The organism is Actinacidiphila polyblastidii, assembly GCF_036353415.1.
GTDB lineage: Bacteria > Actinomycetota > Actinomycetes > Streptomycetales > Streptomycetaceae > Actinacidiphila > Actinacidiphila polyblastidii.
On the sequence record NZ_JAZEWV010000027.1, the window covers coordinates 1 to 89598 of the forward strand.

Annotated in this window: 81 protein-coding genes, 1 tRNA gene and 3 pseudogenes; 46 read left to right on the top strand and 39 right to left on the bottom strand. The window is 73.4% G+C overall.

Annotated elements, in window-relative coordinates; genetic code table 11:
• Positions 1–106: 106 nt before the first annotated feature.
• From V2S66_RS25250 to V2S66_RS25270, 5 genes are all read right to left on the bottom strand, one after another.
• A complete protein-coding gene (locus V2S66_RS25250; protein ID WP_330798723.1) occupies positions 107–355 on the bottom strand; it encodes a hypothetical protein in 249 nt (82 codons plus the stop codon).
• A gap of 55 nt (positions 356–410) precedes the next feature.
• On the bottom strand, positions 411–788 hold the full coding sequence (locus V2S66_RS25255) for a hypothetical protein (RefSeq protein WP_330798724.1): 378 nt from the start codon (positions 786–788) through the stop codon (positions 411–413).
• Positions 785–1348 carry a DUF6197 family protein gene (locus V2S66_RS25260; RefSeq protein WP_330798726.1) on the bottom strand — a complete coding sequence of 188 codons (564 nt, stop codon included), beginning with the start codon at positions 1346–1348 and terminating at the stop codon, positions 785–787. The genes V2S66_RS25255 and V2S66_RS25260 overlap by 4 nt, the downstream gene beginning before the upstream one ends.
• A 113-nt stretch (positions 1349–1461) precedes the next feature.
• Positions 1462–1716 carry a hypothetical protein gene (locus V2S66_RS25265; protein ID WP_330798728.1) on the bottom strand — a complete coding sequence of 85 codons (255 nt, stop codon included), beginning with the start codon at positions 1714–1716 and terminating at the stop codon, positions 1462–1464.
• The gene (locus V2S66_RS25270; protein WP_330798729.1) at positions 1716–2027 is read right to left on the bottom strand and encodes an XRE family transcriptional regulator; all 312 of its coding nucleotides are present in this window, start codon (positions 2025–2027) and stop codon (positions 1716–1718) included. The genes V2S66_RS25265 and V2S66_RS25270 overlap by 1 nt, the downstream gene beginning before the upstream one ends.
• A gap of 257 nt (positions 2028–2284) precedes the next feature.
• Between V2S66_RS25270 and V2S66_RS25275 the strand changes: the two genes are divergently transcribed.
• The 5 genes and pseudogenes from V2S66_RS25275 to lysA all read left to right on the top strand — a co-directional run bounded on the left by V2S66_RS25275 (position 2285) and on the right by lysA (position 7449).
• Complete coding sequence (locus V2S66_RS25275) at positions 2285–2653, top strand: helix-turn-helix domain-containing protein (RefSeq protein WP_330798731.1); 369 nt, start codon at positions 2285–2287, stop codon at positions 2651–2653.
• A 417-nt stretch (positions 2654–3070) separates the two neighbouring features.
• On the top strand, positions 3071–4459 hold the full coding sequence (locus V2S66_RS25280; RefSeq protein ID WP_330798733.1) for a tyrosine-type recombinase/integrase: 1389 nt from the start codon (positions 3071–3073) through the stop codon (positions 4457–4459).
• Between the two features lie 231 nt (positions 4460–4690).
• Positions 4691–5149, top strand: a pseudogene (locus tag V2S66_RS25285) (transcriptional regulator); the annotation flags it as partial.
• A gap of 401 nt (positions 5150–5550) precedes the next feature.
• Positions 5551–6003 carry an SAV_915 family protein gene (locus V2S66_RS25290; protein WP_330798735.1) on the top strand — a complete coding sequence of 151 codons (453 nt, stop codon included), beginning with the start codon at positions 5551–5553 and terminating at the stop codon, positions 6001–6003.
• Between the two features lie 10 nt (positions 6004–6013).
• A pseudogene (lysA, locus tag V2S66_RS25295) lies at positions 6014–7449 on the top strand (diaminopimelate decarboxylase).
• 123 nt (positions 7450–7572) lie between these two features.
• Here lysA and V2S66_RS25300 read toward each other — a convergent pair.
• Positions 7573–8355 (bottom strand): DUF5324 family protein, encoded by a 783-nt coding sequence (locus tag V2S66_RS25300; RefSeq protein WP_330798738.1) that lies wholly within the window; start codon positions 8353–8355, stop codon positions 7573–7575.
• A 213-nt stretch (positions 8356–8568) separates the two neighbouring features.
• Between V2S66_RS25300 and V2S66_RS25305 the strand changes: the two genes are divergently transcribed.
• Complete coding sequence (locus V2S66_RS25305; protein WP_330798873.1) at positions 8569–9102, top strand: peptidylprolyl isomerase; 534 nt, start codon at positions 8569–8571, stop codon at positions 9100–9102.
• Between the two features lie 219 nt (positions 9103–9321).
• Complete coding sequence (locus V2S66_RS25310) at positions 9322–10179, top strand: rhomboid family intramembrane serine protease (protein ID WP_330798740.1); 858 nt, start codon at positions 9322–9324, stop codon at positions 10177–10179.
• A gap of 296 nt (positions 10180–10475) precedes the next feature.
• On the opposite strand, the gene crgA is transcribed toward V2S66_RS25310, so the two are convergent.
• A complete protein-coding gene (crgA, locus tag V2S66_RS25315; RefSeq protein WP_330798742.1) occupies positions 10476–10730 on the bottom strand; it encodes a cell division protein CrgA in 255 nt (84 codons plus the stop codon).
• Positions 10731–10820: 90 nt separating this feature from the next.
• Here crgA and V2S66_RS25320 point away from each other — a divergent pair, with 90 nt between their 5' ends.
• The 5 genes from V2S66_RS25320 to V2S66_RS25340 all read left to right on the top strand — a co-directional run bounded on the left by V2S66_RS25320 (position 10821) and on the right by V2S66_RS25340 (position 14976).
• Positions 10821–11603: a DUF881 domain-containing protein gene (locus V2S66_RS25320; protein ID WP_413966477.1), complete on the top strand. Its 783-nt coding sequence runs from the start codon at positions 10821–10823 to the stop codon at positions 11601–11603.
• Between the two features lie 142 nt (positions 11604–11745).
• Positions 11746–11946, top strand: a complete 201-nt coding sequence (locus V2S66_RS25325; protein ID WP_330798744.1) for a hypothetical protein — start codon at positions 11746–11748, stop codon at positions 11944–11946.
• Positions 11943–12599 (top strand): aminodeoxychorismate/anthranilate synthase component II, encoded by a 657-nt coding sequence (locus V2S66_RS25330; protein WP_330798746.1) that lies wholly within the window; start codon positions 11943–11945, stop codon positions 12597–12599. The genes V2S66_RS25325 and V2S66_RS25330 overlap by 4 nt, the downstream gene beginning before the upstream one ends.
• A 35-nt stretch (positions 12600–12634) precedes the next feature.
• Positions 12635–14197, top strand: a complete 1563-nt coding sequence (locus V2S66_RS25335) for a class E sortase (protein ID WP_330798877.1) — start codon at positions 12635–12637, stop codon at positions 14195–14197.
• 62 nt (positions 14198–14259) lie between these two features.
• Positions 14260–14976, top strand: a complete 717-nt coding sequence (locus tag V2S66_RS25340) for a class E sortase (RefSeq protein ID WP_330798748.1) — start codon at positions 14260–14262, stop codon at positions 14974–14976.
• Positions 14977–15103: 127 nt separating this feature from the next.
• Here the strand turns inward: V2S66_RS25340 and pknB are convergent, their stop codons facing one another.
• The 6 genes from pknB to V2S66_RS25370 all read right to left on the bottom strand — a co-directional run bounded on the left by pknB (position 15104) and on the right by V2S66_RS25370 (position 23319).
• Positions 15104–17107 (bottom strand): Stk1 family PASTA domain-containing Ser/Thr kinase, encoded by a 2004-nt coding sequence (gene pknB / locus V2S66_RS25345; protein WP_330798750.1) that lies wholly within the window; start codon positions 17105–17107, stop codon positions 15104–15106.
• Positions 17108–17333: 226 nt separating this feature from the next.
• Positions 17334–18794: a peptidoglycan D,D-transpeptidase FtsI family protein gene (locus V2S66_RS25350; protein ID WP_330798752.1), complete on the bottom strand. Its 1461-nt coding sequence runs from the start codon at positions 18792–18794 to the stop codon at positions 17334–17336.
• The gene (locus V2S66_RS25355; protein ID WP_330798754.1) at positions 18791–20176 is read right to left on the bottom strand and encodes an FtsW/RodA/SpoVE family cell cycle protein; all 1386 of its coding nucleotides are present in this window, start codon (positions 20174–20176) and stop codon (positions 18791–18793) included. Before V2S66_RS25355 ends, V2S66_RS25350 begins: the two co-directional genes overlap by 4 nt.
• Positions 20177–20207: 31 nt before the next feature.
• On the bottom strand, positions 20208–21815 hold the full coding sequence (locus V2S66_RS25360; protein ID WP_330798878.1) for a Stp1/IreP family PP2C-type Ser/Thr phosphatase: 1608 nt from the start codon (positions 21813–21815) through the stop codon (positions 20208–20210).
• Between the two features lie 57 nt (positions 21816–21872).
• Positions 21873–22391: an FHA domain-containing protein FhaB/FipA gene (locus V2S66_RS25365; RefSeq protein WP_330798756.1), complete on the bottom strand. Its 519-nt coding sequence runs from the start codon at positions 22389–22391 to the stop codon at positions 21873–21875.
• 10 nt (positions 22392–22401) lie between these two features.
• Positions 22402–23319, bottom strand: coding sequence for an FhaA domain-containing protein (locus V2S66_RS25370; RefSeq protein WP_330798759.1), 918 nt, complete (start codon positions 23317–23319; stop codon positions 22402–22404).
• 343 nt (positions 23320–23662) lie between these two features.
• On the opposite strand from V2S66_RS25370, the gene V2S66_RS25375 reads away from it, so the two are divergent.
• Positions 23663–23746 (top strand) — tRNA-Leu (locus tag V2S66_RS25375).
• A 104-nt stretch (positions 23747–23850) separates the two neighbouring features.
• Here V2S66_RS25375 and V2S66_RS25380 read toward each other — a convergent pair.
• Entirely contained in the window at positions 23851–24408 is a 558-nt protein-coding gene (locus tag V2S66_RS25380; protein ID WP_330798760.1) for a hypothetical protein, read from the bottom strand.
• Between the two features lie 123 nt (positions 24409–24531).
• Between V2S66_RS25380 and V2S66_RS25385 the strand changes: the two genes are divergently transcribed.
• The gene (locus tag V2S66_RS25385; protein WP_330798762.1) at positions 24532–25065 is read left to right on the top strand and encodes a PadR family transcriptional regulator; all 534 of its coding nucleotides are present in this window, start codon (positions 24532–24534) and stop codon (positions 25063–25065) included.
• A gap of 260 nt (positions 25066–25325) precedes the next feature.
• Positions 25326–25901 (top strand): TerD family protein, encoded by a 576-nt coding sequence (locus V2S66_RS25390; RefSeq protein WP_330798764.1) that lies wholly within the window; start codon positions 25326–25328, stop codon positions 25899–25901.
• A gap of 67 nt (positions 25902–25968) precedes the next feature.
• Here the strand turns inward: V2S66_RS25390 and V2S66_RS25395 are convergent, their stop codons facing one another.
• Entirely contained in the window at positions 25969–26460 is a 492-nt protein-coding gene (locus V2S66_RS25395) for a MarR family winged helix-turn-helix transcriptional regulator (RefSeq protein WP_330798766.1), read from the bottom strand.
• A gap of 172 nt (positions 26461–26632) precedes the next feature.
• Positions 26633–29722: an ATP-binding SpoIIE family protein phosphatase gene (locus V2S66_RS25400; RefSeq protein WP_330798767.1), complete on the bottom strand. Its 3090-nt coding sequence runs from the start codon at positions 29720–29722 to the stop codon at positions 26633–26635.
• A gap of 158 nt (positions 29723–29880) precedes the next feature.
• Here V2S66_RS25400 and V2S66_RS25405 point away from each other — a divergent pair, with 158 nt between their 5' ends.
• The 3 genes and pseudogenes from V2S66_RS25405 to V2S66_RS25415 all read left to right on the top strand — a co-directional run bounded on the left by V2S66_RS25405 (position 29881) and on the right by V2S66_RS25415 (position 32909).
• On the top strand, positions 29881–31290 hold the full coding sequence (locus V2S66_RS25405; RefSeq protein ID WP_330798879.1) for a DUF2252 domain-containing protein: 1410 nt from the start codon (positions 29881–29883) through the stop codon (positions 31288–31290).
• 143 nt (positions 31291–31433) lie between these two features.
• A pseudogene (locus V2S66_RS25410) lies at positions 31434–32246 on the top strand (hypothetical protein); the annotation flags it as partial.
• A gap of 330 nt (positions 32247–32576) precedes the next feature.
• Complete coding sequence (locus V2S66_RS25415) at positions 32577–32909, top strand: rhodanese-like domain-containing protein (protein WP_330798768.1); 333 nt, start codon at positions 32577–32579, stop codon at positions 32907–32909.
• Between the two features lie 84 nt (positions 32910–32993).
• Here the strand turns inward: V2S66_RS25415 and V2S66_RS25420 are convergent, their stop codons facing one another.
• The 5 genes from V2S66_RS25420 to paaA are packed head-to-tail and all read right to left on the bottom strand — an operon-like array spanning position 32994 to position 36604.
• Entirely contained in the window at positions 32994–34052 is a 1059-nt protein-coding gene (locus V2S66_RS25420) for a 2Fe-2S iron-sulfur cluster-binding protein (RefSeq protein ID WP_330798770.1), read from the bottom strand.
• Positions 34052–34600: a 1,2-phenylacetyl-CoA epoxidase subunit PaaD gene (gene paaD, locus V2S66_RS25425; protein WP_413966478.1), complete on the bottom strand. Its 549-nt coding sequence runs from the start codon at positions 34598–34600 to the stop codon at positions 34052–34054. Before paaD ends, V2S66_RS25420 begins: the two co-directional genes overlap by 1 nt.
• Positions 34594–35322, bottom strand: a complete 729-nt coding sequence (gene paaC, locus V2S66_RS25430) for a 1,2-phenylacetyl-CoA epoxidase subunit PaaC (RefSeq protein WP_330798774.1) — start codon at positions 35320–35322, stop codon at positions 34594–34596. The genes paaD and paaC overlap by 7 nt, the downstream gene beginning before the upstream one ends.
• On the bottom strand, positions 35319–35615 hold the full coding sequence (gene paaB, locus V2S66_RS25435) for a 1,2-phenylacetyl-CoA epoxidase subunit PaaB (RefSeq protein WP_330798776.1): 297 nt from the start codon (positions 35613–35615) through the stop codon (positions 35319–35321). Before paaB ends, paaC begins: the two co-directional genes overlap by 4 nt.
• Positions 35612–36604 (bottom strand): 1,2-phenylacetyl-CoA epoxidase subunit PaaA, encoded by a 993-nt coding sequence (gene paaA, locus V2S66_RS25440; protein WP_330798778.1) that lies wholly within the window; start codon positions 36602–36604, stop codon positions 35612–35614. Before paaA ends, paaB begins: the two co-directional genes overlap by 4 nt.
• Positions 36605–36833: 229 nt before the next feature.
• On the opposite strand from paaA, the gene V2S66_RS25445 reads away from it, so the two are divergent.
• Genes V2S66_RS25445 through V2S66_RS25455 form a run of 3 tightly spaced genes read left to right on the top strand, consistent with a single transcriptional unit; the run spans position 36834 to position 39810 of the window.
• A complete protein-coding gene (locus V2S66_RS25445; RefSeq protein ID WP_330798780.1) occupies positions 36834–37499 on the top strand; it encodes a DUF5819 family protein in 666 nt (221 codons plus the stop codon).
• Complete coding sequence (locus V2S66_RS25450) at positions 37496–38947, top strand: HTTM domain-containing protein (protein WP_413966479.1); 1452 nt, start codon at positions 37496–37498, stop codon at positions 38945–38947. The genes V2S66_RS25445 and V2S66_RS25450 overlap by 4 nt, the downstream gene beginning before the upstream one ends.
• A gap of 47 nt (positions 38948–38994) precedes the next feature.
• On the top strand, positions 38995–39810 hold the full coding sequence (locus tag V2S66_RS25455) for a TrmH family RNA methyltransferase (RefSeq protein ID WP_330798782.1): 816 nt from the start codon (positions 38995–38997) through the stop codon (positions 39808–39810).
• A 33-nt stretch (positions 39811–39843) separates the two neighbouring features.
• Here the strand turns inward: V2S66_RS25455 and paaN are convergent, their stop codons facing one another.
• Positions 39844–41520, bottom strand: coding sequence for a phenylacetic acid degradation protein PaaN (paaN, locus tag V2S66_RS25460; RefSeq protein ID WP_330798783.1), 1677 nt, complete (start codon positions 41518–41520; stop codon positions 39844–39846).
• Between the two features lie 166 nt (positions 41521–41686).
• On the opposite strand from paaN, the gene V2S66_RS25465 reads away from it, so the two are divergent.
• The 3 genes from V2S66_RS25465 to V2S66_RS25475 all read left to right on the top strand — a co-directional run bounded on the left by V2S66_RS25465 (position 41687) and on the right by V2S66_RS25475 (position 44799).
• Positions 41687–43288 (top strand): 3-hydroxyacyl-CoA dehydrogenase NAD-binding domain-containing protein, encoded by a 1602-nt coding sequence (locus V2S66_RS25465; RefSeq protein ID WP_330798786.1) that lies wholly within the window; start codon positions 41687–41689, stop codon positions 43286–43288.
• Positions 43288–43875 carry a TetR/AcrR family transcriptional regulator gene (locus V2S66_RS25470; RefSeq protein ID WP_330798788.1) on the top strand — a complete coding sequence of 196 codons (588 nt, stop codon included), beginning with the start codon at positions 43288–43290 and terminating at the stop codon, positions 43873–43875. Before V2S66_RS25465 ends, V2S66_RS25470 begins: the two co-directional genes overlap by 1 nt.
• 84 nt (positions 43876–43959) lie before the next feature.
• Positions 43960–44799, top strand: coding sequence for an alpha/beta hydrolase family protein (locus tag V2S66_RS25475; protein WP_330798789.1), 840 nt, complete (start codon positions 43960–43962; stop codon positions 44797–44799).
• A gap of 39 nt (positions 44800–44838) precedes the next feature.
• Here V2S66_RS25475 and V2S66_RS25480 read toward each other — a convergent pair whose 3' ends face one another.
• The gene (locus V2S66_RS25480) at positions 44839–45321 is read right to left on the bottom strand and encodes an Lrp/AsnC family transcriptional regulator (RefSeq protein ID WP_330798791.1); all 483 of its coding nucleotides are present in this window, start codon (positions 45319–45321) and stop codon (positions 44839–44841) included.
• Positions 45322–45502: 181 nt separating this feature from the next.
• Here V2S66_RS25480 and pdhA (V2S66_RS25485) point away from each other — a divergent pair, with 181 nt between their 5' ends.
• The 8 genes from pdhA (V2S66_RS25485) (at position 45503) to V2S66_RS25520 (ending at position 53525) form a co-directional block, all read left to right on the top strand.
• Entirely contained in the window at positions 45503–46603 is a 1101-nt protein-coding gene (gene pdhA / locus V2S66_RS25485) for a pyruvate dehydrogenase (acetyl-transferring) E1 component subunit alpha (protein ID WP_330798794.1), read from the top strand.
• Positions 46600–47631, top strand: coding sequence for an alpha-ketoacid dehydrogenase subunit beta (locus tag V2S66_RS25490; RefSeq protein ID WP_330798796.1), 1032 nt, complete (start codon positions 46600–46602; stop codon positions 47629–47631). Before pdhA (V2S66_RS25485) ends, V2S66_RS25490 begins: the two co-directional genes overlap by 4 nt.
• Complete coding sequence (locus V2S66_RS25495) at positions 47631–49094, top strand: dihydrolipoamide acetyltransferase family protein (protein ID WP_330798799.1); 1464 nt, start codon at positions 47631–47633, stop codon at positions 49092–49094. Before V2S66_RS25490 ends, V2S66_RS25495 begins: the two co-directional genes overlap by 1 nt.
• A 41-nt stretch (positions 49095–49135) precedes the next feature.
• On the top strand, positions 49136–49915 hold the full coding sequence (gene mobA / locus V2S66_RS25500; RefSeq protein ID WP_330798801.1) for a molybdenum cofactor guanylyltransferase: 780 nt from the start codon (positions 49136–49138) through the stop codon (positions 49913–49915).
• A gap of 41 nt (positions 49916–49956) precedes the next feature.
• Complete coding sequence (locus V2S66_RS25505) at positions 49957–50220, top strand: DUF6457 domain-containing protein (protein ID WP_330798803.1); 264 nt, start codon at positions 49957–49959, stop codon at positions 50218–50220.
• A complete protein-coding gene (locus V2S66_RS25510) occupies positions 50217–51977 on the top strand; it encodes a molybdopterin molybdotransferase MoeA (RefSeq protein WP_330798805.1) in 1761 nt (586 codons plus the stop codon). Before V2S66_RS25505 ends, V2S66_RS25510 begins: the two co-directional genes overlap by 4 nt.
• Positions 51978–52183: 206 nt before the next feature.
• On the top strand, positions 52184–53182 hold the full coding sequence (locus tag V2S66_RS25515; protein ID WP_413966482.1) for a potassium channel family protein: 999 nt from the start codon (positions 52184–52186) through the stop codon (positions 53180–53182).
• Between the two features lie 136 nt (positions 53183–53318).
• Complete coding sequence (locus V2S66_RS25520; protein WP_330798808.1) at positions 53319–53525, top strand: DUF2191 domain-containing protein; 207 nt, start codon at positions 53319–53321, stop codon at positions 53523–53525.
• 99 nt (positions 53526–53624) lie between these two features.
• On the opposite strand, the gene V2S66_RS25525 is transcribed toward V2S66_RS25520, so the two are convergent.
• A complete protein-coding gene (locus tag V2S66_RS25525; protein WP_330798810.1) occupies positions 53625–55247 on the bottom strand; it encodes an MFS transporter in 1623 nt (540 codons plus the stop codon).
• A gap of 520 nt (positions 55248–55767) precedes the next feature.
• Between V2S66_RS25525 and V2S66_RS25530 the strand changes: the two genes are divergently transcribed.
• Complete coding sequence (locus V2S66_RS25530; protein ID WP_330798812.1) at positions 55768–56724, top strand: NAD(P)H-quinone oxidoreductase; 957 nt, start codon at positions 55768–55770, stop codon at positions 56722–56724.
• Between the two features lie 47 nt (positions 56725–56771).
• On the opposite strand, the gene V2S66_RS25535 is transcribed toward V2S66_RS25530, so the two are convergent.
• Positions 56772–57482 (bottom strand): hypothetical protein, encoded by a 711-nt coding sequence (locus V2S66_RS25535; RefSeq protein ID WP_330798813.1) that lies wholly within the window; start codon positions 57480–57482, stop codon positions 56772–56774.
• 360 nt (positions 57483–57842) lie between these two features.
• Between V2S66_RS25535 and V2S66_RS25540 the strand changes: the two genes are divergently transcribed.
• The 4 genes from V2S66_RS25540 to V2S66_RS25555 all read left to right on the top strand — a co-directional run bounded on the left by V2S66_RS25540 (position 57843) and on the right by V2S66_RS25555 (position 62962).
• Positions 57843–58523: a PadR family transcriptional regulator gene (locus tag V2S66_RS25540; protein ID WP_330798814.1), complete on the top strand. Its 681-nt coding sequence runs from the start codon at positions 57843–57845 to the stop codon at positions 58521–58523.
• A gap of 281 nt (positions 58524–58804) precedes the next feature.
• A complete protein-coding gene (locus V2S66_RS25545) occupies positions 58805–59509 on the top strand; it encodes an ABC transporter ATP-binding protein (RefSeq protein WP_330798817.1) in 705 nt (234 codons plus the stop codon).
• Entirely contained in the window at positions 59506–62382 is a 2877-nt protein-coding gene (locus tag V2S66_RS25550) for an ABC transporter permease (protein WP_330798819.1), read from the top strand. Before V2S66_RS25545 ends, V2S66_RS25550 begins: the two co-directional genes overlap by 4 nt.
• A gap of 25 nt (positions 62383–62407) precedes the next feature.
• Positions 62408–62962, top strand: a complete 555-nt coding sequence (locus tag V2S66_RS25555; RefSeq protein ID WP_330798822.1) for a bacterial proteasome activator family protein — start codon at positions 62408–62410, stop codon at positions 62960–62962.
• Positions 62963–63079: 117 nt separating this feature from the next.
• On the opposite strand, the gene V2S66_RS25560 is transcribed toward V2S66_RS25555, so the two are convergent.
• On the bottom strand, positions 63080–64774 hold the full coding sequence (locus tag V2S66_RS25560) for a protein kinase domain-containing protein (RefSeq protein ID WP_330798824.1): 1695 nt from the start codon (positions 64772–64774) through the stop codon (positions 63080–63082).
• A 273-nt stretch (positions 64775–65047) separates the two neighbouring features.
• On the opposite strand from V2S66_RS25560, the gene V2S66_RS25565 reads away from it, so the two are divergent.
• Positions 65048–66568, top strand: coding sequence for a protein kinase domain-containing protein (locus V2S66_RS25565; RefSeq protein WP_330798827.1), 1521 nt, complete (start codon positions 65048–65050; stop codon positions 66566–66568).
• Positions 66569–66595: 27 nt separating this feature from the next.
• On the opposite strand, the gene V2S66_RS25570 is transcribed toward V2S66_RS25565, so the two are convergent.
• On the bottom strand, positions 66596–67663 hold the full coding sequence (locus V2S66_RS25570; RefSeq protein ID WP_330798830.1) for a phosphotransferase: 1068 nt from the start codon (positions 67661–67663) through the stop codon (positions 66596–66598).
• 535 nt (positions 67664–68198) lie between these two features.
• On the opposite strand from V2S66_RS25570, the gene pdhA (V2S66_RS25575) reads away from it, so the two are divergent.
• From pdhA (V2S66_RS25575) to V2S66_RS25590, 4 genes are all read left to right on the top strand, one after another.
• Positions 68199–69353: a pyruvate dehydrogenase (acetyl-transferring) E1 component subunit alpha gene (pdhA, locus tag V2S66_RS25575; protein ID WP_330798832.1), complete on the top strand. Its 1155-nt coding sequence runs from the start codon at positions 68199–68201 to the stop codon at positions 69351–69353.
• A 1-nt stretch (position 69354) separates the two neighbouring features.
• The gene (locus V2S66_RS25580; RefSeq protein ID WP_413966480.1) at positions 69355–70329 is read left to right on the top strand and encodes an alpha-ketoacid dehydrogenase subunit beta; all 975 of its coding nucleotides are present in this window, start codon (positions 69355–69357) and stop codon (positions 70327–70329) included.
• A 19-nt stretch (positions 70330–70348) separates the two neighbouring features.
• Positions 70349–71800 carry a dihydrolipoamide acetyltransferase family protein gene (locus V2S66_RS25585; protein ID WP_330798835.1) on the top strand — a complete coding sequence of 484 codons (1452 nt, stop codon included), beginning with the start codon at positions 70349–70351 and terminating at the stop codon, positions 71798–71800.
• Between the two features lie 96 nt (positions 71801–71896).
• On the top strand, positions 71897–72091 hold the full coding sequence (locus V2S66_RS25590) for a hypothetical protein (RefSeq protein ID WP_330798836.1): 195 nt from the start codon (positions 71897–71899) through the stop codon (positions 72089–72091).
• A gap of 63 nt (positions 72092–72154) precedes the next feature.
• Here V2S66_RS25590 and V2S66_RS25595 read toward each other — a convergent pair whose 3' ends face one another.
• Complete coding sequence (locus tag V2S66_RS25595) at positions 72155–73735, bottom strand: hypothetical protein (RefSeq protein ID WP_330798838.1); 1581 nt, start codon at positions 73733–73735, stop codon at positions 72155–72157.
• A gap of 92 nt (positions 73736–73827) precedes the next feature.
• A complete protein-coding gene (locus tag V2S66_RS25600) occupies positions 73828–75396 on the bottom strand; it encodes a hypothetical protein (protein ID WP_330798840.1) in 1569 nt (522 codons plus the stop codon).
• A 176-nt stretch (positions 75397–75572) separates the two neighbouring features.
• Here V2S66_RS25600 and V2S66_RS25605 point away from each other — a divergent pair, with 176 nt between their 5' ends.
• Both V2S66_RS25605 and V2S66_RS25610 read left to right on the top strand, forming a co-directional pair.
• Positions 75573–76235, top strand: coding sequence for a GntR family transcriptional regulator (locus V2S66_RS25605; protein ID WP_330798843.1), 663 nt, complete (start codon positions 75573–75575; stop codon positions 76233–76235).
• Positions 76232–77560, top strand: coding sequence for an MFS transporter (locus tag V2S66_RS25610; RefSeq protein WP_330798845.1), 1329 nt, complete (start codon positions 76232–76234; stop codon positions 77558–77560). Before V2S66_RS25605 ends, V2S66_RS25610 begins: the two co-directional genes overlap by 4 nt.
• A 181-nt stretch (positions 77561–77741) precedes the next feature.
• Here V2S66_RS25610 and V2S66_RS25615 read toward each other — a convergent pair whose 3' ends face one another.
• From V2S66_RS25615 to V2S66_RS25640, 6 genes are all read right to left on the bottom strand, one after another.
• The gene (locus tag V2S66_RS25615; protein ID WP_330798847.1) at positions 77742–78986 is read right to left on the bottom strand and encodes a cytochrome P450 family protein; all 1245 of its coding nucleotides are present in this window, start codon (positions 78984–78986) and stop codon (positions 77742–77744) included.
• On the bottom strand, positions 78983–79702 hold the full coding sequence (locus V2S66_RS25620) for a GTP-binding protein (protein WP_413966481.1): 720 nt from the start codon (positions 79700–79702) through the stop codon (positions 78983–78985). Before V2S66_RS25620 ends, V2S66_RS25615 begins: the two co-directional genes overlap by 4 nt.
• Positions 79683–80048, bottom strand: a complete 366-nt coding sequence (locus V2S66_RS25625) for a DUF742 domain-containing protein (RefSeq protein ID WP_330798849.1) — start codon at positions 80046–80048, stop codon at positions 79683–79685. Before V2S66_RS25625 ends, V2S66_RS25620 begins: the two co-directional genes overlap by 20 nt.
• Positions 80045–80482: a roadblock/LC7 domain-containing protein gene (locus tag V2S66_RS25630; protein ID WP_330798851.1), complete on the bottom strand. Its 438-nt coding sequence runs from the start codon at positions 80480–80482 to the stop codon at positions 80045–80047. The genes V2S66_RS25625 and V2S66_RS25630 overlap by 4 nt, the downstream gene beginning before the upstream one ends.
• On the bottom strand, positions 80479–82566 hold the full coding sequence (locus V2S66_RS25635) for a sensor histidine kinase (RefSeq protein WP_330798853.1): 2088 nt from the start codon (positions 82564–82566) through the stop codon (positions 80479–80481). Before V2S66_RS25635 ends, V2S66_RS25630 begins: the two co-directional genes overlap by 4 nt.
• A gap of 181 nt (positions 82567–82747) precedes the next feature.
• Entirely contained in the window at positions 82748–83575 is an 828-nt protein-coding gene (locus V2S66_RS25640; RefSeq protein WP_330798854.1) for a maleylpyruvate isomerase family mycothiol-dependent enzyme, read from the bottom strand.
• A gap of 133 nt (positions 83576–83708) precedes the next feature.
• On the opposite strand from V2S66_RS25640, the gene V2S66_RS25645 reads away from it, so the two are divergent.
• Positions 83709–84518, top strand: coding sequence for a carbon-nitrogen family hydrolase (locus tag V2S66_RS25645; RefSeq protein WP_330798856.1), 810 nt, complete (start codon positions 83709–83711; stop codon positions 84516–84518).
• Between the two features lie 171 nt (positions 84519–84689).
• On the opposite strand, the gene V2S66_RS25650 is transcribed toward V2S66_RS25645, so the two are convergent.
• The gene (locus tag V2S66_RS25650; protein WP_330798859.1) at positions 84690–85184 is read right to left on the bottom strand and encodes an LURP-one-related/scramblase family protein; all 495 of its coding nucleotides are present in this window, start codon (positions 85182–85184) and stop codon (positions 84690–84692) included.
• Between the two features lie 40 nt (positions 85185–85224).
• Between V2S66_RS25650 and V2S66_RS25655 the strand changes: the two genes are divergently transcribed.
• Complete coding sequence (locus V2S66_RS25655; RefSeq protein ID WP_330798861.1) at positions 85225–87069, top strand: NHL domain-containing thioredoxin family protein; 1845 nt, start codon at positions 85225–85227, stop codon at positions 87067–87069.
• Positions 87070–87099: 30 nt separating this feature from the next.
• Here the strand turns inward: V2S66_RS25655 and V2S66_RS25660 are convergent, their stop codons facing one another.
• From V2S66_RS25660 to V2S66_RS25670, 3 genes are all read right to left on the bottom strand, one after another.
• Complete coding sequence (locus V2S66_RS25660; RefSeq protein ID WP_330798864.1) at positions 87100–87336, bottom strand: hypothetical protein; 237 nt, start codon at positions 87334–87336, stop codon at positions 87100–87102.
• 178 nt (positions 87337–87514) lie between these two features.
• Positions 87515–88105: an RDD family protein gene (locus tag V2S66_RS25665; RefSeq protein WP_330798867.1), complete on the bottom strand. Its 591-nt coding sequence runs from the start codon at positions 88103–88105 to the stop codon at positions 87515–87517.
• A gap of 115 nt (positions 88106–88220) precedes the next feature.
• Positions 88221–89519: a M18 family aminopeptidase gene (locus tag V2S66_RS25670; protein ID WP_330798869.1), complete on the bottom strand. Its 1299-nt coding sequence runs from the start codon at positions 89517–89519 to the stop codon at positions 88221–88223.
• Between the last annotated feature and the right edge of the window lie 79 nt (positions 89520–89598).

The window sequence follows — 89598 nt, forward strand, 5'->3', positions numbered from 1 at the left end:
GAGCGCCGGGCGCGCCGGAGTCGGCGGCCGATGACGATGCCCAGCGGCAGCGCGAGCACAGTCCATGCGGCGAGGACGATGAGGCCGACGGCCAGGAGGTGCGCCATCACGCGCTCGCCCTCGTCCGGCGGTGCGCGCCCTCACCCGGCGGCGACACGAACGCGGCCAGCCAGGCCCACAGCGCGGCGATCTCGGCGACCGCGGTCCACACGGCCAGCGCGAGGTGCTCCAGGGCGGTGCCCACGGCTTCGGCGATGTCTGCGTGGTGGAGGAGGGTCTCGCGGGCGATGGCGATCGTGGTGCCCAGGCCGATCGCGGAGAGGTCGCCGGTCAGGACGATGCCGTAGCCGGTCATGAGTCACCGTCCGGGCGGGGCTGCGGCAGGGTGTCCGGGCTGGGCATCCACGGGCTCACCGGGGCTCACCACCCGAGATGCGGTCCAGGTCGGCGGCGGCCTGCCGGAGCATCGACGGGTTCGGCCACTGCCGTGCCTGCGCCCGCCCAGCGACCGACCGGAAGATGTCAGCGGCCGACCGGGCGGCGGACCGCAGCCGGTCGACCTCGGCGAGCAGCGCGGGCACGTCTGTCCGGGCGGCCGCAATGAACGCCGCGTCGGCCGGGTCGAGCTGCTGCAACGGGACGATCCACAGGTCGCTCGCGTTCGCCACGCCGATGCTCGTGCTGCTGTCGTACTCGGCGTAGGTGTCGGTCTCCCACGGCCCGGGGGCGGCAGCATCCATGCGGGCGCGGATCTCGGCGAGCTGCTCCGGGCTCAGCGGGGCGCTCACCACGCACTCCCCACCGACACCGGCCCGAACCGCGCCGACAAATCCGCGTAGCTCGACTGCTGCACACCCGGACCACCACGCACCCCGGCCACCGTGTACAGCGGCTCACCATCCGCCGGCACCGACCACAGAACCCACTCCGTGCCGTCGCTCATCGTCAACGTCCGGCCGACCACCGCGGCACGCGGCACCGGCGCGGCCTCCGCAGCGTCAAGCAACACCGCGACCACCTCGGCGACAGTCCGGCCCGCGACGTCACCCCACGCCGCGACGTGGGACTCCATCGAGTAGTCGTCCGGCCAGAACGGCGGCTCGCCATCGACCAGCAGGCGCCCCGCGAGGAACCGCACAGCGCCGGTGGACGCCGGCCCGTACCGCTGCGGGTGGCCGGTCTCCGCGCAGCGCAGCGCCGCCACGATGTTCATTGGCCGCTCGTGCGGCAGCGCGTTCAGCACGCGGTTGAAGGGGTCGGGGATGTAGTCGCCCTGGTGATGACCGTTGGTCTGGATGATCGTTGCGGCTCGCCGGAACAGGTCCGCCAGCTCGATACGATTCGTCAAGGCAGATCGCCTCTCTCTTGATCGATTTGGTCGAGGCGTGATGCCGGCGGGGTCGTCCGGGGCCGGGAAGCTGACGGGCGGCCCTGCATCACGCAGGGGGTGCGGGGGGGGGATCAGGCCGTCGCGGGCAGATGCTCGGCGTGCCACGCCTGGACCTTCGCCAGGTCGAACTTCCGCAGGACCCGCTCCGGCTTCTCGCCGGGCACGGTGGGCTTGGCGGGACGCATCGGCTCGACGGGCATGCCCGCCTTGATCCACTGAAGGACCGTCCAGTCGGAGACCCCGTAGTAGGTCTCCAGCTCAGGCTGGCTCAGCAGCGGGACGAGGCCGGCCGGGAGGGGGACGCGGCGCGCGGCTTTCGTGGGCATCAGGACCTTGACCTTTCTACTGTCGAAGTCGAATCTGTGGGCATGGGGAAACGGCTGAAAAGGCGCTGGAGGGGGGCGTCTGCGCCCTTCGCGTCGAGGGCGTCGGCGATCAGCCACGCGCTCCGGAGTCGGCACCTGTCCTGCGAGCTGCTGCCGCGGCCGGTGATCGCCCCGACGGCTGCCGGGCTGATGCCCCTGCCGTCGGGGTCGACCTCCTTGGTGGCCTCGGCGAGCTGGGGTCCGGACAGTCCTGCGGCGTCCATCGCGTCGCGAAGGGGCTGGCCGTCGCCCTTGCGGAACAGGTGGGTCATCTGTGCCCCGTGTGGTTTCCGGCCAGTGGCTCCGGCCGTCTTCGACATTTGTACTGTCTAAGTCGAAAGCTTGTCAACGGACTCTCCGAGACTTGCCGAGTCGAGACATAGACACTAGCGTCGAAACCGAACAAGCATTCGTATCCTGACGGGGAGGGCGCGACAGCGCACGTCGGGGTGTAGTGGCGTGGACACAGTTCGCGCCACGCTTCTACTTTTCCTTGCGCAAAGTAGAAGGCGACGGGCACCCTTGCCATGTGACAGAAGAGCGTGACGAGACCTTCGTGCAGTTGATGGCCGCCCTCATGGAGGAGTACGGCGTCAACGAGTCCGAAATCTCCCGCGCCATCGGCGTGCACGCCAGCACCGTGTACAAGTGGACCTCCGGCGAACGAGGCGGCCAGCGAGGCCCCCGTCCCGAGGCCCTCCGCAAGCTCGCCGCGGCATACCCCAAATTCAGCGAGGACCGCATCTTCGCCGCCGTCGGCCGGCAGGCGCCCGGCAACCTCGACGAGGACGCCGAGGCCCGACTCCTGGCCTACTACCGCGAACTGACCGCGGAGCAGCAGGAGATGCTTGAGGTTCAGGCCCGCGCTGTCGCCGAGCGAAACCGAACTGGCCAGTAGTACAACCCTGCACCACCCCCGTGAGTCCTACACCGAATGGGCTCGTGACCGAGTGTTGCCGCAATGTGTGCCCAGGGCGACAACCTTGCTGCGGAAACGCTCCCACAGGGGTACGGTCGTGCACCTGGCAGCGTTCTCCCCCGCAGCCACAAACAGCGTCGTTTGGCCTGCCCACGGGGGTGTCTATGTGCATGCGCGTCCGATCGTCTACTCGCGTCACACGCGTCTACGACCGCGACACACGAACCATCACCATCCCCGCTGGCCTCTGCCCTGCTCTAACTCTCCGTGCTCTCAACCGAGTTGTGGCCGAACTCCACCTGCCGAGCGAGAACGGCACGCCACTCTGCTGGTGCGGGGAGCCGCTCAAGATCAGCGGCCTCATCCCCGCGCAGAGGACCAGCGAGGAGGCCAACCATGGGGCGTAAGGGCCTCAACAACCCCCGCCAGCTCAGGCGGAAGACGTGCGGGTGTAAGGAGTGCCTGGCCAAGTACCCGCCAGCAAAGTACGGCGACCGCCGGCCGCGCCGAGATTGCACCGGCAGCTGGCAGGCCCGCTACCGCGACCCGGCCGGCGACCAGAAGTCCGAGACGTTCCCAACCAAGAGGGAGGCAGAGGCGTTCCTCGACAAGATCCGCAGCTCCGTTCGCGACCGCACCTACCGCGACCCCTCGCGCGGGGAGATCCTCCTCACCGTCTGGTGGGACCTGTGGTGGCCGTCCCAGGGCGGCGCGCCGGCCACCCGCAACCGCAAGCTCAGCTCCTGGACCGCGCACATCCGCCCCCGGTGGGGCACAACCCCGCTCAACGCCGTGGAGTACATGGCCCTGCAGTCCTGGCTCACCGCCGACGTCCGCGGGCACGAGACGCAGCGCAAGGTCCGCGAGCTGCTGCGCATGGTCCTCGCCGACGCCGTGCGCGACGGGCGCATCCCGTACAACCCCGCCGCTGAGCTCCAGATCACCGCGCGCGCCGTACCTAAGCACCCGGAGGACCTCCGGCCGCCGACGCCACAGCAGTACGCCATGGTCCGCCATGAGCTCCACCCCTGGTACCGGCCCCTGGTCGACTTCGCCGAGGACACCGGCATGCGACCGCAGGAGTACGTCGCGCTGCGCCTGTGCAACGTCGACCGCGACGCTGGCATCGCCTACGTGAGGGAAGTGGTCATCGACGACAAGGGGACGCTGCGCCGGCAGCGGATCCCCAAGACGTCGTCGGCTCTGCGCACGGTGCCGCTCACGCCGAAGGCGCTCACCGCTGTCGACATGATGCTCGAGCGCTTGGCGCCGGCCGCCACACGGTCCGCCGTCGAGGACGGAATGCACCCCGAGGAGCTGGTCTTCCGGGGACCTCTCGCGGGTGAGGTGCGCCGGCAGAAGGACGGCACCCAGCAGACCCTGGACAGCGTCCTGAACCGGAACAACCTGCACCGCGTGTGGCTGCCGGCAATCCAGGCCGCGGGGGTTGCCCGCAAGGTGACGAACCCGGAGACGGGCAGGGTGGAGTGGTGGCCGCGGCTGTACGACTACCGGCACGGCGTGGCGTCCCGGCTGCATGCGGCCGGGCTGTCGGAGGCCGTGGTGCAGGCGTTCCTCGGGCAGGAGCGTGGCAGCCGGGTCACGTGGCTCTACACCCACACCACTGACGAGGAGCTGGGGACCGCGCGGGACGCCCTGGCCGGTGGCCGCTCTCTGCGGGCGGTGCCAGATGCCACAGGGTTCCACACCGATTCCACACGCACCGCTCGGCTAGTCTCGGATGCGCTCGGCGCGACCGGTACGGACGGGCCACCACCCTCCTGACCTGCACCTGGATACTCTCGGTTAGTCTCGGCTCATCCGTCCGGTGAGTGCTACACCCTTTGCAAGGCAGATGTCAGGAGTTCGAATCTCCTAGGCTCCACAGGGATTCACGCAGGTCAGCGGCCCCCTCGCCCGGGTAGGGCGAGGGGGCCGCGGGCGTGCGGTACACATTCTGCACACATCAGGCCGCCGCTTACCCCGTGGCCGCTCGACATGAGGACAGCCGATCTCACGGGCACGGCCGACGGGCTCAAAGTGTGGGGCGCACTGACCATGAGCGCCGCCACGTCCGCCGCGCGAAGCGGCGACTACGACCGGGCGGCGGCGATGATGGAGAGGGCCGAGACGGAGGCGGCCCGGGTCTCCAAGCTGCCCGACGGCAGCGACAACCGCACGGTCAGCGTCTTCAGCCCGTCGTCCGTGCGCATCGAACGCGTCCGCCTGGCAGTCCAGTACGGGCACGCCGCCGACGCTCTGACTCTGGCCAGGGGCGTGCGCCTGTCCAAGGACACGCCTCCCTCATGGCGGACGTGGCTGCTCCTCGACGTCGCCCGAGCGCACTCGGACACGGGGGACGCGCCCGGGGCCGTCAAGACGCTGGAGTCCCTGCGCCGCGTCGCGCCGACCTGGATGCAGCACCACACCCTGGCCGTCGCCATCGTGCGCGACCTGTGGGCGCTTCCCAACCACCGAGCGCGGCCAGGCGTCGGCGGACGCGGAGTCCGGGCGCGGCCTCAACCTGGTCGACGCCCTCACCCGCGGGGACTGGGGAGTGAGCGGCCGGAACGGTGTCGGCAAGACGGTGTGGGCCATGTGCCTGAGCACCGGTGGTGCGGGGGCGGACGAATGATGTCTCCACGCAGACGTCCTCGCGGGCTTCACCAGGAGCCCGAAGCGTTCCCAGAGGTGTCGTTCCCGGGCCGGGTCTGACGGACCGCCGCCCGGCGTCAGCGTCGCGTCAGTGGCCGGGCCGTACGCGTCAAGCCCGCGTCAGCGCGCGAGGGGACGGCCGGTGCGCGGACTTAGCGTCGAGGAGGCGACCGCGGCTCCCCCCGGGGTCGCCGCCCACCTGCCGCACCTGGAGGAACGCGATGGCCGCGACCGATCACGCCGAGGACCCCGAACCCTCACGAGCCCGCCCGGCCGGACTCCTCTACGTACCCGTCCGGCAGGGCCCCTCCGGATGCTCCGCCCGCTTCTTCCGGACCTCGCTCGGCGGCCGCACCGCGGTCGGCTTCACCTCGCCGGAGCGGCTCACCGCCACGCTGGGGGCCGGGCAGGCGTGGATCTCCCTCTCCGAACCGGCGCTGCGGGCGCTCGCCGAGCCGCTGGGCGTCGGCGCGCTCACCGTCGACCCCGCCTTCTCCGCCCCTGCCGCTGCCGTCCCTGCCGCTGCCGTCCCGGCGCCCGCCGTGTGCCTGCGGCCGGCCCGGCCGCGCCGCCCGCACGGGCCCGCGGCTCGTGGCGGCCCCCGTCGCGCCGGCGTCCTGCGGGTGGCCGGCGCCACCGTCCTCGTCTCCTGTCTGAACCTCCTGATCGGCTGAGGTGGTACCCATGTCCGTCTCGTCCCTGACCAAGGCGTCCGCCGGGGCGCCGTCCGCCGTGGCGAGCAAGACGCCCGCGGCGGCCCCCTCCGCGGCGGGCGCGGCGCCCACCCCCACGCCCGCGCCACCGCGCCCCGGCGGCGCGGCCCGCGAGGGCCTCGCGGTGTGGCCGGCCTCCGCGCGCCACGCCGCGGAGGGCGACGTGACCGTCGCGGGCGTCTCGCTCGCGGAGGCCGCCGACCGCTTCGGCACCCCCCTGTACGTCCTGGACGAAGGTGAGGTCAGGGCCCGTTGCCGGGCCTACCGCGCCGCGTTCCCCGACGCGGACATCCTCTACGCGGCCAAGGCGTACCTGTGCCGTGCGGTCGCCCGCTGGGTCGCGGACGAGGGCCTCGGGCTCGACGTGTGCTCGGCGGGAGAGCTGGGCATGGCCTTCGCCACCGGCTTCCCGGCCGAGCGGATCGTGATGCACGGCAACGCCAAGAGCCCGGAGGACCTGCGCACCGCGCTGCGGCTCGGGGTGGGCAGGATCGTCCTCGACAGCAGCTCGGAGATCTCCCGGGTCGCCGCGCTGGTCCCGCACGACGACCGCCTCCAGGTGCTGCTGCGGGTCGTGCCGGGCGTCTCGGCGGGCGGCCACGCCGCGGTCCACACCGGCACCGACGACCAGAAGTTCGGCCTGTCGCTCACCGACGGCTCCGCGCGGCACGCGATCGCGAGAATCCTCGGCCAGCCCCATCTGGACCTGGTGGGCCTGCACTTCCACATCGGCTCGCAGATCGACTCGGCCGGCCCGTACGTGACCGCCGTGCGGCGGATGGTCGGCCTGATGGCGCGGGTGCGCGACCAGCACGGGCTGGAGTTTCGCGAACTGGACATCGGCGGCGGTCACTCCATCGCCTACCGGCCCGGGGAGACGCCGCTCGACATCGGCGTGCTCGCCGCCAGGGTCCGCGCCGAACTCGCCGCGGGCTGCGCGCGGGCGGGGCTGGCCGTGCCGCGGCTGGTGCTGGAACCCGGGCGCGCGCTGATCGGCCCGGCCGGCGTGGCGCTCTACCGGGTGCTCTCGGTCAAGCGGACGGCCGCCCGCACCTTCGTCGCGGTCGACGGCGGCATGGGCGACAACCCCAGGCGGCGCTGTACGGGGTGCGGTACGCGCCCCGGCTGATCGGCCGCAGGACATCGGCCGCGCCCGCGCCTGCCACCGTCGTGGGCCGGCACTGCGAGGCCGGCGACATCCTCGCCGAGGGCGTGCCGCTGCCCGGCGACGTGCACCCCGGCGACCTGCTGGCGGTGCCCGCGGCGGGCGCGTACCAGCTGTCCATGGCGTCCGGGTACAACCTCGTCGGCCGCCCGCCGGTGGTGGCGGTCGCGGCGGGCACGGCGCGGATGCTCGTACGGCGCGAGTCGCTGGACGACATGAGCCGCCGCGACGTCGGCGTCTAGCCGCCACCGGAGCCCGCCGCGGAGCCGCCCGCCGCACTCCCGCGCCCCGCGCCCGACAGGGTGAAGGGCGGGCCCCCGCCACCGGGGGTCCGCCCTTCACCTCGTGCTTCCGCGCTCGGTCGGTCAGCGGCCCTCGTCGTCCGGCCGCTCGGCGTCCGCCTGCTTGGCCTCGACCTCGGGGTCGAGCCCGGCGTCCGGCGAGCCGTCCACCCGGTCGACCGTCGGGCCGGAGCCGTTGACGGAGGCCAGGCCCTCGTCGAGCGGGTCGACCACGGTCAGGGTGCTGCCGGGGCCGACACGGTCGTCGACCTCGGTGGCCTCCGACGGCTCGACCAGCCAGTCCGGGCTGGTCTGCCGGCTCCACCACTTGACGGCCGCGTAGACCGCGCCGCCGGCGAGCCCCGCGACGATCATGCCGCGCAGCACGCGGCCCGCCTGCTGCCGGCGCATCCGCCGCCGCACCAGCCGGTTGATCTCCGCTGCCGTCACCTGGCCGCGCAGCGCCTGGATCGCGGCGGCGCCGCGCACCGCGATCTCCTCGCGGGCCGGCACCGCCACCGCCATGGTGGCGCCGACCGCCGCGCCGACCTTCGGCGCGGTGAAGTCGGCGGCCGTCTTCGCGCCGTCCCGGGTGCGCCGGGCGGCGGTCTCCACGGCGGTCGCCGTCTTGGGCGGCACGGCCGCCCAGGCCTGCTCGGCGGCCTGCCCGATCTTCGGGGCGAGCTGCGCGTCGTACTTCTCCTTGGCCGCGGCGCCGGCCTGTTTGCCGTAAGTCCCGGCCTGGCGGCCGTAGTACACGGCACTCTGCTTGGCCGTGCTCGCGTACGGGGCCGCCACCTCCGCGGCGTGCCGCACGCTGTCCTTCGTCACGTCGGCCGCGTGGCGCACGCTGTCGATGCGGGTCACAGGAACCTCCTCCTCGGTGGCGTACGGTTTCCGCCTGTCCACCCGGTTTGAAATCATGCCCGGCCGCGGCCGCCACGGCATGTGCGGCACGGCATACGGGTCAGTGGGTCCCATTTCGCGGCGTCCCCGCCGCACCGGTCGGGGGGAACGGGACCGGCGGCACCGGCGGCGTGCGAGGATTTGTCCCTCACCTCCGACGGCGGAAGGCAGATCGTGGCCGAGCAGCTCTACGCGACCCTGAAGACCAACCACGGCGACATCGTGATACGGCTGCTGCCGAACCACACTCCCAAGACCGTGGCGAACTTCGTCGGGCTCGCCGAGGGCACCCGTGAGTGGACCGACCCGCGCACCGGCAAGCCCTCCCACGAGCGGCTCTACGACGGCACCGTCTTCCACCGGGTGATCTCCGGTTTCATGATCCAGGGCGGCGACCCGCTGGGGAACGGCACCGGCGGCCCCGGTTACGAGTTCGCCGACGAGTTCCACCCCGACCTGGCCTTCGACCGCCCGTACCTGCTGGCGATGGCCAACGCGGGCCCGGCCACCAACGGCTCGCAGTTCTTCATCACCGTCGCCCCCACCACCTGGCTGACCCGCAAGCACACCATCTTCGGCGAGGTCGCCGACCCGGCGAGCCGGAAGGTCGTGGACGCGGTGATCGGCACTCCGACCAATCCGCGCACCGACCGTCCGCTGGAGGACGTGGTGATCGAGACCGTGGTCGTGGAGAAGCGCGCCTCCTGACGCCCCGCCGCGCGGCCACGCGGCGCGATCCCGGGGTCTTCCGGGCGCGCCCTGACGGGTTCGCGCCAAGCGCCGCCGCCCCGCGGATTCCGCCGGGCGATCACGTACCCTTCGGGAACACCGCGCCCTGCCCGTACGTATGACGGGCGGGGCGCGAAAATGTACAGCCGGCCCACAGGTGCGCCGTGGCCGCGCCCGTCGTCAGGGGAGAGGGCTTTGATGGAACAGCAGGCGGTCACCTGCTACCGGCACCCGGACCGGGAGACGGGCATCCGCTGCACCCGGTGCGAGCGGCCGATCTGCCCCGACTGCATGGTCAGCGCCTCGGTGGGCTTCCAGTGCAAGGAGTGCGTCAGCCAGCGCGGCGGCAGCCATGTGCAGCCCCGGACGATCGCCGGCGGCAGCGTGGCGGCCGACCCCTTCCTGGTCACCAAGATCCTCATCGGCCTGAACATCCTGGTGTTCATCCTCGTCAAGGCGGTCGGCGACCGGCTGCTCAACGACCTGGACCTGTACGCGGTCTGCGGTCACGACATCACCGGGCAGCAGCTCTGCTTCGGCGTCTCCGAGGGACCGGGCGAGTGGTACCGGCTGCTGACCTCGGCGTTCCTGCACCAGGAGTACTGGCACATCGGCTTCAACCTGCTGTCGCTATGGTGGATCGGCGCCCCGCTCGAACAGCGTCTGGGCCGCTCCCGCTACACCGCGCTGTACTTCGTCTCCGCGATCGGCGGCAGCGCCGCCGTGCTGCTGCTGGCACCTGACGCGCCGACCCTGGGCGCCTCCGGTGCGATCTTCGGCCTGTTCGGCGCGACCGCCGTCTACATGCGCCGCATGCGCTACGACATGCGGCCGGTGCTGATCCTGCTGGGGCTGAACATCTTCTTCAGCTTCACCTGGGCCAACGTCAGCTGGCAGGGCCACCTCGGCGGCCTCGTCACCGGCACGATCGTGGCCATAGGGATGCTCTACGCGCCGCGCGAGCGCCGCGACCTGGTGCAGTGGGGGACGTGCGCGGCGGTGTTCGTGGCGTCTCTCGCGGTGGCTGCGATCGCTGTGGCGCAGGTCACGTCCTGACGTCTCCCGGGGGCCGTGTCTCTGGCGTTGATCACACGTTATCCACAGCGGACCGGTCGTCCCGCACGGGATGTGCACAACTCGTGGGAACTGCTGTGCGGAGGGTCACCGGTCCGGGTTTCTCCTGCAAGATCACCCCAGAAAGCAGGAAAGACCGGTGGCCCGTGGTGCGGCCACCGGTCGTACCGGCGTCAACCTCGTAGAGGTTATCCACAGATCTTCCGACCTTTTCCCCACTGTGGATAACTGTGTGGACAAGCACACCGGACCCTGGGGACGGGCCCGTCGACCGCTCGCTACTTCCACTGGGTGGAGACGACGAACCCACCCGCGATGAAGCCGAAGCCGATGACGATGTTCCAGTTGCCGAGCGCGTCCACCGGCAGGCTGCCCTGCGTCACGTAGAACAGCACGATCCAGGCGAGCCCCACGATGAAGAACGCCAGCATCAGCGGCGCCACCCAGCTGCGGTTGCCGAACTTTATGGCGGTGGCGGTCTTCGCCGGCGGCGGGGTGAAGTCCGCCTTCTTGCGGATCCGTGACTTCGGCACGAGGGACTCTCCTGTCGATGCGCGCTGCTACCGCTTTCGGGCGTCGGCTAGCGTAGTGCTTACTCGGGTTGTCAAGGAGAAGGGTATTTGGTGGCCAGAGCCAGTGGTACCGCCCCCACCCCTTCCTCCCGTCCTGTCTCCCGCACCGTAGCGCTGCGAGTGCTCAGTGCGGGAGTCTTCGCGCTCGCCGGTCTGATCTTCTGGACCAGTTTCGACACCGCGAAGGGCGTCGACATCCGCAGCGACGACCCCCTGCCGAAGCTTTCCGACAACATTCGCGCCAAGAACAGCCGAAATGCGAAGCTCGACGCCCAGGTCGCCGCCGAGCGGCAGGACGTCGACCGGCTGGCCAGCCGCGGCAGCGGACTCGCGCCCGCCGAGCGGGCCCGGCTGGCGGCCCTCGACAAGGCCGCCGGCACCGCCCCGATCACCGGCCCCGGCCTGGAGGTCACCCTCAACGACGCACCGCCCAACGCGGTGCCGCTCGAACCCGGTGTCCCCGACCCGCAGCCGAACGACCTGGTCATCCACCAGCAGGACCTGCAGGCCGTCGTGAACGCCCTGTGGCAGGGCGGCGCGCAGGGCATCCGCGTGATGGACCAGCGGCTGATCTCCACCAGCGCGGTCCGTTGCGTCGGCAACACCCTGATCCTCCAGGGCCGCGTCTACTCGCCGCCCTACCGGATCACCGCGGTGGGGGACCGGGCGAAGCTCCAGAAGGCGATCGCGGACAGCCCGGCCATCCAGAACTACCTCCAGTACGTCCAGGCGTACGGGCTCGGCTGGAAGGTGGCCGGCGACAGCAAGGTCACTCTGCCGGGTTACTCGGGGTCGGTCGATCTGCACGACGCGAAGCCTGTGAACACGCCATGAGGCGGCGCTGAGTCCTCGGTGAACTCCCGCCGGAACCCGGCCGGGTGAGTCCCCGGCCATGCCAATGCTTTGTCCGGCCCGGGCCCCCGTCCAGGCCCGACTGCCTTTACTCTGTTCCGGGGAACCGGGAGGAAGGCAGCTCATGTACGGCTGGGTCTGGCGGCATCTGCCGGGTAACACGTGGCTGCGGGCGGTCATCTCGCTCGTGCTGGTCCTCGCCGTCGTGTACCTGCTCTTCCAGGTCGTCTTTCCGTGGGCGGAGCCGCTGCTGCCGTTCAATGATGTGACCGTGGACAACAACAACGGCATGAACGTGATCAACGGGGTGGCCGCGGTCCGATGAGCACACGCATCCTCGTGGTCGACAACTACGACAGCTTCGTCTTCAACCTGGTCCAGTACCTCTACCAGCTCGGCGCCGAGTGCGAGGTGCTCCGCAACGACGAGGTGGCCCTCGCGCACGCCCAGGAGGGCTTCGACGGCGTCCTGCTGTCCCCCGGCCCCGGCACCCCCGAGGAAGCCGGCGTCTGCGTCGACATGGTCAGGCACTGCGCGGAAACCGAGGTGCCGGTCTTCGGCGTCTGCCTCGGTGTGCAGTCGATGGCGGTGGCCTACGGCGGCGTCGTCGGCCGGGCGCCCGAGCTGCTGCACGGCAAGACCTCCGCGGTGGCGCACGAGGGGACCGGTGTCTTCGCCGGGCTGCCGTCGCCCTTCACCGCGACGCGCTACCACTCGCTCGCGGTGGAGCGGGACACCCTCCCCGACGAGCTGCGGGTCACCGCCTGGACGGAGAACGGGATCATCATGGGGCTGCGGCACCGTGACGCCGCCGTCGAGGGTGTGCAGTTCCATCCCGAGTCGGTGCTCACCGAATGGGGGCATCTGATGCTCGCCAACTGGCTGGAAGAGTGCGGCGACCCCGGCGCGGTCGAGCGCTCCCGGGGACTCGCCCCGGTGGTCGGTGCGGGCGGCCCGGCCGGGAGGGCCGGGAGGTGACCACGCTCCGACCGGAGCGTCCCGCCGACGGCCCGATGTCCTACGAGGACACCGGGCAGTTCGAAGCTGTCGTGGGGCAGCTGGCAGATCCCCTGAACGACCCGCTGCCCGGCCGCCCGCCGGCCGTCCCCGACTCCGCCGAGCAGCAGCAGCGCCCGCGCCCGTACGAGCCGGCTGCCGAGCCCGCTCCCGAGGCGCCCGCTCCTGAGGCGCCCGAGCCGCCGGTGGCCGAGCCGGTGTCCCGCGGGAAGCACGCGTCCCGCCCCCCGCAGCCCGAGGTGCGTCCCGAGCCCGCCGCCCGGCGTCCGGAGCCGTCCGGGCATCCGCAGGCCGCCCGGCGGCCCGGGTACGAGGACGAGGCTCCCGCGGCCACTCACGCGTCGCCGTGGTTCCGCGCCCCGGAGATGGACCACACGGCCGCTCCCGAGCAGGTGCGGGCTCCCGAGCCGCCCGAGCATCCCGAGCCGGTACGCGCCCCCGAGGCCGCCTCAGCGGGCGGCACGGCGGCGCAGGCGCCGCTCGCGCCGAGCGGGCGGCCTGAGCGGTCCGAGACGTCCGCCGTTGACGCGCTCGACGCCGCGGGCGCGGCAGGCGCGATGGACCCGACGACCGCGACGACCGCGACGACCCCGACGGCCGGGGCGCACGCCGCGGCCGCCCTGGACGTCGACGCGACCGCTCAGCTGCCGGTGGTCGACGAGGCGCAGCTCGCCGGTGCGGCGTTCGCGCCGGCCACGCCCGCGCCCGCGCCCGGTGACGGCGGCCGTGCCGCACGGCGCAAGGCGGCGCAGCGCGGCGGCGGCCACCGGGCCAGGAGCCGCACCGCGGCAGCGCCCACCGCCGCGGCCGGGACGTCGCCGCCGGCCCCGCCGCTGAGCCGGGTCGAGGCCCGCAAGGCGGCGAAGGCGGCCAAGGACAGCCCCGCGGTGGTGATCAGCCGGATCGTCGGCGAGGTGTTCATCACCACCGGCGTGATCATGCTGCTGTTCGTCACCTACCAGCTGTGGTGGACCAACGTGCGCGCCCACCAGCAGGCCAACAGCGCGTCCAACAGCCTTGAGCACCAGTGGGCGAAGACCGCCCAGGGCCCCGACCGCAACCCCGGCACCTTCTCGCCGGGTCAGGGCTTCGCGATCATGTACATCCCCAAGCTGGACGTGAAGGCGCCCATCGCGCAGGGCGTCGACAAGCACAAGGTGCTCGACAAGGGCATGGTCGGCCACTACGACGGTTCGCTGAACACCGCGATGCCCTGGGACAAGACCGGCAACTTCGCGGTCGCCGCCCACCGCAACACCCATGGCGAACCGTTCCGCTACATCAACCACCTCGAAGCCGGCGACAAGGTCGTGGTGGAGACGGCGGACGCGTACTACACCTACCAGGTGACCAGCTCGCTGGCGTCCACCCCGCCGACCGACACCAGCGTGCTGCAGCCGGTCCCGCCGGGCTCGGGCTTCACCAAGCCCGGCCGGTACATCACCCTCACCACCTGCACCCCCGAGTTCACCAGCGAGAACCGGCTGATCGTGTGGGGGAAGCTGATCGAGGAGCGGCCGCGCAGCAAGGGCAAGCCGGACGCGCTGCTGCAGGGGTAGGGCGGGCCGCGGGTGACGAGACCTCCGGGACGGTCCGGCGAAGAGACGAAGAACGGAACAGTGTGACCACCGACAAGCGCGGCGGGCGAGGACGCGTCGCCGCCACCATCAGCGTCCTCGGCGAGATACTCATCACCGCCGGCCTCATCCTCGCCCTCTTCGTCGTCTACTCCCTGTGGTGGACCAACGTCATCGCCGACCGGCACGAGAAGGCGGCGGCCGACCGGGTCAGGCAGCAGTGGGCGCAGAGCACCCCCTCCGGCGGCGGCCACTCCGCGCCCAAGACCCTCGACACCAAGGACGGCATCGGCTTCCTGCACGTCCCCGCGATGGGCCGCGACTTCGAGGTGCTGGTGAAGAAGGGCACCTCGACGGACGTGCTCAACGAGGGCGTCGCCGGCTACTACACGGGCCCGACACCCTCCGTGCTGCCCTGGGCCAAGACCGGCAACTTCACGCTCGCCGCGCACCGCGACGGCCACGGCGCCAAGTTCCACAACATCAACAAGATCAAGACTGGCGACCCGGTCGTCTTCGAGTCCAAGGACACCTGGTACGTCTACAAGGTCTACAAGATCCTCGACCAGACCTCGAAGTACAACGTCGCCGTGACCGACCAGATCCCCAAGGAGTCGGGCAGGACCAGGCCCGGCCGCTACATCACCCTCACGACCTGCACCCCGGTCTACACCTCGCGCTACCGCTACATCGTCTGGGGCGAACTCGTCCGCACCCAGAAGGTCGACCCCCAGCGCACCCCGCCCCCCGAGCTGCGCTGAGCGCGCCGCGGCACGGGGCGACGCGGGGCGGACCGCGGGGGCGTACGGCAGAAGGGGGCGGCCCGCACATGATGTGCGGGCCGCCCCCTTCCGTGCGCGATGCGCGAGGCGCGGTGTTCGGCGCGCGTCAGCCGTTTCCGCCGCCGCCGCCACCACCACCGAACGCCTGCAGCTGGACGGGCTGTCCCTCCTGCAACGGCGACCCCGCTCCCGGCTGGACGTTGTAGACGTGAGCGTCGTCGCCGACCTGGTTGCCACCGGGGCCGACCGCGGTGATCTGCAGGTTGAGCCCCAGGGCGTTCAGCTCGGCCTTGGCGTCGCCGACGGTCTTCCCGGTCAGATCACCGGGCATCGTCTGGGACGGCTGCTGCGTCTGGTCGGGCCCGGAGGAGACGGTCAGCACGATCTGCGTGTCCAGCGAGACCGCGCCGCCGTTCGGGTCCGGCGTCTGCTGCGTGACGCTGCCCTTGGCGGTGGTGTCCGAAGGCTGGTCCTGCGGCGCGCGCACGATGTTGGTGAAGCCCTGCGCGGCGAGGGTGGCCTTCGCGTTGTCGAACGGCACGCCCTTGACGTCCTGCGGCGTCTTCTTGTCCGGCGACTTCGACACGGTCAGCGTGATCTTGGTGTTCAGCGGCTGCGGGTCGCTGCCCGACGGGTCCTGGCTGAGCACGATGTTCGGATCGTCGGTGGTGGACGCCCGGTACTTCACGACGACGTTGGTGAAGCCCGCGTTGAACAGCTGCTGCTTCGCCGCGTTGACCTCGTCGTGGACCACGCTGGGCACCGCGGCCGGCGGCTTGCCCTTGCAGATCTGGACGGTGACCTGCTTGTTCGACGGCACCGGGCTGTCCGCCGCCGGGCTCTGCTTGCCGACCACGTTGACCGGGTAGTCCGCGCAGTCGATCTTCGCGCCCTGCACGAGCGTCAGGTCGACGTTGGTGGCCTTGGTCTGCGCGTCGGTCAGCGACTGGTTCAGGAAGCTCGGCACCACGGCGTCGCCGCCCTGGCCGCCCTTGCCGAACAGCGCCTTGCCCAGGAAGATCGCGCCGATCAGCACCAGGACGGCCGCGACCACCAGCAGCACCGTGGAGGTGTTGTTCTTCTTCTGGCGGCGCCGGTCGGGGCGGTCGTCGTAGCCGTAGCCGCCGTCGTCGTCGCGCATCGGCGGCAGCATCGAGGTGTGCTGGTCGCCGCCCTGCGAGGGCATCGCGGTGGTGGCCATGGCGTCGCCGTACTGGTGCGGGTAGCCGTAGCCGCCGGCCGCGCCCATCGCCACGGTGGCGCCGACCGGCTGGCCGTCCAGCGCCGCCTCGATGTCGGCGCGCATCTCGTCGGCCGACTGGTAGCGGTAGTTCGGGTCCTTGGTGAGCGCCTTCAGGACGATCGCGTCCATCGCCGCCGTGACCTCGGGGTCGTACACCGACGGCGGCTGCGGGTCCTCACGCACGTGCTGGTAGGCCACCGCGACCGGCGAGTCGCCCACGAAGGGCGGCCGCACGGTCAGCAGCTCGTAGAGCAGGCAGCCGGTGGAGTACAGGTCGGAGCGCGCGTCGACCTGCTCGCCCTTGGCCTGCTCGGGGGAGAGGTACTGGGCGGTGCCGATGACCGCGGCGGTCTGCGTCATGGTCATCCCGGAATCACCCATCGCGCGGGCGATGCCGAAGTCCATGACCTTGACCTGGCCGGTGCGCGTCAGCATGACGTTCGCCGGCTTGATGTCGCGGTGCACGATGCCGGCGCGGTGGCTGTACTCCAGCGCCTGGAGGATCCCGACGGTCATCTCCATGGCCCGCTCGGGCAGCAGCTTGCGCCCGGAGTGCAGCAGCTCACGCAGGGTGGAGCCGTCCACGTACTCCATGACGATGTACGGGATGGAGACGCCGTCGACGTAGTCCTCGCCGGTGTCGTACACGGCGACGATCGACGGGTGGTTGAGCGAGGCGGCCGACTGGGCCTCTCGGCGGAACCGGGCCTGGAAGGACGGGTCGCGGGCGAGATCCACCCGCAGTGTCTTCACGGCGACGGTGCGCCCGAGGCGGGTGTCATGGGCGAGGTACACCTCGGCCATGCCGCCGCGGCCGAGCACCGAGCCCAGCTCGTACCGGCCGCCGAGGCGACGCGGCTCTTCCATAGCTCTGCCCTCTCCTCAATCCCGTTCTCTGCCTGAACCGAATATCTGCTGGGAACGACTATCGGTCCGGCAGTCGCCGATCACCGAATCCGTGAAGCCATACCCTGCGCCTGCACGGGCATACGCTACCGGGCGTGCCGCGTGCAACTCCGTCCCGGCCGCCCGCCGATATCCGACCGGTACCTTCACCGGCGGCCGGCGGCCCCCGCCCGGGGCGTGACGCTTCTCACTTGCCGAGGACCGCCTCCATGACCTTCTTGGCGATCGGCGCGGCCAGACCGCCACCGGTGATGTCGTCGCGGTTGGCGGAGCCGTCCTCGACCACCACCGCGACCGCGACCGGCGAGCCCTGGTCGGTCATGGCGTAGGAGACGAACCAGGCGTAGGGATTCTTGTCGTTGCTGACGCCGTGCTGCGCGGTGCCGGTCTTGCCGCCGACCCGCACGCCCGGGATCTTGGCGTTGGTGCCGGTGCCCTCGTTGACGACGGTCTCCATCATCGACTGGAGCTTCTGCGCGTTCTCCGGCGACAGCGGCTTGCTCAGCTCGCTGGGGCTGGTCTGGGAGATGGTGCTCAGGTTCGGCGCGACCAGCTTGTCGACCTCGTACGGCTTCATCAGCACGCCGTTGTTGGCGATGGCCGAGGCGACCATCGCCATCTGCAGCGGCGTCGCGGCGGTGTCGTACTGGCCGATCGAGGACTGCGCGAGCAGGTCGGGGCTCATCTTGGTGTCGAAGTTGCTGGCGTCGGCCCGCACCGGGACGTACTGCTGCTTGTTGAAGCCGAACTTCTCGGCCTCGTCGACCATGTTCTGGAGCCCGACCTCGGCGCCGAGCTTGCCGAAGACGGTGTTGCAGCTGTAGCGCAGCGCGGCGCGCGGGGTGGCGTCCTTGCAGGGGATGTGCCCCTCGTTGACCAGCTGCGTCCTGGTGCCCGGCAGGGTGTACGGGTCGGGCGTCGTCGTCTTCTTGTCGATGTCCGTGATCTTGCCGCTCTCCAGCGCCGCCGCGGCGGTGACCAGCTTGAACGTCGAGCCCGGGGGGTAGGTCTGGCGCAGCGCCCGGTTGAGCATCGGGTCGTCGGCGTCCTTCGTCTTGTCCAGGCCGACCCAGTTCTTCTCGTCGGTCGTGGAGTTGCCGGCGAAGGAACCGGGGTTGTACGACGGGGTGCTCGCCAGGGCCAGGATCGCGCCGGTGCGCGGGTCGATCGCGGCGACCGCGCCCTTCTTGTCGCCCAGGCCGTTGAACGCGGCCTCCTGCGCCTTGGCGTTGAGCGTCGTGACGACGTTCCCGCCCTTCTTCTCCTTGCCGGTGAGCAGGTCGATGGTCCGGTTGAAGAACAGCCGGTCGTCGTCCCCGGTGAGGAACTTGTCCTCCACGCCCTCCAGGAAGGTGGTGCTGTACGCCTGCGAGGCGTACCCGGTCACCGGCGCCCACATGGGTCCGTCGGTGTAGGTGCGCTTGTACTTGAAGTCGCTGCCGGTGGTCGTGGTGTGGCCGGTGACCGCCTTGCCGTCGACGATGATGTCGCCGCGCGGCTGGGCGTACTGGTTGATCGCCACCCGCCGGTTGTGGGTGTCGTTGGCGAGCTGGTCGGCCTGCACGAACTGCACGTAGTTCACGCGGACCAGCAGGGCGAGGACGAGGAGACCGCAGAAGACCGCGACCCGTCGAAGGGGCTTGTTCACTGGGTGCGCACCACCTGGGTCGCTTCGGCGTCGGGAGAGGGAGCGGGGCTCGGGGCGGGCCGCCGCGCGGTGTCGCTGATCCGCAGCAGGATCGCCACGAGCGCCCAGTTCGCGATCACCGAGGAGCCGCCCTGGGCCAGGAACGGCATCGTCATACCGGTCAGCGGGATCAGGCCGGTGACTCCGCCGGCCACCACGAACACCTGGAGCGCGAAGCCCCCGGACAGTCCGATGGCCAGCAGCTTGCCGAACGGGTCGCGGGCCGCCAGCGCGGTGCGCACACCGCGCTCGATCAGCAGGGCGTAGAGCAGCAGGATGGCCATCAGACCGGCCAGGCCCAGCTCCTCGCCGACGGTGGCGAGGATGTAGTCGCTCTTGGACCCGATGCCGCCGATCAGCCGGGAGTAGCCCTGGCCGAGGCCGGAACCGAACAGGCCGCCGGAGCCGAAGGCGTACATCGCCTGGGCGGTCTCCGTCACGCCGCCGTTCGAGGCCAGCTGCAGCGGGTGCAGCCAGTCCTGGACGCGGACCTTGACGTGCGGCTCGGTGGAGCCGACCACGAACGCTCCCGCGCCGCTGAGCAGCAGGCCGAAGACGATCCAGCTGGTCCGCTCGGTGGCCACGTACAGCATGACCACGAAGAGGCCGAAGAAGAGCAGCGAGGTGCCGAGGTCGGTCTCGAAGACCAGGATGAGCATGCTCATCGCCCAGATCACCAGGATCGGGCCGAGGTCGCGGCCGCGCGGCAGGTACAGGCCCATGAAGCGGCGGCTGGCCAGCGCCAGCGCGTCGCGCTTGACCATCAGGTAGCCGGCGAAGAAGACGGTGATGATGATCTTGGCGAACTCGCCGGGCTGCAGCGAGCCGATGCCCGGCAGGGTGATCCAGATCCGCGCGCCGTAGACGGCCGGGAAGAACACCGGCAGCACCAGCAGCACCAGCGCGGCGAACATCGAGATGTACGTGTACCGCTGCAGGATGCGGTGGTCCTTGAGGAACACCAGCACGCAGGCGAAGAGCGCCACGCCCAGCGCCGACCACATCAGCTGCTTGGGCGCCATCGCGGCGCCGAGCACCGGCTCCTGGTCGAGCCGCCAGATCAGCACCAGCCCGAGCCCGTTGAGCAGCGTGGCGATCGGCAGCATCAACGGGTCGGCGTACGAAGCGAACTTCCTGACCAGCACGTGCGCGATGCCCGCGATCAGGCCGAGGCCCAGACCGTAGCTGAGCAGCCCGGCCGGGACCGAGCCGTTCTTGGCCATGCCGACGTTGACGTACGCGAACACCGGGATGGCCACGGCGAAGACGAGCAGGGCCAGCTCGGTGTTACGGCGGTTGGGCGCGCCGATCGACGTGATGGTGGTGGTGTTGCTGGCGCTCATGAAGAGCCGACTCCTCCTGCTGCTCCCGCGTCTACTGCTGACCGGTACTGCACTGCTGAGCCAGCTTCTTCTCGGCGTCGGTCAGGGGCGGGTTGGGGGCGGTGGTGGGCGTCGCGCTGGGCTTGGGCGTCGCAGACGTGGTGGTGCTGGCGGTCTTCTTCGACCCGGCGTTGGCGCCCGCCGAGCCGGTCGCGGCGCCCGCGCCGACCGATCCCGCGGCGGCCTTGCCGGCGGCGGCGGCCTTGCCGGTGCCGCCGGTCTGCGGCTTGGCGGTGGACGTGGACCCGGTGGTCCTCGCGTCCGAGACCTTCTTGCAGACGCCCGCCTGCGTCGCCAGCTCGTCGGTCTTGTCGACGGCCTGGCCGAGGCTGCTGACCGCGATGGTGTCCTCGACCTGCTTGCGCTGGTAGGACGGCAGGTACTTCAGCGGGATGTCGGCGCGGTCCTTGTGCACCTTGGACAGCTTGATCCAGCCGAGCTTCTGGTCGATGCCCTGGTAGACGGCCACGTGGTCGCCCTTGGCGCCGACGTAGTACTGCGTCTGGGTCCAGGTGTAGGCGCCGTAGAGGCCGCCGCCGATCACCGCGAGCACGACGACCGCGACCACGCTGCGCTTGAGCCACTTGCGGCTCTTGCCGGGCTTGTCGAAGTCGTCCTCGTCGTACGTCCCGAAGGAGCCGAGGACGCCGCCGCGGGCCGGGTCGCCGCTGCCGGGCGGCCCGAACGCGCCGGACGCTCCGCCCTGGTGCGGGGTGCGGCCCAGCTCGGAGGCGCGGCCCGCCGGCGTCTGGAGGTGCCGGGGGTCCTGCAGCGGCAGCTGGGTGTCGGCGACCGCGCCTACCACCACAGGAGTGTCATTGAGCTGGGCGGCCAGCGTGTCGCCGTCGTCGGTGTCCAGCACATCGGCGACGATGCACGTGATGTTGTCGGGTCCGCCGCCGCGCAGCGCGAGCTGGATCAGCTCCTGCACGGTCTCGTGCGGGGCCTGGTAGCCGGCGAGGGTGTCCTCGAGGGTCTGGTGGCTGACGACGCCGGACAGACCGTCGGAGCAGATCAGATACCGGTCGCCGACCCGCACCTCGCGGATGGAGAGGTCGGGCTCGACGTGCTCGCCGCTGCCCAGCGCGCGCATCAGCAGCGAGCGCTGCGGGTGCGTGGTGGCCTCTTCCTCGGTGATGCGTCCCTCGTCGACCAGCCGCTGCACCCAGGTGTGGTCCTGGGTGATCTGGGTGAGGACGCCGTCACGCAGCAGGTACGCGCGGGAGTCGCCGACGTGCACGAGGCCGAGCCGCTGGCCGGTCCAGAGCAGCGCCGTGAGCGTGGTGCCCATGCCTTCCAGCTGCGGGTCCTCCTGGACCATGTGCAGCAGCTGGTCGTTGGCCCGCTGCACCGCGGTGCCCAGCGAGGTCAGGATGTCGGAGCCGGGGATGTCGTCGTCGAGCGTGACGATGGTGGAGATCACCTCGGAGGAGGCGACCTCGCCGGCGGCCTGGCCGCCCATGCCGTCGGCGATCGCGAGCAGACGGGGGCCGGCGTAACCGGAGTCCTCGTTCCCCTCGCGGATCATGCCCTTGTGCGAACCGGCAGCGAAACGCAGGCTCAGGGACATGCGCACCTCCCCCGTCGGTTCCGGGTACATCCGCACGCTGCCCACCCTCTCGCTCGCGCGTCGTGGCTCCGCTCGCCCATTGTGCGACTACTTCCGCAGCTCGATGACGGTCTTGCCGATGCGGATCGGCGCACCCAGCGGAACCGGTGTGGGCGTGGTCAGCCGGTTCCGGTCCAGATAGGTGCCGTTCGTGGATCCGAGGTCCTCGACGATCCACTGGCCGTCGCGGTCCGGGTAGATCCTGGCATGCCTGCTGGACGCGTAGTCGTCGTCGAGCACAATCGTCGAGTCGTGCGCCCGGCCCAGGGTGATCGTCTGGCCCTGGAGCGCGACGGTGGTACCGGCCAGCGAGCCCTCGGCGACCACGAGCTTGGTGGGAGCGCCGCGGCGCTGCCGGGAGGCCTGCTGCTGCCGGGCAGGCGCGGGCTGCGCCTGCTGCTGGCGCTGCTGCGGCGGGCGCGACCGGTCGTCCCCGCGGCGCGCGGCGCGCTGGGTGACACGGGTCCCGAACAGGTCACTGCGGATGACCTGTACCGCGACGATGACGAACAGCCACAGAACGGCGAGGAAACCCAACCGCATGACCGTGAGGGTCAGCTCTGACATTGCCCCCGCTTCACCCTTCGGCTTGCCTGTACACGATGGTGGTGCTCCCCACGACAATGCGGGAGCCGTCGCGGAGCGTAGCGCGCTGGGTGTGCTGTCCGTCCACCACGATGCCGTTCGTCGACCCGAGGTCCTGGACAACGGAGGGCGTACCCACCCGGATCTCGCAGTGTTTGCGGGACACACCGGGGTCGTCGACCCGCACGTCCGCCTCGGTCGAGCGGCCGAGCACGAGCGTCGCCCGGGAGATCTGGTGGCGGGTGCCGTTGATCTCGATCCAGCGGCGGACGGACCCGCCCGCGGAGCCGGCCGGGGCGCCGGTGCCGGGCAGCCGGGTCACCGACGCACCGCCCTGGGGGCGGTGGCCGGCCGGCGGCGGCGCGGCGGGCATCGGCGGAGGACCCGCGGGCCGCTGCGGCCCCGCGGGCCTGCCGCCGGGCTGCGCGTAGCCGGGGCCCTGTTGCTGTTGCGGCTGCTGGTAGCCCTGCGGGCTCTGCTGGTACGAGGACGGCTGGCCGCCGTGCTGGGCCTGCGGGGCGGCGTGCTGCGACTCGCTGGCCGCCAAGGTGCGGCTGCGCACCCGGTAGAGCCCCGTGTCCAGGTCGTCGGCGCGCTCCAGGTGGACCTTGATGCCGCCCATGAACGTGTAGCGCTGCTGCTTGGCGTAGTCCTTGACCATGCCCGCCAGCTCGTCGCCCAGCTGCACCGCGTAGGGGCTGAGCCGCTCGTAGTCGGGGGCGCTCAGCTCGACGACGAAGTCGTTCGGGACCACGGTGCGGTCGCGGTTCCAGATCGTCGCGTTGTTGTCGCACTCGCGCTGGAGTGCGCCGGCGATCTCGACGGGCTGGACCTCGCTCTTGAACACCTTGGCGAAGGTGCCGTTCACCAGGCCTTCCAGCCGCTGCTCAAAGCGCTTCAGTACACCCACCGGGCACCTCCTTCCTCGGGCTCTTCGCTCGGGTCGTTTCCGATACTGCTTACCGATCGTATCCACGCACGGGAAAAAGAGCTGGTTCCCCGATCTTGCTGGGCAGGGCAGTGTCAGCCCTCACACCGCGCCGTCCGCCGACCCCCTGCCACTGCGATGGTAGATGGGCCGCCACTCGGCGGTCCCTGGTTCCACTGTCCCCAGTGTCCCGCACCTGGGCGGGTCAAACGGATGTGATTCCACTCCGGGCGGCGTGCTAATCTTCTGCATGTCGGGAGGCGCTCCCACACCCCCAGGACCCAACAGTCCACCGGATGTGTGAGTCTCGAACGGCAGCACCCATGCGCGGGTGGCGGAATAGGCAGACGCGCTGGATTCAGGTTCCAGTGCCCGAAAGGGCGTGGGGGTTCAACTCCCCCCTCGCGCACATCGACAGGACCCCTGTCCCGGGATTCCCGGGGCGGGGGTTTCTGCATGTCCGGACCGTCCGAGCCCGCGGATCGCGGGCTCGGACGGGTGGGTGGCGGTACGTCAGGCGGCGGCCGCCGTCAGGCGGGCGCGGACCCGGTCGGGGTAGCGGGCGGTGAAGAGGGCGGGCAGCACGAAGCCGGCCACCTGGACGGGGATGGACGCGCCCTGCCCGAGACGAGTGGCGGATATCGCACCGAGCAGGGCCGCGGTGAGGGTGAAGGCCGCCGCCCAGACCGTGGTGAGAACCACACCGACGCGCACGAAGACCGGGGACTCCCAGACCTCCCGCGGCGCCTGGCGCCGGGCTATGCCGAGGGTGAAGGGGCGCCGCACCGCCAGCGTGGCCCAGGCGGTCAGCGCGAGCCAGCCCATCGACAGCGCGCCGGTCCAGTGGTGCAGCCCACTGTGGGGGGCGGCGAAGGCCACGGCGGTGAGCAGTGCGAAGCAGCCGGCCGTGCTGCTCTCCAGTATCAGCGCGTCGGCCGCGACCCCGGCCCTGCGGTCCCGCACGAGCAGCCAGAGCGCGAGCACCAGACCGGTCAGCGCGCCCCACTGCCAGCCGGCCGCGGAGACGACGGCGAAGGCGATCCACGGGACGAAACCGCGCAGGTGGTTCATGGGTCCTCCGTCTGAGGGCGGCCGGGGTCCGGCCGTCCGGTAGCTGCCTTGCTCCTGTGGCGACCTGTCAAAAGTAGAACGTGCGGACTTGACCTGTCAAGAGTGGAAGGTAAGATGCTGTGCATGAGCCTTCGACATGCGGTCCTGGGGCTGCTGGCCGAACGCCCGGCCAGCGGCTACGACCTGATGAAGCTGTTCGAGACATCGCTCGCGAACGTCTGGCCCGCGACCCAGAGCCAGGTCTACGGCGAGCTGGGCAAGCTCGCCGCCGGCGGGCTGCTGAGCGTGTCCGCCGAGGGGCCGCGCGGCCGCAAGGAGTACGCGATCACCGAGGGCGGACTGGGGGAGCTGCGGCACTGGCTGGTCGAGACCGAGCCCGACCGGATCAAGCGCAGCGAGACGCTGCTGCGGGTCTTCTTCCTCGGAGTGCTGACCCCGGTCGAGGCCGCGGCCTTCCTCGCGCTGGAGGCGGACCGCGCGGGCAAGGAGCACGCCGTCCTGGAGGAGCTGGAGTCCACGGTGGAGTGGGGTGGGAACGACATCTCCGTCCACGGCCGGCTGGCGCTGGAGTACGGCCTGCGGTTCACCGCGATGCAGCAGGAGTGGGCGCGGTGGGCGGCGGCGCGGATAGGGGAGCGCGCAGTCGCGCCGCAGTGAGGTCCGCGGCCCGGCGCGGCCGCCTCGCGCCGCGTGCGGGGAGCGGGATCGGGAGCCGGGACCGGGCCGGCGGCGGGGCGCAGACCGGGCGCACCTCGGCGGACACGGGGCGAGGACCGGGCGGGGAAGCCCCGCGAAAGCGGCGGGCGGGTCGGTGGCACGCTGCCGGGAACCGGGGCAGGGTGGTGTCCGTTGGAGCCATTGGGCAAAGGAATCGTCAAGCGGCGCTGCCCGCGCCGAACCTAGCAGGGAGATCCACCATGGGTGTCAGCCTCTCCAAGGGCGGCAATGTCTCGCTGACGAAGGAGGCCCCCGGTCTCACGGCGGTCACCGTCGGTCTGGGCTGGGACGTCCGCACCACCACCGGCACCGACTTCGACCTCGACGCGAGCGCGCTGCTGCTCGACACCGCCGGCAAGGTCGTCTCGGACAAGCACTTCGTCTTCTTCAACAACCTCAAGAGTCCGGACGGCTCGGTCGAGCACACCGGCGACAACCTCACCGGCGAGGGCGAGGGCGACGACGAGGCGATCAAGGTCAACCTCGCCGGCGTGCCCGCCGAGGTCGACAAGATCGTCTTCCCGGTCTCGATCTACGACGGGGAGACCCGTCAGCAGAGCTTCGGCCAGGTGCGCAACGCGTTCATCCGCGTGGTGAACCAGGCCGGCGGCACCGAGATCGCCCGGTACGACCTCACCGAGGACGCCTCCACCGAGACCGCCATGGTCTTCGGGGAGCTGTACCGCAACGGCGCGGAGTGGAAGTTCCGGGCCGTCGGCCAGGGCTACGCCTCCGGCCTGCGCGGCATCGCACAGGACTTCGGCGTCAACCTGTGACCGTAGGGCTGTGATCCCCGCGGCGACGTGAGGACGTGGGCGGGGCGGGTCCGGTGGGCGTGTGGGGTCAGCGTCCGCCGGTCCCCGTCTGCGGCCACGGGTGCGACGCCGCGTCCTCGTTGTACCGCTTGAGGTACTCCGCGAACCGCTCCAGGTCCGCCGGCCCCCAGGCCGCCAGTCGCTCGTCGAAGGCGGCCCGCCGGCTGACCTGGGCCGCGGCGAGGACGTCGATGCCTCGCGGCGCCAGGTGGAGCACCTGCACCCGCTGGTCGGAGGGGTCCGTGCGCCGCTCGATGAAGCCCAGCTTATCCAGCGCCGCCACCTGCCGGCTCACCGTCGACTTGTCCAGCAGGTAGTACGCCGCGAGGTCCGTCGCCCGGCAGCCCTGCTGCTCCTCCAGGTGGGACAGGATCGTGTACGAGACCAGGGAGAGTTCAGGGTGCATGCGCGCCGCGGTGGCGCGCGCCCGCCGCGCGAAGGCGGTCAGTTCACGCTGAATGCTCTCCAGGGTCGCCTGCCGTGCCGACGTCGCTGACGTCGGCGCCTCCGGTGCGGACATCGCGGCCACTCCTCGTTCGCGGCCCGGATCACGTGCGGGAACCGGGTCAGTCAGAGTTGTATAATACAACGAGATCTGTCGTGGGCGAGCACCGGAACAAGGACCGTCAGGACCGCCGGAACCGTCCGGTCCGTCAGAAACGCCTCAGGGGTCAGGACTCCCGGCCCGTTCCTCATCCGGGCAGCCGCAGCTCGAACCAGACGACCTTGCCCACCGCCTTGCGGCTGGTCCCCCAGCGCCGCGACAGGTGCGAGACGAGCGCGAGTCCGCGGCCCTCCTCGTCCTCGCCCTCGGCGCGCTGCAACTGCGGCAGGTTGTGGTTGTCGTCGCTCACCTCGACCAGCAGCTTGCCGACCCGCATCAGCCGCAGCTCCACCTCGTAGGACGCCGCCCGGATCGCATTGGTCACCAGCTCGCTGACCAGCAACTCCGTCGTCTCCGTGAGCCGCTCCAGGCCCCACGTGGCCAGCTGGCGGCGCGTCAGGTCCCGCGCTCTGCCCACCTCCTCGTGGTCCAGGCGCAGCGTCCAGTGGACGACGTCCTCCGGTGCGATGCCCTCGAAGCGGGCGACGAGCAGCGCCACGTCGTCCCTGCGGTCCTCGGAGTGCACCCGCGCGAGGATCTGGGCGCACACGTCCTCGGGCGTCTGCTCGGGTTCGATGACATGGGAGCAGAGGGCCGCGAGCCCTGCGTCTATCCCCTGGCCGCGCACCTCCACCAGGCCGTCCGTGCATAGCACCAGCCAACTGCCGTCCGGCACCTTGACCTCCACCGTCTCGAACGGCACCCCGCCCACGCCGATCGGCGCCCCGCCGGGGATCTCCAGCAGCTCGCTGCGCCCGTCGTAGCCGGCCAGCACCGGCGGGATGTGGCCCGCGTTGGCGAGCGTGAGATGGCGGTGGATCGGGTCGTAGACCGCGTACACGCAGGTGGCGAGGTGTTCCGGGCCCAGCCGGTGGGCGAGGTTGTCCAGGTGGCGCAGCAGCTGCGCCGGCGGCAGGTCCAGCCCGGCCATGGTGATCACGGCGGTGCGGAACTGGCCCATCACCGCCGCCGCCTGCAAGCCGTGGCCCATGACGTCGCCGACGATCAGCGCGACCCGGCCGCCGGGCAGCTGGATGGCGTCGAACCAGTCGCCGCCGACCTGCGCCTGCCGGTCGCCCGGCATGTAGTGGTGGGCGATCCGGACGCCCGGCAGCCGCGGCGGCTTGGTCGGCATCATCGACCGCTGCAGGGTGGCGGCGGCCCTGGACTCCAGTCGGTGCAGGCGGGCGTTGTCGATGTGGACCGCGCCGCGGGCCACCACCTCGGCGGCCGTCGCGGCGTCGCGCTGGTCGAAAGGGGGACGGCCCGGCCCGCGCAGGAACGCCGCCCGGCCCAGCACGGTGCCGCGCGCGGTGAGCGGCGTCACGATCAGCGAGTGACCGGACAGCAGCGGGCCGAGCGCCGGCACGCCGAGGTCCAGGGCGATGTCGGGCGCGAGCGCCGGGTCGACGACGGGGACCAGCACCGGGTCGCCCAGCCGCGGCACGACCTCCCCGGTCGGCAGCGTCAGCAGTTCGCCCTCGGGCAGCACCGTCTCCCACGACCCGGGCAGGTCCTGGAAGGCGGTGGCCACCCGGCGGACCAGCACGGTGTCGCCGGGCTTGTCGTCCAGGGGCGGCTCGGTGTCGGAGAAGAGCTGGTCGGCGACGAGGACGGCGGCGAAGTCGGCGAACCGCGGCACCGTCACCGCGCACAGCTCGCGGGCGGTGGTCTCCAGGTCGAGGGTCGACCCGACGACCGCGCCGGCCGCGCGCAGCAGCGCCAACTGCTCGTCGAGGGCCGTGCCGGTGGCCGGTATCACCGGTTCCTGCCTTGTCCTGGCCTCGGCCGCCGATTGGTCGGCGCCGACCGGACCGTGGGCCGTCAGCGGGCCCGGACGGGCCAGCGCCTCGCGCCGGACGAGCGGATCGCGGCCCAGTGGGTCGGGGCCGAGGAGGTCGCGGTCGGAGAGGCCAGGGCCGGTGCCGGCGGCGTCGGGGCCTAACGGGTCGTGGTCGACGCCGTCGCGGTACGCGAGCGCGTCGGCGTCGGAGATCAGCCCGCCGCCGGGGGACTGCGCGCTGCGCGGCTGCATGAACGGGGTGACCTGGGGCGCGGGGACGGCGGTGAGCGCGGCGGCACTCGACAGGTCCACGCCGTTGCCGCCGCCCGCGGCCGGCCCACCGGCGGTGGGCCGGCCGAGGCGCGGTCCTGGCAGCAGCTCCCTGCGGGCGCCGCGCTCGGCGCGGGCCGCGGCGGCGGCCCGTACGTAGTCGTGCGGCACGACCGGCAACCGGGTGCTCGCGTCGACCTCCAGCACGGGATGGCCCAGCGGGACGATCTGCTGGACCACGCGGTCCAGCCTGCCGGGGCTGACCCCGGGCAGCACGCTGCCGAGCCGGGCGACGAGCGCGTGACCGCGGGCCGGGTCGGCCGCCGGGTCGAGGACGGCGGCCACCGAGACGTCCTGCCGCTGCGGGCCCTCCGCGGTGTACGGGAGCATCCGTCCGCCGAGCGCGATGCGCAGGCTGCCGGTGCGCAGCGGCTTCGCGTGGGCGGCGATGGCCAGCAGGCTGCGGCCGGCCGGCTCGACCAGGCGGTACGTCCACCAGAGCACGTCCCTGAGGGTGCCGTCGCGGTCGGTGGCGGCCAGCGCGCCGGCCCAGGCCGGGTCGGTGAGGTCGTCCAGCAGGTCCAGGGTGTCCTGGTGCGCCGCCGCCGAGCGGCTGCCGCCGGGGCCGGCGGACGGCCGGAGTGCGGTCAGCAGACCGGACGCGCGGTGGCCGAAGACCTGCTCCCAGCGGTGGCCGAACAGCTCCTCAGCGCCGCGGTTCCAGTAGGAGATGCGGCCGTCGGGGTCGACGCACAGCACGGCCAGCCGGAGGACGGCGGCCACGCCGAAGTCGGCGGTAGGGGCGTGTGAGGTGTGCGCCGGGGCGGCTGCGGGCGCGGCGCCGGGGCCGACGCATGGCACGGGGTCCTTCGTGGCGGCTCCCTTGGCGACGTCCTCGGAGAGGTCCGGGTCGTGGCTCGGTTCGGCGCCACCGGCTCCGGTCCGGGGCGCTGACTGGTCTGTGCCGTCGTCGCCCGCCGGGGAGCGCGGCGCGCTCTCGCGGGAGCGTCCTCGCAGCGCGGGGGCGCTGTGTGCCTCGCGGGCGTCGCGCTGGTCGTGGCCCGCGGGACGGTCGGTGTGCTGATCGCTGTCGGTGGCCGAGGGAGGCCGGGTGGTCTCGTCCAACGTCGTGCACCTGCGGTTCGGCGCTAGGTAGGGTCCTGCTACAAGGCAAGCACGAAACCACCGGCAGGGTCGACCGAATGGCAGGATTGCCCCTCGTCAGTGGGACGGTGACGCCACGTCCGCTGACGCCGGATCAGGTGTCGGGGGACGGGGACGCGATGGGCCCACGGGTTCCGCAGCCGGCGGGTTTCGCCGCTTGGCCGCACGAGGCGTCGGCGAAGCGGCGGGGGAAGGCCCTGCGGGAGCGGCTGCCGCGCCGCGTGTACGGAAGCGCCGCGCACTGGACCTGGCGCCGGCGGGACGGCGGGCCGGGCGCGGCGGTCGCAGCGGTGCGGGTCTCCAACGCCGGACGCATACCGGAGCTGATACCGCTGCGGGTCGGCCGGATGGCGGCCGGGCCCTTCGCCTTCCTGCGCGGTTCCGCCGGACTGATGGCGGCCGACCTGTCCGCAGCGCCGGTCACCGGGATCGGCGCCCAGATCTGCGGCGACGCGCACGCCGGGAACTTCGGCCTGTACGCGGACGCCCGCGGCGGCCTCATCATGGACATCAACGACTTCGACGAGACCGTGCACGGCCCCTGGGAGTGGGACGTGCAGCGGCTCGCCACCTCCCTCGTCCTCGCCGGGCGGGAGGCCGGCGCGGCCGAGGACGTGTGCCGGGCGGCGGCGTACGACGCGGTGGGCGCGTACCGGCGGACCATGCGGCTGCTGGCCCGGCTCCCGGTGCTGGAGGCGTGGAACGCGGTCGCCGACGAGGAACTCGTCACCCATGCCGACGCCCGCGACCTGCTCGGCACGCTCGACGAGGTGTCGGCGAAGGCCCGGCGCAACACCAGCGCGCGGTTCGCCGCGCGGTCCACCGTGGCGGTCGAAGGCGGCGGGCGGCGGTTCGCCGAGGCGCTGCCTGTGCTGCGGCGGGTCGGGGACGCCGAGGCCGCGGCCGTCGCGGGGGCGCTCGACGGCTATCTGGGCACCGTGGGCGAGGACCGGCTGCCGCTCCTGGCCCGGTACTCCGTGCACGACGTCGCCTTCCGGGTCGTCGGCACCGGCAGCGTGGGCACCAGGTCGTACGTCGTGCTGCTGCTCGACCACCGGGGAGAGCCGCTGATCCTGCAGATCAAGGAGGCCCGTCCGTCGGCCCTGCTGCCGCACCTGGGCCGGGCAGGGTTTCACGTGGAACATTGCGATCACGAGGGCCGCCGCATCGTCCAGGGACAGCTGCGCATGCAGGTGGTCAGCGACTTCCTGCTGGGGTGGACCGAGGTGGAGGGCGTACCGCACCAGGTGCGGCAGTTCCGCAACCGCAAGGGCAGCGTCGACCCGGCCGTCCTGCCGCCGGGTCTGCTGGACGACTACGCCCGGATGACCGGGGCGCTGCTCGCCCGCGCGCACGCCCACAGCGCCGACCCGCGGCTGCTGGCCGGCTACTGCGGCAAGAACGACGAGCTGGACACGGCGCTCGCGGCCTTCGCGGTGGCCTACGCCGACCGTACGGAGGCGGACCACGCGGAACTGGTGGCCGAGATACGGGCCGGGCGGATCGCGGCGGATCCTGCGGCCGGGTGAGGGGCGACCGCGGGGTGACCGGAGCCGTGCCGGGGCCGGCGGGGCCGCCCCCGCAGTCGGCGGGCGCGACCCGACCTGCGCGGGACCTGCGGCCTGACCTGCGGCCCGAGCAAGATCGCTCGCGCAGGGCCTAGGCTGTCCGGGTGACGAACATCTCCGGAGCAGAATCGTCCGCCGCCTCGTCCGCCACGACCGCGTCCGCCACCTCCGACGGGGAGGATCGGCTGGCGAAGGCCGTACGGGCAGCCGAACAGGCGCTCATCGAGTTCGAGATCGCGGTGGAGACCTTCCGGGTCGAGGTGGAGAACTTCTCCCGGCTCCACCATCAGCGCCTCGGCCCGATGTACGCACGGCTGGACGAGCTGGACGCGCTGATCGCCGAGGCGGTCGCCGCTCACAGCGGTGACCGGCAGGACATCGAGCGGGCCTGGGAGGCCAGAGCGCTGGTGATGCCCATGCCGGGCGTCGAGGAGCTGTTCGGCGGTCTGCTCGGGGCGGACGGCGTGCGCCCGGTGGAGGACCCGAATCCGCCGCGCCGGGTGCGGCCCGGCAAGGAGGCCCAGCGCCTCTTCCGTGAGCTGGCGCGCAAGGCGCACCCGGACCTCGCCCAGGACGACGCCGAGAAGGAGCGCCGGAGCACCTTCATCGCCCGGGTCAACGAGGCGTACGCCTACGCTGACGAGGACGCCCTGCGCGCCCTGTCGGAGGAGTGGGACGCCGGACCGGTGCCGGAGGAGGCCCTGCCCGACGAGGCCGAGGTGCTCTACGCCCGGCTGGAGTGGCTCGCCGAGCGCAAGGAGAAGCTCGCGGCGCTCGCCAAGAGCCTGGACGAGAGCGCCATCGGCCAGATGATGAAGCTCGCCCCGGAGGACCCGGACGCCCTGCTCAACGAGATCGCGGAGCAGCTGCTCACCCAGGTCGCGCAGCGTGAGGCCCGGCTGGCGGAGCTGGTCCGCAAGCCGTCGGGCCGCGCCGAGCGCCGCCGTGCGGCTGCTGCCGCCGCCGAGGCCGAGGCGGCGTCCGCCGGGGCCGAGCCGGAGCGCTCCGACTCCGATCACGCCGCCGCGGGCGCCGCCGCCACGGAGACCGCCGCGGACAGCGCGGACAGCGCGGCCACGGATCAGGCCGCGCCGGCGGCGGAGGCCGACCGGCCCGGGGCGCGGAAGGAACCCGGCGACGCGGAAGGCTGAGGTAGCTTTTCCACGTTGTCCCGGTGAGCGGTGCGCGTCCGCGCGCCCGCCGCACCCACCACCCTGCCCTGCCCGTGTCCCAGGAGGCCGCGTCCGATGTTCCAGTCCCAGCTGCCCGCCGTTGACGCCGCTGCCGTACCCGCCGACGCGATCCTGCTGGACGTGCGGGAGCACGACGAGTGGACCGCGGGCCACGCCGACGGCGCCCTGCACATCCCCATGGGCGAGATCGTGGGACGCATCGCCGAGGTCCCGGACGGCGGCCGCGTGCACGTCGTCTGCCGGGTCGGCGGCCGGTCCGCGCAGGTCACCCAGTACCTGATCGCCCAGGGCGTGGACGCCGTCAACGTCAGCGGCGGCATGCTCGACTGGGAGGCCGCCGGCCGCCCGGTCGTCGACGGCAGCGGTGGCGAGGGCTTCGTCCTGTGACCTGACGCCCTCGGGCGCCTCGGGGCGGCTCCGCGTCGAGCCGGGCGTGCCCCAGCGCCGCCAGCACCCCAGCGCCCCCGCGCCTCAGGCGTCGAAGTCGACCTCCACCACCGGTGTGAGCGGGTGCGACTGGCAGGCCAGCACGTAGCCCGCCTCGGTCTCCTCGGGCTCCAGCGCGAAGTTGCGGTCCATCCGCACCTCGCCGGAGACCAGCTTCGCCCGGCAGGTGCCGCACACGCCGCCCTTGCAGGCGTACGGGGCGTCCGCGCGGTTGCGCAGCACCGTCTCCAGCACCGAGTCGCCGCCCTGCGCGGGCCAGCTCCCGCCGCGGCCGTCGAGGGTGGCCTTCACGGTGCCGCCGCCGGGTATCGCCGCTGCCGAGGGCAGCGCGGGGACCTCGTCCACGTGGAAGATCTCCTGGTGGACCCGGGCGCGCGGCACCCCGAGGGCGCGCAGCGCCTGCTCGGCGGCGCTGACGAGGCCGAGCGGCCCGCAGAGATACCAGCCGTCCACCGCCGCAACCGGCATCAGCGCGGGCAGCAGCGCGGTGAGGCGCTCCGCGTCGAGGCGGCCCGTGGGCAGTCCGGCCTGCTGCTCCTCGCGGGAGAGCGCCGAGACCAGCTGGAACCGGTCGGGCCACCGGTCCTTCAGGTCCGCGACCTCTTCCAGGAACATCGTGGACGCCGCGGTCCTGTCGCTGCGCACCAGGCAGAAACTCGCTCCCGGCTCACGCGCGAGCACCGTGGCGATCTGGGAGAGCACCGGCGTGATGCCGCTGCCGCCGACCACCGCGGCGAAGCTGCCGGGACGCGGCCGCAGCACGAACCGCCCGGCCGGCGTCATCACGTCCAGCACGTCCCCCGCGGTCAGCTCCTTGAGCGCGAAGGTGGAGAACTCGCCGTCCTCCACCAGCCGCACCCCGACCCGCAGCCGCAGCGGTCCCGGCTCGCCCGCCGGCGGCGCCGGATCGCACAGCGAGTACGTCCGCCGTGTCTCGTCTCCGGCCGAGCGGCGCCGGATGGCGATGTGCTGACCGGGCGCATAGCGGTACTCGGCGCGCAGCTCGACGGGCACCTCGAAGGAGATGGTCACCGAGTCGTCCGTGAGCGGACTGACCTCGGCCACCCGCAGCGGATGGAACATCACACCTCCTTGAAGTGGTCGAACGGCTCGCGGCACGACTCGCAGCGGCGCAGCGACTTGCACGCCGTGGACGAGAACCGGCTCAGCAGCCGGGTGTCGGTCGAGCCGCAGTGCGGGCAGCGGATCGCCAGGTCGACGGGCACCGGAGCCGAGCCGGCGGGGCCGCCGAACGTCTGCGGCCTGGGCGGCGCCACCCCCGCCTCGGCGAGCTTGCGGCGTCCCTCGGCGCTGATGGCGTCCGTGGACCAGGCGGGCGACAGCACCGTGCGTACCGCCACCTCGGCCATGCCGGCCCCGTGCAGGACCCCGGTGATGTCGGAGGCCATCGCGTCCATAGCCGGGCAGCCGGTCCAGGTGGGGGTCAGCTCGACCTGGACCCGGCCGGGACCGGTGACCCGTATGCCGCGCAGCACGCCCAGCTCGGCCAGCGAGATCATCGGCAGCTCGGGGTCGGGCACCTGCCCGGCCAGCCGCAGCAGCTCCTGCTCCAGCGCTGTCGGGGCGGCGACCGGAGGGGGCACCGGAAGCGCGGTGCCGGGGGTCACCATGACGCCCCCGGGTGGGCGCGGTGCAGGTACTGCATCTCGGCGAGGAGCTTGCCGAAGGGCTCGGTGTGCACACCCTGGCGGCCGGCTCCCGCCGACCAGGGGGTGCGGTCGGGGCCCTGCGGCATGGTCAGCGTCGCCCGCTCCACGACGGCGGTGATCCGCTCCAGCCAGGGCGCGCGCAGGGCGGGCAGCTCGACGCCGAGACCCTCCAGGGGTGCGAACAGTTCGCCGGTGTACCGCCACAAGCCGTCCAGGGCCCGCTGCATCCGGCGGTGGCTCTCCTCGGTGCCGTCGCCCAGACGCAGCGTCCACTGCTCGGCGTGGTCCCGGTGGTAAGCCACCTCCTTGACGGCCTTGGCCGCCAGCGGGGCCGTCTGCCCGTCCGCCGCTGCCAGCGCGGTGTAGAGCAGCTCCTGGTAGACGGAGAAGTAGAGCTGGCGGGCGATGGTGTCGGCGAAGTCGCCGTTCGGCCGCTCCACGAGCTGCACGTTGCGGAACTGGTGCTCCTCGCGGCCGTAGGCCAGCTCGTCCTCGTCGCCTGTCAGCGACAGCAGGGTGCGGGCCTGGCCGAGCAGGTCGAGGGCGATGTTGGTGAGGGCCACGTCCTCCTCCAGCACCGGGGCGTCCGCGGCCCACTCCCCCAGCCGCTGGGCGAGCACGAGGGCGTCGTCCGCCAGCGCGAGGGTGGCGGTCCCGACCGCGGTGGGCGTGGGAGTGCTCACAGGTGCTTCACCCCTTCGGGGATCTCGTAGAACGTGGGGTGGCGGTAGGGCTTGTCCGCGGCCGGCTCGAAGAACGGGTCCTTCTCGTCGGGCGAGGAGGCGGTGATCGCCGTGGACGGCACCACCCAGATCGAGACGCCTTCGGCCCGCCGGGTGTACAGGTCGCGTGCGTTCCGCAGGGCCATGGCGGCGTCCGGGGCGTGCAGGCTGCCGGCGTGGCTGTGGCTGAGCCCCCGCCTGCTGCGCACGAAGACCTCCCACAGCGGCCACGCGTCGCTGGTCTGCCCTGTCATGCCTCTTCCTCCCTGTGCTTGGCCGCGTAGGCGGTGGCCGCCTCCCGTACCCATGCGCCGCGCTCGTGTGCGGCCTTGCGGCGCTCCAGCCGCTGCTCGTTGCAGGGGCCGTTGCCGCGCAGGACCTCCTGGAACTCCGTCCAGTCGATCGGCCCGTAGTCGTGGGCGCCGCGGCTCTCGTTCCACCTCAGGTCGGGGTCGGGGAGGGTGAGCCCGAGCACCTCGGCCTGGGGGACGCATATGTCCACGAAGCGCTGGCGCAGCTCGTCGTTGGAGTGGCGCTTGATCTTCCAGGCCATGGACTGCGCGGAGTGCGCCGACTCGTCGTCCGGCGGTCCGAACATCATCAGCGACGGCCACCACCAGCGGTTCACCGCGTCCTGGGCCATGTCGTGCTGGGCCGGGGTGCCGCGGCTGAGCGCGAGCAGCAGTTCGTAGCCCTGACGCTGGTGGAAGGACTCCTCCTTGCAGATCCGCACCATCGCGCGGGCGTAGGGCCCGTAGGAGCAGCGGCAGAGCGGCACCTGGTTGGTGATCGCGGCGCCGTCCACCAGCCAGCCGATCGCACCGACGTCCGCCCAGGTCAGGGTCGGGTAGTTGAAGATGGAGGAGTAGCGCTGGCGGCCTGCGTGCAGCTTGTCGAGCAGCTCGTCCCGGTCGACTCCGAGGGTCTCCGCGGCGCTGTAGAGGTAGAGGCCGTGGCCTGCCTCGTCCTGGACCTTGGCCATCAGGATCGCCTTGCGGCGCAGTGAGGGCGCGCGGGTGATCCAGTTCGCCTCCGGCTGCATGCCGATGATCTCGGAGTGGGCGTGCTGGGCCATCTGGCGGACGAGGGTGGCCCGGTAGGCGTCCGGCATCCAGTCCCGGGGTTCGATCCTCGAGTCGGCGGCGAGGGCGGCGTCGAAGGCCGCCGCCAGTCCGGCGAGGGCGTCCTCGTCCAGCGGCGAGGTCTGCGCCGCGCTTGCCGCGGGCTGGGCCGTGGTCGTCATCGGACCCTCCCTCTCTGCGTCTTTTCCTGCGCCGGCAGCCCGCTTCGGGCGAGCCGACCGACCGATCGTTCGGTCCATTCCATGGTCGAGTGCGGGAGATGGGGTGTCAAGCCATTCCTGAGCCTGTGGATAACTCGGTATGGTCACCGCCGGAGCGCATGGCGGATAGCGTGCTGGGCGGCATCGGAGCCGGGCCCGGGGCGCGGGCGCAGGGGAGGGCGGAGAGACGATGGACCCCTTGGAGGAGCCGCCGTCGCGCGCGGCTGCACTGTCATTTCCGGGACGCCTGGCCGTGGCGGTGACGGTCGGCGCGGTCGCCGTCGCCGCGCTGTACCACCTGGCCATGATGTTCCTGCACGTCGCGCCGTCGAACACGCTCAGCAAGGAGCACGCGGCGGCGGTCAACGACTACGTGTATCCGGAGTTCGAGCAGAACTGGAAGCTGTTCGCGCCCGACCCGCTGCAGCAGAACATCCACGTCGAGGCGCGCGCCGAGCTGGACAAGCCGGGCGGGACCGTCGCGACCAGCGCGTGGGTGGACCTGACCGGCAGGGACATCGCCGCCATGCGGCATGACCCGGTGCCCAGCCACAGCCAGCAGAACGAGCTGCGGCGCGCCTGGGGCTTCTACTCCGACACGCACGACACCCAGGAGCAGGCGACCGGCGGGGACCGCAGCGACCTCAGCCGCAGCTACCTGCTCAGGATTGTGGAGAAGCGTTTCGGCACGCGGTACGAGGGTGGCCGGGTGGCGCGGATCCAGATCCGGGTGGCCACCACCGACGTGCCCCAGCCGAGCTGGATCGCCGGCGCCAACAGCCCCAGCACCCAATTCCGTCAGCTGCCGTGGTGGCCCGTCGACACCACGGCCTCCGGGCAGGAGAACGCCTCGTGAGCGCCCCCCACAGCCACCTGGCCGACGACAGGGCCGATTCGGCCGCCGCGACCGCCGGAACAGCGCCGTTCGCGCTGTGGAGCGCGGGGCTCGACCGGGCCTTCGCGCGCGGCCTGCGGCGGGTGACCGGCAGCGCGCTCGCCCCCTACCAGAGCGCGGTGGTGCGGATCGGCTTCGCACTGGTGCAGCTGCTCTTCCTGCTGAGGGAGTTCCCGCACCGCGACGAGCTGTACGGCCCCGGCAGCCCCTGGGGCCTGGACCTGGCCAGGCGTCTGATCGCGGGCAACCACGCCTTCACCGTGCTGCTGTGGAGCGACAGCCGCGCCTGGTTCGAGATCGTCTACGCGCTCTCGACAGTCTCCGCCGTCACGCTTCTGCTCGGCTGGCGGACCCGCACCTCCTCGCTGATCTTCATGGTCGGCGTGCTCTCGCTGCAGAACCGCAACGTCTTCATGGGCGACGGCGGCGACAACGTCATCCACATCATGGCGATCTACCTGCTGTTCACCCGCTGCGCGCAGGTCTGGTCGCTCGACCACCGGCGGACGGTCCGAGCGGCCGCCGCAGCCGCCGCGAAGGCCGGCACGGAAGCGGGCACGGAAGCGGAAGCCGGTGCGGGCAGGAAAGCGGCCGCGGAGGCCGGCACCGAGGCCCGCGCGGAAGCCGCCCCCCAGGCCGGCACGGCGACGGAAGACCGGAACCGGGCCGGGGCGCGGGTGCCGCGCGCGGCCGACCTGGATCCGGTCGGGATCGCGCTGTGGGCGGTGCTGGGGGCCGGCCTCGTCGCCGCGACGCTCGCCGGGAAGCTGAGCACCGGCTGGGCGACGGCCTTCTGGGCCTGCTGGATCGGCCAGGCCGTGTGGTGGGCGGTGCGCCGCTACGCCCCGGGCGAGCCGCGCACCGTGCTGGAGACCATGGGCGACATCGTCCACAACGGCGCGATGCTGGTGATCGTCGCCGAGGTCTGCCTGATCTACTCCACCGCCGGCTGGTACAAGATCCAGGGCAGCCGCTGGCAGGACGGCACCGCTCTCTACTACCCGCTCCACCTCGACGACTTCACCCCCTGGCCGGCCCTGTCCCACGCGCTCGCCGGCAACGACGTGATGGTCATGCTGATCACCTACGGCACGGTGATCGTGCAGGTGGCCTTCCCCTTCACCCTCTTCAACCGGCGGGTGAAGAACGTCCTGCTGGCCTGCATGATGCTGGAGCACGCCTCGATCGCGCTCATCCTCGGCCTGCCCTTCTTCTCGCTCGCGATGATCGCCGCGGACGCGGTGTTCCTTCCGACCGGGTTCCTGCGCTGGCTGGCACAGCGGATCGCGGGAGCCGTGCGGGGTCCACGCGCGCCGGAGCCCGCGAGGGTCCGCGACTCCGGCGCGGCCGGGCTGCCGGAACCCGCCGCGGGTCCGCCGCCGGCCGGCGCGGTGGCCGGGCCGTCCTGACCCGCCGGCCGGGCGGGACCCGCCGTCCGGGACCGTAGGCTGACGCCATGACCGACGAGCCGCCCGCCCGCCACGCCCTCACCGCCGAGGACGCGGTACGGGAGTGGCGGGCGGCTGCTCCGGACGCCGTACTGCTCGACGGCTTCCACGCCCTCAAGCACGCGCTGCGGTTCGGCGCCGACGTCCGGCTGGCGGTCACCTCCGACCGCGCGGACGCCCTGCGGCTGGCCGCTGAGCTGGCGCCCGACCTGACCGCGGTGATGGCCGCCCGGCTCACCGAAATCCCGGCCGCCGCTCTGCGGGGGCTGGTGGCCCGGGTGCATCCCACCGCGGTGGCCGCTCTGGCCGTCCGGCGTGACCGCGAGGCCAACCTGGCCGCGCTGAGCCGGCGCCCCCGGCAGGCGCCCGTCATCGTCCTGGACAGCCCGCGCAACCTCGGCAACGTCGGCGCGGTCGTCCGGCTCGCGGCCGGCTTCGGGGTCACCGGCGTCGTGACCACCGGCGACCTCGACCCCTGGCATCCCAACGCCGTACGGTCCGGCGCCGGACTGCACTACGCGACGGCGGTGGAGCGCGCCGAGGCCGCACACCTGCCGCCGGGGCCGCTGTACGTGCTGGACCCCGAGGGCGCCGACATCCGGACGGCCGACCTGCCGGACGACGCGCTCGTGGTCTTCGGGTCGGAGCGGCACGGGGTCGGCGACGAGCTGCGGGAGCGGGCCACCGCGCTGGTGGCGCTGCCGATGAGGCCGCAGGTCTCCAGCTACAACCTCGCCACCAGCGTCGGCATGGCCCTCTACCACTGGGCGGCCACCTCGGGCTCGCCGCTGGTGCCCGGCCGGACTCCGGCCGACCCCCGCTGAGGCGGTCCGGCCGGCCCGGCCGGACCGCCCACCTCACGCCTGGCGGCGTACCTCCACCATCCGGAAGCGGGTCGCCACGAACGCGCCGTCGCACAGCGCCGCATTGGCCGCCGGGTTGCCGCCCGAGCCGTGGAAGTCGGAGAACGCGGCGGTCTGGTTGACGTAGACCCCGCCGGTCAGGTTCAGCGAGAGCTGGGCGCACTCCTCCCAGCACACCTCCTCAAGACCGCGCTCCACCTCAGCCGACGTGGTGTAGCCGCCGACCGTCATGGCGCCTTTCTCCCGCACGGTGCGGCGCAGCAGCTCCAGCGCGTCCGCGGTCGAGTCCACGGCGACGGCGAACGAGACCGGGCCGAAGCACTCCGACATGTACGCCGCCTCCGCGTCCGGCTTGGCGCCGTCCAGCTTCACCAGCGCGGGGGTGCGCACCACCGCGTCGGGGAAGTCGGGGTGCGCCACGGCGCGCGAGGCCAGGGCGACCTCGCCGATGCCGGGAGCCGCGTCGAGCCGCTCCTTGACCTCCGGATTCACCAGCGCGCCGAGCAGCGCGTTCGCCCGAGCGTCGTCGCCGAGCAGGCCGTCCACCGCCGCGGCCAGGTCGGCGACCACCTCGTCGTACGTGCGGGGGCCGGACTCGGTGGTGATGCCGTCGCGGGGGATCAGCAGGTTCTGCGGGGTGGTGCACATCTGCCCGCTGTACAGCGACAGGGAGAAGGCGAGGTTGGAGAGCATGCCCCGGTAGTCGTCGGTGGAGTCGACGACCACCGTGTTGACCCCGGCCTTCTCGGTGAAGACCTGGGCCTGGCGGGCGTTGGCCTCCAGCCAGTCGCCGAAGGCGGTGGAGCCGGTGTAGTCGATGATGCCGATCTCCGGGCGCAGCGCGAGGGTCTTGGCCAGGCCCTCCCCCGGCCGGTCCACCGCCAGGCACACCAGGTCCGGGGAGTACCCGGCCTCGGCCAGTACCTCGCGGGCCACCGACACGGTGAGCGCGAGCGGCAGCACGGCCCGCGGATGCGGTTTGACGAGCACCGCGTTCCCGGTGGCCAGTGAGGCGAACAGGCCTGGGTAGCCGTTCCAGGTCGGGAAGGTGTTGCAGCCGATGACCAGGCCGATGCCGCGCGGCACGGCCGTGAAGGTCTTGCGCAGGGACAGCGGGTCGCGCTTGCCCTGCGGCTTGATCCACTCCGCGTTCTCGGGCACGCGGATCTGCTCCACGTAGGCGTACGCGACGGCTTCCAGGCCGCGGTCCTGGGCGTGCGGGCCGCCCGCCTGGAAGGCCATGGTGAACGCCTGACCGGAGGTGTGCATCACGGCGTGCGCGAACTGGTGGGTGCGCGCGTTGATCCGGGCGAGGATCTCCAGGCACACCATGGCCCGCGCCTCGGGTCCCGCGTCCCGCCAGGCCGCGACGCCGGCGCGCATCGCGGGCAGCAGCACGTCCGGATCGGGGTGCGGATACTCGACGCCCAGCTCGATGCCGTACGGCGAACGCTCGCCGCCCGTCCACTCGTCGGTGCCGGGCTGGTCCAGGTCGAAGCGGTTGCCGAGCAGCGCCTCGAAGGCGGCGCGACCCTCCTCGGCGTCGGCGTACGCCTTCGGGTGCTCCGGGTAGGGCGACCAGAACTCGCGGGTCCTGACAGCTTCCAGAGCCTTGTCGAGGGTGCCGCGATGGCGTTCGATCAAGAGCACGGTGGAGAGATCGGCGGGCATGGGACCAACTCCTCGTCGAGCTGGGCTGGGTGGCGGGAACACCGCTAGATTAACCGAATGTTCGGTCGGGACAAGGTCATCCTCCCCGGCCTGTGGATAACTCTCGGACATTCCGGAGGGCCCCGCCGGGCCGCCGGGACCGAACTCGCCAGGGAGTCGTGCAGACGTGACCGCACTCGATCGCAGCAGCACGGTGGCCGTCGTCGGCGCCGGCACCATGGGCCAGGGGATCGCGCAGGTCGCGCTGCTGGCCGGCCACCGCGTCCTGCTGCACGACGCCGTGCCGGGCCGCGCGGCGGCCGCGGTGGACGGCGTGGGCGGGCGGCTCGACCGGCTGGTCGCCAAAGGCCGGCTGAACCCGGCGGAGCACAAGGAGGCGCTCGGCCGGCTGGCCCCCGCCGAGGGCGTCGCCGACCTGGCGGGCGCGGCGATGGTCGTGGAGGCCGTCGTCGAGGACCTCGGCGCCAAGCAGCGGCTGTTCGCCGACATCGAGGCGGTCGTGGCGGACGACTGCCTGCTGGCGACCAACACCTCCTCCCTGTCGGTCACCGCCGTCGCCGGCGCGCTGCGGCTGCCCGGCCGGCTGGTCGGCCTGCACTTCTTCAACCCGGCCCCGCTGCTGCCGCTGGTCGAGGTCGTCGCCGGGGCCGCGAGCGACCCGGCGGCCGTGGCCGCCGCCCACGACACGGCAGCCGCCTGGGGCAAGACCCCGGTGCGCTGCACCGACACCCCGGGCTTCCTGGTCAACCGCATCGCCCGCCCCTTCTACGCGGAGGCGCTGCGCGTCTACGAGGAGCGGGCCGCCGACCCCGCCACGATCGACGCGCTGCTGCGCGAGTGCGGCGGGTTCGCCATGGGTCCCTTCGCGCTCATGGACCTGATCGGGCAGGACGTCAACGAGGCGGTCACCCGTTCGGTGTGGGAGGCGTTCCTCCACGACCCGAAGTTCACTCCTTCGCTGGCCCAGCGCCGCCTGGTCGAGTCCGGGCGGCTCGGCCGGAAGACCGGCCGCGGCTGGTTCCCGTACCAGCACGGCCCCGGGCAGGGCGAGCCGGCGCACGAGCCGCACACCGCGGAGCCCGCGGCGGCTCCCCGGTGGGTGGTGGTGCGCGGCGACCTGGGCCCGGCGCGGACGCTGGTGGCGCTGATGGCCGAGGCGGGCATCGAGGTGCGCACCGAGGAGGCGCGCCCCCAGGAGGCGGACGGCCGCGGAGGCCGGGCCGGCGAGGGTGACGGCGGGGCGCCCGCAGGAGGCGTGTCCGGAGGGCCCGGACCGCGCGGCGAGATCGTGCTTCCCGGGGGCGTGTCGCTGCGGCTCGCCGACGGGAGCGCGGGCGGGGAGCCGGTCATCGCCTTCGATCTGGCGCTGGACTACCGCACGGCGACCAGGATCGGCATCGCCCCCTCGGCCCGCGTGCACGCCGCCGCGGTCGCCGAGGCGACCGGCCTGTTCCAGGCGATGGGCAAGCGGGTCAGCGTCGTCAGGGACGTGCCCGCAATGGTGGTCGCGCGGACCGTCGCCATGCTGGTGGACCTGTCGTTCGACGCCCTCGCCAAGGAGGTGGCCTCCCCGCACGACATCGACACCGCGATGCGCCTCGGCGTCAACTACCCGCTGGGTCCGCTGGAGTGGGGCGAGCTGATCTCGGCGTCCTATGTGTGCGAGGTGCTGGACAACCTGCACGCGTGGTATCCCACCGGCCGTTACGCGCCCTGCCCCGAACTGCGCCGCCGGGCGGACGCCGCGGACTGCGGTGTGATCTCCTGATGACCATGTCCAAGCGCGACACCTACACGCCGGACTCGCTGCTCGCCGTGGCCGTCGAGGTCTTCAACGAGCGCGGCTACGACGGCACGTCCATGGAGCACCTCTCGCGCGCCGCGGGCATCTCCAAGTCCTCGATCTACCACCACGTCAAGGGCAAGGAGGAGTTGCTCCACAGGGCGGTCGGCCGCGCGCTCGACGGCCTCTTCGGCATCCTCGGCGAGCCCGGCGCCGTCGACGGACGCGCCATACGCCGGCTGGAGTACGTCACACGCCGTACCGCCGATGTGCTGATGGACGAGCTTCCCTACGTCACCTTGCTGCTGCGGGTGCGCGGCAACACGACGACCGAGCGGTGGGCGATGGAACGCCGCAGGGAGTTCGACCAGCGGGTCTCGGCGCTGCTGCGGGCCGCGGTCGCGGAGGGGGATCTGCGGGCGGACGTCGAGCCGCGGCTCGCCACCCGTCTGCTGTTCGGAATGATCAACTCGCTTGTGGAGTGGTACCGGCCGGAGGGCCGGGGCGGGGTGGCGGGCGACCAGGTCGCCGACGCGGTGGTGCGGCTCGCCTTCGACGGCCTGCGCACGTAGACGCGCCCTCCCGGCGGCGGACCGTTTGCCGCGCCGTGGTCCAGACCATTGACTCCGGGCGGCGTGCGCCGCCACGATCCAGCCATGCAGACGGCTGCTCCCTCCGTGTCGTACACCGGCGCGTCCGTGCCCTCCGGCCGGCACGCGTGCCCTCATCCGTCCGCGCGTCCCGGCCTGGCGGCCGCCAGGCCGCTGCGGGCGGCGGCCGCGGCCGGGCTCGCCGCCTCGCTGGTGCTGCTCGCGGGGTGCGGATCGGGCGGTGGCGACGCCAAGGCGACGGCCGCGCCCGTGCCGACCGCCACGGCCGACGGTTTCGGCTGCCTGTCACCCGAACAGGCCAAGGCGCACTCGGTGACCTTCCCGAGCGGCACCGGCCAGGACGTGGAGGCCTTCGCGACGGGCACCGGGACCACCGCACTGGTCCTCATGCACCAGGCCGAGAGCGACGTCTGCCAGTGGGTGCCGAAGGCGGTGGACCTGGCCGCGGACGGCTACCGGGTGGTCGCCGTGAACTCGGCCGGCAGCGAGGTCGCGGAGGTCACCGCCGCCGTCGCGTACGCGCGGTCCGAGGGGGCGGCGAAGGTGCTGCTGGTCGGGGCGTCCAAGGGCGGGACGGCCGTGCTGTCCGCCGCCGGTTCGATCACCCCGAGGGTGGACGCGGTGGTCGCCCTGTCGGCGCCCAGTGTGTACACGGGCATGGACGCCTCGCTGGTCGTGCCCGGGCTGACCATGCCGGTCCTCTACATGGCGTCCGAGTACGACTCCCCGTTCGCCCAGTCGGCGCGGGAGCTGAGCAAGGCGACGACGAAGGCACCTGAGGACGACCTCACCATCGTCGACGGCATGAACCACGGGGTCGGCATGCTCGACTCCGACGCGAACTACGCCAAGGTCAAGGGCTTCCTGAAGAAGTACGGCGGCTGAGCGCGCGGCCGCTGGGCGCACGCGCGACGGGGCGGCCGGTCAGTCCCCGACGACCAGGTCGGTCTCCTCGAAGACCAGCAGCGTGCGGCTGCTCAGCACCTCTTCGATCGACTGCAGCCTGGTCAGCACCAGCTCGCGCAGGCTGCGGTTGTCGACGGTGTGCACCAGGAGAAGCACGTCGAAATCACCGCTCACCAGGGCGATGTGGGCGACGCCCGGAAGGGTGACGAGTTTTTCCCGGACCGTCCGCCACGAGTTCTGGACGATCTTGAGGGTGATGTACGCGGAGGCGCCGTGGCCCGCGCGTTCATGGTCCACCCGAGCGGTGAAACCTCGGATGACTCCGTCCTCGATGAGCCGGTTGATACGGGCGTAGGCGTTCGCCCGGGACACGTGGACACGCTCGGCCACCGAGCGTATCGAGGCCCGCCCGTCCTCCTGCAGCAGCCGCAGGATCGTGCGATCTATCGGGTCCAGAGGTCGGACCGTCGGTTCGTCTTCGGCCATCTGTTCTCTCGCCATCCCCCTGAAGCTCCATAGCATGGACGTACTGGCTCCATCTCAGGCTGTGCAGAACCGTTTGTCCACAGGCAGAACCACCCCGTAGCCAAAATGCCTCCGGCGACCGAACAATCGGTTGGGTGAGCGAGACCCGCTCCCGCCCGACTGATTTCGGTCACCGAACCACAAGGAGGTGCTCGCCATGACCGTGCTGGACACCCCTGCCTGGCGCCCCCGCACCGACGCCGCGCCGCTGCTGCCCGACCCCGAGCCCTACCGGCTGCTGGGCACCCCCGACGCGGCCCGGCTCGACGCGGCGCTGCTCCGCTCGCTCTACGGGCAGCTGGTCCGCGGCCGGCGCTACAACCAGCAGGCCACCGCGCTCACCAAGCAGGGCCGGCTCGCCGTCTACCCGTCGAGCACCGGCCAGGAAGCCGGCGAGATCGCCGCCGCGCTCGCCCTGCGCCCGCAGGACTGGCTTTTTCCCAGCTACCGCGACACGCTCGCCGTGGTCGCCCGCGGCGTGGACCCGGTCGAGGCGCTCACCCTGCTGCGCGGCGACTGGCACACCGGCTACGACCCGCGCGCCTGCCGGGTGGCGCCGCTCAGCACGCCGCTGGCCACCCAGCTGCCGCACGCCGTCGGCCTTGCGCACGCCGCCCGGCTGCGCGGCGACGACGTGGCCGCGCTGGCCATGGTCGGCGACGGCGGCACCAGCGAGGGCGACTTCCACGAGGCGCTGAACTTCGCGGCCGTCTGGCAGGCCCCCGTGGTCTTCCTCGTGCAGAACAACGGCTTCGCCATCTCGGTGCCGCTGGCCAAGCAGACCGCCGCCCCGACCCTCGCCCACAAGGCGGTCGGCTACGGCATGCCCGGCCGGCTCGTCGACGGCAACGACGCCGCGGCGATGCACGAGGTGCTCACCGCGGCGATGGACCGCGCCAGGAGCGGCGGCGGACCCACCCTCGTGGAGGCCGTCACCTACCGCATCGACGCGCACACCAACGCCGACGACGCCACCCGCTACCGGGAGGACGACGAGGTCGCCGCCTGGCGCACGCACGACCCGGTCACCCTGATGGAGTGCGAACTGACCGCCCGCGGCCTGCTGGACGACGCGCTGCGGACCGGCGCCGCGGACGACGCCGAGGCGATGGCCGCGGACCTGCGGGAGCGGATGCACGCCACACCGGTCCTGGACCCGATGGACCTCTTCGCGCACGTCTACGCCGAGCCCACCCCCCAGCTGCGCGAGCAGCGCGCCCAGCTCCAGGCCGAACTCGAAGCGGAGCACCGGTCATGACCACCGCCGCCACCGCCGCCGGGCGGACCGCAGCACCCGCCCGCAAGCCCGCGACCATGGCGCAGGCGCTCAACCAGGCGCTCCGGGACTCGCTCGCCGCCGATCCGGCCGTCCACGTGCTCGGGGAGGACGTCGGGGCGCTCGGCGGCGTCTTCCGGATCACTGACGGCCTCACCCAGGAGTTCGGCGAGGACCGCTGCACCGACACCCCGCTCGCCGAGGCCGGCATCCTCGGCACCGCGGTCGGCATGGCGATGTACGGACTGCGGCCGGTCGTCGAGATGCAGTTCGACGCCTTCGCCTACCCCGCCTTCGAGCAACTCGTCAGCCATGTCGCCCGGATGCGCAACCGCACCCGCGGCGCCCTGCCGCTGCCCATCACCGTGCGCATCCCCTACGGCGGCGGCATCGGCGGGGTCGAGCACCACAGCGACTCCTCCGAGGCGTACTACCTGCACACCCCCGGGCTGCACGTGGTCACCCCGGCCACCGTCGAGGACGCCTACGGGCTGCTGCGGGCGTCCATCGCCTCCGACGACCCGGTGATCTTCCTGGAGCCCAAGCGGCTGTACTGGTCGAAGGCCGACTGGTCGCCGCAGGAGCCGAGCGAGGTCGCGCCGATCGGCCGGGCCGCGGTGCGCCGCCCCGGCCGCACCGCCACCCTCATCACCTACGGCCCTTCGCTGCCCGTCTGCCTGGAGGCGGCCGAGGCGGCCGAGGAGGAGGGATGGGACCTGGGCGTGGTCGACCTGCGCAGCCTGGTGCCCTTCGACGAGGAGACGGTGGCCGCGGTGGTGCGCGGCACCGGACGCGCGGTGGTCGTGCACGAGTCCTCCGGCTTCGGCGGCGCGGGCGCCGAGATAGCGGCCCGGATCACCGAGCGCTGCTTCCACCACCTGGAGGCGCCGGTGCTGCGGGTCGCCGGGTTCGACATCCCCTACCCGCCGCCGATGCTGGAGCGGCACCACCTGCCCGGTGTCGACCGCATCCTCGACACCGTCGGGCGCCTGCAGTGGGAGGAGGGGTGATGGCCGTCGTCAAGGAGTTCACGCTGCCCGACCTCGGTGAGGGCCTCACCGAGGCGGAGATCGTGCGCTGGCTGGTCGAGGTCGGCGAGGTCGTCTCCATCGACCAGCCGGTGGTCGAGGTGGAGACCGCCAAGGCCGTGGTGGAGGTGCCCTGCCCCTACGGCGGCGTGGTCACCGCCCGCTTCGGCGCGGAGGGCGACACCCTCGCCGTCGGGCGGCCGCTGGTGACCGTGGCCGTCGGCTCGCGCTCCACCGCCGACGCCCCCTCGGGCGACAGCGCGGGCGTAGCCGGGGCCGGGGCGGGGGCCGAGGACGAGGGCTCGGGCTCGGGCTCCGGCAATGTGCTGGTCGGGTACGGCACCGGCGCGGCGTCCTCGCGGCGTCGCGGCCGGGTCCGCGCGGTCGGCGCGGCCACCGGGCACGGCGCGTCGGCGCTCGCACCCGCTCCCGTACCCGCCCGGCCGAGCGCGCCGCCCGCCACGACCGCTGCCGCCGCCGGCGGCGCAATCGCGGTGGCGCCCGTAGCGGCGGGCGCTCGTCAGGACGGCGCCGCGAACGCCGCGCATGACGGCGGACCCGTCGCCGTCATCTCCCCGCTGGTCCGCCGGATCGCTCGCGAACACGGTCTCGACCTGCGCGCGCTGACCGGCTCGGGCCCCGACGGGCTGATCCTGCGCGCGGACGTCGAGCGCGCGGCGGCCGCCCCGGCGGAGAGCGGGGCCGCCCCGGCCGCTGACACCGCGCCGGCTCGCGCGGCGGAGACCGCCGAGCGCGTCGCGCTGCGCGGCGTGCGCGGCGCCGTCGCGGAGAAGCTGGCCCGCAGCCGCCGGGAGATCCCCGACGCCACCTGCTGGGTGGACGCGGACGCCACCGAGCTGATGGCGGTGCGCAGCGCCATGAACGGGGCCGCGCGGGGTTCGGGGACCGAGCCGGTATCGGTGCTCGCCCTGCTCGCCCGGATCACCACGGCGGCGCTCGCCCGCCACCCGGAGCTCAACGCCACGGTGGACACCGAGCGCGGCGAGATCGTACGGCTGCCGGCCGTGCACCTCGGCTTCGCCGCGCAGACCGACCGCGGCCTGATGGTGCCCGTCGTCCGCGACGCGCACACCAGGACCACGGCCGGACTGTCGGCGGAGATCCGCCGGCTCACCGAGGCGGCCAGGACCGGAAGGCTGACGCCCGCCGAGCTGACCGGCGGGACGTTCACCCTGAACAACTACGGGGTCTTCGGGGTGGACGGCTCGACGCCGATCATCAACCACCCGGAGGCGGCGATGCTCGGGATCGGCAGGATCATCCCCAAGCCCTGGGTGCACCAGGGGGAGCTGGCCGTGCGGCAGGTCGTGCAGCTGTCCTTCACCTTCGACCACCGGGTGTGCGACGGCGGCACGGCGGGCGGCTTCCTGCGCTTCGTCGCCGACTGTGTCGAGAACCCCGCCGTGCTGCTCGCCACGGTCTGACCCGGGCCCCGTACCGGCGGCGGCGGGGCATACTCGCGGGCATGACGAGGAGCTACGACGCCGTGGTGCTGGCGGGCGGTGCGGCCCGGCGGCTGGGAGGCGCGGACAAGCCCGCGCTCCCGGTCGGCGGCCGGATGCTGCTCGACCGGGTGCTGGCGGCCTGCCCCGGCGCCCGCGCCACGGTCGTCGTCGGCCCGCGACGGCCGACCTCCCGGCCGGTGCGGTGGACCCGCGAGGACCCGGCGGGCGGCGGTCCGCTGCCCGCCCTCGCGGCCGGTCTGGCGGCGCTGCCGGGGACCGGAGGCGCACGGCAGCCTGTGGGCGACGGCGACGGCGACGCCGGGCACGAGGACGGGCTCCGACGCGGCGACGCGGACCGCGACGGCAATGGAGGCGGCAACAGGGGCGGCGACGGAGACGCGGACGCGGACCGCGTGGTGCTGGTGTTCGCCGCCGACCTGCCGTTCCTGACCGAGCGGACGGCGGTCGCGCTCGTCCGCGCCCTGGACGCGGACGCGGCGGGGGCCGCCGAGGGCGCGCCCTGGGAAGGGGCGGTGCTCACGGACTCGGGCGGCAGGGACCAGCCGCTGGCCGCGGCCTACCGCGTCGAGCCGCTGCGCCGCGAAATCGCGCTGCTCAGAGCCGAGCACGGCCACCTGACCGGCCTGCCGCTGCGCTTCCTCACCGGTGAGCTGAGGCTGTGCAGGATCGCGGACCCGACCGGCGAGGCGTCGTTCGACTGCGACACCTGGGAGGACGTGGCGGCCGCACGGGCGAGGTTCGGCGCGGGCGCCGCTGGGCCGGACGGGTCCGGGAGGTGAGCCTGCCCCGCATGGGGCGGCGGATCGGGGACGATGGGCACGTGTTGGACGAATGGATCGCAGCAGCCAAGACCGAGCTGGGCATCGACCTGGACGTGGACACCGGTGTCCTGCTGGACCTCGCTCGCGACGCCGCGCACGGCGTCGCCCGCCCGGCGGCGCCGCTGACCACCTTCCTGGTGGGCTATGCGGCCGCGCACGCGGGCGGCGGCCCTGACGCGGTACGGGCGGCGGCCGCCAAGGCCGCCGCCCTCGCCCAGTGCTGGGCGAGGGACGCCGACGGCGAAGCGGACCGGGCGGGATGACCGGCACGGACGGCGACGCCGCCGACCGCGCACTCGACGACGCTCTGGCGCTGGCCAACTACCGGCGCGAGCCGCGCCTCGTCGATCCGGTGTCGGTGGCCCAGGACCTGACCGCCGAGGGCGACGGCGTCGCCCCGCCCTCGGGCCCTTCGCCGACGGGCCCGGCGCGGCGCGGTCGGGTGCCGGCGGCTCCCGGCGACCCGCTGTCCGCGGCGACCGGCCGGGCGGCGGACGGGCCGTCGGACGCCGGGCGGTTCCGTGGCGGCGTGCCCCCGGTGCAGACCGCCCGGTCGGCGGTACGCCGGGGCGACCCCCTGTCCGTCGCGCTCGGGCACGGCCTGGAGGAGCCCCCGGGCCCGTACGGCCGCCCGCCCCGCCCCGGCGCCGCCGACGGAGCGGGTCACCCCGGGCCCACCCCGCACCCCGGACCGAGCCGGCTCACGTCCCCGGCCCCCGGCCCGGCCCAGCACGCCGCCCGAGGCGGCGGGCCGTCCCGCCTCCCCGTTCCGCCGGCCCACGCCCCCGAAGGACCGGCCGTGGCGTGGGCGGAGGCGCGGCGGATCGCGCGGCGCGCCGGGCGCCGGCTGCCCGCACGGGTCGTGCCGCTCGGCGACGCGGCGCTCGGGGCGGCGCTGGCGCGAGGGCTGGTGGCGCTCACCGACCTGCCGTCGTTCGACTCGTCGGCGATGGACGGCTGGGCGGTCGCGGGCCCCGGCCCGTGGCGGCTGAAGGGCGAGGTCCTGGCGGGCCAGCGGGCCGCCGAGGCGCTGCACGACGGCCACGCCGCCGGTATCGCCACCGGCGCGGTGCTGCCCGCCGGCGCCACCGCGATCCTGCGCCGCGAGCACGGAAGCACCGAGCGGCGCACCGACGGCGAGTGGCTGCACGTACGGGCGCCGCATCCCGCGCCCGCGCCCGGTCAGGACGTGCGGCGGCGCGGCGGGGAGTGCCGGAGAGGCGACGAACTGCTCAGGGCGGGCAGCGTGGTGACGCCGATAGTGCTGGGCCTCGCGGCGGCCGCGGGCTATGACGAGCTGGCGGTGACCACCCGGCCGCGGGTCGAGGTGCTGGTGCTGGGCGACGAACTGCTGGAGCACGGCCTGCCGCAGCCGGGCCGGGTGCGGGACGCGCTCGGCCCGATGCTGCCGTCGTGGCTGCGCGGTCTGGGCGCGGAAGTGACGTCGGTGCGGCGGCTGGTGGACGACGAGGACGCCCTGCACCGGGCGGTCGCGGCGAGTACGGCCGATCTGCTGGTGACCACCGGCGGCACGGCGGGCGGCCCGGTCGACCACGTGCATCCGGTGCTCGCCGCCCTCGGCGCGCGGCTGCTGGTGGACGGCGTGGCGGTACGCCCCGGGCATCCGATGGTGCTGGCCGTGCTCCCGTCGGCGGCCCCCGACGGCTCCACCCGGCATCTCATCGGACTTCCCGGCAATCCGCTCGCCGCGGTCGCGGGCGTACTGACCCTGGTGGCACCCCTGGTGCGGGCGCTGGCCGGGCATCCGCCGCCGGCGCCCTATGCGGCGCCGCTGACCGAGGACGTGTCCGGGCACCCGGAGGACACCCGGCTCGTCCCGGTCGTCTTCGACGACGAGTCCGCCGCGCGCCCCCTGCACTTCGCGGGACCTGCGATGCTCCGCGGGCTGGCCGCCGCCGACGGGATGGCGGTGATCCCGCCGGGTGGCGCGCGCGCCGGCCAGGAGACCGCGGTGCTCGACACCACCGCGCTCGTCCCGGCCTGGGGGAGCGGCGGGTGACCCTACCGCCGAGGGACCCGCCGCCCGATCCGGGCGATCCGCGCGACCGCCGGGAGGCGGACACCGGGGACGCGGACGGCCGGGACGCGGACCCCGAGGCCGACCCTGCCGCCGACACGGACGCCGCGTCAGGCGCCGGACCCGGGTCACGGTCAGCGCCCGGCGGGGGACCGGGCGCGTACCGGGTCAGGTTCCCCCACTCCGCCGTGGGTCCGCTGCGCCAGGTGGGCCGCCGCCTCCTGCTCGCCGGCCTGGTGCTCGCGATCACCGTGGTGATCGTCTACGCGGACCGCGGCGGGTACCACGACAACGCCAACGGCTCGGTGTCCTTCCTGGACGCGCTCTACTACGCGACGGTGACACTGTCGACGACCGGCTACGGCGACATCGTCCCGTACGGCGACGGCGCGCGGCTGGCCAACGTCTTCCTGGTCACGCCGCTGCGGGTGGTCTTCCTGATCATCCTGGTCGGCACGACCCTGGAGGTGCTGACCGAGCGGACCCGCGAGCAGTACCGACTCAAGCGCTGGAGGAGCACCTTGCGCGACCACGTGGTGATCGTCGGATTCGGCACCAAGGGCAGGTCGGCGGCCAGGACGCTGATCCACCGCGGCATCCCGCAGAACCGGATCGTGGTCGTCGACCCCAGCGCGAGGGTCGTCGAGGCCGCCGCGGCGGAGGGCTTCGTGGGCGTCATGGGCGACGGCACCCGCAATGACGTGCTGCTGCGCGCCGAGGTGGGACGGGCCCGGCGGATCGTCATCGCCGCCCAGCGCGACGACACCGCGGTCCTGGTCACCCTCACCGCCCGCCAGCTCAACAACGACGCGCACATCGTCGCCTCGGTGCGCGAGGAGGAGAACGCGCCGCTGCTCCGCCAGTCCGGAGCCGACGCGGTGATCACCAGTTCCAGCGCGGCGGGACGGCTGCTCGGCCTGTCCATGCTGAGCCCCAGCGTCGGCCGGGTGATGGACGACCTCATCACGTACGGCAGCGGACTCGACCTCGTCGAACGGGCGGTGACCGGCGAGGAGGTGGGCAAGGCGCCCCGGGAGGTCGCCGACCTGGTCGTCTCCGTCAAGCGCGGCCACCGGCTGCTCGACCACGACGACCCCGAGGCGTCCCCGCTCCGCGCCGGCGACCGCTTGATCGCGATCCACCGCGCGAGCCCGGCGCAGGCAGCGGATGCGCCGGATCTGCGCTGAGCCGATGGGCGGGCGGAAGGTTCACCGGATCGGCGGACGACGCCGCTCGCGGCACTAGATTGGGACGCGGAGAGTCCCGCACGCGGCCAGGTCCGGCCGGTACGGTCCCGCCGCCGCCCGCAGAGGAGTCGTCGCCATGGCCACCAGGGTCAACGTCACCGTGGACGCGCATCTCGCGATCGAGGTCATGCTCCTGACCGGGACGAGGAACCCGCAGGACGCGGTCGAGCTGATCGTCCGCGACTATCTGGAGCGCGCGCAGCGCACCGAGGCCCGCACCGGGGACGCGGACGACGGCAGGCGCTCCTCCGACCTGCAGCCTTACCAGCCGCCGCAGGGCTGACCTGACGGCAGCCCCTGGGCGGCCCCGACGCGTCTCCCACGCGACTGCGAGGCGGTCCGAGGCGACCGGTGGGCCGCCGCGCCCGTTGTCGCCGACGCCTCAGCGCGCCGCGACCCGCGACGGCCGGTCGGGCCGGTCAGGGCGCGCGCCACGGCCCTTGTGCGCCACCCGTCCGCCCGGTCCGCCGCGTCCGCCGCGCAGCGCGTCCCCGGCTCCCGGGTGCAGCCGGAAGGCCCCCGCGGCGGCGGCCAGTGCCGCCGGAGCCATCAGGCAGAAGGCGATGCCGTAGGACAGGCCGGGCGACGTACGGCCGAAGAGCGCGTGGCCGAGCGGGCCGCCAGCGCGCAGCGCGACGGTGGTGGCGGCGACGCCGAGGCCCGCGGCCATCTGGTTGGCGGTGGCGTTGAGGGTGTTGGCGTCACGCATCCGCTCCTGGGGGATGTCGGCGAAGGCGAGCGTCGAGTAGCCGGTGAGGCCCAGCGACCGGGCGGCGCCGCTGACCACCGCGACGATCGCGATCAGCCACACCGGGGTGCCGGCGGTCAGGAAGGCGCAGCCCACGAGGGTCGCGGCGAGCACCAGGCCCGAGACCAGCAGCAGCGACCGGTAGCCGAACCGCCTGAAGAGGTACGTGGTCGCGGGCTTGATCCCGATGTTGCCGACGAAGACGAAGAGCACCAGTGCGCCCGAGCGCACCGCGCTCCAGCCGAACACCTCCTGGAAGAGCAGCGGCAGCAGGAAGGGCACGGTCGCGACCGCCACCCAGAACGCCGTTCCGCTGGACACCGAGGCACGAAAGGACACCACGCGCAGCGTCCCCAGGTCGATCAGCGGATGGTCGGACCGCAGCAGATGCCGCACCGCGAGCACGAGCAGCAGCACCGACGCCGCCCCGAACCCGGCGGCCGGCCCCCAGGTGCTGCCCCACGCGCCCCGGCCACCCCCGCCGCCGGAACCCGATGTCGACAGCAGGTGCCCGGTGTACGTCAGGGCCCCCAGCCCCGCGGACGTCCAGAGCACGCCGCGCCAGTCCAGCGCCCTGGTGCCCGCCGCGGGACCGCCCCTGATCAGCCGCCAGGCGACGGCGAAGGCCACCGCGCCCAGCGGCAGGTTGATCAGGAAGAGCCACCGCCAGCTGGTGTACGTCGACACCACCCCGCCGACCAGCGGCGCCATGACCGGCGCGAGCAGCGCGGGCCACACGATGTACGACACGATCCGCGGGATGTCCGGTGTGGCGACGCCCGACATCGCGACCAGCCGGCCGACCGGCACCATCATCGCGCCGCCCGCGCCCTGGACGACCCGCAGCGCGACCAGCGTCCCGAGGTCAGGGGCCGCCGCGCACGCCAGGGAGGCCAGCGTGAACAGCGCGATCGCGCTGAGCAGCACCCGCTTGGCGCCGTAGCGGGCGGTGAGCCAGCCGCTGAGCGGGATGAGCACGGCGAGGGTCAGCAGATACGCCGTGATGACCAGGCCGATCGCGGTCGCCGAGACGCCGAGCGAGGCGCCCATGCGCGGCGCGGCGGTGGCGACGACCGTACCGTCCAGGTTCTCCATGAAGAAGCAGCCCGCCACCAGCAGGGCGACGGCGCGCTGCCGCGGGGTGATGCCGTGCCCCAGGGCGTCCCGGCCCGGCGCGGGGACAGCCCCGGCAGCCGGGACTGCTCGGTGTGGCGGCACCGGGGCCGGTTCTGAGGGCGGCGTGCCGGGTGCGGTCATGGGGATCAGCCTGCGGTCCGTCCGGTCCCGCCGACAAGTTCCGTGCCCTTGCCGGCCTCCGGGCTCGCTGCCCTGGCGGCCGGCTGACGATCGCCGCGGGCTGACCCGTCTGCCGCAGTCGTCGGCATATAGGGAGATAGGTCGATCGGGAGATCGGTAGATCAGGTGGTCTCATGGTCGGTTCGTCGGACGGTACGACGGCAGGACCGCCGTACAGGCTGACGATCGGCTCACCGTACGGTCGGACAGACGTGAGATCGGACCGTACGGTGAGCCGATCGTCCGACGGAATGGCGGACCGAACGTGCGGCTGTCGGACAGTCGGCCTGTCGGACCGTCCGACGGTGGGATGGTCGGGTCGTCCGACGCCACGAAGAGCGGGATGTCGCACGAGCTGATGGGCCCACGAATCGCGACCGCTGTCCGCACTGCCCTCGTCGTCGGGGCACGGTGTCGACGGGGCACAGCGGCCCGCCGAGGCGCCGGGGACCGGAGTCGGGCGCGGAGTAGCCTCGCCCGCATGTACGCGATCACGATTCCCCAGCCGGGCGGACCCGAAGTGCTGACCTGGGCCGAGGTGGCCGATCCCGTCGCGGGTGACGGCGAGGTCGTCGTCGAGGTGGCCGCCACCGCCGTGAACCGGGCCGACGTGATGCAGCGTCGCGGCCACTACGACCCGCCGCCCGGCGCGTCCCCCTACCCCGGCCTGGAGTGCTCGGGTCGGATCGCCGAGGTCGGCCCCGGGGTCTCCGGCTGGTCGGTCGGCGACGAGGTCTGCGCGCTGCTCGCGGGCGGCGGCTACGCCGAGAAGGTGGCGGTGCCGGCCGGCCAACTGCTGCCCGTGCCCAAGGGGGTGGACCTGGTGACCGCGGCCGCGCTGCCCGAGGTCACGGCCACCGTGTGGTCCAACGTCTTCATGGTCGCCCACCTGCGTCCGGGCGAGACCCTGCTCGTGCACGGCGGCTCGAGCGGCATCGGCACGATGGCCGTCCAGCTCGCCAAGGCGGTCGGCGCCACGGTCGCGGTGACCGCGGGCAGCGCCGAGAAGCTTGCCGCGTGCCGTGAACTGGGCGCCGACATCCTCGTCAACTACCGCGAGCAGGACTTCACCGAGGCGGTCACCCCCGACGTGATCCTCGACATCATCGGTGCCAAGTACCTGCAGCGGAACGTCGACGCGCTCGCCGTCAACGGGCGCCTGGTGGTCATCGGGCTCCAGGGCGGCACCAAGGCCGAACTCAACCTGGCCACGCTGCTGTCCAAGCGCGCGGCCGTGGCCGCGACGTCGCTGCGGCCGCGCCCCCGGGAGGAGAAGGCGGCGATCGTCGGCGCGGTCCGCGAGCACGTCTGGCCCCTGATCGAGGCCGGCGCGGTGCGTCCCGTGGTCGACCGCACGATGCCGCTCGTCGAGGCGGCGGAAGGCCACCGCGTCGTCGAGGAGAGCACGCACATCGGGAAGGTGCTGCTCACGGTCTGAGGCCCGGGGGCGGCCCCGCCCGTCGACAGCCCCGCGGCTGCTTCGAGCTACGCGCGCCGCAGCCGCCAGCCGAGGAAGCCGATGCCGAGGCCCACCAGGGCGAGTCCCGCGCCGAGGGGGAGGATCCGCAGCACGCGGCGGGCGGGCTCGTCGATGGGGTCGTACCGCTGGTCGTCGTCCACGGCCGCACCAGAGGTGGCGGGCGCCGGGGGCGGCGCGCCCGCGGGAGCGCCGGGCGCCGGCGCGAACGAGGGCTCCCGCACGGGCCGCGGGGACACGTACGGCCGCACGGCCGGGTGGCGGGCGGGCGCCCGGCCCGGGGCGCGGGAGGTCTTCGGCGCGGTGGGGGCCGGGGCGTAGGGCCGGGGCGCCGGCGGCGGCTTGAGCGGCCCGGCCGTACGCGGCGGCACGGTGCCGGGCGGCGTCGGACGGGCCTGCGGCTTCGGGGACCGGTGGGGCGGCGTCGCGTGTCCGGGCGGCCCGGTGGTGGTCGGCGACGGCGGCCGGAACGCGTGGCCGGCGGCCGGCGGCGCGGTGGTGCGCGGGGGAGGCGGTCCGGGCGTGCCGGGCCGGTCGGGCAGGTCGGGCCGACCGGGTGGCCCCGGCGGGAGTCCCGGCGACGGCGGCGCCGGCGGCACGGTGAGCGCCGGCGGGACCGGCAGCGGCGGCACCAGGCCGGGCGGCGGCGTCACCTCGGCGAACGGACGCGGCTCGTGGTCGGCCCTGGCGGGGAGCACCGCGCCCGGCGCGAACAGCACGATCCCGGCGGCCAGCAGCGCGACCGGGACCGCGCGGCGGAGGGCTCCGGGTGCTCCAGGGGCTGCGGGTGCGGGGGCTGCGGGTGCGAGGGCCGCGCCCGCAGCGCGGGCCGGGTGCGGCGGAGGGGTGCGCGTCGCGCTCCGGCCATCCGTCCGCCGCCCACCCGCTGCCCACCGCACGCGCTCCGCCTTCCACCGGGCTCTGTGTGCTCCCAGCGTCACACGCGGCGACATTTCCGGCATTTCCGGGCTCATCGGCTGGACGACTCCGGCTATTCGGTCGCTCGTTCGAGTGAAGACAGGGGTGGATGTGCCGATCGGGCTTGAAGCCCCCCGACATACTCGGTATACATACTGAGTATGTCGATCCGTCACGGCCTGCTGGCCCTCCTCGAACAGGGGCCGCGCTACGGCTTCCAGCTCCGCACCGAGTTCGAGTCCCGCACCGGCTCCACCTGGCCGCTGAACGTGGGGCAGGTGTACACCACGCTCGCCCGGCTGGAGCGCGACGGCCTCGTCGTGCCCGGCGGTGAGGACGAGGCGGGCCACGCCCTCTACGCGATCACCGCGGGCGGCCGGGACGAGCTGCGTGCCTGGTTCGCCAGCCCGGTCGACCGGGCGAACCCGCCGCGGAACGAGCTGGCGATCAAGCTCGCCATGGCGGTCGGCTCGCCCGATGTGGACGTACGGGCCGTCATCCAGGCGCAGCGGGTCCACACGATCAAGGCCATGCAGGACTACACCCGTCTCAAGGCGCAGGCCATGGAGGCGGTGGCTCGGGGAGAGGGCGCCCCGGACCGGGACGACGTGGCCTGGCAGCTGGTCCTGGACCAGCTGATCTTCCAGGCCGAGGCCGAGGCGCGCTGGCTGGACCACTGCGAGACGCGCCTCGTCCGGCTCGCCTCCTCGGGGCAGGGCTGGTCGTCCGCCAAGCCCGCGGGCACCACGCCGGCTGCCCCCGCCCCCGCTACCGGCAGCGGCAGCGGCAGATCCGGCGCCGGCGAGCGGACCGGGAAGAGAGCGGGCCGGCCGGGCGCCTGACCACCGCCCGGCCGCCCCGTCCAGCGCCGCACGCACCGCACCCATCGCACGCACCGTCATCACGACCACGACCACGACCACGACCACCGGTCGCCGACCGGACCTTCGCAGGGGGAAACGCACCGATGTCCAGCCGCACCACGCCTCCCACGCCGCCCACACCTCCCACGCCGCCCGGATCGCCGGGGTCGCCCGGCCCCTCGGGTCCCTCAGGACCGGCCGGCTCTCCCGGGGCGGGCGGTCCGCCGCCGGACGGCGCCGACCGCGCGCCCGTGCTGCGGATGGACGGGCTGACGCGCGTGCACGGCAGCGGCGCCACCGAGGTGCACGCGCTGCGCGGCATCGACCTGGACGTCTTCCCCGGTGAACTCGTCGCCGTGATGGGGCCGTCCGGCTCGGGGAAGTCCACCCTGCTGACCATCGCCGGCGGCCTCGACCTGCCCACCTCCGGCCGGGTCGTGGTCGAGGGCACCGACCTGACCCGGGCCGGCCGCAAGGAGCTGGCGGCCCTGCGCCGGCGGAGCATCGGGTACGTCTTCCAGGACTACAACCTGATCCCCGCCCTCACCGCCGCGGAGAACGTGGCGCTCCCCCGTGAGCTGGACGGCATGTCCGCCCGCAGGGCGAGGAAGGAGGCGCTGGCCGCGCTGGAGGAGACCGGCCTCGGGCAGCTCGCCGACCGCTTCCCCGACGAGATGTCCGGCGGCCAGCAGCAGCGGGTGGCGATCGCCCGCGCGCTGGTCGGCGACCGCCGCCTGGTGCTGGCGGACGAGCCGACCGGCGCGCTGGACTCCGAGACCGGAGAGGCGGTCCTCGCGCTGCTGCGGACGCGGTGCGACGCGGGCGCGGCGGGCATCCTGGTCACCCACGAGCCGCGGTTCGCGGCCTGGGCGGACCGGGTGGTGTTCCTGCGGGACGGCTCGGTCGTCGACATGACGCTGCGCTCCTCCGCGGAGTCGCTGCTCACCGGCGGGACCGCGTCATGAGCGGCGTGCGCGGGGTCCCGTTCGCCTCCTGGCGGGTCGCGGTGCGCATCGCCCGCCGCGACGCCTGGCGGAACAAGGGCCGCAGCCTGATGGTGCTGGCGATGATCGCGCTGCCCATCATGGGTGTCAGCGCCGCCGACATCACCATCCGCAGCTCCCAGTTGACGCAGCAGCAGAAGATCACCCGCGACATGGGAGCCGCGGACGCCCGGCTCAGGAGTTCGGGCATGGGCCGCCAGCCGGTGTTCCAGTCGCCCGACGACGACCAGGTGGCGCCGGTCCACGAGGATTCCGACGCGGCGGCGATCCAGGACGACACGGACTCCGTGGACCCGAGGACCGCGATCCCGGCGGGCGCGCGGTGGATCACCGACGCCCGCGCGTATGCGCAGATCCACACCAGAAGCGGCCTGCTGGAGACCGAGATCAGGGAGTTCAAGGCCGACGACCCGCTGGCCGAGGGCGTCGTGGACCTCGACCGCGGCCGCTTCCCCGCCGCGCCGGACGAGATGATCGCCACCCAGGCGTTCCTGAAGTCGAGCGGTCTGCACGTCGGTTCGCGGGTGACCGCGTACGGCTTCGGCCGCGGCTACCGGATCGTCGGCGCGTACGACCTGCCGAGCAGCCTGTCGACGGAGCAACTGACCGCCCTGCCGGGCTCGTTCATCGCCGCCTACGACACGGCGCGCAGGGCCGCGGGGGCCGACGTGGCGTCGATGGACGCCCCGGACTACCTGGTGGAGCTGCCCGGCGACTTCACCTGGAGTCAGGTCGAGCACGCCAACACCCTCGGCGTGACGGTCTCCTCGCGCGCCGTGCTGCTGCACCCGCCGGCCGACGCGCAGGTCCCGCTCTTCTCCGTGCACGGTGGCCGGGAGCAGTCGGCGCAGGACGGCGCGCAGCGCGCGATCGCGGTGGCCGCTGCGGCGACGATAGCGGGTCTGGCGATGCTGGAGATCTGCCTGCTGGCGGGCCCGGCGTTCGCGGTCGGGGCCAGGCGGTCCCGACGGCAGCTCGGCCTGGTGGGGGCCAACGGCGGTGACCGCAGGCACATCCGGGCCATCGTGCTCTCGGGCGGCCTGGTGATCGGCGCCGTCGCCGCCGTGGTGGGCACCGCGCTCGGCATCGGCCTGACGGCCCTGCTGCGCGGACCGCTGGAGGGGTATGTGGGGACGCGGTTCGGCGGCCTCGCGCTGCGGCCGGCGGAGCTGCTGGGCATCGGCGGACTCGCCGTCCTCACCGGGCTGCTGGCGGCGATCGTGCCCGCGATCACCGCCTCCCGGCAGAGCGTGCTGGCCTCGCTCACCGGCCGCCGCGGGGTGCGGCACGCCAACCGGGTGCTGCCGGTCGTCGGGCTCGGCGCGATCTGCCTGGGCGGTGGCGTCGCCGTGTTCGGTTCGATGCGCACCGACAACAACCTGGTGGTCGCCGGTGGTTCCGCCGTCGCCGAGCTGGGGATGGTGGCGCTCACGCCGACGCTGGTCGGCATGTCGGGGCGCCTCGGCCGGTGGCTGCCGCTGGGCCCGCGGCTGGCGCTGCGCGACGCGGTGCGCAACCGGGGCCGTACGGCGCCCGCCGTCGCGGCGGTGCTGGCGGCCGTCGCCGGGACGGTCGCGGTCGCCACCTATGCCGCCAGCTCGGACCGCCAGGACCGGGACGGCTACCAGGCGCGGGCGCCGCGCGGGGTGTTCGTGGTGAGCAGCGGCACCAACCAGGGCCGGGACCTGCCCGCGGTACGGGCGGCGGTCGAGAAGGAGCTGCCGGTCTCCGGACGCGCCGATGTGTCGCGGCTGGCGGTGGGCAGCCGGATCTGCGACCTGTTCAGCTCGCAGAAGGACTGCGGCAGCATCACCGTGCTGATGCCCAAGGCCAACCAGTGCCCGATGGACGGGCCTGACGGCCCCGAGGCGCTGAGCGTCGGGCAGCGGCGCGCGCTCTCCACCGACTGGCGCTGCGCCCGCAACGGCGGGCAGCTGGTGATCGACTCCGAGGGCGGTCTGCTGGTGGGCGGCCCCGCGGTGCTGCACGCGCTCGGCGTACGGGACGGCGCGGCCGAGCGGGCGCTGCTGCGCGGCGAGACCGTGCTGTTCGACAGGGCCGACCTGGACGGCGGACGGCTCAAGCTGGAGATCGACGCCGACATGTCGGCCGCGGTGCCGCGGAACGCCGACGGCTCCTCGACGGGCGGGCCGACCGGCACGGTGAAGTCGCTGCCCGCGCATCTGAGCGGCACGCAGCAGCCGTACGGGGTGGTCGCGGTGATACCGCAGCGCACGGCCGAGGCGGCGGGGATGCGCACGGTGCCGCTGGGCTCGCTCTTCACCACCTCGCGGATGCCGAACGACTCGGAGCGGCAGGCGCTCAGCTCGGACATGGCCAAGCTCGGCACGAACGCGGACAGCTATCTGGAGCGCGGCTACGAGCCGCAGGGCCGGCTGGTGCTGCTGGCGCTGACGATCTTCGCGGGCCTGGTCACGGTGGGCGCCGCGGGCATCGCCACCGGGCTCGCACAGACCGACGCGGAGCCCGACCTGCGCACACTCGCCGCGATCGGTGCGGCACCGCGGGTGCGCAGGACGCTCTCCGGGTTCCAGTGCGGGGTGGTGGCGGCGATGGGCGTGGTGCTGGGCACCGCGGCGGGCGTGCTGCCCGCGGTGGGGCTGCGGCGCGCCGAGCGGCGGCATGAGTGGACCTTCTACCACCAGATGATCGATCAGGGCTGGGGGGACGTGCGCGACGTCCCGCACGTGCCGATCGTGTTCCCGTGGACGACCATGGTCCTGCTCGTGGTCGCGGTACCCGCGGGCGCGACGCTCCTTGCCGCGCTGGTCACGCGCTCGCGCACGGAATTGGCCCGCCGGGCTGAGGGCTAGCGCAGGCGTGCGGGACAATGGACGCATGGAGATGCCGATGAACGAACGGTCGCCGGAGAACGCGCAGAATCCGCAGGTCCTGGTCGTGGGACCGGACGGAATGGCCCTCAGCGGCGCCCCTGTGGGCGACGGTGGGGAACCGCGCGAAGTGCCGGTGACGGAGATGGTCGAGCAGCCTGCGAAGGTCATGCGCATCGGCAGCATGATCAAGCAGCTCCTTGAGGAGGTGCGGGCGGCTCCGCTGGACGAGGCCAGCCGGGTGCGCCTGAAGGAGATCCACGCCAGCTCGGTGAAGGAGCTGGAGGCAGGGCTCGCGCCCGAGCTGGTGGAGGAGTTGGAGCGGCTGTCGCTGCCGTTCATGGACGACAGCGTGCCGAGCGACGCCGAGTTGCGGATCGCCCAGGCGCAGCTCGTGGGTTGGCTGGAGGGCCTCTTCCACGGCATCCAGACGGCGCTGTTCGCACAGCAGATGGCGGCGCGCGCCCAGCTCGAGCAGATGCGGCGGGCGCTGCCGCCCGGTGTGGGCGGCCAGGAGGAGGAGCACCAGATCGGCGGCCGTACCGGAGGTCCCTACCTCTAGGTCCGTCGTGCGGATCTCCGCGGCGCACGCGGGCCGGGGCTCACCACCCCGCGCCCGCCGCTGCGGCCCTGCTCCCGCCGCTACGGCTCTGCGCCCGTCGGCCGGCCGCGCCTCGCGTCAGCTGGCGCCCTTGCCCGTGGAGACCCAGATGGTGATCTTGCCGTCGGTCTTCGGGTTGTAGTCGTCCAGGTACTTGGGGTTCTGGTTGGTGACGGTGCCCTTGCCCCACTGCTGCTCGTCGACCGACTTGATCTGGTACGGCCAGCCGGCGGCCTGGAAGCAGGCCACGACGGAGTCGACGTAGACGAGGCTGACGTTCGGCATCGTCACGACCTCGGGCTTGCCGGGGTTGATCAGGTCGTTGTGGGCGCTGGTGCACGAGTCGGTGGAGACGGTGCGGCTCTGGTCGCCCTGCACGACGTCGTTCGCGCCGGTGGTGCTGGTCGCGGAGGTGGACGCCGAGGCCGAGGTGGCGGGCGGGGTGCTGGGGTTGTCGTCCGCCGCGTCGCCGCCTCCGCCGCCGCTCATCGCGGCGATGATCACGATGACGACCGCGATCGCGGCGACGGCCACCACGGAGCCCACGACGACCGAGGTGTTCGGGCCGCGTCCGCCGCCGGAGGCCCCGCCGCGCTGCTGCGGGAGCGGGGCGTGCGGGAGCGGGGCGTGCGGGAGAGAGGTGTGCGGGGGCGGCGGCGCCATCGCGTAGCCGGGTGCGGGCGGCGGCGTCTGCGGGCCCTGGTTCGGGTAGCCGTAGGCCGACGGCGGCGTCGAGGGGCCGTACGGGCTGGGCGCCGGCATGTAGGGGGTGTGGACGTGCGGCGGCGGAGCCTGCAACGGCCCCTGCGCGGACGGGAAGACGGAGGCCGCGACGCCCTCGCCGCGGCTGGTGGCGGCGGTCGCGCCGGAGATCAGCGGCATCGTGTCGCGGGCGGTGGCGGCGAGCACCCGCTCCGACGCGTCGTGCATGGCGTCGGCGGTCGGGAAGCGCTCGGCCGGGTTCTTCCGCAGCGCGCGGGCCACCAGGGCGTCCACCGCCGGGCCCAGCGCGGTGTTGAAGGCGGACGGCGCAGGCGGCGTCTCCTGCACGTGCTGGTAGGCCATCGCCAGCGGCGAGTCCGCGTCGAACGGCAGCCGGCCGGTGAGCAGTTCGAAGAGCATGCAGCCGACCGAGTACAGGTCGGAGCGCTCGTCCACGCCGCGGCCGAGGGCCTGTTCGGGGGAGAGGTACTGGGGGGTGCCGACGACCATGCCGGTCTGGGTCATCGACGTCACGCCGGACTGCATGGCGCGGGCGATGCCGAAGTCCATCACCTTGACCACGCCGCGCTTGGTGATCATCACGTTGCCGGGCTTGATGTCGCGGTGGACCAGGCCCATCTCGTGGCTGACCGCGAGCGCGGCGAGCACGTCGCCGGTGATCTTCAGCGCCCGGTCGGCGGGCATCGCGCCGTGCTGCGCGACGTCCGCGGCGAGCACCTCGCCGAGCGGCCGGCCCTCCACGTACTCCATCACGATGTACGGCACGACCTGGCCGTCGACGGCGTCCTCGCCGGAGTCGAAGACCGAGACGATGTTGGTGTGGTTGAGCTTGGCCACCGACTGGGCCTCGCGGCGGAAGCGCTCGCGGAAGGACTGCTCGTTGCCGAGGTTGGTGTGGAGCGTCTTGACGGCCACCGGGCGGTCCAGGACCGTGTCGTGTGCCAGGTGCACCGACGCCATGCCGCCCTGGCCCAGCAGGTCACGCAGGACGTAGCGCCCGCCGCCGACCGAGCGTCCCGTGTACCCGGCCTGTGTGGCGTCCCCGCTCATCCGTACTGCTCCCCCTGGAAGACCATCACGGGGCACAGCTGTCCCCGAGCTTGCCCGCCAAGTCTGGTCGATCGCACGGACACGTCAAGTTTGTTGACCATCTCGTCACCTGATGCGCATCGTCCGCGCACAGGACGCCGGCCCCGGGGCGGGCGGCGCACCGCGGCGGGCCCCCTGCCTGTGGACAAAGGCGTTGCGGATACGGAAAGGCGGTACGGTGGCGCACCAGAGGCGATGGCAGAACGACCGATGCACGAACGACGGCGAGGACTGATGGTCGACCCCAATGAGACGGCCGCGGGCACCGGAGCGTCGGAGACGTCCGGCCGGTGGGGCGTGGGCGGGCTGGTCGGCGACGGGCGCTACCGGCTGACCGGCCGGCTCGGCCGCGGCGGCATGGCGGAGGTCTTCGCCGCCGAGGACGTGCGGCTGGGCCGGATCGTCGCGGTGAAGCTGCTGCGCACCGACCTGGCGGAGGACCCGACGTCCAAGGCCCGGTTCACCCGCGAGGCGCAGTCCGTGGCGGGCCTGAACCACCACGCGGTCGTCGCGGTGTACGACTCCGGCGAGGACCGCACGGCGACCGGTACGGTGCCGTACATCGTGATGGAGCTGGTCGAGGGCCACACCATCAAGGACCTGCTCTCCGGGCCGACGCCGCCGCCCGCGGACCAGGCGCTGCTGATCGTCTCCGGGGTGCTGGACGCCCTCGCGTACAGCCACCACCACGGCATCGTGCACCGGGACATCAAGCCCGCGAACGTCATCATCACCATGACCGGCGCGGTCAAGGTGATGGACTTCGGCATCGCCCGTGCGCTGCACGGCGCCGCGAGCACCATGACGCAGACCGGCATGGTCATGGGCACCCCGCAGTACCTCTCCCCCGAGCAGGCGCTCGGCAAGACCGTCGACCACCGCAGCGACCTGTACGCGACCGGCTGCCTGCTCTACGAGCTGCTCACGCTGCGCCCGCCGTTCGTCGGCGAGACGCCGCTGTCGGTCGTGTACCAGCACGTGCAGGACGAGCCGCGGCCGCCGTCGCAGGTCAACGACCGGGTGCCGCCGGAGCTGGACGGCCTGGTGCTGCGCGCGCTCGCCAAGCACCCCGACGACCGCTTCCAGACCGCGGAGGAGATGCGCGGCGTGGTGGGGTACGCCCACCAGGCGCTGACCCAGCAGGGCGGCTGGACCGGCGGCGCGTGGAGCACCGGCGCGATCCCCGCGCCCGCGCCCGGTCCCACCGGCACGGCCCCGACGATGGTCCAGCCGGGCAGGGGCACCGGCAACACCGCGGAGCTCGGCCTGCCGCTGCTGGCCGGCCTCGGCGGCGCCGGCGCCGCCGACGACGAGACCGGCTACGGCGAGCGCCCGCCGAGCGGCCGCGGGAACCGCTGGCTGAAGCCGGCGCTGTTCGCGATCGCCGCGGTCATGGCCATCGCGCTCGGCGTCTTCCTGGCCACCCACGGCGGCGGCAGCGGCGACACGCCCGCCGACACGAAGCAGCCGACGGCCCCCCAGCAGACCGCGCAGCCGTCCGACCAGCCGACGGACGAGCAGCCGACGGACACCGGCGAGGTCAGCACCGAGCCCACGGACACGGACACCGGCACTCCGACGGACACGCCGTCCACCACCGCGCCGACGACGCCCACCACGACGCCGCCGACCACGGCGACGACACCGCCGCCGACCACCACGAAGCCGCCGACCACCCCGCCGACGACGGCTCCCACCACGACGCCGCCGACGACGGCGCCCACGACTGCGCCGACCCCGGACGAGGGGGGCTGACGGCCGACCGCCGAGCCGGCCGCCCGCTCACCCCGCGAAGGAGTCCCGCACCGCCTCGTACTCCCGCGTCCACCACACCGCGAGCGCCGAGGCGGCCGGGAAGAGCGGGTCGGAGCGGCGGTCGTGGCGGCGGTAGCGCCAGTCGAGCATCCAGAAGTCGTTGAGCCGCTCCCACCACACCCGGTGCACCGCGGCCGCGACCTCCGCGGCGGGCATGCCCGCGGCCTTGCGGTAGGCGGCGGCGTAGGCCCGCACCTTCCGCAGGTCGAGACGGCCGTCCCTCGGGTGGACGAAGAAGATCGCGGCGGCCCGTACCGCCTCCTCGGCGCGCGGGCGGACGTCGAGGCGGTCCCAGTCGACGATCGCCGCCGGCTCGTCGCCGCGGTAGAGCAGGTTGAGCGGGTGGAAGTCGCCGTGCACCCAGCCGGCCACCGGCCGCTCGGCGTCCGGCGGCCTGCGGTGGGCGTGCCGCATCAGCAGCTCCCGGCGCTCCAGCAGGCGGCGCTCGGCGAGCGCGTCGAAGGCGGCGTCGAGGGCGTCGTGCGGCCGGTGGGCGTGGACCAGGGAGAGCAGCTCGTCGATGTCGGCGTGGGTGCGGGCCGGGTCGGCGCTCGGGTGGCGGTCCCGCGCGGGCACCGGCACCGCGTCCTGCACCCGGGCCAGCGCGGTGTGCACCCGGCCGAGCAGCGCGCCGAGGCGGCGCGACTGGGCGAGGGTCAGCTCGGTGCCCTCGCGGTGGCTGCCGTCGATCCACGGGAACAGGGCGTAGCCGTCGCCGCCGGTGACGGTGACGGTGTGCCCCCAGGCGTCCGGCAGCGGGGCGGCGACGGGGAGGCCGAGCCGGTCCAGCGCGCGGGTCGCGCGGTGCTGGCGGACGATGACCACCGGATCGGCGGTATCGGCGGCGATGTACCGCTTCACGAAGTAGCGGCCGCGGGTGGTGGTCAGCCGCCAGCCCTGGTTGAGCAGGCCGCGGGGGACCGGGCGGCAGGCGAGCGGCTCCCCGGCCCCGTCGTAGCGACGCAGCAGTGAGGCCAGCGCGGACGGCGCCGATGGCGCGGACGGCGCCGCAGGCTTCGTCGCCGTGCAGGTCACGCGTTCAGCGTAGATCACGGAGTGCCGCTGTCGATCACGGAGCGTTTTCGCCTGACAGCGCGGGGTCGGCGGGCTTATTCTGCCCCCGGTCACTCCGGGTCATGATCGGTTCACGTTCCGGCGTGCGCCCGCGCGCCGGCTTCCCGGGGGCGCGCGTCGCCGCGCCCGGCCGGCCGGGCGGCCGGCCGGGCACCCCTCGGAGCGAGCCGCGCCGGGGACGCGCTCCCACCGCCAGGAGGGGGAACTCGCCCCTTACGGAGTTTCGCCATCCGGGATACGGTGCGATTGTCCCGGTGGCCTGCGGGAACGCGGTCTTGTCGTGAACTTACTAGGAAATCCAAGCAAAACCGCAGGTCGGACGGCTTCGCACAATCGCGGAACTTGTGGGTAACGTCTGATGTTGCAGGCCATCCGCCGGGGCGTTGTCACGCCTGGCCCGGCCATGCCGCACACACCCCGTGCGCCACGCCGGATCAGGTGAGCCGCACTGGTTTCCCCGGCGGACCCCGGGGGCCGGACAGACGGAGGAGCGAACGTGAGCGTGAAGAGCACTGCCGCGCGGAGGACGCCTCGCGGCGGCGCGAAGCGCCGTGGGGGCGAGCCCGGGCTCGTACAGCTGCTGACCCCCGAGGGCGAGCGCGTCGAGCACAGCGAGTACTCCATCGACCTGACGCCGGAAGAGCTGCGCGGCCTGTACCGCGACATGGTGCTGACCCGGCGCTTCGACGCCGAGGCGATCACCCTGCAGCGCCAGGGCGAGCTGGGCCTGTGGGCCTCCCTGCTCGGCCAGGAGGCGGCGCAGATCGGCTCCGGCCGGGCCACCCGCGCCGACGACTACGTCTTCCCGACCTACCGGGAGCACGGCGTCGCGTGGACCCGCGACGTGGACCCGCTGAACCTGCTCGGCATGTTCCGCGGCGTGAACAACGGCGGCTGGGACCCGAACGAGAACAACTTCCACCTCTACACGATCGTCATCGGCTCGCAGACGCTGCACGCCACCGGCTACGCGATGGGCGTGGCCAAGGACGGCGCGGACTCGGCGGTCATCGCCTACTTCGGCGACGGCGCCTCCAGCCAGGGCGACGTGGCGGAGGCGTTCACCTTCGCGGCGGTCTACAACGCCCCGGTGGTCTTCTTCTGCCAGAACAACCAGTGGGCGATCTCCGAGCCGACCGAGAAGCAGTCCCGGGTGCCGATCTACCAGCGCGCGGACGGCTTCGGCTTCCCGGGCGTCCGGGTGGACGGCAACGACGTGCTGGCGGTGCTCGCGGTGACCCGCGCGGCGCTGGAGCACGCCCGCAGCGGGCAGGGCCCGATGCTGGTCGAGGCGTTCACCTACCGGATGGGCGCGCACACCACCACCGACGACCCGACCCGCTACCGCGCCGACGAGGAGCGCGAGGAGTGGGCGTCGAAGGACCCGATCGCCCGGCTGCGGACCTACCTGGAGAAGGCCGGCCTGGCCGACGAGGCGTTCTACGCGGAGATCGACGTGGAGAGCGACGCGCTCGCCAAGCGGGTCCGCGACGGCGTGCGGAACATGCCGAACCCGGACGTCATGGCGATCTTCGAGAACGCCTACGCCGACGGGCACGCCCTGGTCGACGAGGAGCGCGCGCAGTTCGCCGAGTACCTCGCCTCCTTCGACGACGCGGGTCAGCCCGCCGCGCACGGAAAGGGCCACTGACATGACCCAGATGCCCCTGGCCAAGGCCCTCAACGAATCGCTGCGCAAGGCGCTGGAGAACGACCCGAAGGTCCTCATCATGGGGGAGGACGTCGGCCGGCTCGGCGGCGTCTTCCGGATCACCGACGGCCTGCACAAGGACTTCGGCGAGGACCGGGTGATCGACACCCCGCTCGCCGAGTCCGGCATCGTCGGCACCGCGGTCGGCCTGGCCCTGCGCGGCTACCGCCCGGTCGTGGAGATCCAGTTCGACGGGTTCGTCTTCCCCGCGTACGACCAGATCGTCACGCAGCTCGCCAAGATGCACGCCCGCGCGCTCGGCAAGATCAAGCTGCCGGTGGTCATCCGGATCCCCTACGGCGGCGGCATCGGCGCGGTGGAGCACCACAGCGAGTCGCCCGAGGCGCTGTTCGCGCACGTCGCGGGGTTGAAGGTGGTCTCACCCTCGAACGCCAACGACGCGTACTGGATGCTCCAGCAGGCCATCGAGTGCGACGACCCGGTGATCTTCTTCGAGCCGAAGCGGCGCTACTGGGACAAGGGCGAGGTCGACACCACCGCCGTCCCGGGCGACCTGCACAAGGCGGTCGTCGTGCAGGAGGGCACCGACCTCACGCTCGTCGCGTACGGGCCGATGGTGAAGGTCTGCCGGGAGGCGGCCGCGGCCGCCGCGAAGGAGGGCCGCAGCCTGGAGGTCGTGGACCTGCGCTCGATGTCGCCGATCGACTTCGACACCGTGCAGGCGTCGACGGAGAAGACCGGCCGGCTCGTCGTGGTGCACGAGGCGCCGGTCTTCTACGGCGCGGGCGCGGAGATCGCCGCCCGGATCACCGAGCGGTCCTTCTACCACCTGGAGGCGCCGGTACTGCGCGTGGGTGGGTTCCACGCGCCGTATCCGCCGGCCCGCCTGGAGGAGGAGTACCTGCCGGGTCTTGACCGGGTGCTGGACGCCGTCGACCGCGCGCTGGCGTTCTGAGGAGAGGGTTGTGACAGTCATGACCGCACAGACACAGGCGCAGCGCTTCCGCGAGTTCAGGATGCCGGACGTCGGCGAGGGCCTGACCGAGGCGGAGATCCTCAAGTGGTACGTGGCGGTGGGCGACACCGTCACCGACGGCCAGGTCGTCTGCGAGGTGGAGACCGCGAAGGCGGCCGTCGAGCTGCCGATCCCGTACGACGGCGTGGTCAGCGAGATCCGCTTCGGCGAGGGCACGACGGTGGACGTCGGCACGGCGATCATCGTGGTCGACGCCGGGTCCGGCGCCGAGCCCGCTGCCGGGCCGGCCGCGGAGCCGCCGGCCGTCAAGGCGCCGGCGCCCGCGCCCGCCCCGGCCGCGGAGGAGCCCGCCGAGCAGGCCCCCAAGCGCCAGGCGGTGCTGGTGGGGTACGGGGTCGCGCCGTCGGCCACCACCCGCCGCCCCCGCAAGCAGCCGTCCGGCGCCGGGCAGGCCGCGCCCGCGGCGCTGAACGGGCACGCGGCGCCTGCGGCCCCCGCCCCGGCTCCGGCCGCGCCCGCCCCCCCGGCTCCCGCGGCGGAGCGCCCGCTCGCCAAGCCGCCGGTGCGCAAGCTGGCCAAGGACCTGGGCATCGACCTGGCGACGGTCGCGCCGACCGGCCCGAACGGCGTGGTGACGCGCGAGGACATCCGTGCCGCCGCCGCCCCGCCGGCCAGGCTGCCGTCCACGGCGGCGCAGGCCGGCGGCACGTCGGCCGCCGGCGCCCCCTCCGCCACGGCGGGGACGGCGGAGCGCGAGATCCGCATCCCGGTCAAGGGCGTCCGCAAGGCCACCGCGCTGGCGATGGTGGCCAGCGCCTTCACCGCGCCGCACGTCACGGAGTTCGTGACGTGCGACATCACCCGGACGATGAAGCTGGTCCAGGAGCTCAAGGCCGATCCGGCGTTCGCCGGGCTGCGGGTCAGCCCGCTGCTGCTGGTCGCCAAGGCGCTGCTGGTCGCCATCCGGCGCAACCCGCAGGTCAACGCCTCCTGGGACGAGCAGAACCAGGAGATCGTGCAGAAGTCGTACGTCAACCTGGGCATCGCCGCGGCGACCCCGCGCGGACTGGTCGTGCCCAACATCAAGGACGCGCACGACAGGACGCTGCCGGAGCTGGCCGCCGCGCTCGGCGAGCTGGTCGCCACGGCGCGCGAGGGCAGGACCTCGCCGGCCGCGATGCAGGGCGGCACCGTCACCATCAGCAACGTCGGCGTCTTCGGCGTCGACACCGGCACGCCGATCCTCAACCCCGGTGAGTCCGCGATCCTCGCCTTCGGCGCGGTCAAGCTCCAGCCGTGGGTGCACAAGGGCAAGGTGAAGCCCCGCCAGGTCACCACGCTCGCGCTCTCCTTCGACCACCGGCTGGTCGACGGCGAGCTGGGCTCCCGGGTGCTCGCCGACGTGGCGGCGGTCCTGGAACAGCCGAAGCGCCTGCTCAGCTGGGCGTGACCGCACACGACGGAGGGCCCGGACGTACAAACGTCCGGGCCCTGCGTCGTGCGTGTTACGCCCGCATACGGGCGCTTTCGTGCTGCTATCGACTGTATGGTCGTCTCGGTCTCCGTGGTCCTGCTGCTGGTGCTGCTCGCCGCCATGCTGATGCGCAACCGCGCACTGAAGCCGAGTCACGCGGTGCTCTGCGTGCTGCTCGGCTTCTGCCTGGCGTCCACGAGCCTGGCGCCCACCATCCAGTCCACGCTCACCTCGACGGCGAGCCTGGTCGAGACGATGCGGCCATGACCGCCCGGCTCCAGGTCAGGCCCACCGCCGGGCTTTCCGTCCGGATCTCCGACCGGCTCCGCGTCAGGCGACGGTGAAGGCGCGGTAGACGCTGGTGACGGTCTGGTTGCCGCCGACGTCGGTGACGCGGGCGCTGAGCGAGAGTTCGGCTCCCGCGTGCTGGGCGGGCAGGGCGGCCGTCCAGCCGCCGCCGGTGTGGCTGACCGTCAGCGCGTGCCAGCTGCGGCCGCCGTCGGTGGAGCCGAAGACCTCCACCTTCTTCGCGGTGCTCGGCCACATCGGGACGCCCGCCTGGGTGCTGGTGCGGTCCAGGGTCAGCGGGATCGAGGCGGCGTGCCCGGCCGGCAGGTGGTTGTACGGGTCGAGGCCGTTCGGCAGGAACCGGGTCAGGAAGGCCGGCGGGACCGCGTCGGAGGTCGGGCCGGCGTGGAAGGAGAAGGCGACGTCGGTGCCGGTCGACATCATGCCCGCGGGCTGCGGTACGCCTGCGGCGTGCCGGTAGCCGTGCACCTTCAGGGTGTAGGCGGCCGAGGTGCTGATCGGCGCCCAGAAGGTGCTGGGGCCCTTCGCGGACGGGGAGTTGCCCAGGCCGGTCCTGGTGACGACCGCCTTGCCGTCGCGGTAGAGCGTCGCGGTGGCGTTGATCGTGATGTCCGCGCCGGCGGCCTTCGGGTCGGCGACCAGGCCGGAGGTGAAGAAGCCCAGCTCGCCCTTCTGCACGAAGGGCAGGTACCGGGTCGGGCCCCACACCGCGCGGCCGAAGTCGAGTGCGGTGGTGGCGCCGGCCGCGACGGTCGTGTCGTAGTGCCAGGTGTCGAGGGTGAACTTCCAGCTCCCCGGGCTCACGTGGAGGACCTTCTCGAAGGGCAGCTTGGTGAAGCTGTTCGGCGTCCCCAGCTTCTGGTCGCAGCCGGTGCCCTGCGTGTCGGATTCGAGCGGGGCGGTCTGCGTGTTCAGCGACGAGGGGCCGGTCGACGCCTTCACGTCGACGGTGCCGAGGGAGGCGCGCGGGACGGTGATCGGGTCGCCGGTCGGCGCGATGGCTCCCGAGACGTCCCACACCTCCTTCTGCGTCGCCGAGGACCAGGTCGCGTGGTAGCCCAGCCGGGTCTGCGGGTCGTCGGTCGGGATGACGTAGACCCCGCCGGTCGGGCGGGTGCCGGTCGTGGTCTCGAAGTCGTCGTTGACGCCGGCCACGCACATCCGGGCCGCGATCGACTGCACGTAGGAGGCGCCCGGCGGCGTGTCGAGGGCGACCCGCAGCGGCTTGCCCTGCCGCGCGTCCAGGGTCAGGGCCGTCGGGGCGCTGTCGGCCACGGTGACGATCTGCGCGGCCAGCGTGCTGGGGCCGTCCTGGGCGTTCAGGCCGTTGTCGTCGATCCGGGTGACGACCGCGTACTGTCCGGGGGCGAGCGTCACCGGCCAACCGCTCTGGTACTCGTGGACCCCGTCACCGGCGTGCGGCGTCAGGCTGGTCACGGTCATCCACGAGGTGACCTTCGCCCCCTCCCGGTTGAGCGTCGTGACCGTGAGCGACCCGGCGTCGGCGGCCGCGGTGCCCGCCGTGCCCGCGATCACCGCGGGTACGGCCACGGCGACGGCGGCCGCGATTGCCCCCGCCCGCCCGGTTCGTATGCGTCGCACGGTAAACCCCTCCCCTAGTTCCCTGTGCTTTCAGATGAACGAAAGGCCCGCAAGGTTGTTCCCCGCGGGCCTTTCACTTTCCGTGCCGGTCGTCACCCGAGCGCGTACGCCCGGTACACCGTGGTCTCGGTGGTGTCGCCGGCCGCGTCGGTGACCAGCGAGCGCAGCGAGATCGCGCCGGAGGACGGGTTGGCGATGTTCACCGACCAGGCGGAGCCGCTGTGCTTCACCGGCTGGTACGCCCAGGTGAGGCCGCCGTTGTTGGAGGCGTAGACCTTCACGGACTTGACGGTGTCCTTGGGCGTCGGCGCGTTGGGGCCGACGGAGGGCCGCACCACCCACAGCGCCACCGCGGTGGTCGTGTGCGGCGTGGCGGTGTTGTTCAGGGTGAGGCCGCCCGGCACGAACTGGGTGAGGAAGCCGGGGACCGCCGCGTCCGTCCGCGGATCGGCCTTGAAGTGGAACTTCACCGAGGACGCCGTGGACAGCATGTTCGTGGGGAAGGTCACGCCCGGCCGGTAGCGGGTCGAGGTGACGGCCAGGGTGTACCAGCCGGTGGACTTCATACCGGAGTAGAAGGTGCTGTCCGGACCTCCCCAGTCGGTCACCGTGCCCCTGGCGAGGACCGTGCTGCCGAAGCTCAGCTGCGCGGTGCTGCGCTCGCTCGCCTCGAAGCCGGTCGTCGAGGGGTCGTCGAACGCCTCGCCCGTGTCGTACCCGAGGCGACCGGCGAACACGTACGGCAGGGTGCGGGCCGGTCCCCAGGCGGACCGGTAGAAGATCTGCGAGAGCGGCGCGGTGCCGGGCGCGGCGCTCACGGTGCGGTACAGGTCGCCGACGATCTCCGTACCGCCGCTCGCGTCGGCCTCGTCCTCGGCCTGGAGGGTCCAGGTGCCCGCGGTCAGGTGCAGGGTGGTGGTGTACGGGAAGGCGTCGTTGAGCAGCTGGCCGGGCATGCCCGTGGTGCAGGTGGTGTATTTCGGTTCGACGTAGAGGCTGCCGTACCGCCCTTCCTGCGGGCCGCGCCGCGCCTGGACGGAGACGGTGGTCATGTTGCCCCGGGCGAAGGTGCCGCCCGGGGCGCTGGGCAGGCCGGTGTAGCCGCCCTTGGCGATCAGCGTGTCGGAGCCCTTCTGCCACAGCGAGAGATAGCCGAACTGCACGTCCTTCGACGCGTTCGGGATCACGTACATGTGGCCGGCGTTGTTGCTGCCGCCTGCGAGGCCCATCTGGAGGGACAGGTTGGAGCCGCCGCAGACGTGCGCCTGCAGGGTCTGGGAGTAGCCCGTGCCCGGGCTCGAACTCAGGCCCACCGTGAGCGGCTTGCCCTTGCGCGCGTCGATCGTGGTCGCGACGTTCGAGTCGGACACCGTGACGACCTGGGCGCCGAGGGTGTCGGTGTCGTCCTGGTTGTTCCAGATGTCGGTGCTGACCGCGTAGCGGCCCTTGGGCAGCGCGACGGCCTTGCCCGACGTCCCGTTGTAGAGCGATCCCGTGGTGAGGTTCATGATCGTCAACTGTGTGGTGATCTTCCCGCCCGCGCGGGTGAGCGTGGTCACCGTCACCGATCCGCTCGCCGCCTGCGCGGGCTCGGCGGTCACCGATATCAGCGCGGGCACGGCGAGCGCCGCCGCCCCCAGGAGCGCCGTCATTCTTCGCATGGGTTCCCTCCCCGGACGTCCGGCTCCAGCGTGCCTGGTGGGCACGCGAGTCGGAAAACCGGCCGATCGTAGCAGCGGTCCGCAGGAGGCGGCGCGTCCGGATCACGTCCGGATCACGTCCGGATCGCGGACGAGGCTGCCGTCTGCGCGGGTGTTGTATCTATGATGTGCGCATCATGGATGCCTCTGGTTCTGCCGCCGTCAAGGCGCCCCCCGCCGCCGAGCGGGTCTACCTGCATGTGAAGTCCGCTGTGCTGGACCGCAGTTACGAGGGCGGCACGCTGCTCACCGAGGGGGACCTCGCCGACGCGGTGGGGGTCTCGCGCACGCCGGTGCGCGAGGCGCTGCTGCGGCTGGAGGCCGAGGGACTGCTCAAGCTCTACCCGAAGAAGGGCGCCCTGGTGCTGCCGGTGTCGGCGCAGGAGATCGCCGACGTGGTGGAGACGCGGCTGCTCGTCGAGCAGCACGCCGTGGCCAAGGTGGTCGGCGCGGCGCCGCCGCGGCTGATCGCGCGGCTGGAGGAGTCCCTCGCCGAGCAGCGCGAACACGCCGCGGCCGGCGACCTGGCGGCCTTCGCCGCCGCCGACCGCTGCTTCCACGCCGAGATCGTCCGCGCCGCGGGCAACCGCATCCTCGCCCAGCTCTACGACCAGCTCCGCGACCGCCAGTTGCGGATGGGCGTGGCCACCATGCACGCCGAGCCGAGCCGGGTGGCCAAGAACCTCGCCGAGCACACCGAGATCCTCCAGGCGCTGCGCGACGGCGCGGCGCAGACCGCGGCCGCCGTCGTCGGCCGGCACATCTCCTGGGTCAACACCCTGGCCAGGGGCGAGTCGTGACCACGGGGACGGTGCCCGCGAGGACGCTGCCGGGCGACCCGCCCGGCGGCCGGCGCGCCGCCCTGGTCTGGGGCATCGGCACCCTCGTCTACCTCGTCGCGGTCGTCCACCGCACCAGCCTGGGCGTGGCCGGCATCGACGCGGCCGCCCGCTTCCACATCGGCGCCTCCGCGCTGTCCAGCTTCTCCATCCTCCAGGTGCTGGTCTACGCGGGCATGCAGATACCCGTCGGCCTGATGGTGGACTCGCTCGGCACCAAGAAGGTGCTGATGCTCGGCGCGGTGCTGTTCACCGCGGGCCAGGGCGCGTTCGCCCTGTCGCACACGTACGGCACGGCGCTGGCCGCCCGCGCGGTGCTCGGCTGCGGCGACGCGATGACCTTCGTGAGCGTCCTGCGGCTGGGCTCGCGCTGGTTCCCGGCCCGGCGCGGCCCCATGATCGCGCAGGGCGCCGCGCTCTTCGGCGTCGCGGGCAACCTCGTCTCCACGGTCGCGCTGTCCCGGCTGCTGCACTCCGCCGGCTGGACGCCGACCTTCCTCGGCACCGCGATCGGCGGCGCGGCCGTCCTCGTCCTGGTCGCGCTCTTCCTCAAGGACCACCCCGAGGGGTACGAGCCCGCGCCCGCCGAACACGCCGGCCTCGCGTACGTGCGCCGCCAGATCTCCGACGCCTGGCGGGAGCCCGGCACCCGGCTCGGCATGTGGACGCACTTCACCACCCAGTTCTCCGGCATGGTCTTCCTGCTGCTGTGGGGGATGCCGTACCTGGTCGAGGACCAGGGGCTCTCCCGCGGCGCGGCCGGCGGCCTGCTGACCCTGGTCGTGGTGGCGAACATGGTCTTCGGCATGCTCTTCGGGCAGCTCATCGCCCGCCACCACGGGCTGCGCATGCCGCTGACCCTCGGGGTGATCGGCGCGACCGCCGCGGCGTGGGCGGCGGTGCTCGGCTGGCCGGGCGGCCAGGACCCGACGTGGCTGCTCGTCGTGCTGTGCGTGGTGCTGGGGGCCTGCGGCCCCGGCTCGATGATCGGCTTCGACTTCGCCCGCCCGGCCAACCCGCCGGAGCGTTTCGGCACCGCCTCCGGCATCGTCAACATCGGCGGCTTCACCGCCTCGATGCTCACCCTGCTGGCGATCGGCCTGCTGCTCGACGCGACCGGCGACGACTACCGCATCGCCTGGAGCACGGTCTTCGTCCTCCAGGCCGTCGGCACCACCCAGATCCTTCGGCTGCGCCGCGGCAGCGAGCGCCTGGAGCGCGAACGGATCGCGGTGAGCCGGGTGGAGAGCGTCCACCGCACGGACCGCGCCCGCGTCGCCGACTGACCCCGCCTCCCCGTGACCCCGTAGCCCCCGCAGCCGCCTCCCCCGCCCCGGCCGTGGCGACCGCCCCCGCTCCGGCCGCGCCGATCCGGTCCGCACCCTGGCGTACGCGGCCTGATGGCCGGAAAGGGCGATGCGCGCCCGGCGTCGCGCCGCCCGCCCGCCGGCCCGGCCCCGCAGCCCGCTACACCAGCGCGGTGAACGCCACCGGCAGCGTCGCCGGGCCGCGGGACCAGAGCGAGGGGCGCCAGGTGAGCGCCTCGGGAGGGCAGGCGAGGCGCAGGTCGGGGAGGCGGTCGAGGAGGACCTCGACGGCGGCGGTGGCGATCGCCTCGGCGAGTTCGGGGGCGGGCGCCGGGCAGCCGTGCTCGCCGTGGCTGAAGGACAGGTGCGCCTGGTTGCCGGCCGCCGCCGGACCCGCCGCCGGCCCGCCGTCGCGCGGATAGGGGCACACCTGCGGGTCGGCGTTGGCGGCCGCGAGGCCGAGCACCAGGCAGTCGCCGCGCCGGATGTGCCGCCCGCCCAGCGGGGCGTCGTGCACGGCCCAGCGGCCGACGACGTTCTGCGCCGGGCTGTCCGTCCACAGCACCTCGGCGAGCGCCTGCCCGGCGCTGCGCCGGCCGCCGGACAGCGACACCGCGAACCGGTCGTCGGTGAGCATCAGCCGCAGCGTGTTGCCGATCCAGTCGGCGGTCGGCCGCACCGCGGCGGCGAGGAGCGCGATGAGGTCCTGCACCGCCTCGTCGTGGGTGAGCCGCGCCGGGTGCGCCAGCAGCCGGGACGCCAGGTCGGCGCCCGGCTGCCGCCTGCCGCGTTCGAGCAGCACCTGCACGGTGCCGTGGATGCGGGCGTGCGCGGCGGCGGCCCGCGGCCCGTCGTCGCCGAGGGTGGCGGCGACGTCCTCCTCGATTTCGAGGGCCTCGTCGTCGCGCAGGCCGAGCAGTCCGGCCATCACCCGCTGCGGCACCTGGCCCGCGTACTGCGCCATCAGTTCGGCCCGCCCGGCGCCCGCGAAGCGGTCGATCGCGGCGTCCGCCGCCCGTTCCGCCGACGTCCGCAGCCCGAACGGGTCGACACCGGAGAGCACGTCGGTGATCGCACCGGCCTTGCGGCGGTGCTCGGCGCCCTCGGCGGTGAGCACCGAGGCCGAACGCGCCACGTACGGCAGCAGCGGCCAGTCGCGGGGGACCCGGTCCCAGGCGTTCCAGCGCCGCGAGTCGCGGGCGAACAGCTCGGGGTGGGCCGTCACGTACCGCACCTCGCGGTAGCCCAGCACGAGCCACGCGGGCACCTCGCCCTCCAGCAGGACCGGGGCGACCGGCCCGTACCGCCGCCGCAGTTCGGGGTACACGCCGTCGCCGGCGGCCAGCGCGCGGCTGTCCAGGCGGACCGCGGCGGGCAGCGTGTGCGGTGCGCCGCCGGGTGTCACGGCGCGCCCCCCGGCCAGGCCGCCGGCCACGGCCCGGCGGGTCCTGCCGGGCCCGCGGGGTCCGCGGTGCGGGCGATGACGTGGCGGGTCAGGGCGATCAGGACGCGCTTGACCGAGTGCCGCTTGCGCGCGTCGCAGTCGACGAGGGGGACGTGGGGCGGCAGGGTGAGGGCGTCGCGCAGCTCGTCGAGGGAGTGGTCGGGCGGGGAGAAGTTGTTGCGGGCCACGACGAACGGCACGCCGAGGTGCTCCAGGCGGTCGATCGCGTACCAGGAGTCGGCGATCCGCCGGGTGTCGACGAGCACCACCGCGCCGAGCGTGCCGGAGAACAGCCGGTCCCACAGGAACCAGAAGCGCTCCTGGCCCGGCGCCCCGAAGAGGTAGAGCACCCGCTCCTCGTCCAGCGTGATGCGGCCGAAGTCGAAGGCCACGGTGGTGCGGGTCTTGCGGCTCGCCCCGACCGGCTCGTCGATGCCGACGCCCGCCCCCGACATCGTCTCCTCGGTGCTCAGCGGCGGTATCTCGCTGATCGCGCCGACCATCGTCGTCTTGCCCGCGCCGAAGCCGCCGACGATCGCGATCTTCAGCCCCTCGCGCGCGCTGTCGCGCAACGGCGGCCCGAGCAGCGGGCGTTCCGGGTACGGCGGCGGCGCCGGCGCCCCGGCGAAGGCCGAGAGGCCGTGGAGGCCGGGGAGTTCAGAGGTTCTGGAGTGCACGCAGCACCTTCTTCAGAGTGTCGGGCGGTGGCGGCCGGTGCTCGCCGCCGTGCGCCGCCGACCGCGGGGGGCGGGCGCTGATCCGGCCCGCCGCCAGCAGGTCGCCCAGCAGCACCTTCACCACGCCCACCGGCAGGGCGAGCCGCGCGGACAACTCCACCACAGCCACCGGCCGGTGGCACATCCGCAGGATACGGATGTGCTCGGACTGCATGCCGCGGGCCGGTTCGCCCTCGCCGACCACGAGCGTCACCAGGTCGAAGGCCGAGGCCGACGCCGGGGCGCGGCCGCCGGTGAGGGTGTAGAGCCGGTCGGGTTCGCCGCTGTTGACCGGCCCCCGGGTCATGCCGAGAGCTTCCCGCGCAGGCCGGCTCTGCTGCCGGTGCGCGGGTCGTCGCGCAGGAAGCCGTCGATCCGCCCGACCAGTTCGTTCATCCGGTACCCGATCACCCCGGCGTCCGCGGACTCGTCGCCGACCACCGCGAGGTGCGCGCCCTCGCCCGCGCCGACGATGAACAGCACACCGCCGTGGAACTCCGTCATCGACTGCCGCACCCCGCCGGTGCCGTCGCCGAACTCCGCGGACGCGCCGTGCGCGAGCGCCTGGATGCCCGAGGCTATCGCCGCGAGTTGGTCCGCCTGGTCGACGGACAGCCCCGGCGACAGGCAGAGCTTGAGCCCGTCGCGGGACAGCAGCACCGCGTGGCGGGCGCCCGCGGTGCGCGTCACCAGCTTCTCCAGCAGCAGGTCCGGGTGGTCCTCACGCTCGCTCGCCGTCATCTGACGCCGTCCCCTCCTCCGGTCACCGCGGAGCCGGCCCCGCCGGGCCCGCCCCCGTCCTCCTCGGCCGCCCGTCCGGCGGCCCGTGCGTCCGCGCCGTACGACGAGGCGTGGTGCTGGTCCTGCGCGTGTGCCTGTGCCTGTGCGTGTGCCTGCGGCTGTGCGTGTGCCTGTCCGTGCCCCTGTGCCGGTACGTGGGCGCCGTGGGCCTCGTGTCCGCCGTGCTGGGCGGGCTGGGCGCGTTCGGTGGGCCGCTCCTGCGGGCCGAAGTCCCCCAGGTCCTGGGTGCGTTCCGCCGGACGGCCGCCGCCGACCGCCTCGCGGAAGGCGCTGAAGCGGGAGCCCGCGGTGGCCCGGGAGCGGGCGGCGCGGGCCTCCTCCTCGGGCGTCGGTCCGGCGGCGCCGCCGTCCGGGTCGGCGGCGGGGCCGGCGTGCCGGGACGAGGCCAGCGTCCGGCCGCGCTGCCGCTTCGGCAGCGGGAAGTGCGGGCCGCCGCCGGGTACCGGGTCGGGGGGGCCTGCCACGTCGGGGACGCCGTCGGAGTACGGCCGGGTGTGCACGGGGGAGCGCTCCCGCGACTCCTCGTCGCCGGCCGTCAGTTGCGCGCGCGCCACCCGGCCGGCGTCCCAGCCCCCGCCCGGCCCGGTCCCGCCCGCCTCGGGCTGCGGTAAGTCCTCGGGCCGTGGGAAGTCCTCGGGCTGCGGGAAGTCCTCGGGCTGCGGGAAGCTCTCGGGCTGCGGTAAGTCCTCGGGCCGTGGGAAGTCCTCGGGGGTGCGGGTGAGCACCCTCGGCGGGATCAGCACGACGACGCCGGTGCCGCCGCGCGAGGACGGCCGGAAGGACACCAGCAGCCCGTGCTTGCGCGCCAGGCAGCCGACCACCGCGAGGCCGATCCGGGTGCCGGACAGCGCCCGCAGGTCCAGCGGTTCTCCGGACACCAGCCTCTCGGCACGCGCCAGGGTGGCGTCCCGCATCGCCAGCCCCGCGTCCTCGATGGTCACCACGACGCCGGCGTGGGTCTCCTGGACGTAGACGTGGACCTCCTCCGAGGGCGGCGAGAAGGTGCAGGCGTTGTCCATGAGTTCGGCCAGCGCGTGCATCACGCCCTCGGCGGCGTGGCCGGCCACCGCCGACGTGCTCACCGAGTGCAGGCGCACCCGCTGGTACGCGCCGATCCGGCCGAGCGCGCCGCGCAGCACGCTCTCCATCACGATCGGCCGGGTCCAGCGGCGGCCGGAACGCGCCCCGGTGAGCACCGCGATGCTGTCCGCGAGGCGGCCGGTCTGCGCGGTGCCGTGGTCCAGGTGCAGCAGGTCGGCGAGCACCTCCTCGCCGTGCCGGTCCTCCATCTCCCGCAGGTCGGCCAGGAGCGAGGTGGTCAGCGCCTGGGCCCGCCCGGCCGCGCTCGCGCACACCGCCATCGCGGCCGCGCGCATCCGCTCGCTGGCGCCGATCTCCCCCACCAGCACGTCGAGCAGCCGCCGGTGGGCGGCGCCGCCGGGCTGCGGCAGCCGGGACAGCACGGTGTCCGCGGAGTCGCCGGCCCGCAGCCGGTCCACCGCCAGCGGGATGGTCACCTCGGCCAGCCGGGCCGTCTCGCCCTCCAGGGCGGCGGCCCGGGTGGTCTCCGCCTTCAGCGCGGTACGCAGCGACGCCTCGGCCTCCGCGGCGGTCCGCCGCCGCACCTCGGCCTCGCGCGCCCGCCGCTGCACGGCCTCCAGGTCGGCGGACGTCCGCCGCGCCGCCTCGGCGTAGGCGGCCGCGGTGCGCGTCGCCTCGGCGCGCAACGACTCGGTGCGGGTGCGGTATTCGCCGGCCAGCCGGTGGCGGGACATCGCCAGCGCGACGGTCAGGCCGAGCAGCGCGGCTGCCAGTGCGCCGGCCGCGGTCACGAGCGGCCGGTCCTGCGCCGCCGCCCGCGCGGCGGTCCAGGCGCAGACCGCGCCCGACGCCACGACCACGGCCAGCGGGAGGCCGAGCGACCGGGCGGCCGACGGCCTGCGCGGCGCCGCGGTGCGCCCGGTCGTGCCGTGCCCGGAGGGAGAAGGGAGAGGGGATAACGAGGCGGAGCCGTGAGCTGACATCGATCGGTACCTCGTGGCGGGAGGCCGGATGAGCGCGATTGCGCCTCACCCTACTCGGCCAACCCCCTTGTCACGCGGGGAAACCCACTCTTTCCCCGTCGCACCGTCACCACGGCCTCACGGTCCGTACAATGTCTGCCCCGTCTGCGAACTCCCTGTGACCCGTGGGCTGTTGGGGCGTTCAGTCGGTGACCGCGATGTGCGCGAGGATCGCCTCGACGAGCTCCGCGTCGCCCTCGGCCTTCAGCCGGTCGGCGCTCACCGAGGCCGGCCGCACGCGGCCGCACAGCAGCCGTACGAAGGTCTCCCAGTCCACCACGAAGGTGGCCGCGGGGCCGAGCGAGACCGCCGAGTCGATCGAGCCGCGCCCCTCGGGGCTGACCCGGACGGTGCGCATGAACTCCAGCGGGCCGTGCACGTCGAAGACCACAGCGGAGCCCGGCTTGGCGCCGGCGTCGTGCGCGACCAGCTTCGGCAGCGCGCGCAGCGCGTAGTCGCGGGACAGCACGGCGGCGGGGGAGGCGAGGTTGGCCGGCTTGCCGAGGGCGCGCCGCAGGTCCTGCTCGTGCACCCACACGTCGAAGACCCGCGCCCACAGCTGCTCCTCCAGGAGCACCTCGCCGCCGCCGATGGCGCGCACCTCGGCGTCGGGCTGCCGGGTCTCGTTGCGCAGCTGCCGCGACCTGCGGATGATCGTGTACTCCAGCTCCGAGGTCATCTCGGGCGCGGTGTGGTGGCGGCGGATGTCCACCGGCACCTCGGTGTAGCGGGCGGCCTCGCTGGTGATGTGGCGCAGGTCGCTGGGCAGGCTGTGGATCGGGCGCGGGTCGCCGAGCAGCTCGCACTCGAAGCCGATGACGTGGGAGACGACGTCGCGCACCGACCAGTACGGGCACTCCGTGCGGCGGTTCCACTCCCCCTCGGTGAGCGGCGCGACGAGGTCGTTGATGGACTCTATGGAGTGGGTCCAGGCGTCGATGTACGGCTGGAGCTTGCTGTGGACGGTCACGGGACCCCTCGACGGTCGGTGCGCGGTCGTGGCGGTTGGCGCCTAAGTTACGCTGCGCGCGGGCGCCCACGCAGTGCTTTCGAGTGACGATGGTAGGCCCGACTTGACGACCCAACGTATGGGCGGTGACCCGGTGCGCGCAACGCTTCTCCAGATCGACGTCGACCCGAGCGAAACGGTCGCCGACCGGCGCACCCGTGTCGCGGAGATGGTACGCGGGCAGCGCGGCGCCGATCTTGTCGTGCTGCCCGAGTTGTGGCCGGTCGGCGCGTTCGCGGCGGAGTCCTTCGCGGCCGGGGCGGAGCCGGTCGCGGGCGGGCCCACGGCGACCGCGATGGCCGCCGCGGCGCGCGCCGCGGGGGTGTGGCTGCACGCCGGTTCGATCGTCGAGCGCGCGGACACCCTGGACGGCGCGGAGCTGTACAACACCTCGCTGCTGTTCGCGCCGGACGGCGCCCTGCACGCCGCCTACCGCAAGATCCACCGCTTCGGCTTCGACGAGGGGGAGGCGGCGCTGATGGCCGCGGGCGCGGACATCGTCACCGCGCGGCTGCCGCAGACCGTGCTCGGCCTCGCCACCTGCTACGACCTGCGCTTCCCCGAGCAGTTCCGGCTGCTCCTCGACGCCGGCGCCCAGACCCTCGTGGTCCCCGCCGGGTGGCCGGCGCGGCGGCGGGCGCACTGGCGGCTGCTCGTCCAGGCGCGGGCGGTGGAGTCCCAGAGCTTCGTGCTGGCGTGCGGGACGGCCGGCACGCACGCGGGCGTGCGGCAGGCGGGGCACAGCCTCGTCGTCGACCCGTGGGGCGAGGTGCTCGCGGAGGGCGGGGACGGCGAGGAGGCGGTGAGCGTCACGCTCGATCCCGGACGGGTGGCGGCCGTCCGGGCGGAGTTCCCGGTGCTGCGCGACCGCCGCCTGGGTCTTCCGCGGCCCGCCCTGCGGTGAGCGGCACCTCCTGCCCCTCCGGGCCCGTCCCGGACCGTCCGCCGGTGGCGGGTGGCCCGCGCGGTTCCCCGCGCCCCTGGCGGGGGCTCACCGCCGCCTCGCAAGGTGCACCCCCTCAAGGGCGCGGGAACCGCCTGACCGGCCACGGCGGGAAGCCGGACCACGCGGCGCCTACTCCGAGTGGTGCTCCTTGTCCACGAGCCGGTCGACGCACACCGCGACGGCGATCAGCATCGCCGGGTCCGCGTCCTCCCGCTCGACGTCGATCGCGTAGGCGTCCCGCAGGGAGAACCAGCGGCGGGAGATCCGGGCGAGCCGCTCCCCCTCGTACTCGATGTCGTACTCCTTGTCGATGAGGTCGCCGCGCACCTCCAGCTCCTCGCCGGAGGCGAGCTCCGCGCGGTAGACGTCGTGGAGGAAGGCCAGCCGTTTCTTCTTGACGGTCACCAGGACCTGCCCGTCGCGCTCGACGGTCATGGCGTCCCGCAGGCTGAGCAGCTTCTTGTGGATGACGGCCAGCACCGCGCCGCCGGGGTCCTGGAGTTCCAGCGTCTCGCGGACGCGGAGCACCTTGCCGTCGACGTAGAACGCGCGGCGGCCGTGCTCGTCCTCGATCCAGTAGTCGTCGCCGATGGCGAACATCTTCTCTCGCACCACGTATTTCATGGGGGAATGTCTACCCCCGGGAATGCTGTTGGATGGGTTCATGACTGCACGTGCACGCGTCCGGGCCCCCGAGCTGGTCGGCAGGGGCGGCTGGCTGAACACAGGCGACAACCAGCTCACCCTCGCCGACCTGCGGGGATCGATCACCATCCTGGACTTCTGGACGTTCTGCTGTGTGAACTGCCTGCACGTCCTGGACGAGCTGCGGGAGCTGGAGGAGCGGCACCGCGACACCGTGGTGATCGTGGGCGTGCACTCGCCGAAGTTCGTGCACGAGGCCGAGCACCAGGCGGTCGCCGACGCGGTGGAGCGCTACGAGGTGCACCACCCGGTGCTGGACGACCCGGAGCTGGCCACCTGGAAGCAGTACGCGGTGCGGGCCTGGCCGACGCTGGTGGTGATCGACCCGGAGGGCTACGTGGTCGCCCAGCACGCCGGCGAGGGGCACGCGCACGCGCTGGAGAAGCTGGTGACGCGGCTGGAGAAGGAGCACGCCGCGAAGGGCACGCTGCGCCGCGGCGACGGGGTGTACGTGCCGCCGGAGCCGGTCGCCACCGACCTGCGGTTCCCCGGCAAGGCGCTGGCGCTGCCCGGCTCGGGGCACTACCTGGTCTCGGACTCGACCCGGCACGCCCTGGTGGAGCTGGCCGCGGACGGCGAGAGCGTGGTGCGCAGGATCGGCACCGGCGAGCGCGGCCTGGCGGACGGCGACGCGGCCACCGCGCGGTTCAGCGAGCCGCAGGGCCTGGCGCTGCTGCCCGGGGGCGAGGTGATCGTCGCGGACACCGTGAACCACGCGCTGCGCCGGGTCGACCTGGAGACCGGCCGGGTGACGACGGTGGCCGGCACCGGCCGGCAGTGGTGGCAGGGTTCGCCGACCTCGGGGCCGGCCCGCGAGGTGGCGCTGTCCTCGCCGTGGGACGTGGCCTGGTTCGAGGACCGGGTGTGGATCGCGATGGCCGGCGTGCACCAGCTGTGGACGTACGACCCGGCGGCCGACCGGATCGAGGTCGCCGCCGGCACCACCAACGAGGGTCTGGTCGACGGGTACGCGGCCGACGCGTGGTTCGCGCAGCCCTCGGGGCTCTCGGCGGCCGGCTCGCGGCTGTGGATCGCCGACTCCGAGACGTCCGCGGTGCGCTGGGCGGAGCGGGGGACGGACGACGACGGGGACGAGGGGTACGTGATCCGTACCGCGGTCGGCACCGGGCTCTTCGACTTCGGGCACCGCGACGGCCCGGCCGGGCAGGCCCTGTTGCAGCATCCGCTGGGCGTCACCGCGCTGCCGGACGGCTCGGTCGCGGTCAGCGACACGTACAACAACGCGCTGCGCCGCTACGACCCGGCGAGCGGCGAGGTCACCACGCTGGCGACCGATCTGCGGGAGCCGTCGGACGCGGTGGTCGTGGACGGCGACATCGTGGTGGTGGAGTCGGCGCGGCACCGGCTGACCCGGATGCACCTGCCGGAGGAGGCGGTACGGGTCGAGGCGGTCGCGCACCGCACCCGGCGGGCCGCGACCGACGTGGCGGCCGGCCCCTTCCGGCTCGACGTGGTCTTCTCGGCGCCCGCCGGCCAGAAGCTGGACGAGCGGTACGGCCCGTCCACCCGGCTGCTGGTCAGCTCGACGCCGCCGGAGCTGCTCACGGAGGGCGCGGGCAAGGGCACGGACCTCTTCCGCGACCTGGTGCTCGACCCCGGGGTGTCCGAGGGTGTGCTGCACGTGTCGGCGATGGCCGCGTCCTGCGACGACGACCCCGCCAACCCGTATCCGGCCTGCCATGTGCACCAGCAGGACTGGGGTGTCCCGGTGCGGCTCACCGCCACCGGTGACTCCCGGCTGGCGCTGGTCCTCGCGGGTCTCGACGAGCCGGACGGGCGATAGCCGCCGCGCCGCCGGCCGGGGCGGGACGGCTCAGTAGCGGCCGCCCGGGTAGTAGCGCTCCTCGACGACCGGCGGCACGTCGCCGTCGGCGGTCGGGGGTATGCGCCGACGCTTGAAGATGCTCACGTAGGCGGCCAGGCCGATCGCACCCACGGCCATCATGATCAGGCCGAGCAGGTCCATGTTGACGCCCTTCGCGTGCCAGTCGGTCGCGAAGGTGATGATCGCACCGGCCGCGATCAGCAAGATGCAGCCTCCGATGCCCACGGCGCTCGCCTCCATAAGTGGTGTTCCGGCGAGGGGAGTTCCCCTCGACGCCCGCCTACCCGGGGTTCTGACCCGCAATCAACGGCGGGGCCCGGGGCGGAAATGAAGCGGCGCTTCTCCCGCGGGTGCGGGAAAAGCGCCGGGAGCGGACCGTGGGGACGGGTGCTGCGCCCTGGGGTCAGGGCTTGATGACCACCGAGCTGACGATCTTGTCGGCGAAGGTCTGGCGCTTGGCGTCCCAGGCCGGCCACAGGTAGCCGAGCAGGCAGGGCAGCGCGTCCAGGATGTGCAGGAAGCGGCGGCCGATGGCGCGGCCCGCGCCCAGCAGCTGGCCGTCGGCCTCGCGCAGGGTGCGGGTGCCGACCGCCATCTTGCCGGGCGTCTGGCCGGTGGTGCCCTCCATGTAGCCGAGGACGACGACGCCCGCGATGTTCACCAGGTCGGCGACGAGCTGGTTGGTCGCGAGGGACACCACGATGGCCACGACGCCGACGATCACGGCGTCGATCAGGCCGGACAGGAAGCGCCAGCCCCAGTTCGCCAGCGGCGGCATGCCCGCCGGCTGCTGCCCGTAGGCGGCGTAGTCGGCGCCGGGCGCGCCGGGGTAGGACGGGACGCCGCCGGGCTGCTGCGGCTGGCCGTAGGGGCCGGGCTGGCCGGGGATGCCGCCGGGCTGCTGGTACGGGTTCTCACCGTAGGGATTCTGTCCGTAGGGTCCGGGTTGCCCCCCCGGAGTGCCGCCATACGGAGGTGGCTGGTTCTCACTCATGGCCGCGAGTAAATCAGTTGGCCCTCTCATCGGATAGACGCGCCGGACACAGGCTTGTCACAGTCCGCGAACCGTTCACCGAACCTTTCCCCTGGCCAGCGCCCGCCCGGCGCGGTCAGCCGCGCAGGAAGGCGTACAACGCGCTCGCCAGCAGGTGCGGGTCGTCGGCGCCGCACAGTTCGCGCGCGGAGTGCATGGACAGGATCGGCACGCCGACGTCGACGGTGGTGATGCCGTGCCGCGCCGAGGTGATCGGGCCGATGGTGGTCCCGCACGGCATGGCGTTGCTGGAGACGAAGTGCTGGAACGGCACGCCGGCGCGCTCGCAGGCGGCGGCGAACACCGCGCGCCCGCTGCCGTCGGTGGCGTAGCGCTGGTTGACGTTGGTCTTCAGGATCGGGCCGCCGTTGGCCCGCGGGTGGTGCGTCGGGTCGTGCTTCTCGGCGTAGTTGGGGTGCACCGCGTGGCCGACGTCCGAGGACACGCACACCGTGCCGGCGAGCGCCCGCAGCCGGTCCTCGAAGGTGCCGCCGCGCGCGTGCACCGAGCGCTCCAGCACGTTGCCGAGCAGCGGGCCCTGGGCGCCGGTGTCGGACTCGCTGCCGTTCTCCTCGTGGTCGAAGGCGGCGAGCACCGGGATGTACGGGAGTCCGTCGCCGTGCGCGGCGGCGGCGATCAGCGCGGCGGTGCAGGCGTGCACGGACAGCAGGTTGTCCAGCCGCGGCGAGGCGAGGAGTTCGCGGTCCCGGCCGAGGTAGGCGGGCGGCTGGACGTCGTAGGTCATCAGGTCCCAGCCGGCCACGTCGTCGGCGGCCAGCCCGGCCTCCGCGGCGAGGAAGTCGATCAGGTCGCCGTCCTCGGCGTGGCCGAGGCCCCACAGCGGCTGCAGGTGGCGCTGGCGGTCCAGCGCCAGGCCGTTGTCGTTGACCCCGCGGTCCAGGTGCACGGCGAGCTGCGCGACGCGCAGCAGCGGCCGGTCCACGTCGACCAGGCGGGTGGAGCCGTCGCGCAGCGACAGCCGGCCGGCCAGTCCGAGGTCGCGGTCGAGCCAGCTGTTGAGCAGCGGGCCGCCGTAGATCTCCACCGCCACCTGCCGCCAGCCGGCGGCGCCCATGTCGGGCCGCGGCTTGACCCGCAGGTTCGGCGAGTCGGTGTGCGCGCCGATCACCCGGTACGGCGTCTGCGGCCGGGCGCCCTCCGGGACGTACCAGGCGATGATCGCGCCGCCGCGCAGGACGTACCGGCCGCCGCTGTCGCCGTCCCACGGCTCGGCCTCGGTGACCTGCCGGAAGCCGGCCTTCTCCAGCCGGGCGGCGGCCGTCGCGACCGCGTGGTACGGCGTCGGGCTCGCCTGGACGAAGGCGGCCAGCTCGTCGGTGTGGGTGCGGTCGAACGCGCGGCGCTGTGAGGTCATGCGGAACAGCTTAGTTTCGGCCGCCGACGGCGGGAGGGGGGTGACGGCAGCCGGGCGGTCGGGGGGTGGAAGGCCCCCC

Bases quoted from the DNA above. Each gene is read 5' to 3' on its own strand.
- V2S66_RS25250 (WP_330798723.1), bottom strand. From the start codon at position 355: ATGACCGGCTACGGCATCGTCCTGACCGGCGACCTCTCCGCGATCGGC.
- V2S66_RS25265 (WP_330798728.1), bottom strand. From the start codon at position 1,716: ATGCCCACGAAAGCCGCGCGCCGCGTCCCCCTCCCGGCCGGCCTCGTC.
- V2S66_RS25270 (WP_330798729.1), bottom strand. From the start codon at position 2,027: ATGACCCACCTGTTCCGCAAGGGCGACGGCCAGCCCCTTCGCGACGCG.
- V2S66_RS25280 (WP_330798733.1), top strand. From the start codon at position 3,071: ATGGGGCGTAAGGGCCTCAACAACCCCCGCCAGCTCAGGCGGAAGACG.
- V2S66_RS25290 (WP_330798735.1), top strand. From the start codon at position 5,551: ATGGCCGCGACCGATCACGCCGAGGACCCCGAACCCTCACGAGCCCGC.
- V2S66_RS25310 (WP_330798740.1), top strand. From the start codon at position 9,322: ATGGAACAGCAGGCGGTCACCTGCTACCGGCACCCGGACCGGGAGACG.
- V2S66_RS25325 (WP_330798744.1), top strand. From the start codon at position 11,746: ATGTACGGCTGGGTCTGGCGGCATCTGCCGGGTAACACGTGGCTGCGG.
- V2S66_RS25330 (WP_330798746.1), top strand. From the start codon at position 11,943: ATGAGCACACGCATCCTCGTGGTCGACAACTACGACAGCTTCGTCTTC.
- V2S66_RS25335 (WP_330798877.1), top strand. From the start codon at position 12,635: ATGTCCTACGAGGACACCGGGCAGTTCGAAGCTGTCGTGGGGCAGCTG.
- pknB (WP_330798750.1), bottom strand. From the start codon at position 17,107: ATGGAAGAGCCGCGTCGCCTCGGCGGCCGGTACGAGCTGGGCTCGGTG.
- V2S66_RS25355 (WP_330798754.1), bottom strand. From the start codon at position 20,176: ATGAGCGCCAGCAACACCACCACCATCACGTCGATCGGCGCGCCCAAC.
- V2S66_RS25360 (WP_330798878.1), bottom strand. From the start codon at position 21,815: ATGTACCCGGAACCGACGGGGGAGGTGCGCATGTCCCTGAGCCTGCGT.
- V2S66_RS25365 (WP_330798756.1), bottom strand. From the start codon at position 22,391: ATGTCAGAGCTGACCCTCACGGTCATGCGGTTGGGTTTCCTCGCCGTT.
- V2S66_RS25380 (WP_330798760.1), bottom strand. From the start codon at position 24,408: ATGAACCACCTGCGCGGTTTCGTCCCGTGGATCGCCTTCGCCGTCGTC.
- V2S66_RS25385 (WP_330798762.1), top strand. From the start codon at position 24,532: ATGAGCCTTCGACATGCGGTCCTGGGGCTGCTGGCCGAACGCCCGGCC.
- V2S66_RS25390 (WP_330798764.1), top strand. From the start codon at position 25,326: ATGGGTGTCAGCCTCTCCAAGGGCGGCAATGTCTCGCTGACGAAGGAG.
- V2S66_RS25395 (WP_330798766.1), bottom strand. From the start codon at position 26,460: ATGTCCGCACCGGAGGCGCCGACGTCAGCGACGTCGGCACGGCAGGCG.
- V2S66_RS25405 (WP_330798879.1), top strand. From the start codon at position 29,881: ATGGGCCCACGGGTTCCGCAGCCGGCGGGTTTCGCCGCTTGGCCGCAC.
- V2S66_RS25415 (WP_330798768.1), top strand. From the start codon at position 32,577: ATGTTCCAGTCCCAGCTGCCCGCCGTTGACGCCGCTGCCGTACCCGCC.
- V2S66_RS25420 (WP_330798770.1), bottom strand. From the start codon at position 34,052: ATGTTCCATCCGCTGCGGGTGGCCGAGGTCAGTCCGCTCACGGACGAC.
- paaD (WP_413966478.1), bottom strand. From the start codon at position 34,600: ATGGTGACCCCCGGCACCGCGCTTCCGGTGCCCCCTCCGGTCGCCGCC.
- paaB (WP_330798776.1), bottom strand. From the start codon at position 35,615: ATGACAGGGCAGACCAGCGACGCGTGGCCGCTGTGGGAGGTCTTCGTG.
- paaA (WP_330798778.1), bottom strand. From the start codon at position 36,604: ATGACGACCACGGCCCAGCCCGCGGCAAGCGCGGCGCAGACCTCGCCG.
- V2S66_RS25445 (WP_330798780.1), top strand. From the start codon at position 36,834: ATGGACCCCTTGGAGGAGCCGCCGTCGCGCGCGGCTGCACTGTCATTT.
- V2S66_RS25455 (WP_330798782.1), top strand. From the start codon at position 38,995: ATGACCGACGAGCCGCCCGCCCGCCACGCCCTCACCGCCGAGGACGCG.
- paaN (WP_330798783.1), bottom strand. From the start codon at position 41,520: ATGCCCGCCGATCTCTCCACCGTGCTCTTGATCGAACGCCATCGCGGC.
- V2S66_RS25470 (WP_330798788.1), top strand. From the start codon at position 43,288: ATGACCATGTCCAAGCGCGACACCTACACGCCGGACTCGCTGCTCGCC.
- V2S66_RS25475 (WP_330798789.1), top strand. From the start codon at position 43,960: ATGCAGACGGCTGCTCCCTCCGTGTCGTACACCGGCGCGTCCGTGCCC.
- V2S66_RS25480 (WP_330798791.1), bottom strand. From the start codon at position 45,321: ATGGCGAGAGAACAGATGGCCGAAGACGAACCGACGGTCCGACCTCTG.
- pdhA (WP_330798794.1), top strand. From the start codon at position 45,503: ATGACCGTGCTGGACACCCCTGCCTGGCGCCCCCGCACCGACGCCGCG.
- V2S66_RS25490 (WP_330798796.1), top strand. From the start codon at position 46,600: ATGACCACCGCCGCCACCGCCGCCGGGCGGACCGCAGCACCCGCCCGC.
- V2S66_RS25495 (WP_330798799.1), top strand. From the start codon at position 47,631: ATGGCCGTCGTCAAGGAGTTCACGCTGCCCGACCTCGGTGAGGGCCTC.
- mobA (WP_330798801.1), top strand. From the start codon at position 49,136: ATGACGAGGAGCTACGACGCCGTGGTGCTGGCGGGCGGTGCGGCCCGG.
- V2S66_RS25510 (WP_330798805.1), top strand. From the start codon at position 50,217: ATGACCGGCACGGACGGCGACGCCGCCGACCGCGCACTCGACGACGCT.
- V2S66_RS25520 (WP_330798808.1), top strand. From the start codon at position 53,319: ATGGCCACCAGGGTCAACGTCACCGTGGACGCGCATCTCGCGATCGAG.
- V2S66_RS25525 (WP_330798810.1), bottom strand. From the start codon at position 55,247: ATGACCGCACCCGGCACGCCGCCCTCAGAACCGGCCCCGGTGCCGCCA.
- V2S66_RS25530 (WP_330798812.1), top strand. From the start codon at position 55,768: ATGTACGCGATCACGATTCCCCAGCCGGGCGGACCCGAAGTGCTGACC.
- V2S66_RS25540 (WP_330798814.1), top strand. From the start codon at position 57,843: ATGTCGATCCGTCACGGCCTGCTGGCCCTCCTCGAACAGGGGCCGCGC.
- V2S66_RS25545 (WP_330798817.1), top strand. From the start codon at position 58,805: ATGGACGGGCTGACGCGCGTGCACGGCAGCGGCGCCACCGAGGTGCAC.
- V2S66_RS25550 (WP_330798819.1), top strand. From the start codon at position 59,506: ATGAGCGGCGTGCGCGGGGTCCCGTTCGCCTCCTGGCGGGTCGCGGTG.
- V2S66_RS25555 (WP_330798822.1), top strand. From the start codon at position 62,408: ATGGAGATGCCGATGAACGAACGGTCGCCGGAGAACGCGCAGAATCCG.
- V2S66_RS25560 (WP_330798824.1), bottom strand. From the start codon at position 64,774: ATGAGCGGGGACGCCACACAGGCCGGGTACACGGGACGCTCGGTCGGC.
- V2S66_RS25565 (WP_330798827.1), top strand. From the start codon at position 65,048: ATGGTCGACCCCAATGAGACGGCCGCGGGCACCGGAGCGTCGGAGACG.
- V2S66_RS25580 (WP_413966480.1), top strand. From the start codon at position 69,355: ATGACCCAGATGCCCCTGGCCAAGGCCCTCAACGAATCGCTGCGCAAG.
- V2S66_RS25585 (WP_330798835.1), top strand. From the start codon at position 70,349: ATGACCGCACAGACACAGGCGCAGCGCTTCCGCGAGTTCAGGATGCCG.
- V2S66_RS25590 (WP_330798836.1), top strand. From the start codon at position 71,897: ATGGTCGTCTCGGTCTCCGTGGTCCTGCTGCTGGTGCTGCTCGCCGCC.
- V2S66_RS25600 (WP_330798840.1), bottom strand. From the start codon at position 75,396: ATGCGAAGAATGACGGCGCTCCTGGGGGCGGCGGCGCTCGCCGTGCCC.
- V2S66_RS25605 (WP_330798843.1), top strand. From the start codon at position 75,573: ATGGATGCCTCTGGTTCTGCCGCCGTCAAGGCGCCCCCCGCCGCCGAG.
- V2S66_RS25625 (WP_330798849.1), bottom strand. From the start codon at position 80,048: ATGACCCGGGGGCCGGTCAACAGCGGCGAACCCGACCGGCTCTACACC.
- V2S66_RS25630 (WP_330798851.1), bottom strand. From the start codon at position 80,482: ATGACGGCGAGCGAGCGTGAGGACCACCCGGACCTGCTGCTGGAGAAG.
- V2S66_RS25635 (WP_330798853.1), bottom strand. From the start codon at position 82,566: ATGTCAGCTCACGGCTCCGCCTCGTTATCCCCTCTCCCTTCTCCCTCC.
- V2S66_RS25650 (WP_330798859.1), bottom strand. From the start codon at position 85,184: ATGAAATACGTGGTGCGAGAGAAGATGTTCGCCATCGGCGACGACTAC.
- V2S66_RS25655 (WP_330798861.1), top strand. From the start codon at position 85,225: ATGACTGCACGTGCACGCGTCCGGGCCCCCGAGCTGGTCGGCAGGGGC.
- V2S66_RS25665 (WP_330798867.1), bottom strand. From the start codon at position 88,105: ATGAGTGAGAACCAGCCACCTCCGTATGGCGGCACTCCGGGGGGGCAA.
- V2S66_RS25670 (WP_330798869.1), bottom strand. From the start codon at position 89,519: ATGACCTCACAGCGCCGCGCGTTCGACCGCACCCACACCGACGAGCTG.